97 protein-coding genes and 8 pseudogenes (2 of these 105 running past the window's edge) are annotated in these 115,343 nt (G+C 62.1%); 43 read left to right on the top strand and 62 right to left on the bottom strand.

The genetic code is table 11. From position 1 onward, the window contains the following. Together B2D37_RS06695 and B2D37_RS06690 are read right to left on the bottom strand one after the other, a co-directional pair. Positions 1–675: the 5' portion of a phosphoribosyltransferase gene (locus B2D37_RS06695; protein ID WP_079201984.1), read on the bottom strand. It extends 9 nt beyond the left edge of the window; 675 of the gene's 684 nt are visible here — the first part of the coding sequence; the start codon lies at positions 673–675; the stop codon falls past the left edge of the window. A 212-nt stretch (positions 676–887) separates the two neighbouring features. Continuing rightward, complete coding sequence (locus tag B2D37_RS06690) at positions 888–1,106, bottom strand: hypothetical protein (RefSeq protein ID WP_154067053.1); 219 nt, start codon at positions 1,104–1,106, stop codon at positions 888–890. 304 nt (positions 1,107–1,410) lie between these two features. On the opposite strand from B2D37_RS06690, the gene B2D37_RS06685 reads away from it, so the two are divergent. The 9 genes and pseudogenes from B2D37_RS06685 to B2D37_RS06645 all read left to right on the top strand — a co-directional run bounded on the left by B2D37_RS06685 (position 1,411) and on the right by B2D37_RS06645 (position 7,808). Continuing rightward, positions 1,411–1,944 carry an iron transporter gene (locus B2D37_RS06685; protein WP_079201982.1) on the top strand — a complete coding sequence of 178 codons (534 nt, stop codon included), beginning with the start codon at positions 1,411–1,413 and terminating at the stop codon, positions 1,942–1,944. A gap of 16 nt (positions 1,945–1,960) precedes the next feature. Further along, positions 1,961–2,293 (top strand): cupredoxin domain-containing protein, encoded by a 333-nt coding sequence (locus tag B2D37_RS06680; RefSeq protein ID WP_079201981.1) that lies wholly within the window; start codon positions 1,961–1,963, stop codon positions 2,291–2,293. A gap of 24 nt (positions 2,294–2,317) precedes the next feature. Then, positions 2,318–3,172 carry an FTR1 family protein gene (locus tag B2D37_RS06675; protein WP_079201980.1) on the top strand — a complete coding sequence of 285 codons (855 nt, stop codon included), beginning with the start codon at positions 2,318–2,320 and terminating at the stop codon, positions 3,170–3,172. Next, a pseudogene (locus B2D37_RS06670) lies at positions 3,160–4,531 on the top strand (4Fe-4S binding protein). The gene B2D37_RS06675 and the pseudogene B2D37_RS06670 overlap by 13 nt, the downstream one beginning before the upstream one ends. A 128-nt stretch (positions 4,532–4,659) precedes the next feature. Beyond that, entirely contained in the window at positions 4,660–5,337 is a 678-nt protein-coding gene (locus B2D37_RS06665) for a Crp/Fnr family transcriptional regulator (RefSeq protein ID WP_079201979.1), read from the top strand. An 85-nt stretch (positions 5,338–5,422) separates the two neighbouring features. Next, positions 5,423–5,866: a putative zinc-binding protein gene (locus B2D37_RS06660; RefSeq protein ID WP_079201978.1), complete on the top strand. Its 444-nt coding sequence runs from the start codon at positions 5,423–5,425 to the stop codon at positions 5,864–5,866. Positions 5,867–6,058: 192 nt separating this feature from the next. Next, positions 6,059–6,571, top strand: a complete 513-nt coding sequence (locus B2D37_RS06655) for a DnrO protein (RefSeq protein ID WP_177345186.1) — start codon at positions 6,059–6,061, stop codon at positions 6,569–6,571. Between the two features lie 140 nt (positions 6,572–6,711). Then, entirely contained in the window at positions 6,712–7,395 is a 684-nt protein-coding gene (locus B2D37_RS06650) for a Crp/Fnr family transcriptional regulator (protein ID WP_079201976.1), read from the top strand. Between the two features lie 221 nt (positions 7,396–7,616). Further along, on the top strand, positions 7,617–7,808 hold the full coding sequence (locus B2D37_RS06645) for a DnrP protein (protein ID WP_079201975.1): 192 nt from the start codon (positions 7,617–7,619) through the stop codon (positions 7,806–7,808). A gap of 370 nt (positions 7,809–8,178) precedes the next feature. Here the strand turns inward: B2D37_RS06645 and B2D37_RS06640 are convergent. The 6 genes and pseudogenes from B2D37_RS06640 to B2D37_RS06615 all read right to left on the bottom strand — a co-directional run bounded on the left by B2D37_RS06640 (position 8,179) and on the right by B2D37_RS06615 (position 13,949). Beyond that, positions 8,179–10,019 (bottom strand): annotated as a pseudogene (locus tag B2D37_RS06640) (nitric oxide reductase activation protein NorD). 102 nt (positions 10,020–10,121) lie between these two features. Next, positions 10,122–11,551 (bottom strand): annotated as a pseudogene (locus B2D37_RS06635) (cbb3-type cytochrome c oxidase subunit I). 3 nt (positions 11,552–11,554) lie between these two features. Continuing rightward, positions 11,555–11,995, bottom strand: a complete 441-nt coding sequence (locus B2D37_RS06630) for a cytochrome c (RefSeq protein WP_079201974.1) — start codon at positions 11,993–11,995, stop codon at positions 11,555–11,557. A 321-nt stretch (positions 11,996–12,316) separates the two neighbouring features. Beyond that, the gene (locus B2D37_RS06625) at positions 12,317–12,571 is read right to left on the bottom strand and encodes a cytochrome C oxidase subunit IV family protein (protein ID WP_079201973.1); all 255 of its coding nucleotides are present in this window, start codon (positions 12,569–12,571) and stop codon (positions 12,317–12,319) included. A gap of 27 nt (positions 12,572–12,598) precedes the next feature. Beyond that, positions 12,599–13,186 carry a cytochrome c oxidase subunit 3 gene (locus B2D37_RS06620; protein ID WP_079201972.1) on the bottom strand — a complete coding sequence of 196 codons (588 nt, stop codon included), beginning with the start codon at positions 13,184–13,186 and terminating at the stop codon, positions 12,599–12,601. Beyond that, positions 13,170–13,949 carry a CbbQ/NirQ/NorQ/GpvN family protein gene (locus tag B2D37_RS06615; RefSeq protein WP_177345267.1) on the bottom strand — a complete coding sequence of 260 codons (780 nt, stop codon included), beginning with the start codon at positions 13,947–13,949 and terminating at the stop codon, positions 13,170–13,172. Before B2D37_RS06615 ends, B2D37_RS06620 begins: the two co-directional genes overlap by 17 nt. Positions 13,950–14,201: 252 nt before the next feature. Here B2D37_RS06615 and B2D37_RS06610 point away from each other — a divergent pair, with 252 nt between their 5' ends. The 13 genes from B2D37_RS06610 to B2D37_RS06550 all read left to right on the top strand — a co-directional run bounded on the left by B2D37_RS06610 (position 14,202) and on the right by B2D37_RS06550 (position 25,591). Continuing rightward, positions 14,202–15,890, top strand: coding sequence for a nitrite reductase (locus B2D37_RS06610; protein WP_079201970.1), 1,689 nt, complete (start codon positions 14,202–14,204; stop codon positions 15,888–15,890). A 278-nt stretch (positions 15,891–16,168) separates the two neighbouring features. Beyond that, positions 16,169–16,780 (top strand): NapC/NirT family cytochrome c, encoded by a 612-nt coding sequence (locus B2D37_RS06605; protein ID WP_079201969.1) that lies wholly within the window; start codon positions 16,169–16,171, stop codon positions 16,778–16,780. A 40-nt stretch (positions 16,781–16,820) separates the two neighbouring features. Next, positions 16,821–17,696 (top strand): ethylbenzene dehydrogenase-related protein, encoded by an 876-nt coding sequence (locus B2D37_RS06600; protein ID WP_079201968.1) that lies wholly within the window; start codon positions 16,821–16,823, stop codon positions 17,694–17,696. Positions 17,697–17,801: 105 nt separating this feature from the next. After that, on the top strand, positions 17,802–18,149 hold the full coding sequence (locus B2D37_RS06595; RefSeq protein ID WP_079201967.1) for a cytochrome c: 348 nt from the start codon (positions 17,802–17,804) through the stop codon (positions 18,147–18,149). Next, on the top strand, positions 18,146–19,324 hold the full coding sequence (locus B2D37_RS06590) for a cytochrome D1 domain-containing protein (RefSeq protein WP_079201966.1): 1,179 nt from the start codon (positions 18,146–18,148) through the stop codon (positions 19,322–19,324). Before B2D37_RS06595 ends, B2D37_RS06590 begins: the two co-directional genes overlap by 4 nt. A 1-nt stretch (position 19,325) precedes the next feature. Next, complete coding sequence (locus B2D37_RS06585) at positions 19,326–19,784, top strand: Lrp/AsnC family transcriptional regulator (protein WP_079201965.1); 459 nt, start codon at positions 19,326–19,328, stop codon at positions 19,782–19,784. Further along, positions 19,781–20,296 carry an Lrp/AsnC family transcriptional regulator gene (locus B2D37_RS06580; RefSeq protein WP_079201964.1) on the top strand — a complete coding sequence of 172 codons (516 nt, stop codon included), beginning with the start codon at positions 19,781–19,783 and terminating at the stop codon, positions 20,294–20,296. Before B2D37_RS06585 ends, B2D37_RS06580 begins: the two co-directional genes overlap by 4 nt. Beyond that, positions 20,289–20,732 carry an Lrp/AsnC family transcriptional regulator gene (locus B2D37_RS06575; protein WP_079201963.1) on the top strand — a complete coding sequence of 148 codons (444 nt, stop codon included), beginning with the start codon at positions 20,289–20,291 and terminating at the stop codon, positions 20,730–20,732. Before B2D37_RS06580 ends, B2D37_RS06575 begins: the two co-directional genes overlap by 8 nt. Then, complete coding sequence (locus tag B2D37_RS06570; RefSeq protein WP_079201962.1) at positions 20,707–21,249, top strand: Lrp/AsnC family transcriptional regulator; 543 nt, start codon at positions 20,707–20,709, stop codon at positions 21,247–21,249. Before B2D37_RS06575 ends, B2D37_RS06570 begins: the two co-directional genes overlap by 26 nt. 75 nt (positions 21,250–21,324) lie before the next feature. After that, positions 21,325–22,512: a heme d1 biosynthesis radical SAM protein NirJ gene (gene nirJ, locus B2D37_RS06565; protein ID WP_079201961.1), complete on the top strand. Its 1,188-nt coding sequence runs from the start codon at positions 21,325–21,327 to the stop codon at positions 22,510–22,512. Between the two features lie 67 nt (positions 22,513–22,579). Then, on the top strand, positions 22,580–23,425 hold the full coding sequence (cobA, locus tag B2D37_RS06560) for a uroporphyrinogen-III C-methyltransferase (protein ID WP_079201960.1): 846 nt from the start codon (positions 22,580–22,582) through the stop codon (positions 23,423–23,425). Next, complete coding sequence (locus B2D37_RS06555; RefSeq protein ID WP_079201959.1) at positions 23,416–24,918, top strand: nitrite reductase; 1,503 nt, start codon at positions 23,416–23,418, stop codon at positions 24,916–24,918. Before cobA ends, B2D37_RS06555 begins: the two co-directional genes overlap by 10 nt. Before the next feature lie 349 nt (positions 24,919–25,267). Further along, complete coding sequence (locus B2D37_RS06550; RefSeq protein ID WP_079201958.1) at positions 25,268–25,591, top strand: c-type cytochrome; 324 nt, start codon at positions 25,268–25,270, stop codon at positions 25,589–25,591. Positions 25,592–25,823: 232 nt separating this feature from the next. Here the strand turns inward: B2D37_RS06550 and B2D37_RS06545 are convergent, their stop codons facing one another. From B2D37_RS06545 to hpf, 7 genes and pseudogenes are all read right to left on the bottom strand, one after another. Beyond that, complete coding sequence (locus B2D37_RS06545; RefSeq protein ID WP_079201957.1) at positions 25,824–26,126, bottom strand: P-II family nitrogen regulator; 303 nt, start codon at positions 26,124–26,126, stop codon at positions 25,824–25,826. Beyond that, on the bottom strand, positions 26,126–27,082 hold the full coding sequence (locus B2D37_RS06540; protein ID WP_079201956.1) for a sodium-dependent bicarbonate transport family permease: 957 nt from the start codon (positions 27,080–27,082) through the stop codon (positions 26,126–26,128). The genes B2D37_RS06545 and B2D37_RS06540 overlap by 1 nt, the downstream gene beginning before the upstream one ends. A 222-nt stretch (positions 27,083–27,304) precedes the next feature. After that, entirely contained in the window at positions 27,305–28,300 is a 996-nt protein-coding gene (locus B2D37_RS06535) for an L-threonylcarbamoyladenylate synthase (RefSeq protein WP_079201955.1), read from the bottom strand. Positions 28,301–28,551: 251 nt separating this feature from the next. Beyond that, positions 28,552–30,231 carry a dihydroxy-acid dehydratase gene (gene ilvD / locus B2D37_RS06530; protein WP_079201954.1) on the bottom strand — a complete coding sequence of 560 codons (1,680 nt, stop codon included), beginning with the start codon at positions 30,229–30,231 and terminating at the stop codon, positions 28,552–28,554. An 85-nt stretch (positions 30,232–30,316) separates the two neighbouring features. Then, positions 30,317–31,371, bottom strand: a pseudogene (gene pyrC / locus B2D37_RS06525) (dihydroorotase). A 16-nt stretch (positions 31,372–31,387) separates the two neighbouring features. Beyond that, the gene (locus B2D37_RS06520) at positions 31,388–32,242 is read right to left on the bottom strand and encodes a DUF6671 family protein (RefSeq protein WP_079201953.1); all 855 of its coding nucleotides are present in this window, start codon (positions 32,240–32,242) and stop codon (positions 31,388–31,390) included. Beyond that, a complete protein-coding gene (hpf, locus tag B2D37_RS06515; RefSeq protein WP_079201952.1) occupies positions 32,239–32,562 on the bottom strand; it encodes a ribosome hibernation-promoting factor, HPF/YfiA family in 324 nt (107 codons plus the stop codon). Before hpf ends, B2D37_RS06520 begins: the two co-directional genes overlap by 4 nt. Positions 32,563–32,686: 124 nt before the next feature. Here hpf and nhaR point away from each other — a divergent pair, with 124 nt between their 5' ends. Next, positions 32,687–33,598 (top strand): transcriptional activator NhaR, encoded by a 912-nt coding sequence (gene nhaR, locus B2D37_RS06510; RefSeq protein ID WP_079201951.1) that lies wholly within the window; start codon positions 32,687–32,689, stop codon positions 33,596–33,598. Between the two features lie 331 nt (positions 33,599–33,929). Here the strand turns inward: nhaR and B2D37_RS06505 are convergent, their stop codons facing one another. From B2D37_RS06505 to B2D37_RS06460, 10 genes are all read right to left on the bottom strand, one after another. After that, positions 33,930–34,673, bottom strand: a complete 744-nt coding sequence (locus B2D37_RS06505) for an SDR family NAD(P)-dependent oxidoreductase (RefSeq protein WP_079201950.1) — start codon at positions 34,671–34,673, stop codon at positions 33,930–33,932. Between the two features lie 153 nt (positions 34,674–34,826). Then, positions 34,827–36,017: an NnrS family protein gene (locus tag B2D37_RS06500; RefSeq protein ID WP_079201949.1), complete on the bottom strand. Its 1,191-nt coding sequence runs from the start codon at positions 36,015–36,017 to the stop codon at positions 34,827–34,829. 273 nt (positions 36,018–36,290) lie between these two features. After that, positions 36,291–36,470, bottom strand: a complete 180-nt coding sequence (locus tag B2D37_RS06495; protein ID WP_079201948.1) for a Sec-independent protein translocase subunit TatA — start codon at positions 36,468–36,470, stop codon at positions 36,291–36,293. Between the two features lie 26 nt (positions 36,471–36,496). Continuing rightward, positions 36,497–37,036 (bottom strand): nitrous oxide reductase accessory protein NosL, encoded by a 540-nt coding sequence (locus B2D37_RS06490; protein WP_079201947.1) that lies wholly within the window; start codon positions 37,034–37,036, stop codon positions 36,497–36,499. Between the two features lie 65 nt (positions 37,037–37,101). Further along, positions 37,102–37,932 (bottom strand): ABC transporter permease, encoded by an 831-nt coding sequence (locus B2D37_RS06485; RefSeq protein WP_079201946.1) that lies wholly within the window; start codon positions 37,930–37,932, stop codon positions 37,102–37,104. Continuing rightward, positions 37,929–38,855, bottom strand: a complete 927-nt coding sequence (locus B2D37_RS06480; protein WP_079201945.1) for an ABC transporter ATP-binding protein — start codon at positions 38,853–38,855, stop codon at positions 37,929–37,931. Before B2D37_RS06480 ends, B2D37_RS06485 begins: the two co-directional genes overlap by 4 nt. Then, on the bottom strand, positions 38,852–40,135 hold the full coding sequence (locus tag B2D37_RS06475) for a nitrous oxide reductase family maturation protein NosD (protein ID WP_079201944.1): 1,284 nt from the start codon (positions 40,133–40,135) through the stop codon (positions 38,852–38,854). Before B2D37_RS06475 ends, B2D37_RS06480 begins: the two co-directional genes overlap by 4 nt. 149 nt (positions 40,136–40,284) lie before the next feature. After that, positions 40,285–42,195: a TAT-dependent nitrous-oxide reductase gene (gene nosZ, locus B2D37_RS06470; RefSeq protein WP_079204916.1), complete on the bottom strand. Its 1,911-nt coding sequence runs from the start codon at positions 42,193–42,195 to the stop codon at positions 40,285–40,287. A gap of 77 nt (positions 42,196–42,272) precedes the next feature. Beyond that, positions 42,273–44,387: a transcriptional regulator NosR gene (gene nosR / locus B2D37_RS06465; RefSeq protein ID WP_079204915.1), complete on the bottom strand. Its 2,115-nt coding sequence runs from the start codon at positions 44,385–44,387 to the stop codon at positions 42,273–42,275. A gap of 467 nt (positions 44,388–44,854) precedes the next feature. After that, the gene (locus B2D37_RS06460; protein WP_079201943.1) at positions 44,855–46,105 is read right to left on the bottom strand and encodes an acyl-CoA dehydrogenase family protein; all 1,251 of its coding nucleotides are present in this window, start codon (positions 46,103–46,105) and stop codon (positions 44,855–44,857) included. A gap of 723 nt (positions 46,106–46,828) precedes the next feature. On the opposite strand from B2D37_RS06460, the gene B2D37_RS06450 reads away from it, so the two are divergent. Genes B2D37_RS06450 through B2D37_RS06435 form a run of 4 tightly spaced genes read left to right on the top strand, consistent with a single transcriptional unit; the run spans position 46,829 to position 51,967 of the window. Next, positions 46,829–47,698: a c-type cytochrome gene (locus B2D37_RS06450; protein WP_079201941.1), complete on the top strand. Its 870-nt coding sequence runs from the start codon at positions 46,829–46,831 to the stop codon at positions 47,696–47,698. A gap of 49 nt (positions 47,699–47,747) precedes the next feature. Then, positions 47,748–49,118, top strand: a complete 1,371-nt coding sequence (locus tag B2D37_RS06445) for a cbb3-type cytochrome c oxidase subunit I (protein WP_079204914.1) — start codon at positions 47,748–47,750, stop codon at positions 49,116–49,118. After that, positions 49,118–49,942: a CbbQ/NirQ/NorQ/GpvN family protein gene (locus tag B2D37_RS06440; protein ID WP_079201940.1), complete on the top strand. Its 825-nt coding sequence runs from the start codon at positions 49,118–49,120 to the stop codon at positions 49,940–49,942. The genes B2D37_RS06445 and B2D37_RS06440 overlap by 1 nt, the downstream gene beginning before the upstream one ends. Beyond that, complete coding sequence (locus B2D37_RS06435; protein WP_079201939.1) at positions 49,943–51,967, top strand: nitric oxide reductase activation protein NorD; 2,025 nt, start codon at positions 49,943–49,945, stop codon at positions 51,965–51,967. Positions 51,968–52,156: 189 nt separating this feature from the next. On the opposite strand, the gene B2D37_RS06430 is transcribed toward B2D37_RS06435, so the two are convergent. From B2D37_RS06430 to B2D37_RS06400, 7 genes and pseudogenes are all read right to left on the bottom strand, one after another. Then, the gene (locus B2D37_RS06430; protein WP_079201938.1) at positions 52,157–52,597 is read right to left on the bottom strand and encodes a CopD family copper resistance protein; all 441 of its coding nucleotides are present in this window, start codon (positions 52,595–52,597) and stop codon (positions 52,157–52,159) included. Between the two features lie 127 nt (positions 52,598–52,724). Beyond that, the gene (gene hemN, locus B2D37_RS06425) at positions 52,725–54,113 is read right to left on the bottom strand and encodes an oxygen-independent coproporphyrinogen III oxidase (protein WP_079201937.1); all 1,389 of its coding nucleotides are present in this window, start codon (positions 54,111–54,113) and stop codon (positions 52,725–52,727) included. 306 nt (positions 54,114–54,419) lie between these two features. After that, positions 54,420–55,118, bottom strand: a complete 699-nt coding sequence (locus B2D37_RS06420; protein ID WP_079201936.1) for an anaerobic ribonucleoside-triphosphate reductase activating protein — start codon at positions 55,116–55,118, stop codon at positions 54,420–54,422. Next, on the bottom strand, positions 55,115–55,282 hold the full coding sequence (gene nrdD, locus B2D37_RS06415; protein ID WP_079201935.1) for an anaerobic ribonucleoside-triphosphate reductase: 168 nt from the start codon (positions 55,280–55,282) through the stop codon (positions 55,115–55,117). Before nrdD ends, B2D37_RS06420 begins: the two co-directional genes overlap by 4 nt. Before the next feature lie 189 nt (positions 55,283–55,471). Beyond that, positions 55,472–57,499: a ribonucleoside triphosphate reductase gene (locus B2D37_RS06410; RefSeq protein ID WP_079201934.1), complete on the bottom strand. Its 2,028-nt coding sequence runs from the start codon at positions 57,497–57,499 to the stop codon at positions 55,472–55,474. A 218-nt stretch (positions 57,500–57,717) separates the two neighbouring features. Further along, positions 57,718–59,256, bottom strand: a pseudogene (locus B2D37_RS06405) (IS3 family transposase). Positions 59,257–60,301: 1,045 nt separating this feature from the next. Next, positions 60,302–61,393 carry an IS630 family transposase gene (locus tag B2D37_RS06400; RefSeq protein ID WP_079201933.1) on the bottom strand — a complete coding sequence of 364 codons (1,092 nt, stop codon included), beginning with the start codon at positions 61,391–61,393 and terminating at the stop codon, positions 60,302–60,304. Between the two features lie 229 nt (positions 61,394–61,622). Here B2D37_RS06400 and B2D37_RS06395 point away from each other — a divergent pair, with 229 nt between their 5' ends. Further along, positions 61,623–61,952: a hypothetical protein gene (locus B2D37_RS06395; protein ID WP_079201932.1), complete on the top strand. Its 330-nt coding sequence runs from the start codon at positions 61,623–61,625 to the stop codon at positions 61,950–61,952. Between the two features lie 563 nt (positions 61,953–62,515). Here the strand turns inward: B2D37_RS06395 and B2D37_RS06390 are convergent. Then, a complete protein-coding gene (locus B2D37_RS06390; RefSeq protein WP_079200922.1) occupies positions 62,516–63,478 on the bottom strand; it encodes an IS30 family transposase in 963 nt (320 codons plus the stop codon). Positions 63,479–63,774: 296 nt separating this feature from the next. Between B2D37_RS06390 and B2D37_RS06385 the strand changes: the two genes are divergently transcribed. Further along, the gene (locus B2D37_RS06385; protein ID WP_079201931.1) at positions 63,775–64,083 is read left to right on the top strand and encodes a chorismate mutase; all 309 of its coding nucleotides are present in this window, start codon (positions 63,775–63,777) and stop codon (positions 64,081–64,083) included. 456 nt (positions 64,084–64,539) lie between these two features. Here the strand turns inward: B2D37_RS06385 and B2D37_RS06380 are convergent, their stop codons facing one another. Both B2D37_RS06380 and B2D37_RS23030 read right to left on the bottom strand, forming a co-directional pair. Next, positions 64,540–65,781 carry an HD-GYP domain-containing protein gene (locus tag B2D37_RS06380; protein ID WP_079201930.1) on the bottom strand — a complete coding sequence of 414 codons (1,242 nt, stop codon included), beginning with the start codon at positions 65,779–65,781 and terminating at the stop codon, positions 64,540–64,542. A gap of 168 nt (positions 65,782–65,949) precedes the next feature. Continuing rightward, positions 65,950–66,195: a hypothetical protein gene (locus B2D37_RS23030; RefSeq protein ID WP_154067051.1), complete on the bottom strand. Its 246-nt coding sequence runs from the start codon at positions 66,193–66,195 to the stop codon at positions 65,950–65,952. Positions 66,196–66,471: 276 nt separating this feature from the next. On the opposite strand from B2D37_RS23030, the gene B2D37_RS06375 reads away from it, so the two are divergent. Further along, a complete protein-coding gene (locus B2D37_RS06375) occupies positions 66,472–66,933 on the top strand; it encodes an isoprenylcysteine carboxylmethyltransferase family protein (protein WP_079201929.1) in 462 nt (153 codons plus the stop codon). Positions 66,934–67,174: 241 nt separating this feature from the next. Then, on the top strand, positions 67,175–69,469 hold the full coding sequence (bglX, locus tag B2D37_RS06370; RefSeq protein ID WP_079201928.1) for a beta-glucosidase BglX: 2,295 nt from the start codon (positions 67,175–67,177) through the stop codon (positions 69,467–69,469). 147 nt (positions 69,470–69,616) lie between these two features. Here the strand turns inward: bglX and B2D37_RS23305 are convergent, their stop codons facing one another. From B2D37_RS23305 to B2D37_RS06330, 9 genes and pseudogenes are all read right to left on the bottom strand, one after another. Beyond that, a complete protein-coding gene (locus tag B2D37_RS23305; protein WP_177345185.1) occupies positions 69,617–69,784 on the bottom strand; it encodes a hypothetical protein in 168 nt (55 codons plus the stop codon). Between the two features lie 428 nt (positions 69,785–70,212). Continuing rightward, complete coding sequence (gene moaA, locus B2D37_RS06365) at positions 70,213–71,205, bottom strand: GTP 3',8-cyclase MoaA (RefSeq protein ID WP_079201927.1); 993 nt, start codon at positions 71,203–71,205, stop codon at positions 70,213–70,215. Positions 71,206–71,403: 198 nt separating this feature from the next. Further along, positions 71,404–72,375, bottom strand: a complete 972-nt coding sequence (locus B2D37_RS06360) for a peptidylprolyl isomerase (protein WP_079201926.1) — start codon at positions 72,373–72,375, stop codon at positions 71,404–71,406. A gap of 97 nt (positions 72,376–72,472) precedes the next feature. After that, complete coding sequence (narI, locus tag B2D37_RS06355; RefSeq protein WP_079201925.1) at positions 72,473–73,285, bottom strand: respiratory nitrate reductase subunit gamma; 813 nt, start codon at positions 73,283–73,285, stop codon at positions 72,473–72,475. Beyond that, positions 73,278–74,033 carry a nitrate reductase molybdenum cofactor assembly chaperone gene (gene narJ / locus B2D37_RS06350; protein ID WP_079201924.1) on the bottom strand — a complete coding sequence of 252 codons (756 nt, stop codon included), beginning with the start codon at positions 74,031–74,033 and terminating at the stop codon, positions 73,278–73,280. The genes narI and narJ overlap by 8 nt, the downstream gene beginning before the upstream one ends. A gap of 2 nt (positions 74,034–74,035) precedes the next feature. Beyond that, positions 74,036–75,574, bottom strand: a complete 1,539-nt coding sequence (gene narH, locus B2D37_RS06345) for a nitrate reductase subunit beta (RefSeq protein WP_079201923.1) — start codon at positions 75,572–75,574, stop codon at positions 74,036–74,038. 109 nt (positions 75,575–75,683) lie between these two features. Further along, positions 75,684–79,454, bottom strand: coding sequence for a nitrate reductase subunit alpha (locus B2D37_RS06340; RefSeq protein ID WP_079201922.1), 3,771 nt, complete (start codon positions 79,452–79,454; stop codon positions 75,684–75,686). Positions 79,455–79,523: 69 nt separating this feature from the next. Further along, positions 79,524–80,939: a NarK family nitrate/nitrite MFS transporter gene (locus B2D37_RS06335; RefSeq protein ID WP_079201921.1), complete on the bottom strand. Its 1,416-nt coding sequence runs from the start codon at positions 80,937–80,939 to the stop codon at positions 79,524–79,526. Next, positions 80,866–82,222: pseudogene (locus tag B2D37_RS06330) on the bottom strand (nitrate/nitrite transporter). The gene B2D37_RS06335 and the pseudogene B2D37_RS06330 overlap by 74 nt, the downstream one beginning before the upstream one ends. Before the next feature lie 235 nt (positions 82,223–82,457). On the opposite strand from B2D37_RS06330, the gene B2D37_RS06325 reads away from it, so the two are divergent. Beyond that, the gene (locus B2D37_RS06325; protein ID WP_079201919.1) at positions 82,458–84,257 is read left to right on the top strand and encodes a HAMP domain-containing protein; all 1,800 of its coding nucleotides are present in this window, start codon (positions 82,458–82,460) and stop codon (positions 84,255–84,257) included. Then, positions 84,254–84,892, top strand: coding sequence for a two-component system response regulator NarL (gene narL, locus B2D37_RS06320; RefSeq protein ID WP_079201918.1), 639 nt, complete (start codon positions 84,254–84,256; stop codon positions 84,890–84,892). The genes B2D37_RS06325 and narL overlap by 4 nt, the downstream gene beginning before the upstream one ends. A gap of 197 nt (positions 84,893–85,089) precedes the next feature. On the opposite strand, the gene can is transcribed toward narL, so the two are convergent. Then, complete coding sequence (can, locus tag B2D37_RS06315) at positions 85,090–85,716, bottom strand: carbonate dehydratase (protein WP_154067050.1); 627 nt, start codon at positions 85,714–85,716, stop codon at positions 85,090–85,092. Between the two features lie 266 nt (positions 85,717–85,982). Between can and B2D37_RS06310 the strand changes: the two genes are divergently transcribed. The 3 genes from B2D37_RS06310 (at position 85,983) to B2D37_RS06300 (ending at position 88,805) form a co-directional block, all read left to right on the top strand. Then, positions 85,983–87,203: an alginate export family protein gene (locus B2D37_RS06310; RefSeq protein WP_154067163.1), complete on the top strand. Its 1,221-nt coding sequence runs from the start codon at positions 85,983–85,985 to the stop codon at positions 87,201–87,203. An 83-nt stretch (positions 87,204–87,286) separates the two neighbouring features. Beyond that, on the top strand, positions 87,287–88,183 hold the full coding sequence (locus B2D37_RS06305; protein WP_079201915.1) for a type IV pili methyl-accepting chemotaxis transducer N-terminal domain-containing protein: 897 nt from the start codon (positions 87,287–87,289) through the stop codon (positions 88,181–88,183). Further along, positions 88,128–88,805 (top strand): Crp/Fnr family transcriptional regulator, encoded by a 678-nt coding sequence (locus tag B2D37_RS06300; protein WP_079201914.1) that lies wholly within the window; start codon positions 88,128–88,130, stop codon positions 88,803–88,805. Before B2D37_RS06305 ends, B2D37_RS06300 begins: the two co-directional genes overlap by 56 nt. Before the next feature lie 151 nt (positions 88,806–88,956). Here B2D37_RS06300 and B2D37_RS24085 read toward each other — a convergent pair. From B2D37_RS24085 to norR, 9 genes and pseudogenes are all read right to left on the bottom strand, one after another. Then, a pseudogene (locus B2D37_RS24085) lies at positions 88,957–89,556 on the bottom strand (methyl-accepting chemotaxis protein); the annotation flags it as partial. A gap of 267 nt (positions 89,557–89,823) precedes the next feature. Further along, positions 89,824–90,552, bottom strand: a pseudogene (locus B2D37_RS24080) (type IV pili methyl-accepting chemotaxis transducer N-terminal domain-containing protein); the annotation flags it as partial. Positions 90,553–90,649: 97 nt separating this feature from the next. Further along, entirely contained in the window at positions 90,650–91,150 is a 501-nt protein-coding gene (locus B2D37_RS06290) for an SCP2 domain-containing protein (protein WP_079201912.1), read from the bottom strand. Continuing rightward, positions 91,147–92,034, bottom strand: coding sequence for a U32 family peptidase (locus B2D37_RS06285; RefSeq protein ID WP_079201911.1), 888 nt, complete (start codon positions 92,032–92,034; stop codon positions 91,147–91,149). Before B2D37_RS06285 ends, B2D37_RS06290 begins: the two co-directional genes overlap by 4 nt. A gap of 10 nt (positions 92,035–92,044) precedes the next feature. Further along, a complete protein-coding gene (locus B2D37_RS06280) occupies positions 92,045–93,040 on the bottom strand; it encodes a peptidase U32 family protein (RefSeq protein ID WP_079201910.1) in 996 nt (331 codons plus the stop codon). A gap of 357 nt (positions 93,041–93,397) precedes the next feature. Continuing rightward, a complete protein-coding gene (gene glp / locus B2D37_RS06275) occupies positions 93,398–94,630 on the bottom strand; it encodes a gephyrin-like molybdotransferase Glp (RefSeq protein ID WP_079201909.1) in 1,233 nt (410 codons plus the stop codon). Continuing rightward, positions 94,627–95,184 carry a molybdenum cofactor biosynthesis protein B gene (gene moaB, locus B2D37_RS06270; protein ID WP_079201908.1) on the bottom strand — a complete coding sequence of 186 codons (558 nt, stop codon included), beginning with the start codon at positions 95,182–95,184 and terminating at the stop codon, positions 94,627–94,629. The genes glp and moaB overlap by 4 nt, the downstream gene beginning before the upstream one ends. Before the next feature lie 183 nt (positions 95,185–95,367). Continuing rightward, complete coding sequence (locus B2D37_RS06265; protein ID WP_218190372.1) at positions 95,368–96,549, bottom strand: coproporphyrinogen III oxidase; 1,182 nt, start codon at positions 96,547–96,549, stop codon at positions 95,368–95,370. A gap of 385 nt (positions 96,550–96,934) precedes the next feature. After that, on the bottom strand, positions 96,935–98,464 hold the full coding sequence (norR, locus tag B2D37_RS06260; protein ID WP_079201907.1) for a nitric oxide reductase transcriptional regulator NorR: 1,530 nt from the start codon (positions 98,462–98,464) through the stop codon (positions 96,935–96,937). Positions 98,465–98,621: 157 nt separating this feature from the next. On the opposite strand from norR, the gene ytfE reads away from it, so the two are divergent. Beyond that, complete coding sequence (ytfE, locus tag B2D37_RS06255) at positions 98,622–99,287, top strand: iron-sulfur cluster repair protein YtfE (protein ID WP_079201906.1); 666 nt, start codon at positions 98,622–98,624, stop codon at positions 99,285–99,287. A 171-nt stretch (positions 99,288–99,458) separates the two neighbouring features. Here the strand turns inward: ytfE and B2D37_RS06250 are convergent, their stop codons facing one another. The 5 genes from B2D37_RS06250 to B2D37_RS06235 all read right to left on the bottom strand — a co-directional run bounded on the left by B2D37_RS06250 (position 99,459) and on the right by B2D37_RS06235 (position 103,174). Further along, positions 99,459–99,902: a CopD family copper resistance protein gene (locus tag B2D37_RS06250; RefSeq protein ID WP_079201905.1), complete on the bottom strand. Its 444-nt coding sequence runs from the start codon at positions 99,900–99,902 to the stop codon at positions 99,459–99,461. Positions 99,903–99,955: 53 nt separating this feature from the next. Beyond that, positions 99,956–101,146, bottom strand: coding sequence for an NnrS family protein (locus tag B2D37_RS06245; RefSeq protein ID WP_079201904.1), 1,191 nt, complete (start codon positions 101,144–101,146; stop codon positions 99,956–99,958). A gap of 40 nt (positions 101,147–101,186) precedes the next feature. After that, positions 101,187–101,360: a hypothetical protein gene (locus B2D37_RS23025; protein WP_154067048.1), complete on the bottom strand. Its 174-nt coding sequence runs from the start codon at positions 101,358–101,360 to the stop codon at positions 101,187–101,189. A gap of 95 nt (positions 101,361–101,455) precedes the next feature. After that, a complete protein-coding gene (locus B2D37_RS06240; protein ID WP_079201903.1) occupies positions 101,456–101,806 on the bottom strand; it encodes a hypothetical protein in 351 nt (116 codons plus the stop codon). Positions 101,807–102,157: 351 nt separating this feature from the next. Continuing rightward, positions 102,158–103,174 (bottom strand): zinc-dependent alcohol dehydrogenase family protein, encoded by a 1,017-nt coding sequence (locus B2D37_RS06235; RefSeq protein WP_079201902.1) that lies wholly within the window; start codon positions 103,172–103,174, stop codon positions 102,158–102,160. Positions 103,175–103,433: 259 nt separating this feature from the next. Here B2D37_RS06235 and B2D37_RS06230 point away from each other — a divergent pair, with 259 nt between their 5' ends. The 5 genes from B2D37_RS06230 to B2D37_RS06205 all read left to right on the top strand — a co-directional run bounded on the left by B2D37_RS06230 (position 103,434) and on the right by B2D37_RS06205 (position 111,443). Next, entirely contained in the window at positions 103,434–104,351 is a 918-nt protein-coding gene (locus B2D37_RS06230; protein WP_079201901.1) for a LysR family transcriptional regulator, read from the top strand. A 310-nt stretch (positions 104,352–104,661) separates the two neighbouring features. Continuing rightward, positions 104,662–105,903, top strand: a complete 1,242-nt coding sequence (gene mexE, locus B2D37_RS06220) for a multidrug efflux RND transporter periplasmic adaptor subunit MexE (RefSeq protein WP_079201899.1) — start codon at positions 104,662–104,664, stop codon at positions 105,901–105,903. 13 nt (positions 105,904–105,916) lie between these two features. Beyond that, a complete protein-coding gene (locus tag B2D37_RS06215) occupies positions 105,917–109,090 on the top strand; it encodes an efflux RND transporter permease subunit (protein ID WP_079201898.1) in 3,174 nt (1,057 codons plus the stop codon). Further along, entirely contained in the window at positions 109,087–110,490 is a 1,404-nt protein-coding gene (locus tag B2D37_RS06210; RefSeq protein ID WP_079201897.1) for an efflux transporter outer membrane subunit, read from the top strand. Before B2D37_RS06215 ends, B2D37_RS06210 begins: the two co-directional genes overlap by 4 nt. Positions 110,491–110,813: 323 nt before the next feature. Further along, the gene (locus B2D37_RS06205) at positions 110,814–111,443 is read left to right on the top strand and encodes a disulfide bond formation protein B (protein WP_079201896.1); all 630 of its coding nucleotides are present in this window, start codon (positions 110,814–110,816) and stop codon (positions 111,441–111,443) included. Between the two features lie 11 nt (positions 111,444–111,454). Here the strand turns inward: B2D37_RS06205 and B2D37_RS06200 are convergent, their stop codons facing one another. Beyond that, positions 111,455–112,189 carry an SDR family oxidoreductase gene (locus B2D37_RS06200; RefSeq protein ID WP_079201895.1) on the bottom strand — a complete coding sequence of 245 codons (735 nt, stop codon included), beginning with the start codon at positions 112,187–112,189 and terminating at the stop codon, positions 111,455–111,457. A 370-nt stretch (positions 112,190–112,559) separates the two neighbouring features. Between B2D37_RS06200 and B2D37_RS06195 the strand changes: the two genes are divergently transcribed. Continuing rightward, positions 112,560–113,567 carry a TRAP transporter substrate-binding protein gene (locus B2D37_RS06195; protein WP_079201894.1) on the top strand — a complete coding sequence of 336 codons (1,008 nt, stop codon included), beginning with the start codon at positions 112,560–112,562 and terminating at the stop codon, positions 113,565–113,567. A 96-nt stretch (positions 113,568–113,663) separates the two neighbouring features. On the opposite strand, the gene B2D37_RS06190 is transcribed toward B2D37_RS06195, so the two are convergent. Then, on the bottom strand, positions 113,664–113,933 hold the full coding sequence (locus B2D37_RS06190; protein WP_256573190.1) for a hypothetical protein: 270 nt from the start codon (positions 113,931–113,933) through the stop codon (positions 113,664–113,666). A 40-nt stretch (positions 113,934–113,973) separates the two neighbouring features. Next, a protein-coding gene (locus B2D37_RS06185; RefSeq protein WP_256573189.1) for an efflux transporter outer membrane subunit crosses the window boundary here: on the bottom strand, positions 113,974–115,343 show its 3' portion. It continues 85 nt past the right edge of the window; the window shows 1,370 of its 1,455 coding nt (coding positions 86–1,455); its start codon lies off the right edge, out of view; its stop codon occupies positions 113,974–113,976.

The following is a 115,343-nucleotide window of genomic DNA, read 5'->3' as shown; positions in this document are numbered from 1 at the left end:
TCCAGCTTGTTCGCGCTGCCAGGCCTGACGCAGCAAGGCCTGCACCTGCTGATCCGAGGTCTGGGAAAAATCCACATACCAACGGCCAATGGCGATGAACATCTCGGGGGTGAACGGGCAGATGACTTCATCGACCTGTCGACGCAGCTGCGCCACGCTGTCGGTTGGGGCCAGCGGTATGGCGACCACAATTCGCGCGGGCGACTGCTGGCGTACCGCCTTGATCGCAGCCTGCATGGTGGCGCCTGTGGCCAAACCATCGTCGACCAGGATCACTTGCTGTCCGTCCAGCATAGGCAGCGGGCGTTCGCCGCGATAGGCGCGGTCGCGGCGCTGCAACTCCAGACTTTCCTGCGCGGCCACGGCGGCGACGGTGGCGCTATCAATATGCAGCGACGCCAGCACATCGCGGTTCAATACCTGCACGCCAGCACTGGCGATCGCGCCCATGGCCAGCTCTGCATGACCCGGTACACCGAGCTTGCGCACCAACAGCAGGTCGAGACGCACCTGCAGTGCGCTGGCAATCTCGTAAGCCACCGGCACGCCACCACGCGGCAAGGCCAGCACGATCACGTCAGGTCGCTGGCGATAAGCCTTCAACAAGCGCGCCAGCGCCTGGCCTGCGCTACTTCTGTCGCGGATGGGGATATCCAGAACATCCTGTCGCGTCATGATCATGCTCCAGCTGGCGAGCCTGACTTAACCAGGCACCAGACTTTCTGCAGGGTCTTTGCTCTCTAGTAGTAGTTCGCACGATAGCAGGCCCTGGCAGGTGATAACCCATCGGAGCGATTGATGGCGTCTCAGAGGTTGTGAAAATATCGAGCGCTGTCGCGAGACCGCCTCCAGGCGTTCGCAGTAGGTGGGAGTTTTTTCACACGCTCTCAGCTATTGAGGGGGCTGTCGATCAACTCGGCAAGAGCCTGGTTGATCGCCGTCGAATTGATCGCCAACAACTGCAGTTGCGCTTGCACGGCCTGTGTCACTTCCGTCGAGCCACGCTGCTCGATCCACTTGGCCAACAGCCAGACGGCCTCTCCCAGCGCCACCTGGTTCTGATGCAGGCGAGTCAGGGTCGAGGTTGTGAGTTGTTTGTGGTGCATATCCAGTTCCTGTTTGGGTGGCAGTCCATCCATGCGCGACCCAAGGTTCACCAGCTCCGCTGGCTACGTGCGCCAGGAGCCTGCAGGGTTTGGGTTCGCGGCGAAGAGACAACCGATTTGACAGGCTGTTAGGTTCCAGCAACTGCCGGCCAATCGCCATACCTCTTCATTGGTAGTGGGCACAAGGCTGATCTGGCGCAACTATTTCGCCAAGCAAACCGAATCTTGATGCAAATCATTATTGTTTGATCTGTGATTCCCTAAGCTAGGTCGCAACCACGCCACTGCTCAGAGGAAACCGTCGATGCGCGCCCAACTGCCCTTTTCACTCGCCCTACTGCTGGTCGCTACGTTCGCCCAAGCCAAGGAATACCCGATTGGCCAACCCCAGCACTGCGGTGGCCTGGAGGTTGGCGCCGTGTACCTGCAACCGATCGAGATGGATCCGCCGGGCATGATGCGCCCCGCCGCCGACTCCGATGTACACCTGGAAGCTGACATCAGCGCCCTGGAGAACAACCCGAACGGTTTCCAGGAAGGCAGCTTCGTGCCCTACCTGAACATCGCCTTCGTGCTGCGCAAGCAAGGCAGCACCGAGGAACTCAAGGGCGACTTCCACGCCATGGTTGCCAACGACGGCCCGCACTATGGCGACAACCTCAAGCTGTCCGGCCCGGGCAAGTACCAGCTGACCCTGAGCATCCTGCCCCCGGCCGGTGGCCACGCCATGTTCGGCCGTCACACCGACAAGGAAACCGGTGTCGCCCCCTGGTTCGAGCGCTGTGAACTGCACTACCAGTTCACCTATGCCGGCATCGGCAAGAAAGGCGGTTACTGAGCCCCCGGAGAACGCCATGCCCCGTTTCCTGCTCGTCCTGCTGGGAGTGGCCTTCGGGCTGCCCCTGTGCGCCAGCGCCGCCAGCCTGCCGACCTACCAACTGCAGATTCGCGACGGTCACTTCAGCCCGCCGGTGCTCGAAGTGCCCGCCGGCCAACGCTTCAAGATCGTGCTGCACAACCAGGGACAGGGCCCGGCGGAGTTCGAGAGCACGCCGCTGCGCGTGGAGAAGGTCTTGTCACCCGGGGTCAGCTCGTTCGTGGTGATCCATCCACTCAGGCCTGGCCGCTACCCGTTCTTCGACGAGTTCCACCGCGAGCTCGCCGAAGGCGCCATCGTCGCCCAATGAAGCTGCTGCACCGGGAGTATTGCAATGAATCAGTCGCTGTTTATCGTCTGGCGGGAAAGCATCGAGGCCCTGCTGGTCATCGGTATCCTGCATGCCTGGATCAACCAGCAGGCTGAGCGGGGCCGCGCCATGACCTTGCTCTGGAGTGGCGTGGCCCTGGGCCTGCTGTTGTCGGGGGCGCTGGCGCTGACCATCCTGTTCGCCGGTGAATGGTTGGCAGGGTCCGCCGGCGAGTGGTTCCAGGCGGGCCTGGTACTGCTGGCCAGCGGGCTGATCCTGCAGATGGTCGGCTGGATGCGCCGGCATGGGCGCAGCCTCAAACAGAACCTGCAACAGGCCGCCGACAGCCACCTGCAGCGCAACGGCGGCCTCGGCCTGCTGCTCCTGGCCATGCTCGCGGTCGGCCGCGAAGGCAGCGAGACCGTGGTCTTCCTCTATGGCCTGGGCGTGCACAAGCAAGGCGCCGCACTCTGGCAGTTCGCCCTCGGCGGAGCGGCTGGCCTCGGTCTGGCGCTGCTGACCTTCATGCTGTTGCAGGCTGGCAGCCGGCTGGTTTCCTGGCGGCATTTCTTCGGCTTCAGCGAGGTCGTGTTGCTGTTGCTCGGTGCGGCCATGTTGATCGCCGGGCTCGACCGCATCAGCGGTCAGTTGATGGCCTTGGAGCTGCCCGAGCAGGTCTACGGCTGGTTCGGCGATGCCCTCTGGGACACCTCCGCCGGCCTCGATGATGCGGCGGGGCTGGGCTCGGTATTGGCCAACTTTGCCGGTTATCGCGCCATGCCCTCCCTGGCCACGGTCGCCGTCCTGGCCGGCTATTGGCTGCTGGTCGCATTCTGGTTGCGGCGCACTTCGCCCACCGTATCGCCATGCGCCCACTGAACAGCCTGCTGGCCGACCTGGGTGACGCCCTGCGCCGGCATGGGCGGCTGATTCGCGGCGTGCAATGGGCGGTCGTGGCGTTCTATTGCGTGTTGCTGGTACTGCCGGCGCTGCTGCCGTTGCCGTCCAGCCAGGCACGCATTCTCGACAACCTGACGCTGCTGGCCCAGTTCATTTTCTGGGGCGTCTGGTGGCCGTTCGTGCTGCTGTCGATCGTGCTGTTCGGCCGGCTCTGGTGCGGGGTGCTCTGCCCCGAAGGCGCGCTCAGTGAATGGATTAGCTGGCGCGGCCTGGGTCGCGGCACACCGCGCTGGATCCGCTGGGGCGGCTGGCCGACCCTGGCGTTCATCCTCACCACCGTCTATGGCCAGCTGATCAGCGTCTACGACTATGCCCAGGCAGCCTTGCTGATCCTCGGCGGCTCGACCCTGGCGGCGATGCTGGTGGGCTTTCTCTATGGGCGCGGCAAGCGCATCTGGTGCCGCTACCTGTGCCCGGTCAGCGGCGTGTTCGCCCTGCTCGCCCGCCTCGCACCGCTGCACTACAAGGTCGACGAACAACGCTGGCTGGAGAACCCGCCACCGCGGCAACCGCCGCCCAATTGCGCGCCGCTGCTGGATATCCGCCGCATGCAGGGCGCCGCCGACTGCCATGCCTGCGGGCGCTGCAGCGGGCAACGCGGTGCGGTGCAGCTGAGCGCGCGCTCGCCGAACGCCGAGGTGCTGATCGTCGGCACCCAGCACAACAGCCACTGGGACAGCAGCCTGTTGCTGTTCGGCGTGATCGGCCTGGCCATGGGCGCCTTCCAATGGACGCTCAGCCCTGGTTCGTCAGCCTGAAACAGGCAACGGCCACCTGGCTGGTCGAGCACGATAGCTACTGGCTGCTGCAGACCGATGCACCCTGGTGGTTGTTGACCCATTACCCGCAAGCCAACGACCTGTTCAGCTGGCTCGATGGCCTGCTGATCCTGTTTTACCTGTGTGCCAGCGCGCTACTGCTCGGTGGCGGTCTGTGGCTGCTGCTGCGGGCGGCGGCCTTGCTGGTGTCGCGTACCGGCAACGTCTTCGAGCACCTGGCGTTGAGCCTGATTCCGCTCGGTGCCAGCGGGCTGTTCCTCGGCCTCAGCGCCACCACCGTCAAGCTGTTGCGTTACGAGGGCCTGGCCCTGACGTGGGCACAACCGGCGCGCGCCAGCCTGCTCGCGGGGCGATTGCCTGGAGTCTGTGGCTAGGCTGGCAGGTGCTCGGCCGGCATGGCGCCCAGGGGCTGAAGCGGCTTGCGGCGTTTGGCTGCCTGTTGCTGGGCTCAGCCTGGGTCGGCTATGGCTGGTGGCTGCAGTTCTGGGGTTGGAGCTGAGTCTTACGCCCTCCGCACGGACCGCCCGGCCCGTCGCGCCTAGACTTGTTTGAAATCAAGGAAGCCCCGACTGCCGACCTTCTAGCATGTATATCCGAGCAATCCCGAGCTGCGTTGTGGGAGAGACCATGCTGACCGAACCATCACTTGTCGCACAGTTGCGCCGCCATCACCTGTTCAGCCGGCTGCCGGAGGCGGCGCTGCAGGAGGTGTGCGCCTCGGCCAACCTCAAACGCTTGCCTGCAGGCGCCTCGCTGTTCCACCAGGGCGACAAGGCCGAGCGCTTCTATTTTATCTTCAGCGGCCAGGTGAAGCTGCATCGGGTGGTCTGCGACGGCCAGGAAAAACTGGTGGAAATCATCCGCGCCGACGAATCCTTTGCCGAGGCGCTGCTGTTCACCGGCGTGCCGCACTACCCGGTCAGCGCCACCGCGCTGAAAACCTGCCAGATGGCCAGCCTGCACGGCCCACAGTACCGACGCCTACTGGAAGAGCACCCGAGCATCTGCCTGGATATTCTCGCCACCCTGAGCATCCGTCTGCACCAGCGGTTGAACGAGATCGACACCCTGACCCTGGCTAACGCCTGCCACCGGGTCAGGCGCTTTCTGGCCCAGGCCCACGAAGAAGGCAACGGGGTGATCATGCTCGATGTGCCGAAACGGCTGATCGCCTCGAAGCTGGGCATCCAGCCGGAAACCTTCTCGCGCATCCTCCATCGCCTGATCGACGCCGGGGTGATTGCCGTGCAGCGCCGACGCATCGAGATCATCGATCTACCAGGGCTGAGCAACTACGACGACTAGCAAGCCATACGTGCAGAATTGACCGAAATCAACGTCAGCCGCTGCACGGCCGTCAAACTAGACGACCTCTTGACGTTTGAAGGGTGTGCACAATGTCCAAGACACTCCAACCCTGGTCTACTCCTGCTCCGGCTGCTCCAACGTGGCGCAACTGGCGAATACCCTCGCGGTGCGTCTGGATCGTGCGGGTCTGGCGGAAATGTCCTGCATTGCCGGGATCGGCGGGCATGTCCAGGCACTGGTGAGCAAGGCCCGCTCCGGGCGGCCGATCCTCGCCATCGACGGCTGCCCGCTGCACTGCGCCAGCGCCTGCCTGGCCCAACACGGCATCGGCGCCGACGTGCATATCACCCTCAGCAGTTCGGGTCTGCGTAAACGCTATCGGCAAGATTGCAGCGAGGCAGAAGCCGACGCGTTGTTCGAGGACATGCAGCACATCATCGCCCGCCTGCGTGAGGAACAACCCGGCCCTGGCTGCGCTACGCAACCACCGCCGATGCATGGCCCGGCCGCGCCAGCGGCAGATTGACTGGAACGCCACTGACCCCAGGGTTAAAAAAACCCTAAAGGTATTTATAACCCTATTCGCGCATGGTCATATTCACCATGACCACCCATTAAAACCTTTAAATTCAATGCATTGCAGATGGCACGCGGCTTGCTCAGGATAGTTATCCATAACCGCGACACGCGTTGCATGACCGCCATGCAGGGAGTCTCCATGAAGAAAATTCTGCAACCGCTAGCTTGGTACCTGGTCCTGACCTCGGTATTGGCCATGGCCAGCGGGCTTGCCTTGAGTTTCGCCACCGGCACGGTGCTGGCCGCCAGCGGCGATCACCAGCACGGCGCCAGCGAGCCTCGGCAACTGCCGCCGCAGGGGCAGAAATGGGCCACCGATCAACCCTTGCGTGAGGGCATGGCGCACATCCGCAAAGCGCTTGAGCAGGCACTGCCGACCACTCAGGCGCCGCTCAGCAACGCTCAGGCCAACGAACTGGCACAGGCCATCGAAGCCGAGATCGCCTCGATGGTCAGCCATTGCGTCCTGCCGGAACAAGCCGATGCGACTCTGCACGACCTGTTCGGCGAACTGCTGCAGGGCAGCGAAGCCCTGCGGACCAATGGCCACCGTGAGCAGGCCATGCTGCAGGTGGTGACTACACTGAACCGCTATCCGCAGCTGTTCGACGATCCTGCTTGGCCGGCGCTGGCTATTGCCGTGCAGCATTGAGTTGCATCAGTCCGGCATCTGGGCCGTCTGGTATAACTTCTGTCACTCGGCCAAGACCGAGTCGTCAGCGCGTCACGCACAGAGCTAGCCTCCAGGCCGTTCAGGGCCGATCTTCACGCCAAACAATCAGGATGTCTTCTATGGTGCTTCATCGCGTTCATCACCAGATTCTCCGCAGTCACCATTTGTTCGAGCCGCTGAACGAAGAGCAAATGGATGAACTGATGAGCACCAGTCAACTGCTCAGCATCGACAAGGGCGAGCCTTTGTTCCGCCAGGGCGAGCCGGCCCATTCGTTCTATTTCGTGATCGCCGGCGCGGTGAAGATCTACCGCCTGACCCCGGATGGACAGGAGAAGGTGTTCGAGGTCATCGGCAATCGGCAGACCTTTGCCGAAGCCATGATGCTGATGGACACGCCCAATTACGTCGCCTCGGCCGAGGCGGTATGCCCTACTCAGCTCTACCGCATCGCCAACAGCACCTATATGCGTCTGCTCGAGAGCAATAGCCGGCTGCCCTTTGCCCTGCTCGGCAAGCTCTGCGTGCGCCTGCACCAGCGGGTCAACGAGATCGAAACACTGTCGCTGAAGAACGCCACCCACCGCGTGGTGCGCTATTTGATCACTCAGCTCGCCCGCCAACCGAACGCGGGCACCAGCTTCGAGTTGCCGATGGCCAAGCAGTTGATCGCCGGCCACCTGTCGATCCAGCCGGAGACCTTCTCGCGGATCATGCGCCGCCTGGTCGACGAGGAAATCATCACCCAGGAAGGCCGTCAGATCAGCATTATCGATCGCCTGCGCCTGGAGCAGTTCGAGTGAAATGCCTGTCTTCGCGTCTGCGCGAACAAAAAGAGTCTGTGAAAAAACTCTCACCTACTGCGGCCGCCTCCAAACGCCCGCTGCGGTGTTGCGCCACGTGAAAAGCAGGGTCATTTAGCTCACTAAACTCCCCTGCTTTTCACGCAGTGCGCCTTGCCGCGAACGCCTGGAGACGGTCTCGCGACGGCGCTCGATATTTTCACAACCTCTGAGCGCTCGCCATGTCTAAATGCCTGTATTGCCAACAAGACAATCCCCCCCAGCAACCTGAGTGCCGTAACTGCGGCATGCCCCTGCCGGCACTGGCCGATGCTGCCGGCGAACGTCGGCAGCGGCGCTTTATGTGGTTCTGCATCGGTCTGACCGTGTTCTGCGCGGTGATGATCGTCTGGCTGCCGCGCAGCATCGCCTGACGACCCCAGCATTTCTGTACCTATTCCTGCGCCTGATTGTTGGGTTACGCGACGGTTGGTTGCAGCGGGGTCTGAGTGGCTACTGGCGCCGCTAACCTGAGTGGCCCGATCTATCCTACGTCTGCTTACGGGACATAGGATGGGTTAGCCGCCGAGATATCTTTCGGTAGTGCCTCGTTTCAGGTGCGGCGTAACCCATCACAGCAACAGCGCAGCATCGCGGCTAAAGCCCCTCCTACAGGTTCCCACACGCCGACAGACACCTTAGATCCACCCAGTTTGCGCGCAACAGCGCTTCGTCGAAGCGCGGCGGCGCGAACTCTTACAAGACATCGCAGCATGCAACGCATGGTTGATACCTAGCCGTTTCTTATGCCTGGGTCAGCTGCTGGTACAACTGCGGCAGGCGCAGCGGCAATTGCTGTGGCTGGCGGATCTGGGTGTAGCCATTGGCGCCGAACATGTACGGCAGGTAATCGCCGGCTTCGCTGTCGATGGTGATGCAGAACGGCAACAGCCCCTGACGCCGCGCCTCCAGCACCGCTTCGCGGGTGTCTTCCACACCGTAGCGGCCTTCGTAGAGGTCGAGGTCGTTGGGCTTGCCATCAGTCACCAGTAGCAACAGCTTGCGTCGTTGTTTGCAGGCACCGAGCAGCTTGGTGGCCTGGCGGATGGCCGCGCCCATACGGGTGTAATAACCGGGTTTTAACGCTTGAATGCGCCCGCGGGTGTTGTCGTCGTAGCGCTGCTTGAACGACTTGAGTTCCTGCATGCGCACCTGCTGGCGGCGCAAGGAGGAGAATCCGTAAAGGGCGAAATCGTCACCCAGAGCCGACAGGGTTTCGCCGAACAACAGCAGGCTGTCGCTGATCACCTCGATTACCCGGTGCTGGTCGTCCAGGTGGGCGTCGGTGGACATCGACACATCCGCCAGCAACAGGCAGGCCAGATCGCGGCGCGTGTGGCGCTGTTCCATGAACAGGCCACGCTCGGCGCACTGACCATGCTGACGCTCGACATGAAAATCCAGCCAGGCCTGCATATCCAGCTCCGAGCCCTGGGTTGTTGACGCAGCCACTGGCGGTCGTTGCGCAGGTGCTCGAACTGGCGCCGCAGGCGTTTGGCCAATGGCGCCAGACGCAAGGGCAGCGGCTGCGGCTCGCTGCCGCGCGGCACCATCATCTGCAGGTTGACGAAGTCCTCGCGCAGGCTCTGCTTGCGATAATCCCACTCCGGCAGCTTGATGCCCTCTCCCAGCGGGATGTCGTCGACATCCGCCGGCGGCAGATCGAGGTGCAACTTGAGTCCGCCGCCCTTGCGCAGGCGTTGCTTGGACAGGGCCAGTTCGTCGAGATCCTCGGCGACCCGCGCGGCGTCCAGGTCTTCGCTGTCGTCGGTGCAGCGATCCAACTCGACATGCTCGGACCAGCTGAACAGGTTTTCCAGGCGAAAGATCAGCAGGCCACCCTTGCTGGTGCTCTCCTCGACCCGCTTGGCGCGCTTGGGTCCGACCTTCTGCTCGTCCTTGGGGGCCAGCAGGTTGCCCTCGCTTTCCTCGCCCAGTTCACAGGCCTGGGGTTCGCCAAGGTTTTCCGCCGGGTACAGCCACAGCGGCAACGGCCAGGGGGCCAGCTCGCTACGCGGAAAATGCTCGACGCTGCCCGGTTCGCGCAACGCCTGACACAACGCCATCTCCAGCGCCGCCTCGTCCTTGCCCAGCTGCGTGGGATCCGGGCGCAATTGCAGATGGGCCTCGACCAGCCGCCGGTAGCGCGGGCGCAGGGCCGGGTAGCTCTGCAACAACTGCCGGGTCCAACGCTGGTTATCGCGCGCCCAGTGGCGCATGTCGCCCGCTTGCGCGGCCAGCAGCGCCAGCCAGCGATACAGGTCCTGATTCAGCGCAACCTCGGGGTACACCGCCAGGCTCGACGGCAGGCGCAGGTTGCTGGCATCGCACCAGGCCACCGGCATTTGCTTGCAGGTGCCGGCCACCTGTTGCAGCAGGTTGCGCCGCAGCAGCAGGTCGCGCGCGCTGGCGGCTGCTACGCCGACGCCACTGGCGCCGCCCATGGCGCGAAACAACAGCGCCAGGGGCCGCTGCATACTGGCCAGTTCGACCCGCGCCTCGGGAAAATCAGGGCTGGCACGCCGGGTGATGAAGCGGTGCCAGACACTACCCACCCACTCTTCCAGTTCGACGGTAAAAGCCATCTGCTTCACCTTGCTAGCTGTGCTCCGCGCCAGAGGCCCGGAGCCAAATGCAAAAACGGCCCGCTGTACCAGCCGGGCCGAGATTTATTTAGCGCTCACGCCTCATGCCGAAACGGCTAAGGCGGCTTCGTCGCGGGCCGTGGCCCGGCTACGCTGCTTGAAGCTGTACAGGTAGCAGAGCAAGCCGATCAGGAAGAACACCCCGGCCACCAGACGCAGCCAGAAGAACACGGCCAACTGGTCGACGGTACTCATGAACGACAGCGCAGTGCCATCCGTCGGCCAACGTTGTAGTGCGACCTGCACCACGCCGGCAGCAGTGAGGAACAGGGTGATCGCCACCATAGACAGGGTCATCAACCAGAAGCCCCAGATCTCGATGGTTTGCGCCCGCTCATCCGGCGCCTCGCCGAGACCACGCAAGCGCGGCATGGCGTAGCTGATCATGGTCATCACGATCATTGCGTAGGCGCCGTAGAAGGCCAGGTGGCCATGCGCCGCGGTCAGTTGCGAGCCGTGGGTGTAGAAGTTCACCGGGCCAGGGTATGCAGGAAACCCCACACGCCAGCACCGAAGAAGGCCGTCACGGTAGTGCCCTTGGCCCACAGGGTAGCGGCGCGGTTCGGATGCTGGCGCCGCCGTTTGCCGACCATGGTGAAGGCGAACAACACCATGGCGAAGAACGGTATCGGCTCCATGGCCGAGAAAATCGAGCCGACCCACAGCCAGACCTCCGGCGCACCTATCCAGAAGAAGTGGTGACCGGTGCCGAGGATGCCGGTGATCAGGGCCATGGCGATGATCACATACAGCCACTTCTCGACCACTTCACGATCCACCCCGGTGACCTTGATCAGGACGAAGGCGAGCATCGCACCCATGATCAATTCCCACACGCCTTCCACCCACAGATGCACCACGAACCACCAGTAATACTTGTCGCGCGCGAGGTTTTCCGGGTTGTAGAAGGAGAACAGGAAGAACACCGCCAAGCCGATCAGGCCGGTCATCATGACCATGCTGATGGTGGTCTTGCGACCTTTGAGCAGAGTCATGCCGATGTTGTAGAGGAAGCCCAGTGCGACCACCACGATGCCGATTTTGGTGATGGTCGGTTGTTCCAGGAACTCCCTGCCCATGGTCGGCAGCAGATCATTGCCGGTCATCTTGGCCAGACCCGCATAGGGCACGAACAGATAACCGAGAATGGTCAGTACGCCAGCGGCAGCGAATACCCAGAACAGGATGATCGCCAGTTTCGGGCTGTGCAGCTCGCGATCGGCCTCTTCCGGTATCAGGTAGTAGGCCGCCCCCATGAAGCCGAACAGCAGCCAGACGATCAGCAGGTTGGTGTGCACCATCCGCGCCACGTTGAAGGGAATCAGCGGGAACAAGAAGTCGCCAACCACGTACTGCAGGCCCATGATCAGACCGAACAGGATTTGCCCAAGGAACAGGATCAGGGCGAACACGAAGTACGGCTTGGCCACGGCTTGCGAGGCGAATTTCAGATGTGGATTTGCAATGGTCATCTATCAGCCCTCCTTGTTTGGCGGCCAGTTGTTGGTATCGATCTTCGAAGTCCACTTGAGGAACTCCGCCATATCGTCCACTTCCCGCTCGCTCAAATTGAATTGCGGCATTGCTCTGCGCCCTGGAATGCCCAGGGGCTGCGCCTTCATCCAGGCATGCAGGAACGGCGTGAATGCAGCATCGCCGCCCCGGCGATCAAACACATTGCCCAGCTCCGGCGCGAAGTAGGCGCCCTCGCCCAGCAGACTGTGGCAGCCGATGCAGTTGTTGTTCTCCCAGACCGCTTTGCCGCGAATAACCGACTCGTTTAACTCCGAGGCGTTACTACGCTCCGGAAAGGTCTGCTCGGTGTGATAAGTCAAAGCCAGGAACACCAGGAAGAAGAACACGCTCCCCCCAAAGTAAATATTCCTGGCCATGCTCTTGGTGAAGGTCTCTGACATGGTCGCTTCCTCTTTACTTGGCCTCTCCATTCTAGAAAGCCTGCTAACGAAACCTGCTTGATCGCAATCAAGAAAGCTCGAAAGCCCGATGGTTTCACTCGGGTATGGCCAGAGGGCGGGAAACAGCGAAGAGGACGCAGACAGATAAGGCCCGACGACAAAGGCTTGCCAAACGATGGTTGGGCGCAGACATAGGGCGGGCGCAACCCGCCGCGCCTTGCATGCCCCCTACCCTGGCGGGTTGCACCCGCCCTACGCAGCCTGATCGCCGCGTCTATGCAGCGTGCATTGTAGGGATGCTCGAGGTAGCCCGGAGAAGGGCTACGAGAACAGCAGCGCCAGCAATACCCCAGCCGCCAGCACCACCGGCCAACTCAGCAGCAGCCAGCGCCACATACGCGGGGCGTGACGCAACTCCATGAAGCCATCGGCGATCAGCCAGGCCTTGCCCAAGGCCACGAGCAACACAGAACCGGTCATTAGCAGGGTCGCACCGGCATTGCCCAACTGCACGCTGGTCACGGACAGCGCGGCCAGCCCCAGCCAGCAGAGAATCAGGGTGTTTGAAGTAGACATGGCGACCTCGTCGATGCAGCGCGCTGCTCAGTTCAAGATATAAACCAGCGGAAACAACAGCACCCAGATCAGATCGACCATGTGCCAATACAACACGCCGGACTCCATCACGCTGCAATTGCCCGGGCCATAGGCGCGGCGCCGGCAGCGCTCGGCCAGCCAGCCGAGGATCACCAAGCCCAGCAGCACATGGACGAAATGAAAACCGGTGAGAATCCAGTACAGGGTGAAGAAGGTGTTGTGCTCCATGCCCAGCCCCGCGCCAGCTAGATGGCTGTACTCGCCGAGCTTCAACAGCACATAGACACTGGCCGACAGCAGCGCCGCGAGCAGCAACCATGCAGCGCGCTGCGCTCGCGCCTGGCGCACCTGCTCCTGAGCCAACGCGGCGAACAGCCCGGAGGTGAGCAGGCTCAGGGTCAACGCCAGACCGGTGGAGCTGTCGAGCAACTGGCGACTGTCGTGGAACAGCTGCGGCTGCAATGCCTGGGCCACTGCGAAGGTGAGAATCAGCAGGGCGAAGACCGTCAGCTCGGCGAGGATGAAGAACCACATCGCCAGGTCGCCCGGCAGACGCCGGACCGGGCTGGCAAGGGTTTCAAGCGAAGTGGACATCGACCACGTCCATCAGCGCGGCGACGGTCTGCGGATCGTCCGATAGCGGCTCGGCCAGGCAGGCCAGACAGGCATCCCGCGGGCTCATGCCGGAGCCGATCATGCGGGCGGTGAAGATCAGCAGGCGCGTCGAGGCGACTTCCTCCAGGTCATGCTGCTCCAGTCGGCGCAGAGCCTGCCCGAGCTTGACCACCTGGGCGGCCAGATCGGCACCGACCCGCGCCTCGTTGGCGACGATGCGTTCTTCCTCGGCCACCGGCGGATAACCGAAGCGCAAGGCGACGAAGCGCTGGCGGGTGCTGGGTTTCATGCCCTTGAGCAGGTTCTGGTAACCGGGGTTGTAGGACACCACCAGCATGAAACCCGGCGGTGCGCGCAACACCTCGCCGGTGCGTTCGAGGTACAGCTCGCGGCGGTCATCGGCCAGCGGGTGCAGCACCACGGCGGTGTCCTGGCGTGCCTCGACCACCTCGTCGAGGTAGCAGATGCCGCCCTCGCGCACCGCACGGGTCAAGGGACCATCCTGCCACCAGGTGCCCTGGGCGCCGATCAGGTGGCGACCGACCAGGTCGGCGGCACTCAGGTCGTCATGACAGGCCACGGTGTACAACGGCAAGCGCAAACGGTGCGCCATGTACTGAACGAAACGGGTCTTGCCGCAACCGGTCGGGCCCTTGATCAGCACCGGCATGCCGTGCTGCCAGGCCTGCTCGAACAACACCTGCTCGTTGCCCAGCGGTTGATAGAACGGCGCATCCAGCACGGCAGCCGCTTCGACTAGTTTCACAGGCGCATTCACAGTCCAGTACCTCACCGCGGTGATTAATCATGCCTACACGCTACCCGTGACAAGTCGCCGCGCTCAAGCATTTCATTTTCAGCACTTGATTGCCGTCAAGCACACAGACGTTGCGCCTGACTAGGATGCAGCGGCGAGAAGAGCCTAAAGAGCCACGCCGTTAGCACGCCGTTACTTAGCCGGAGTTGCCTTGGGCACTCCACGAAGGAGCACCACATGAGTATCGTCACCCGTCCATTGCTTGCCGGTATTTTCGCCGGCCTGTCGTTACTCGGCCTGTCGGTCGCCCAGGCCAATAGCAATCCCCCCGATATGACCGCCGAGGAAAAGGACTCAGCCAAACAGATCTACTTCGAACGCTGCGCCGGCTGCCACGGCGTGCTGCGCAAGGGTGCCACCGGCAAGAACCTTGAGCCCCACTGGGAAAAGACCGACGCCGACGGCAACAAGACCGATGGCGGTACCCTGAAGCTGGGCACCAAGCGCCTGGAAAGCATCATCGCTTATGGCACCGAAGGCGGGATGGTCAACTACGACGACATCCTCTCCAAGAAAGAAATCAACCTGATGGCCCGCTACATCCAGAACACTCCGGATGTGCCGCCCGAATTTTCCCTGCAGGACATGAAAGACAGCTGGAAACTGATCGTTCCGGTTGACCAGCGGCCGAAGAAGCAGCTGAACAAGATCAATCTGAAGAACGTGTTTGCCATCACCCTGCGTGATGCGGGCAAACTGGCCCTGGTCGACGGCGACACCCACAATATCTGGAAAATCCTCGACACCGGCTACGCCGTGCACATCTCGCGCCTGTCCGCTTCCGGTCGCTATGTCTATACCGTGGGCCGCGACGGCCTAACCACCATCATCGATATGTGGTACGAAGAGCCGACCACGGTCGCCACCATACGCCTGGGTTCAGACGCCCGCTCCGTGGACACCTCCAAGTTCAAGGGCTACGAGGACAAGTACCTGATCGGCGGCACCTACTGGCCGCCACAGTTCTCGATCATGGACGGCGAGACCCTGGAACCCTTCAAGGTCGTCTCCACCCGCGGCCAAACCGTGGATGGCGAATACCATCCCGAGCCGCGCGTGGCCTCCATCGTCGCGTCGCACATCAAGCCCGAGTGGGTGGTGAACATCAAAGAGACCGGGCAGATCATGCTGGTCGACTACACCGACATCAAGAACCTCAAGACCACTACCATCGAAGCCGCCAAGTTCCTCCATGACGGTGGCTGGGATGCCTCCAAGCGCTACTTCATGGTCGCCGCCAACGCCTCCAACAAGGTGGCGGCAGTCGACACCCAGACCGGCAAACTGGCTGCTTTGATCGACACCGCGAAGCTCCCGCACCCCGGCCGTGGCGCCAACTTCGTGCACCCGCAGTTCGGCCCGGTATGGTCCACCGGCCACCTCGGCGCCGATGTGGTGTCGCTGATCTCCACCGCTTCCGACGAGCCCAAGTACGCCAAGTACAAGGAGCACAACTGGAAGGTGGTGCAGGAACTGAAGATGCCGGGCGCCGGCAACCTGTTCGTCAAGACCCATCCGAAGTCCGAGCACCTGTGGACCGACGCGCCGATGAACCCTGAGCGTGAAGTTGCCGAATCGGTCTATGTGTTCGACCTCAACGACCTGAGCAAAGAGCCCAAGCGCCTGGACGTGGCCAAGGACTCTGGTCTGCCGGAAAGCAAGGCGATCCGCCGCGCCGTTCACCCCGAGTTCAATGCGACGGGCGACGAAGTGTGGATTTCCCTGTGGGGCGGCAAGGCCGATCAGTCGGCGATCGTCATCTATGACGACAAGACCCTGAAGCTGAAGAAGGTGATCACCGATCCGGCGATCGTCACGCCAACCGGCAAATTCAACGTTTACAACACTATGTACGACGTCTACTGACCCCGCGCCGAACGCGTACTTAACAGGCTGTTGAGAGATGTAGCGAGCGGCGGCTAGGCAGGGACGCCTTAAGGCGAAATCAGCCAAGGAAGCGCGGTGTACGAGTGGTACATGGGCATGACTCGCTTTAGCTCGCCCTTCGGGGCCGCGCTAAAGCGCGTTAGCCGCAAGCGGCTTTCCGCGACTGAGTTCAACCCGGCATAGCCTCACGCAGTGGTTTTTCAACGGCCTGTCAGCCACCGCCCGCCTGGGCGGTGACTGAGATCAGGAGCAAGGCCATGACCGATCGAAAGACACCACCCGAACACAAACAACCCACTGGGTTTTGGGCCCGCCTGCGCAGGCCGAGCCTGACCTATTCGCTGGGCGGCTTGCTGATTGTTGGATTTGCTCTGGGCGTCCTGTTCTGGGGCGGCTTCAACACGGCCATGGAGGCGACCAACACCGAAGGCTTCTGCCTGTCGTGTCACGAGATGCGCGACAACGTCTACCCAGAATACAAAGAGACCATTCACTACACCAATCGCACCGGCGTACGCGCGGTCTGCGCGGACTGCCATGTGCCCAAGGAATGGACTTACAAGATGCTCCGCAAGATCGAGGCCTCCAAGGAGGTGTGGGGCAAGATCATCGGCACCATCGATACCCGCGAGAAGTTCGAAGCCAAGCGTCTGGTACTGGCACGCCGCGAGTGGAGCCGGATGAAGGCCAACGACTCACGCGAATGCCGCAACTGCCACAGCCTCGAAAGCATGGCAGCCGAATCGCAGAAACAACGCGCGCGCAAACAGCACGAAATGGCCCGCGAAGACAGCATGACCTGCATCGATTGCCACAAAGGCATTGCCCACCATAAACCGCAAGGCATGACCGAAGCCGACGAAGAGTAGCGCCTCAAGCTATGGCCGCTAACCGCTAGGAGAAAACAGCATGAACATACGTATGATGACTTGCGCACTCGGGGCCAGCCTCGCCTGCGTCACCGTTCCCGCCTGGGCTGCAGCCCCGTCTGACTGGAGTTCGATCAAGTCCAGCGACATCACCCTGTTCTACCCGGGCGTCTCGCCCGTCGAATGGGTCACCAAAGGCACCGAGCATGGCGGTGCGCGGGCGCTGAGGAAAGGCGAGACCTGCGCCGACTGTCACTCCGAGGAAGCCAGCGACATCGGCAAGACCATTGTCAGCGGCAAGAAGCTCGAGCCGACGCCGATTGCCGGCAAGGCACCTTTTATCGACGTCAAGGTGCAGGCCGCCCATGACGATGAGAACCTTTATCTGCGCTTCACCTGGCAACAACCACCCGCCTCGGGTGCAGCCAAGATGGACGAGCAGAACCCGGTGAAAATCGCCTACATGCTCGAAGCCAACGACCAGGTTCAGCTGGCTTCCCAGGGCGGCTGCTGGGGTAGCTGCCATGGCGACGCACGCACCATGCCCGGTGCCGACGAGCACAAGACCAAGTACGTCAAGGATGGCTCGCTGGCCAACGGCGTGTTCTACGACCTCAACCAGTGGCGCAGCGGCGAAAACAAGGCCTACGACGGCTATGTCGCCGAAGAGCGGGTCATGGAAGGTGGCCAGGCTCTGGTCGGCGCCACCGGCAAGCTCGACGGCAACACCTGGACGGTCGATTTCACCCGCAAGTTTGCCGGTGGCGAAGGCGATGTGACCCTCGAGCCGGGCAAGACCTACAACTTCGGTTTCGCCATCCACGACGACAATGCCACCGGGCGCTACCACCATGTATCGCTGGGCTACACCCTGGGCATAGACGCCGAAGCCGGCATCCAAGCGCTCAAGCAGTAGCCTGCCCTGCGCCGACCGCGGTCGGCGCAGTACTACTTGATATGGGTCAAGGCCCCTCAACAAGCGCCACTGCATTCTGCTCCCATTGCATTAGGGACCACCGCCATGCCGCTAGCCCAATCCGCTTCACGTGCCCTGGGACAGCTTCTGCTGGTGCTTCTACCTTTTTCCCTGGCCCAGGCCCAGGCCGAGGCGCCCGGCGCCGAACGCCAAGCCCAGCTGCAAAACCTCTTGGCACAGGACTGTGGTTCCTGCCACGGCCTGCGCATGACCGGTGGGCTAGGCCCCGCCCTGACCCGCCAGGCCCTGGCCAACCAACCTCGCGAATCACTGATCGCCACCGTGACCCACGGCCGCCCCGGTACCGCCATGCCGCCCTGGAATGCCCTGCTCAGTGAGTCGGACATCGCCTGGTTGGTCGATCGCCTCCTCGAAGGATACCCAACGCCATGATTCGTTCGACCCTGTTGCTGGCCGCGGTCAGCCTGTTGCTCAGCGCCTGCGCGCAATCACCGCTGCGCGGCAGCGGCGATCTGGGCGTGGTGGTGGAGCGCGCCACCGGCAGCCTGCAGATTATCGAAAGCAGCCAGCAGACCAGCCTGGCGCGGATCGAGGGCCTGGGCGACCTGTCCCACGCCTCGGTGGTGTTCTCCCGCGATCAACGCTACGCCTACGTCTTCGGCCGCGACGGTGGCCTGAGCAAGATCGACCTGCTGCACATGCGCCTCGACAAGCGGGTGATCCAAGCCGGCAACAGCATCGGCGGTGCCATTAGCCAGGACGGCAGCCTGATCGCCGTGGGCAACTACGAGCCGGGCGGGGTCAAAGTATTCGATGCGCAAACCCTGGCACTGGTGGCCGATATTCCCGCCACGCCACTGGCCGACGGCAGCAAGCATTCGCGGGTGGTCGGGGTGGTCGATGCGCCCGACCGCCGTTTCGTCTTCAGCCTGTTCGACACCGGCGAGATTTGGATCGCCGACTTCAGCCAGGGCAACACCCCGGCGATCAGTCGTTTCACCGACGTCGGCAACCAGCCCTACGACGCCTTGCTGACCCCGGACGGTCGCTACTACCTGGCCGGCCTTTTCGGCGAAGACGGCATGGCCAAGCTCGACCTCTGGCACCCGGAACGCGGCGTCCAACGGGTACTCGGCAACTATGGCCGCGGCCAGCAGAAACTCCCGGTGTATAAGATGCCGCACCTGGAGGGCTGGGCGGTTGCTGGCGATCAGGCCTTCGTCCCGGCGGTAGGCCGGCATCAGGTGCTGGTGATGGATTCGCAGAACTGGCAGCAGACCGCCGCCATCGAGGTCGCCGGCCAGCCGGTGTTCGTCATGGCGCGCCCCGACGCCCGGCAGATCTGGGTCAATTTCGCTCACCCGGACAACCACCGGGTGCAGGTCATCGACAGCGAAACCCATAAAATCATCGCCGACCTGCAGCCCGGCCCCGCCGTGTTGCACATGGAGTTCACCGCCCGCGGCGACCAACTCTGGCTGTCGGTGCGCGACGGTGGCGAGATCCAGGTCTGGGATCCCTACCGGGTTGAATTGCTCCAGCGTTTGCCGGCGGCGAGCCCGAGCGGCATCTTCTTCAGCAGCCGCGCTCACCAGATAGGGCTATAGGATGAACATCGATCCGCTCAGCAGCCGTTTGATCGAGCGCTTCCAGCATGGCATGCCGCTGTGCGCCGAACCTTACCGGGTCATGGCCGACACCCTCGGTTGCGCGGAAGCCGACGTGCTCGCCTGCCTCGAACGACTGCGCGCAGCCGGCAGCCTGTCGCGCATCGGCCCGGTGTTCGACCACAGCCGCGCTGGCGCCAGTACCCTGGTCGCGCTGGCGGTACCGGAGGCGCGCCTGGAACAAGTGGCCGAACGCATCAGCCGCTACCCCGAAGTCAATCACAACTACCTGCGCGAGCATGCTTACAACCTGTGGTTCGTGCTGACCGGCCCGGACCGAGCACACCTCGACCGGCTGCTCGACGAGATCGAAGCCGATTCCGGCCTGCGCCCACTCGACCTGCCGATGCGTAACGCCTATCGCATCGACCTGGGTTTTCCCTTGGTGGATTTACCATGAACCACGCGCTATCCCCCGCTCAGGCTATCAGCCTGCGCCGCCTGCTGGAAACCGGCTTGCCGCTGGCGCCGCGCCCTTACCAGGTGCTCGCCGAACAGATCGGCGTCGACGAAGCGGCGGTAGTCGAACAGATGCAGCAGTGGCAGGCGGAGGGTCTGTTTCGCCGCGTCGGCCTGGTGCTCAAACACCGTGCCCTGGGCTTTCTGGCCAACGCCATGCTGGTGATGGACATTCCCGACGAGCAGGTCGAAGCCGTCGGCCTGCGGCTCGGTCAGGCCCCCGGCATCAACCTCTGCTACGAGCGCCCACGGCGTTTGCCGCATTGGCGCTACAACCTGTTCTGCATGGTGCATGGCCGCGAACGCGAGCAGGTGCGCCAGCAGATCGCGCGCCTGCTGGCCGAGCAGCAACTGAGCGAGGTGCCCCATCAACTGCTGTTCAGTAGCCGCGCCTTCAAACAATGCGGCGGCCGTTACGCACCCGCGGAAACCGAAGCGGTGCGCCATGGATGAGCTCGACCGGCGCCTGCTCAATCGCCTGCAGCTCGGCCTGCCCCTGGTGCGCCACCCCTGGCAGGCACTGGCCGATGAACTGGACAGCGACGCCGAGCACCTGCGTAACCGCGTACAAGCGCTGCTGGACGATGGCACCCTGAGCCGCTTCGGGCCGATGTTCGACATCGAACGGCTCGGCGGCGCCTTCACCCTCGCCGCTTTGGCCGTGCCGGAAGAGCGCTTCGACGAAGTCGCCGAGCAGCTCAATGGCATGCCTGAAGTGGCGCACAACTACCGCCGCGAGCACGCCTGGAACATGTGGTTCGTGCTCGGCTGCGCAACGCCGCAGGGCATTCTCGACACCCTGCAACGCATCGAAAGCGAGACTGGGCTGACGGTGCTCAACCTGCCCAAGGAGGAGACCTACCATGTCGGCTTGCACTTCCCCGTCTGAAGATCAGCTAACCCGCCGCCTGGTCGAACTCACCGAGGCCGGCCTGCCGCTACTGGACGACCCCTGGGCCTGGCTCGCCGAACAGTTGCAGCTGAGCGTCGAGGCGACCCTGGCGCTGCTGCAACGGCTGCAAACCGATGGCGCTATCCGCCGTATCGCCGCAGTGCCCAACCACTATCGTCTGGGTTATCGGCACAACGGCATGACCGTATGGGACGTGGACGACAGCGCGATCGCCCGCCTCGGCCCGCTGATCGGCGCCCAGGCGTTCGTCAGCCATTGCTACCGCCGCCCGCGTCGTGAGGACTGGCACTACAACCTGTTCGCCATGGTGCATGGCCGCAGCGCCGAACAGATCGATGCCTACCGCGAACAGATCCGCAGCTTGCTCGGCACTGCCTGCCGCGCCGACGAGATGCTGGTCAGCAGTCGCATCCTGAAAAAAACCGGCCTGCGCCTGGGCGCCGCGCCGCGCTTTATTGTTTCCGATCAAGGAGCGGCAATTCTCCCTCGGTGATGCTGCAACCCTAGATCCACGCGCCATGCGTGATGCGCCCACTGGGAGCGCTGCGTTCTTCGAGGAATATCGCTCATGTTGAGAATCAGCCATTACCTGCGGGCCCTGACCGAACCGAACGCCCCCGTGCTCGGTGCCCGCGGCACCGGTCTGGCCCGTCCGCCGGTGGTGATCTGGAACCTGCTGCGGCGCTGCAACCTGACCTGCAAACACTGCTACGCCACCTCCGCCGACAGCGCGTTCCGCGACGAACTGGACACCAGCGAAGCTCTGCGGGTGATCGACGACCTGCATGACGCCGGGGTGCGTGTGCTGATCCTTTCCGGCGGCGAACCCTTGCTCCGCAAGGACATCTTGCAACTCGCCGAGTACGCCCGCGACCGAGGCTTCTTCGTCGCCCTGTCCACCAATGGCACGCTGATCGACGAGAGCAACATCGAACAGATCGCCGCCGCGCGTTTCGACTACGTCGGCATCAGCATCGACGGCCTGGAGGCCGTGCACGATGAATGGCGTCAGCTCAAGGGCAGCTTCGCCGCCTCCCTGCGCGCCGTCGACCTGTGTCGCCAGCACGACATTCGCGTCGGCCTGCGCACCACCCTGACCCAGCACAGCTACCCGCAACTGCCGGCACTGCTGGCCCTGATACGCGAGCACGACGTGCAGAAGTTCTACCTCTCGCACCTCAACTACAGCGGGCGCGGCAAGCGCAGTCGCAGTCGCAAGGCCGATGCCCATCACCAGATGACCCGCGACGCCATGCAGCAATTGTTCGCCCAGGCCTGGGACGATGTGCAGAACGGCCGCGAGACCGACTTCGTCAGCGGCAACAACGACGCCGACGCCGTGCTGCTGCTGCAATGGGTCGAGACGCACCTGCCACACCACCGCGAACGCCTCGAAGGCATGCTCCGGGCCTGGGGCGGCAACGCCTCCGGCAGCGGCATCGCCAATATCGACAACATCGGCGACGTGCACCCGGACACCTACTGGTGGCAGCACAGCGTTGGCAACGTACGCCGGCAATCCTTCCGCGAAATCTGGCTGGATCAGCCACAGCCCTTGCTCACGCAACTGCGCCAACACCCGCGAGCGGTCACCGGGCGCTGCGCCCAGTGCCGCTGGCTGTCGATCTGCAACGGCAACACCCGCACCCGCGCCTGGGCCGAAGGCGATCTGTGGGGCGAAGACCCCGGCTGCTACCTGAGCGACAAGGAAATCGGCCTGCAACCCGTGCAGCACATCGACAGCGTGACGCTTTGAGCAGCTGTCGAAGCCCCCGGTCAGAAGCGTCACCCAGCTCTATCAGACGATAATTCCAGGAGTTCGCATGGATATGCCCATCACACTTCCCGCTTCGCTGTGCGCCACCCTCGCCCCTGGCGAAGTCGCATTGGTCGGCGCCGGCCCCGGCGACCCGGGTCTCCTTACCCTGCGCGCCTGGAGCCTGCTGCAACAGGCCGACGCCGTGGTCTACGACCGTCTGGTCAGCCCCGCGCTGTTGGAATTGCTACCCGGCAGCTGCCAGACCCATTACGTCGGCAAGGCCAGCGGTTGTCACAGCCTGCCGCAACCTGAAATCAACCAGTTGCTCGCCGATCTGGCCGCGCAGCATTTGCGGGTGCTGCGCCTGAAAGGTGGCGACCCCTTCATCTTTGGTCGCGGTGCCGAGGAACTGGAGTTCCTCCTCGAACGCGGCATCAACTGTCAGGTGGTGCCCGGCATTACCGCCGCCGCCGGTTGCACCGCCTATGCCGGCATCCCGCTGACGCACCGCGACCTGGCCCACTCCTGCCAGTTCATCACCGGTCACCTGCAGCAGGACGGTGAGCTGAACTTGCCCTGGAGTAGCCTGGCCGACAGCGGCCAGACCCTGGTGTTCTACATGGGGCTGGCCAGCCTCGGGGCAATCTCCAGCAACCTGATAGGCGCCGGCCTACCCGGTGACACCCCGGCGGCATTGATCGGCAACGGCACCCGGCCCGACCAGCAAGTGGTGCGCGGCACCCTGCAGCAGTTGCCGGCGATGGCCCTCGACAACCAACTGACCCCACCGACGCTGACAGTGATCGGCCAGGTAGTCGGCCTGTTCGCCGAGCAGCGCATCGAACACCCGGCACGCCTGCGCGCCGCACCGTCCCACCAGAGCAGAATGGCGGAGGTTGTATGCGACTGATTGCGCTCGCCCTGCTGCTGGCCGGCTCATTCCAGGCCGCGGCACAAGAGGCGCCCAGCGCGGCTGCCCTGGAGCAGGCCGGGCGGCTCTATACACAGCATTGTCAGAGCTGCCATGGCGCCAAGCGTTTCGGCGGTGCCGGACCGGCGTTACTGCCGGAAAGCCTTGGGCGGATCAAAGCGGATGAGGTCCGCGAGGTGATCCGTAATGGTCGCCCAGCCAGCCAGATGGCCGCCTATGCCGATGTTCTCGACACGGCGCAGATCGACAACCTGGTCAGCTACCTCTACCAGCCAGCCAGCACAGCGCCGAACTGGGGCGACAGCGACATCCGCGCCAGCCACCGCCTGCTCGCTGATCTCGACACCTTGCCGAGCACCCCGCAGCACGGCGCCGACCCGTTGAATCTGTTCGTGGTGGTAGAGGCTGGTGACCACCATGTGACTATCCTCGACGGCGACCGCTTCGAGCCGCTGACCCGCTTCCCCTCGCATTTCGCCCTGCATGGCGGACCGAAGTTCTCGCCGGACGGCCGCTTCGTCTATTTCGCCTCGCGCGACGGCTGGGTCAGCCTCTACGATCTGCACAACCTGACGCTGATCGCCGAGGTGCGCGCCGGGCTGAACACCCGCAACCTGGCGGTGAGCAACGACGGCCGCTGGGTGTTGGTGGGCAACTACCTGCCCGGCAACCTGGTGCTGCTGGATGCCCGCGACCTGTCGCTGGTCAAACATATCCCGACGCTTGGTCAGGACGGCACTCCGTCGCGGGTCAGCGCCGTGTACACCGCACCACCACGCGACAGCTTCGTGGTCGCACTCAAGGACGTGCAGGAGGTCTGGGAACTGTCCTACGCCGGCGAGCCGACCTTTATCCCGCGGCGCATCCAGACCCGCGACGTACTCGACGACTTCTCCTTCACCCCGGATTATCGCCACCTCCTGGCCACCTCGCGCAAAGCCAAGGGCGGTCAGGTGATCGACCTCGATAGCGGCGCGGCGGTCATCGACATTGCCCTGCCCGGCATGCCACACCTGGGTTCGGGCATCTACTGGAAGCGCAACGACAAATGGGTGTTCGCCACACCGAACGTCAGCCAGGGGCTGATCTCGGTGCTCGACCTGCAGACCTGGAAGTTGATCAAGGAAATCCCCACCGAAGGGCCGGGATTCTTCATGCGCAGCCACATCAACTCCGCCTACGCCTGGACCGACGTGTTCTTCGGCCCGAACAACGATGCGGTGCACCTGATCGACAAGCAGACCCTGGAGATCGCTCATACCCTGCGGCCAATGCCCGGCAAGAACGCCGCCCACGTCGAGTTCACCCGGGACGGCCGCTACGTGCTGCTCAGCGTCTGGGATCGCGACGGCGCCTTGATCATCTACGACAGCAAGACTCTGGAGGAGATCAAACGCATCCCGATGAACAAGCCCTCGGGCAAGTACAACGTCGGCAACAAGATCGAGTTCGCCGAGGGCACCTCGCACTGAGTGAGACCGACCAGGGTGACTGCTATAGTTGGCCCGCAGCCCATTGCAAGATCGCACTCTATCCGGTTGCTGCTGTCTGAGATGATAAGCCGCATTGAACCGCTGCGGTGCGGAGGCGCATAGTTGGCAGGCGCATCTATTGATTGAGATCAAGCAATAAAAAGCGCCCCCAAACTATGCTTGAACCGTTTGCAGCAGACTGCCATTGCACCAATGTTTGTCACCATAAGCTGATTCGGGCCAAAGCTGGCCCCGCAACGCATCACTATCACGGCCTAGGTACAACGTTTACCTAGCCCAATCGACGCAGGTTGCATATCTCCTGCGTCACTCGCCTTGAGGAAATACCATGAAGAAGTTTCTGATTCCGCTGTTGGCCCTGGGTGCTGCGCTGAGTATGCAATCTGCCCTGGCGGCTGACCCCGCAGCCGGCGAAGCCCTGTTCAAGAGCAAGCCCTGCGCGGCATGCCATAGCGTCGACATGAAGCTGGTCGGCCCGGCGCTGAAAGACGTAGCCGCCAAGTACGCCGGCACCGAAGGCGCGGTCGAGCTGCTGGCCGGGCGGATCAAGAACGGTACAGAGGGCAACTGGGGTCCGATGCCGATGCCGGCCAACCCGGTCACCGACGAAGAAGCCAAGACCCTCGCCGAATGGGTGCTGAGCCTCAAGTAACCTCCCAGGGACGCCATGCCTAGCGCTTTTCATAATCGGCTGTGGCGTCCTTACTCCATACTTTCCGCATGCGCCCCGCACTCACCTCGATATCCTCTCCTGGCGGCCAGTATGGTCGCAGACCGCGTATCCAGCGTACTCAGGCCCAGGCTGACGCCGATGAAGCGCAGCGCCATCACATGCGTATACCGTCGTGCCATCCCGTCACCACCACAACCTTTACCCTTCTCGTTCAGAATTTTTCTGGCCGTAGCACCTCGATGCTGCTCACGAACAAGACCATGGCGTAATTGTCGTAGTAATGCGTCTGCAGGTAGCTGGCGATTGTTGTGGCCGTATCGGCATCGCACACCACCTCAATGCGGATGTTGCCACTCGCCTCCCAGCCGGCATCGCGAATACCACGGCCGCCTTTTCCACGAGCGTCGGTGATGGTGTATCCGTGGGCACCTAACCGCTCGATATCCCGGAGCAGAGCACCCTCGACCGCTGCTTCGGTGACGATGGTCAACAGCTTGCGCGTATGTCCTTCCATTAGTTCCACCCTCCCACGAACGTGTGCGCCCACACGGCGAGCGCATAATAAATGGGGATACCCAGCAAGACATTGAACGGGAATGTGACGCCCAGCGAAGCGGCCAGCGACAAGGTGGGGTTGGCCTCGGGCACCGATATGCGCATGGCGGCGGGTACCGCGATGTAAGAAGCACTGGCGGCCAGCGTGGCAAGCATGGCTACCCCGCCGACGGACAAGCCCAGTGCCAACCCCAGCCCGATGCCCACTAACGAAGAAAACAGGGGCATGCCAATGCCAAAGGCAACCAGAAACAGCCCGTACCGGCGTAGGCTGCCCACCTGTGTCGCGGTCAGCAACCCCATCTCCAGCAGGAACAGGGCCAGAATGCCCTTGAAGAGATCGAAGAATAACGGCTTGATCGAAGACAATCCGTCAGGTCCAGCTGCCCAGCCGATGAGCAGGCCGCCGACCAGCAACACGATGCCTTTGCCCAAGAACACTTCATGGGCGATCTCACTCCAGCGCGTCTGCCGTGACAGACCGCGCGCCAAGACGATGCCGACCAGAATGGCGGGAATCTCCAACATCACCAGAAGCAGTGGCATGTGCTCTTCGAAGGCGATCTGGCGGGAGCCAAAATAGGCAACCGCGACGGCGTAGGTACCCACGCTCACCGAGCCGTAATGAGCGGCGATCGAGGCCGCATCTGCGCGCTTGAAGCGGCCCACGTAGCGAAGCACGGGAAAAGCGAGTAGTGCCAGGAAAACCCCCATCGCCACGACGGCCAGCATATCCGGCAGCAAGACAGCAAACGGCTGCTTGGCAAGTTCGACGCCGCCCTTGAGACCGATGGCGAGCAGCAACAGGATGCTCACGAACTCGTAAATTGCGGCCGGAAGACGCAGCTCAGAACGTAGCAGGCCAGCGACGAGACCCAGCAGGAAAAACAGGATAATAGGATCGATTACATTCATTGCTGTTCTCTATTTGGTAGTTTCGATGGGTTTGCAATCAAGTCGTCGAGCAGTTTCTCCATCTGCATACAGCGTGACCCTTTGATGAGCGCGGTGAGGTTGGCATGCAGGGCGTCGCGCAGCGCGGACGCTAACGCGGTGGCTGTGGAAATGAGAAGAAGCCGTTTAGCTCAATACCGCTGCGCGGCAAATCCGCCAAGCGGCGAACCAGCCCCCACATGCTCATGCGCAACCTCGCCCGTCCTGCCTACCGCCAGCTGCACGCTGCAAACGATCGCGCACCGCTTCCCACGCCATGTTGGCGGGTGGTAATTCGACTAGAACGCAGCGACTACCCCAGGTATCGATTTCGCGCAGGCGCGCATAAAGTAGCTGCCCGTACAGACTGGGACTGGTGGGCATCATCAGCCAGCGGCAGCCGACCTGGTTGGTTGCAGGGGGATGCATTGACAGCACTGCAACCGATTGTCCGAGGTTCACAAACGACTGGGTCGCCGCCTCGATGTGCGCCATCGCCATTAGTCGCAGCGGAGTATCCGGCGCGTAATGCGATGCCAGGCAACCCGGTACCCGTGGGCTGTCGCCCGCGCCCATGGAGAGCGACTCGCCGAGGATACGAGTCAGCACGTCGGGCATCACCGCTCCCGGACGCAGCACGCGCGGATACTCCCCGCTGAGGTCGAGGATGGTGGACTCCAAACCTACCGTGCACGAACCACCGTCGATGACGCAGTCCAGCGCATCGCCAAACTCTGCGATCACATGGGCTGCCGAGGTGGGACTCACGCGTCCGAAGCGGTTGGCCGACGGCGCGGCGATACCGCCGCCGAAGGCTTTGAGTAACGCCAGCGCCACGGGGTGATTCGGCACGCGCAGGCCAATCGTGTCTTGCCCGCCGGTCACTGCGTCCAGCACGCCGGGCGCGCGCTTGAGGATCAGCGTGAGCGGACCAGGCCAGAAACGTTCTGCGAGTTGCCAAGCTGAATCTGGGATAGCCCGCGCCCAGCGTTCGATCTCATCGACGGCGGCCAGGTGGACAATCAGGGGGTGATCGGCGGGGCGGCCCTTTGCCGTGAAAATCTTCGCCACGGCGCGCTCGTTGCCGGCGTCGGCCCCCAAGCCATAGACGGTCTCGGTGGGGAAGGCGGCCAAGCCGCCGCCGCGCAAAATCCCGGCGGCGCAGCCTATTTCTTCCGGTGTGTTGCCATACAGCGCCATGCTCAGACTCCAGTAAACGTCAGGACGCCGTGTCGCCGGCACATAAAGCAAAGCTCCAGCCTCTCTTCCTGGGCCTCGGTCATATCAACTACCAGTGTTCTGAGGGCCATAACTGCACCTTTTCATTTATGTCGATTGTCAGTTGAGCCAAAAACTGGGCTATCTCACACCCGGCCGAAGCGCCTTGCCAAATATCGGCTCGGGTCGCATTCCATTCCTTCGCAGCCGCTGCAGTTATGCATGCCGCCCGCTTATTTGTCGGTGACGGCACCTTCCGAGGCGCTGGATACCAGCTTGGCGTACTTGGCCAGCACCCCTCGCGTGTAGAGCGGTGCTGGTTGCGTCCAGCGTGCGCGGCGCGCAGCCAGCACGGCATCCGACACCGCAACGCTGATCTCGCGGGTTTCGGCGTCAATGGTGATGGCATCACCGTTCTCGACCAGTGCAATCGGGCCGCCATCGAAGGCTTCCGGGGTAATGTGACCGACCACGAAGCCGTGCGAGCCACCGGAGAAGCGGCCATCGGTAATGAGCGCGACTTCCTTGCCGAGCCCCTTGCCCATCACGGCGGAGGTCGGCGACAGCATTTCGCGCATGCCCGGGCCGCCCCTAGGGCCTTCGTAACGGATTACGATGACATCGCCGGCGACCACATCGCCATTGAGGATGCCGGCCAGGGCCGCTTCCTCGCCGTGGTAGACCCGCGCAGTGCCTTCGAAGCGCAGACCTTCCTTGCCGGTGATCTTGGCCACCGCACCGGTCGGCGACAGGTTGCCGTGCAGAATGACCAGGTGCGAGTCCTTCTTGATCGGGTTGTCGAAGGGACGAATGATGTCCTGCCCGACCGGGTAGTCGGCCACCTTGGCCAAGTTCTCGGCCAGGGTCTTGCCGGTGACGGTGAGCACATCGCCGTGCAGCAGGCCGGCATCGAGCAGGCGTTTCATCAGTGGCTGGATGCCACCGATGGCCACCAACTCGGACATCATGTACTGGCCAGAGGGACGTAGGTCGGCCAACACCGGTGTGGTCTTGCCGATTTCCGTGAAATCATCGAGGGTCAGTGGCACATCGACGGCATGGGCCATGGCCAACAAGTGCAGCACGCCGTTGGTGGAACCGGCCAGCGCGATGATGACGCGGATGGCGTTCTCGAAGGCTTTGCGCGTCATGATGTCGCGCGGTTTGATGTCGCGAGCGAGCAGTTCCAGCACCTGCTGGCCGGCGCGGAAGCAGTCCGAGGCCTTGTCGGCCGAGATGGCGTTCTGCGCCGACGAGCCCGGCAGCGACATGCCCAGGGCTTCGATGGCCGCGGCCATGGTGTTGGCGGTGTACATGCCGCCGCAGGAGCCCGGCCCAGGGATGGCGGTGTCTTCGATCTGCTTAAGCTGAATCAGGTCGAGATCGCCTTTGGCATGCTGACCCACGGCCTCGAACACCGAGATAATATCGGTGTGGCCGTAGCCGGGCTTGATGGTGCCGCCATAGACGAAGATAGCGGGGCGGTTCAGCCGCGCCATGCCGATCAGGCAGCCGGGCATGTTCTTGTCGCAGCCACCCACGGCAACCAGACCGTCGAAGCCTTCGCAGCCGACCACGGTTTCAATGGAGTCGGCGATGACCTCACGCGACACCAACGAATACTTCATGCCCTCGGTGCCGTTGGCGATGCCGTCCGATATGGTGATGGTGTTGAAGATCACGGCCTTGCCGCCAGCGGCATTGGCACCCCTTTCGGCCTCTTCCGCGAGCTTGTCGATGTGCATGTTGCAGGGCGTGACATTGGCCCAGGTCGAGGCGATGCCGATCTGCGGCTTCTTGAAGTCATCATCGGTGAAGCCGACGGCGCGCAGCATGGCGCGCGCCGGCGCGGCCTCTACGCCATCCACCACCAGGGAGGAATATTTGCGCATGTTGTCAGTAATCTCTGTCATCTCGAAAATCCTTGAAGTGGTTATCGCGGGCACGCAGGCATGCCGCGCGGGTTCAAAAGGGTGCTAGCAGCGAGCACGTCCCACATCATCTCGCCTGCATAGGCTCTGTTTCGATGAGTCGCCACGCAATCGTTCCCCCAGCGCGCAACGGCAGGCCCGTTTCATCCCCGAAACGGACCGTTTCGGGTACCGTCCAACTCTGCTTCTCCAGGGTGATGCTGTCGCCGTTGCGCGGTAGCCGGTAGAAGTCAGGCCCATGGAAGCTGGCGAACGCCTCCAGCCGCTCGAGCGCAGCAGCTTGCTCGAATACCTCGGCGTAGAGCTCGATCGCAGCGTGCGCGGTATAAATGCCGGCGCAGCCGCAAGCGGACTCCTTGGCGTGACGCGAGTGCGGCGCGCTGTCGGTGCCGAGAAAAAACTTCGGGTTGCCTGCGGTGGCGGCGGCAACCAGCGCGCGGCGGTGCGTTTCGCGTTTCAGCAGCGGCAAGCAGTAATGGTGCGGCCGTAAGCCCCCTCGAACATCGCGTTGCGGTTAAGCAGTAGATGGTGCGCAGTGATGGTCGCGGCGAGGTTGTCCGGGGCCGCGCTGACGAAATCGGCGGCCGTCGCGGTGGTGATGTGCTCCAGCACCATGCGCAGGCCGGTGAACTCACGCACCAGGGGTGCCAGATGGCGCTCAATAAACACCGCTTCGCGGTCGAAGGCGTCGACGTCCGGGGAGGTCACCTCGCCGTGCATAAGCAGCGGCAGGTCGTGCCGCTCCATTGCCGCGAGCACCGCGTAGACGCGTTTCAGGTCGTCCACACCGCTTGCGGAGTTGGTCGTCGCGCCGGCCGGGTAATACTTGACCGCATGCACGACACCACTTGCCTTGGCCCGTGCGATCTCCTCGGGCGGCGTGGCCTCGGTGAGGTAGAGCGTCATCAGCGGCTCGAATGACATACCCGCCGGCAACGCCGCCAGAATGCGCTCGCGGTAAGCCAGCGCCTGTGCAGTCGTGGTCACGGCCGGCTTGAGGTTGGGCATGACGATGGCGCGCGCGAACCGCCGCGCCGTGTCGGGAAGTACCGAGGCCAGCACCTCCCCGTCGCGCAGATGCAGGTGCCAGTCGTCGGGGCGGGTAAACGTCAGGCGCGTCATGCTCATGGAGGGCTCCTCATGGGTTGCAGTAGTCGCAATGGCGCGGCTCGGCGTATTGCCGGTCGGTGCCCTCGCGGGTCTCGCGATGCACGCACTTGAGGCATCCATGCACCTCGGCGCGGGTTTCGCGGGTCGGCGCATCACAGTCCGCACAACGCAGCCCAGGCACGCGCTCGACGATCCAGAACCCCGGCGTACTGCAGGCGGGACACAGCGAGCAGAGCTTGATTGCCAGATCCTCGGCCGCGCGGCGGATAATCTCCATCCGCGTGGGATTGGCATGGGCGCGCCCGTCGGTTTCGAGAAAAACCCGTCCGCTGGCCGATTGCCCCTTTGCCCAGGCGAAGGCGGCCTCCAGCGTCGCCCAACAGGCGATGCCTTTGCGTATACGCGGATCGGCCTCACCCTCCGGACGCAGCACCAGATGGTGCTCGGGAAATCCCGTTTGCTGGGCGAAGGATTCGGCCTCAGCCCAGCTGGCCGTCAGCAGGTGGGCGCTCTTTGCATGGCCCTGGGCGACGCCGACCACCTCGATTGCGAGGTGGTCGTCTATGAAAATCAGCAACTCCACGTTCCAGGGAAACATTCCCGCGAACGGATCAGGGCCAAAGGCGCCTTCGCTGGCAAGCCCCAGTGCCAGTCCGGAAATCTGCATGCCGATGCGCGCTTTCTGGCGCGCCGCTTCGAGCTGGGTGCCAGCACGCGGGATATCGCGGCTAAAGGTACCTAGCAGGTCGGTGTCATACCCGGTGACAACTTCCACCCGACAGTCGAGCGCGAGCTCCAGCACTGGGGCGAGCACCGTTTCCTTGCCGTGCTGGGTGAGCAGCGCGACGCGCTGGCCCCGGTAGAGATGGTGCGTCAGACTCACTGAAGTGGCCCATTCAAATGATTGTGGGCACGCTGCCACTGGCGCTCCAGCATTCGTCCAGCGCGTTCCACTGCGCGATTGATCGCGATATAGAGGTCTGTCTCGATGTCTTCGATGGCGACATCGGGGTAGCCCTTGGCACGAATTTGCAGGTAACAGTGGTGATCCTCCCCTCTGTCTCCGCTCACACCGGACAGGCAAACGGTGATCAGCAGTGCCTGATCCTGAAAATGGCTCAGGGCGAACTGCAACCGTCGCTCTACATGGGTGCGCAACTCATCGCTCAGCGTGATATCGCGGGTCTGGATGTCGACTTGCATCCCATGCTCCTTTAGCCCCAATGCGGGGTTACACGAGGTAATGCTAGGTTTGTTTCTACATCAAGAAAAGCAGATAATTCTTTGCGATTAATTCGTCACAGACTGATAGTGAGGCTCACATCCCGTGCTGAACTACAAACAGCTTCACTATTTTTGGAACGTCGCTAAGGCCGGAAGCATTACGCGTGCCGCCGAACGGCTGCATCTCACCCCCCAGACGATTAGTGGTCAGCTCGCCGAGCTTGAACGGTCATTGGGCACGGACCTGTTCCGACGTATCGGTAGGCGTCTCGAACTCACGTCTGCGGGAAAACTGGCACTGTCCCATGCCGACGAGATCTTCCAGATAGGCAACGAGCTCGAACAATCGTTACGCAGTGGGGCCGGCAGCGCAGAGCAGTCGTTTCGGGTAGGGGTTGCCGACGCCGTGCCCAAATCGCTCGCCTATCAGTTGTTGGCACCGGCAATGGCACTCGCTGAGCCTGTGCGCCTCATATGCTACGAGGACAAGTTAGAACGCTTGTTTGCAGAACTGGCCATCCACCAGCTCGACCTGGTCATCGCTGACCGGCCGCTGCCCTCCGAATTGGGGGTAAAGGGCTACAACCACGCACTGGGGCAGTGCACCATCGCCTTTTATGCGGTGCCGGAACTGGCCGCGCGCTATCGATCGACTTTTCCGCGCTCCCTGGACGGTGCCCCTTTTTTACTACCGGGAGATAAGGTGGCGGTGCAGGCACCGCTGGCGCGCTGGTTCAACGAACAACAGATCCAGCCACATATCATCGGTAAATTCGATGACAGCGCACTGATGAAAGCCTTCGGCAAGGCCGGTGCCGGCATTTTCCCTGCGCCGGCAATACTGAGCGATGAAATTAGGGATCAGTATGGTGCCGAGGTCATCGGCTGCGCCCATGAAGTCATGGTGCGCTACTACGCCATCTCCATCGAGCGCAGGCTGACCCACCCCGCCGTCGTGGCGATTAGTGAGGCGGCGAAGCAATCTTTGTTCGTCGAAGGCGACCCTATTCGCTAGCCTAGCGCTCTTGGGGTGCTGTTCGCTTTAGCCCTCTCTCGTAGCGCGAGTTTCTGTCGTGAGTCTGGCTCGGCATCAAAGGCGACACGAACTTTTTGCTACATTGAAGAGCGCTGTACGGAAGGCGCTGTCGCCGTACCAGACGAGCCATATCAATCGTTTCGGCGACTACACCCTAGACCTCGATCGCAAGATCAAACCGATCGATCAATAGATTAGGTTTTAGCCTTTAAATCATTAACTTAACTGTGTTTTGGCGAATCTAGTATGAATCCCGGCCAACACCTCGGTGTGCGGGAGAAGTTCGCCGGGTGCGCTGGATGTGTGCGGGTCAATTCAGGGTGTAGCCGTTGTCCACCACCCAGTCCTGGCCATATACGCCGCGGGCGCCCTGAGACAGCTGGAACAGGATGACATTGGCCACCGCCGCGGCTTCGAGAAAGTGGCCGGGCAACAAGCGTTTGGTGACCGTATCGGCAACATCGCCCAACTGCTCGTCGGTCAGTCCCAGGCTGCCCCAGATAGCGGTTGCCGTGGGTCCGGGCGAGACCAGATTGATGCGCACACCGACTGGAGCAAATTCCACCGCGAGGGTGCGCGCCTGGGCGCTAAGCGCCGCCTTGCTGGCGATATAGGCGGCCAGGCCGGGAAAGGTCGAACGGGTAAGAAAACTGCTGATGAACACCACCGAACTGGGACTGGCCAGGGTGTCACGCAACGCTGCCAGGGTATTCAAGGCGCCGGCACCGTTGACCGCCCACTGCCGATCGAATGCACTCAAATCGAGGCTCTCGGCCAGTTCGGCGATACCCGCGTTGGGTACCAGATAATCCACCTGCCCCAGTTGCGCTGCGCGCAAACCGAGGCTGGCCAGATCCTCGCTCGAGGTGACATCGCCAGCATGCCAGAACAGGCGCTCGGGGTGGCTCGCCTGCAGGCCTTGTAAGCCGCCCAGGCTGCGCGACATTGCCAGTACCCTGGCGCCGCGCTGCAGCAAAGCGGCGCATAACGCCAGGCCGATACCTGAACTGGCGCCGGTGACAACGGCCAGACGATCTTGAAATTCGGTTTTCATTAGCTTCTCCGATGCTCGGCAGCGCCGAGCGGCAAGGCCACCCATGCGCGAGCACGGGTAACCGGATATCAATTACTGGGCAGCGCGGCGCTGCATGATCAAACGGTCGACGCAACAGATCGCCAACCTGGATTCAACACTCAGCCCTAGCTATCAGCCCGGATGACCATCCACCCGTGCCGTGATCAGCATCGGTACATAGCGCCAGGCGTAGATGGCCAAGGCCAGCGTCCAGCCGATGGTCGCCAGCCACAGCCCTGCCAGCGGCCAGAGCGGGTAAACGAAGACCCGCGCCACGCAACCCAGGTTGAACAACACCAGGGCCCAGGCCATGCCCGCCGGCAGTTGCAACGGCCGCCCGGTATGCCCCAGGGTGACGCGGGCAAGCATGGCCACAATCAGCCCGCTCATCGCGCCCATGGTCAAGCCATGCAAGGCCGGGCTGAAGCTGGCCAGCAGGCCGGCATGCCACAGCGCCAGGCCGAGGGTCGCGACCACCAGCCAGAGCATCGCCAAGTGCAGCGACCAGAGCAGCGGCACGCGCCAGATACCCGGGTCATACCAGCGCGCCAGGCGCAACAGGTGGCCACCCGCCACCACCAAGAACAGCGGCGCCAGTAGCGGCTGCGCCTGCAAGGCCACCCCGCTGGCATAGAGCGCAGCGATCAGGCCGGTGCCGAGCAGCAGGGCGATTTCCAGCCAGGCCCAGGGTTTGACCGCATTGAGCCGGCCCAGGCCGCGCTGGGTGAAGAAGGGAATCACCCGGCCGCCGATCAGGCCCATTAACGTCGCTACCAGCCACAACCCGGCCAACACGCCGCGGCGCTGCAGCTCATCGTCGCCCAACGCCAGGCCGGTCAGCAGCAAGGCATTGGCCGCGGCCAACAGGCTCAACACCAGCACGATCGGGTAGTTACGCTTCTGCCGCGCCACCCAGAGCATCCGCCCCATCAGGGCGGTTACCGCGAGCAGGAAGCTGAAGTCGAGCGGAATCAACAGCAGTGGCGCCAAGCCGAATAACCAACCCAGGCGTGCCGCCAGCCAGAGGCCAGCGAGCAGCATCAAACGCGTGCCGCTCAGGCCCGGCTGACCGGTCCAAGTCTGCACCGCGGTCAACAGAAAACCGGCCACTATGGCGCTGGCGAAGCCAAACAGCATTTCGTGCCGGTGCCAGGCGAGCCAACCACCACTTGGCTGCCAGTCCGCCAACAGGCCGGACCAGGCCATCACCCACAGCGGAATCGCGACCAGCGCATAGAGGCTGGCGCAGAGGAAGAACGGGCGAAAGGCAAGACGCCAGATAGGCGGGATACTCAAGGCGGTACGCCGGTCGAGAACGTGCACTGCAAGCCTCCTGAAAAGATCGTCAAGCACCGGCATGCAGCGAATTCAGCAGCGCCAGCCGGGGCATTACAGCTGCGTGGGAATTGCCAGCTGTTACGGTCTTTTTACAGCGAGGAAGGGCTTTGGCGACTTGACCGCGATCAGCTTTGCGACTTGGGCAAGCACAAAGCGCCTGGCGCGGGGACGTTCGGTGGCCGGGCTAGCGGTGCGGCGGAGCCTGCGCAAACAGCACAGACTCGCACACCGCCTAGCCTGGCAGGCATGGCGGGTGAACTACGGCAAGGGCTGCTTGCTCGACTCCGGCTGTTGCGGCGCATCGCCGCTGCCCATCGATTTACGAAATCCGTTGATCGCCCCGCCGACATCGGAACCCAAGCTGCGCAGGCGCTTGCTGCCGAACAGCATGACCACGATCAACAGCACAATCAGAAATTGCCAGATGCTGATACCCATTTGGATCTCCTCTTTACGGATGGCAATCAGTGCATGCCCGCAGGCTGCATGGCGGCGGCCTGTTGCAGCACGCCCTGGTCGATCTCGTCGAAACGTAACACCCGAGCGCCGTGGATGGCGGCCAGTTTCTGCGCGGCCTGCTCATCGGCAAACGAGGCCAGCACCGCGCCCATGGCGCCCTTCAACCCGCTGTCGGCAAGACCAATCACATAGAAGGCGCTGCTGGCATCAATCAGATGGCTGTCGTCGGGCTTGGCCCACTCGCTGCGGCCCATGTCATGCACATAGAGCGTGGCAGTGCCGATACGGTTTTCCGGTTGCAGCCACCAGCCGAACATCTCGGCGGCGGAACAGAACTTCTTCACCGCGGAGTTATCCACGGCCTGGCCCTTGGGCCCGGGAAAATCACTGATGATCATGCCGCACACATGGCACTCATCGCTGTCGTGGAAGGCTACCGGGCCCAGGCTTTTCTGTTGTTCCTCGGGCTCGCTGCAGGCCACCAGTAGCAGACCAAGCAGCATCACCAGCAGGGTTCGCGCCGTGCGTATACACAGGTTGTTCATCGTTGCTAACTCCATAGCTGAAACAGGCCTTGAAGGGCGCGCCGTGCGCATGGCCAAGCCGATAGTCATGTCGGCCGGCGCAGAAACATTCGATAGGCCAACAACAGCGGCGCCCCTACCCACAGCAGCAGACACAGCCACAGCAACAGGCCGCCAATCGGTAGATCGCCGCCCAGGGCCATGACCCCGACGGCATTGCCGCTGCCGGCAAAACCGGACAGGTTGATCAGCCGGTAGACGTCAGCGGGATTGAGCAGCAGCAGCCAAGGCAGCAGATCCGGGTTGAACTTGCCCTCGCTCAGCACCAACAGGGCCAGCAAAGCCAAGTCGAACACCAGGACGAAGAGAAACCACACGCCCAGGGCCAGCCCGGCGGCGCTGGATTTTTCGCTGGCCCTGCTACTCAGTACATAGGCCAGGGCGAGGAACACCCAGCCGAGCAGGGTCGAAGACAGCATGAAGCGGCCGAAGGCCCAGGCCAGCAGGCCCAGTTCGATATCATCGACCAGCACGGCGATGGCCAGGGCCGCGCAGCCAAAACCAATCAGGGTGGCCAGCGCCAGAATCAGACCATGGCCGACGAACTTGCCGAGCAGCAACTGGCCGCGGCCCAGGGGGTAGGTCAGCAACAGCATCAGGGTGCCGGCCTCGTCCTCGCCGACGATGGCGTCATAGGCCAGCAGCAGCGCGATCAGCGGCACCAGGAAGGTGGCCAGGCTGGCCAGGCTGGCGATGGTCGCCGGGATCGAGGTAAAGCCCAGTTGCCCGGAGGCCGCCGCACCTAACCAGGCGATGCCCACGGCCAGCACGGCGAACAGCAGACTGATGGACAGCAACCAGCGATTGCGCAGGCCGTCGCTCAATTCCTTGCGGGCAATATTCCACACCTGGTTCATGTTCTGCCCTCCGCGCTCGGCACAGTGCTCGCTCGCTCCATGTAATAACGGTAGAGGTCCTCCAGCGACGGCTGGTGGATGTCGATGTCCTGCGCCTCGCCCTCGCCAAGCAACTGGCGCAGCAGGCCGAGTTTGTGGCCGTTGATGGCGACCACTTCGACGCCGTCGACGCCGACCGAACGCGCCTCATGCCCGGCGGCGTGCCAGCGTTGCAACAACTGCGCGCTCTGCTTCAGTCCACTGGCGCGAATCACTGCCGGCAGACCGGCATCTTCGCGCAGCCTGGCCAGGCTGCCGACCGCCTGCAGCCGACCATGGGCGAGGATGGCCGCGCGGTTGATATGCGCTTCGACCCCCGGCAACACATGCGAGCAGAGGATGATGCTGGTGCCCTGCTGGCGCAGACGGTCGACCAGCTGGTAGAGATCCTGGGTGGCGATGGGATCGAGGCCGACCGTGGGTTCGTCGAGCAGCAGCAGACGCGGTGCGCCGAGCAGTGCCTGGGCCAGGCCGAGACGCTGGCGCATGCCCTTGGAGTAGGTCTTGACCCGCCGATTCATGGCGTCGGCCAGACCCACCTGCTCCAGCAGTTCGTCCACCTGCGTCAGCGCGGCGCCCTTGAGGCGGGCGAAATGGCGCAGGGTCTCGCGTCCGCTGAGTTGCGCATAAAAGGTGACGTTCTCCGGCAGATAGCCGAGCTGACGGCGCACCACCGAATCATTCGGATTGCGCCCGAGCACATGCACCTTGCCGGCGCTGGCCTGCAACAGGCCGAGAATCAGCTTCATGGTGGTGGTCTTGCCGGCGCCGTTGTGGCCGAACAGGCCGAGGACTTCGCCTTCGCCCAGACACAGGTTCAAGTCGTGCAGCACGCTCATGCTGCCGTACTGCTGGCTGACGCCTTCGATTTCGACGGCATTCATGGTGTTGGCTCCGGGCTGGCTCGCAGCAGATCGGTGGTCGGCAGTTGCATCAGTGGGTAGCTGTCCTGCACGCCAGGGGATTTCATCACCGGAAAGGCGCGCTGCACCCAGCGCAGCAATTCGATGCTTGGGCTGTTCATCAACAGGCGCACCTGCGGGTACAACCACAGCAGCCGGTCGACGTTGTCGTTGGGTTCGTAGGCCACATCACCCAGGCCATCGTCGTTGCGATCCCAGCCCAGGTAATCGCTCCAATAGTTGCCGCGCCCGTCCACCGACCATTCCTGGGTACGGGTGGCGACATACTTGACCTGCTGCTGGTTACCGACAAAGGCATTGCCGGCGATGCGGTTGTCTTCGGAGCCGGCGGTCAGGTGGATACCCAGGGCGCTGCGCTCGAAGTGGTTATGCTCGATGCTGTTGAACAGCGAGTTGTAGATGAACAGCGCCTTGCCTTCGGCACCGGAGATCATGTTGTCGCCGGTCGAGCCGCTGCGCACATCGCTGACCACATTGTCTTGCAGGGTGGAATAGGTGATGTAGTTCATCAGGATGCCGTAGTTCTCGTCCTGCTCGGAACGATTGCCGATCACCGTCAGATGATGGCTTTGCATCAGCGCATAGCCGGTGCGGGTGCGGCGGGTGATGTTGCCGAGCACCTGGTTGTCGTTGGAGAACATGTAATGAATGCCATAACGCAGATCCTCGAGGGTGTTGCCTTCGAGGCGATTGCCGTTGGACACGTCGATATAGATGCCGTCGCGCGTATGCCACACATGATTGCCGATGATTTGCGCGCCGCTCACGGAAAACAGGTGAATACCGTTGCCGCGGTCCTGGGAGCGGATGCGTTGATCGCCCTCGATCTGATTATTGAGCACACTGACGTTCGGCGTGCCATCGACCCAGATGCCGAACCCCGGCCCCGACAACTGACTGTCGCGCACCTGGGCACCGCTGGCCTGGCGCTCGATAAATACGCCGGAATTCAAGGCCGTCAGGTCTTGGCCCCAGTTGCGCAGCGTACAGCCCTGGATGCTGACGTTGGCCGCCTGAATGGTCAGGGCATTGCCCTGGCCCTGAGCGTCGATTATTGCGCCGGGGGCGCAACTCAGGGTCATCGGGGTGGTAATGCGGAACTGTCCGCGGTATTCACCGGCGGGCAGTCGCCACTGTGCTTCCCCTACGGCCTGCAGGGGCAGCGTCGCTAACGGCTGCGCCAACACCTCGGAAGGACCGAGGAGCCAGCAGAATAGGAGCAATGCCCACTTGCGTGGCATTGCGCGTCTTGCTTGATGGAGCGCTACGGCTTTAGTGATACGGATAGCCAATTACCTGTTATCAAGTAGCAATTACCAGCAGCCCGCCACCCGCCAAGGCAGCCACTGGCTGCACCGGCGCCCCGCAACAGCGGGGCGCCGGTGCGAGTTTATGCGGGTTCGACCAGCATGCGCCCGACCATTTCCATGTGCAGGGCATGGCAGAACCAGCTGCAGTAGTACCAGTGCAGGCCAGGCTTGTCGGCGATGAAGGTGATCGACGAGGTCTGCTGCGGGCTGATTTCCATGCTCGCACCATGGTTGACCATCACGAAGCCGTGAGACACGTCCTCGATCTGATCGATGTTGGTGATGGTCACCGTGACTTCATTACCCTGCTTGACGGTGAACTCGATGAGGCCATAAGCCGGCGCCATGGAGGTCATGTACACCCGTACCTTGTTGCCGTCACGGATAACCTTGTTGTCGGTCTCCAGCTTGATGCCGTCCTTTTTCGCCCGCGCCACGGTGGGGGCGAAAAACGGGTCTTCGCGATCCCAGATCTTCTTGGTCTTGATCTGATCACGACGAGCCATGGTGCAGTCGTGCGGCTCGGCGAAGGTCGGGCCGTCGTGCACCAGCTTCATTTCATCGCCGGAGATATCGATCAGCTGGTCGTTTTCCGGGTGCAGCGGGCCGACCGGCAAGAAGCGATCCTTGGAGAACTTGCACAGGGCAACCATCCACTTGCCATCGGCTTCGCTGGTTTCACACAGCGAGGCGTGGATATGACCCGGCTGGTAATGCACATCGAGTTTCTGCTTGATGTAGTTGACCTTCTCGCCCTTGTAGGCACGCACGGCGTCGGCCATGTTCCACTTGACCACCTGGCTGTCGATGAACAGGGTGGTGTAGGCATTGCCGCGACCGTCGAAGGTGGTGTGCAGCGGACCCAGGCCCAGCTCCGGCTCGGCGACGATCACATCGCGCGGATCCTTGAACTTGTCGGCGAACAGGTCGTCCAGCCTGGCGATCTCGATCATCGACACGGTCGGCGACAGCTTGCCGTTGGCAATGAAGTATTTGCCGTCTGACGAGGTATTGAGGCCGTGTGGATTCTTCGGTACCGGAATATAGCGGGTGAACTCGCTGTTCTTGTCGCCTTTCTTACGGCCGTCGAGCACCGGCACCTTGGAGTCGCCCAGGGTGATGAACTTGCCGGCCTTGACTGCGGCTTCGGCCAGCTCGATGTTGAACACCACCACCCAGTCACGCTCGTTGCGCATCATGCCGCCGAGGTCATAGGCTTTCTCGGAGTTGTAGCAGGTGGCTGCGGTATAGCGGCCGGTGTAGTCAGCGTCGGTGTTATCCAAGTTGCCGTCGACGATAATCTGGAACGCCATCTCCATCTTTTCGGCGTCGATGACGTTGTACATGGTGTAGCTGTTCTCATCCTGCAGATCGAAGATCTTGCCATCGTTGGGATGGGGGATAACGAACTCGGCGTTGGCGTACACGTACTTGGTGTACGGCACCTTCTGCAGACGCAGGCCGTGAATGGACTGGCAGTTCGGCACGGTCAGCATCTTGTCGCATTTCATGATATCCAGGCGGATACGTGCAACGCGGGTGTTGGCCTTGTCGTTGATGAACACGTACTTGCCGTCGTACTTGCCGTCAACCATGGAGATGTGCGGGTGGTGGCAGTCGCCGTTGAGGAACTTGACGCTATCGCCCATGATGGCGCGGCTTTCGTCGGTCAGGCCCCAACCGGTGGCCGAATCCACGTTGAATACCGGGATGCGCATCAGTTCGCGCATGGACGGAATGCCCAGCACGCGCACTTCACCCTGATGACCACCGCTCCAGAAACCGATGTAGTCGTCCAGCTCACCTGGCGCAACATTGTAGTTCAGCTTCGCGTCCTTGGCCGCTGCCGCCCAAGACTCGCGAGTCATCACCGCGCTGCCCAGCGCTGTGGCACCGACCAGGGCCGCGCCTGTCATGGCGCTGGCGCCAAGGAAGCCGCGGCGGCTCAAGCCGGCCTTTTCCAGAATTTGCGCCTGATCTTTACTATCGATTGCCGGCTTGTTCTTCGGTTCTTTATCGCTCACGGGTTCTGCTCCTTGGCTAGATAAATACTATCGCGCTCACGCGGTTATAGGGCTCGTTCAGGCACGACTACTTGCACTACAGGTATCAACTCGGCACTGACAGGTGCTTTTTTGCTGCGTTTCTTCTGCTTGAGAATCAGCGGCGGGCACTTGTCGTCGTTGTGATAAGTCATCTGGCAATCGAGGCAGTAGTGGCACTCGTTGGCATTGATATGGCCGTCGGGATGGATCGCCTGGATCTCGCATTCCTTGGCACACAACTGGCACGGACTGCCACACTCCTTGCGCCGCTTGAGCCAGTCGAACAGACGGAATTTGCTCGGAATGGCCAGCGCCGCGCCGAGCGGACAGACGTAACGGCAGTAGACCTTGCGGGTGAAAATATTGATCACCAGGAGGATCACCGCATAGAGCACGAACCACCATTGGCGATCGAACTTCAGGGTGATGGCGGTCTTGAACGGTTCCACTTCGGCGAAGCGCTCGGCGGTGGCCAGCGATTCCAGAGAGAGGCCAAACAGCAGCAGGAGGATGATGTACTTGATCGCCCAGAGCCGCTCATGCAGCGCGAAAGGCAGTTCGTACTGGGGGATTTTCAGTTTGCGTGCGGCCTCGTTGATCAGCTCCTGCAGGGCGCCGAAGGGGCACAACCAGCCGCAGAACACGCCACGCCCCCAGAGCAGGATGCTGGCGGCGGTAAAGGTCCAAATAATGAAGATGATCGGGTCGGTGAGGAACAGCTCCCAGCGGAAATCCTGCACCAGGGCATGCACGAAGGTCAGCACGTTGACCACCGACAATTGGCCCAGGGCATACCAACCGATGAACACCACGGTGAAGATCAGGTAACCACGACGCAGCCAATGGAGGAAGTGCGGGCGCTGGGTGAACTTGTCCTGAAGGAACAGGATCACCGTGAGCAGCAGCAAGGCCAGACTGATCACGCCGATCTGGAAGCTTTTCTGGTACCAGATATTCAGCCACAGCGGCCGATTGGCTTCTTCAATCGCGGCCAGTTCTGCGGCGGTCGGCTGTGGTCGCTCGAGGTACTCCTCAGGCATCTGATAGGGCAGTTCGAAACTGCTGAAGATACCGCTGATCGGTCCGGTCTGCCGCTTGACCAACAGCTCAAGGGCCCAAGGCGAGCCTGGATCGAAACTGGCCGGCTCGCGCACGATAAAGATCGCCATCTCGCGGAAGTCCGGCATGCCCTCGGCATAGACATCGCTCAAACGCTCGAAATCGCGGTCATGAAAACTGATGGTTTTGCCAAACTGGCGCATCTGCACCCGATCGAAAATGCCACCACGTACATAGCCCGAACCCTTGAACGAATACGCGCCGCTGCCGAGCACGGCAATCGCGTGCTCACCGGGTTTGAGGTCCTCCATGAGGAAGCGGTACTGGTTGTCGCCCAACAGGTTTCGGCCGATGGTCGGCGGATTCAGGTGAGCGGTGTAGAGGTCGATGAAAGTGTCGTCGACTTGATCGGCCGCGGCCTGGTCGAAGCCTTCGGCTTCGCTTCCCTTGAAGGCTTCATCGATCTGCCCGTGGGTCAGGTGCAGGCGGCGGATAGCGCCATTACCGGTGAGTTGAGCCCAGTCGGCGACTTGATAAATATCCTTGCGCACAGTGGCCGGTTTCTGCGCCAGGCCGGCATTGTCCTCGACCAGACCAAGCGACACCGCTACCGCGTGGGCAGAGCGCATGACCACTTCATTGACCACCATGACCGTCACAGTGGCGCCGGTGACCGCATCGACCGTCACTGCATCGGGGTCGCTGGAACGGCCGACCACCACCCGCTGGTTGACCTTGATGCCTTTGTACTTGGCGTTGAAGGCGTGCAGTTTCGCTTCGGGGATGCCAACCAGCAGTATCGGCTCGTGGTGCTCGAGCACATAGGCGTCTTGAATCACGCCAGCGGTATCGAGGATCACCTGCATGTTGATCGGCTTGCCGGAATAGGCCGGAATATCGACCACATCCTGGCTCTGGAACACATAACCGAGCACCTCGTCGCCACTCGACAGGGTGCGCACCTTGAACTCGCCTTGCGGCTCGGAAACGCTGTCGACCGCGGCAAAGGTCTTTTCTATGCGTTGTTGCTCGATCTCGCCGTAACTCTTGGCCTGCACGCTCTGGAAGGTTGCAAACATCAGCGCAAACAGCAGCACGACAGCAACCCGCCATGATCGTAGGGCAATGTGCGCAGGGGGGCTGCGGCTTATGATTGACTGGCTTTGGCAGTTGGGTCGAACGACTTCCGTAGCGCCGGTAGCGGAACGCCAGGAGATTTGCTTGGGAAACTGACAGGCTTGCATATGGCATATCCGCCTTAGGCGGCTAGAACGTAACGCCATGGTAGACATGTCCACCTACCCGCCCCTTGACCTATGTCAAGTTGCGACACCCTGCCGCGGCGCTCACTCGCAGACCGCAGGGTGGGTGAGCGCCGCAGGACGCGGGAGGCATGACTAACCGCATAGGTCGGGCGCCGCGTACCCCACCATTACGCTCGCCCGGCCGGACGCCATGGTGGGTTACGGCGCAACTACAAAAGTGCAATGGTCTGGTGACCGAGACAAGCACCTAGACCACCCTACGCAAAACTACACCGCGAGTCTCAGCTTCTGCCGTGCGGGGTCAGGTAGGCCGCAGTAGCGCCGCGCGTGGCTTCGCTAGCTTTGAGCTCCATACGCGCGATGCTGCGCAGGTGCACCTGATCCGGGCCGTCGGCGAAGCGCAGGGCGCGGCCGGTGGTCCACATGTCGGCCAGCGGCGTGTCCGGAGTCAGGCCCATGGCGCCATAGACCTGCATGGCGCGGTCCACCACGCGGGTGTGCATGCCTGGCACCAGCGCCTTGATCATGGCGATTTCCTTGCGCGCGGCCTTGGCGCCGACCTCGTCGATCATCCAGGCGGTCTTGAGTACCAGCAGCCGCGCCTGTTCGATCTCGATGCGCGACTCGGCAATCCAGTCGCCGATATTGGCGTACTGGTGCAGATACTTGCCGAAGGCCTTGCGTTCCTGGCAGCGCTCGACCATCAGCTCCAGGGCCAGCTCGGCCATGCCGATCGAGCGCATGCAGTGGTGAACCCGCCCCGGACCGAGGCGCGCCTGGGCCATCATGAAGCCCGCACCCTCCTCGCCCAGCAGATTGCCGACCGGCACCCGCACATTGCGCAGCAGCAGCTCGCTATGGCCTTCCGGGGCAATGTGGTTCATCACTGGGATATTGCGCAGCAACTCCACCCCAGGCGTGTCGAACGGCAGCAGAATCATGCTCTGCTGGCGATGGGCGTCGGCGTCCGGGTCGGTCTTGCCCATCACGATCAGCAGTTTGCAATCAGGGTGCGACGCATTGGTGATAAACCACTTGCGTCCGTTGATCACGTAGTCGTCACCTTCGCGGCGGATCAGGGTCTGGATATTGCTGGCGTCTGATGAGGGCACATCCGGCTCGGTCATGGCGAAGGCCGAGCGGATCTCGCCATCGAGCAGCGGCACCAACCAGCGTTGACACTGCTCGGCCGTGGCGAACAGATGCAGCAACTCCATGTTGCCGGTGTCTGGCGCGTTGCAGTTGAACACCTCCGAAGCCCAGGACACGCGACCCATGATCTCCGCCAGCGGTGCGTATTGCAGATTGCTCAGGCGGGTGCCCGGTTCGTCCTCGCCCAGCGCCGGCAGGAACAGGTTCCACAGCCCTTCGGAACGGGCCAAGGCCTTGAGGTCGGCCATGAACGGCACCGGGAAATGCCCCGCGCCAACCTCGGCGTGCCAGGCACCGATACGCGGTACGACATGTTCGTCCATAAAAGTGCGCAGCTGCTGACGCAGCGCCTCGGTGCGCGGGCTGTAGGCGAAGTGCATGGTGGACCTCGTATCGATCATGGGGTGAGGCTTCACGTTAGGCCGGCACGTTGCGAAAACCCAGGATCTTCGACTGGCTGAATCGGCGCCAATCACACCTGCTACGACTCGCCGCCAACCTTGACCTGGATCATCGTCGATGTCGCCAGAGCTGCTATGTGGAGCAATTTACCTCGCTCCAAGGCACCTGCTTGCTCCGGCATTTAATGCCCCGTCATGTTATGAACTCAGGAGCGCTGAATGACGGGGACACTGCTTGTTGCCGGTTTATTTATGCAAATCACTGTGCTGGCAGAAATCTCTTCAATCTTTTCTATAAAAGTGAACTGACCATCAAGTGCGTCCCCGCCGCGTTTCTGGACAGTGGCGTAAAGCTTAACTACCTTCACCCTTACTTAATGTCATGACCTTCAACCATGACCTCTGAAACAGGCGGACGCGGGTGCAATTGTGAATATCCATTCCGCCTATGCGCCACTCTCCGAACTCGGCTTTCAGGCAATAGTCTGCAAACCGCAAATCGAGATCGCTAGCCTCAAGAGGCACAGCCGCAGCGATCTGCCAGACACTTTCCAACTGCACCTTCAACCAGGAATGCAGCCGTGCAAAAAGCCCTGAAGATAGTCAGCTTCGTGATTCTCGCGCTGATGGCCGGCGCGGTCGTCTATGCCGGGCTTATCGGCATCACCTATTGGACCGGCATCGGCGTCTAGAGAGGTGGCAATGAATAAACGACAAACACGCTCGTTCGCCCTGATATCGACCGCTATCGCTGTTGTTGTATTCCTTGGCCTTACAATCGACAGTCACCGTCAGTTCCCCAAACTGACCAATGCCGAGCAGATCACCCCGCAAGTCACGCTCGGCAAGGATGTCTGGCACCAGTACAACTGCATCAATTGCCACACCCTGTTCGGCGAGGGCGCCTATTACGCCCCTGATCTGACGAAAATCGCCCAGCAGCGCGGCGCCCCCTATCTCACGGCCTTCCTCAAGGATCCCTCCAAGTTCTACGATGAGCAGCGCCATCGCCGATTGATGCCGAACCTGAACCTCGCCGACGAAGAAATCGCCGGGCTGGTTGCCTTCCTCGACTGGGTGAGCAAGGTCGACAACAATGGCTGGCCGCCACGACCGATTCTGGTCACTGGCTCGTCGATCCCCGGCACGGACCTCTCGGTGGCACAACAGGACCTCTCCGGCTCGACAAAATCCACCAGTCAGCTGCCACCCGGCGCCCGTCCGGTCTCCGGCAAAGAAAACCCGATCGCCCTCGGCGAGGCGCTGTTTCGCACGGCCACTCCGGTGTGTAGCGCCTGCCACTCCATCGCGCCAGGGGTCAACCTCGCTGGACCCACGCTCGCCGGCCTGGCCCGCCGGGCCAAACAGGTCATCGCCTCACCCGACTACCAGGGCAGCGCCGAGGACGCCGAAGGTTTCATTCGCGAATCCATAATCGCGCCGAGCGCCTACCTCCATCCGGGCGCCATGTATTCAGCTGACGGCATGTCTTTCATGCCCAACACCTTCGCCAAATCGCTGACGCCCGAACAGATCGACCAACTGGTCGCCTATCTGGCGTCCTTCCAGTAACCGCCGGTTGCCTCACGCGCAACGCCGCAACTGATCGCAGGGGATGACCATGCGCTACAGATCTCAATCCGTCGCCTACTGGTATTTCGCCGTTGCCATGGTGCTGTTCGGCCTGCAACTGGTCTTCGGTCTGCTCTCGGCGGCGAAGTACCTGGGGCCGGACCCACTGCTGCAGTTCCTGCCGTTCGATGTGACCAAGGTCATCCACACCAACCTGTTGATCGTCTGGGTACTGACCGGGTTTATGGGGGCTACCTATTGGATGGTTCCGGACGAGTCGCGCACTGAGTTGCATAGCACCAAGTTGGCGTACATCCAGCTCGGCTTGTGGACGGCCATGGGCGTCACCGCGGTCATTGGCTACCTGTTCGGCTATGGCACCGGTAACAAGTTGCTCGAACAACCACTGCCGCACAAAATCGTGATCGTCATCTGCATGTTGATCTTCCTCTACAACATCGGCATGACGATCAAGAAATCCGGGCGTTTCACCACTACCGAAGGCGTCCTGTTACTTGGCCTGGGCAGCGCCGCGGTGCTGTATGTTCCGGCCCTGCTGTATTACGAAAACTACACGGTATCCATCTACTACCGCTGGTGGACCATCCACCTGTGGGTCGAAGGTGTATGGGAGATGATCCAGGGTGCCTTCCTCGCCTACCTGCTGATCAGGCTGTCCGGCGCCGACCGTGAAGTGATGGAGAAGTGGCTGTACGTGATCGTCGGTCTGGTCTTCATCGCCGGCATCCTTGGTACCGCACACCATTATTACTGGGTCGGCGTACCGGGCTACTGGTTGCCGATCGGAGGCGTCTTCAGCGCGCTGGAGCCGGTGGCGCTGGTCGGCATGGCGATGTATGCCTACAGCGCATTACGCCGTTCCGGACTCTCCCACCCCAACAAGCTGGCCTTGCACTGGACCCTCGGCAGTGCGGTCTTTACCCTGTTCGGAGCCGGTCTGCTCGGCCTGGCCCACACCTTTCCCGACGTTAACAAGTGGACCCACGGCACCCTGATTACCGCCATGCACGGCCACGCGGCCTTCTACGGGGCCTACGTCATGATCATCCTGGCGATGATCACCTATGCCCTGCCGCGCATGACCCGGCGCAACGAGGAAGGCAGCAGCATCGGCTATTGGGCGTTCTGGCTGCAGTTGGCGGGCATGTTCGGCATGACCTTGTCATTCGCCACCGCCGGCATCGCCCAGGTCTACCTCGAACGTATCCTCGGCATGGGCTACCTGGACGTGCAACTGAAGATCCAGGTGCACTTCCTGATGCTGGTGGCCACTGCGTCTCTCTTCGCCCTGGGTGTAGGGCTGTTCATCTTCGATTTCTTCCGCCATGCGCCGCGCTTCGTTATCGACGAAGCCGATCCGGCACTGGCAACGCCCCCTACCTCAAGCACCGCGTTGTGATGGAGCATTCATTGTCGCGCCGCTCTGCCCCGGAATCCGCACTGCGGGAAGCAGAGCCCTATTACCAGCCCTGCGGTGACGAGGTGGCGATCTTCGAACAATGCCATGCCCAGCAACTGGCGATCATGCTCAAGGGCCCGACCGGCTGTGGCAAGACCCGTTTCGTCGAGCACATGGCCTGGCGCCTCAAGCGCCCGCTGATCACCATATCCTGTCATGACGATCTGAGCGCCAGCGACCTGGTTGGGCGCTTCCTGATCGGTCAGCAAGGCACCCATTGGGCGGAAGGCCCACTTACCCGGGCGGTGCGCGAAGGCGCCATTTGCTACCTCGACGAGGTGGTCGAGGCGCGCCAGGACACCATTGTCGTGCTGCACCCGCTGACCGACTATCGACGCATCCTGCCACTGGACAAAACCGGCGAAATTCTCGAAGCCTCGCCGCACTTCCAGCTAGTGGTGTCCTACAACCCCGGCTACCAGCGCATGCTCAAGGATTTGAAACCGAGCACCCGGCAACGCTTCGTGGCATTGGACTTCGACTTCCCGCCGGCCGAGCGCGAGATAGCCATCGTCATGCACGAAGGTGGAATCGACCACGCCACCGCGCACGCTCTGGTCTCGCTCGCGCAGCGGCTGCGCGCCCTGCAGGATCGCGGCCTGGCAGAAGTCCCCAGCACGCGTCTGCTGATCGCCAGCGCGCGCCTGATCAGCAGCGGTATCGCCGCCCCCATCGCCTGCCAGGTCGCGCTAATCTCGCCGCTGTCCGATGATGCCGCGCTGATCGGTGCCATGCGCGACCTGGTCGACCTGACGTTCATCTAGATGGCCGAAGCCGAAGACGTCATCACCGATGTCGCGCGGCATGCCACGGTGTATGCCCAGGCGTTGTGGCGGCGCCACCACCGTCCCGCAAACGCAGCGAAAGTCGTCACCTTGGCGGATGTCGCGCAACACATCGATCTACTGATCAGGGCTCTGTTCGGCACCAGCTATCCACTGCGTATCGCGCAACCGCCCTTGCCCCCCACTCTGTTGGTAAAGCTATTCCAGCGTAACGAAAAACCCCGCCAGCAAACCGCCGTTCCCGCTACCGATGGCGTGCATATATGGCTGCCGGGGCAACTCGACGGCAAGGATGCCCCACTCGCCCTGGCGCGCTACCGAACCCTCGCCCTGCAGCAGGCGATGCGCGCCCAGCGCGGCAGTGCAGCGCACCTGCATACCCTCGACGATCCGCTGCAGCGCAGCCTCTATCTGCTTCTCGAAGCCTGGGCTGCCGATCGCGATCTGCTGCTCCAGTTGCCGGGGCTCGCCGTCTCACTGCAGGCGCTGCGTCAGCAGGCCTTGGCCAATCGCCCGCCCATGCGCGCCTTCTCCAGCCAGCGCCAGCCGTTGGAACACTTTCTGCGTGCCCTGCTGCGCAACGAATGCGGCCAGCCGCTGGAGCATCTGCCGACACCAGTGACCGCGGCCGACTCGCTGCAACAGGCGGCGGTACTGGCGGCGCGCCTCATGCCTCCCGAGCAAGCCCGCAGCCTCGGCGCTCAGCCACTGTTGCGCGACGCCTGGACCGGCGAACTACGGTTGCCGGCAACTTCCTTGCAGCGGCCGCAAACAGTTGGCGCCGAAACCGAACCAGCCGATTCCCTGCCGCGTAGCGCGCGCCTGCCGCGCCGACCGAACGTGCGCGAGGCCCAGGCGGGCGAGGATGACGTCCAGGAACAGGGCCCGAGCATGGTGCAACCCGGCGAGCCGCTGGAACATGCCGAAGACCCCATGGGCCTGTCGCGCCCCACGGACCGGGACACCGCCACCCCAGCCGCCGATTTCGCCGACTCGCTGGCGGAGCTGAACGAAGCCAGACTGGTGGTTGCGCCGGGCCGGCCGAAGGAAGTACTGCTCTCCGACGAGCCGCCAGAAACGCGGGTTCGGCGCAGCGCCGAGGCCTCGGCAGCCAGCGGGATCAGCTACCCCGAATGGGATTACCGCAGCCAGACCTACCGCGACCCAGGCGCGACCGTGCGCCTGTGCGCCGCCGAGGACGGCCCGCAGCAATGGGTCGCACAGACCCTGGAGACCCATCGTTCGATGCTCGATGCCATCCGCCGGCAATTTGAACGGCTGCGCGCCAGTCGCGTCAGGCTGCGCAAGCAGCTCGATGGCGACGATATCGACCTGGAAGCTTATATCGACGGCTATGCCGAGGCCCGTGCCGGCCTGAACATGCCGCAGGCGCTCTACCAGACCCAGCGCTGCACTCGGCGCGATATGGCGATCATGTTGTTGATCGACGTCAGCGGTTCCACCGACGGCTGGATCTCCCAGCAGCGACGGATCATCGATGTCGAGCGCGAGGCTCTGCTCCTGGTTTGTCTGGCGCTGGAGAGCATGGGCGAGCCCTATAGCGTACTGGCGTTCTCCGGCGAAGGCCCGCAACAGGTCACGTTACGCACGCTCAAAGCATTCGATGAGCGCTACAGCGACGAGGTCGGTCGGCGCATAGCCGCGCTCGAACCGGAACGCTATACCCGGGCGGGCGCCGCCATCCGCCACGCCAGCACCTTGCTGATGCGCGAAGCGGCCAGACACCGGCTGCTGCTGCTGCTCTCCGACGGCAAGCCGAACGATGTGGACGAGTATGAGGGCCGCTATGGCGTGGAAGACATGCGCCAAGCCGTGACCGAAGCCAAACTGCAAGGCATCTCCCCCTTCTGCCTGACCATCGACCGCCAGGCCGCGAACTACCTGCCGGCGGTGTTCGGCCCTCGCCACTACGCCCTGCTGCCCAAGCCTGAGCTGTTACCCGCTGTGCTGCTGGAATGGATCAAGCGTTTGGTATCGGCATGAGCTCGATTGCAGCGGGGCCGCGCCTGGCCACTAGACGACAGCGGCAAGCATCACGGCGCTCCGCGTCAGCCGCGTAGCTTGCCGGCCAATCGGCGAGTAATCCATCACCGCCTAGCGCGACTATGCCTAATTCCAATTTCGTCACCCCCACAAACGCGGGGCAACCGATGTCACCGTCTGCGCAGTGGCTCACCAATGGATATAGAACATCGCCTTGGCCAGCAGCACGATGCCGAGCATCTGCACCAGCACCGCCCAATGCAATATGCGGTAGAGGCTTGGGCTCATGCGCCCGGATCGCAGCAGCATGGCGACCAGGCCGAAGCTGAAAAATACGCTGACCGCCAGCACGATTTTCAGACTCAACAAGGTAGCGAAACTGCTGGCGAAGGGATCGGCCAGCGCCTGGCGGTGCTGCCAGGCCAGGCCGAAACCGGCGCCGTAGACCAGCAGCACCACCCAATGCAGCACCGAGCGGGTACGCCGGCCGAGCGCCTGCTCCAGTGCGCCCACCGCACCGGGATCGAGCTGCGGCTTGACCTTGGCGAGGATGATCACCTCGAAGAACAGCGTGCCGATAAAGGCTATAGCCGCGAGCAGGTGCACGACATGCAGGAGTGAATAACTCATCGCGGGATCCTGGTGAGCCGTCGGCGAATGATCGTTGCGCCGGATTGGTCAACGTTGTAGAGCCCGGCATGCTGGCGATCTAATGCTCCAAAGATCGCCAGCATGCCAGACCACAGCAAGTTGACTGTTACACCGTGCGCGAGAAACGGCCCTTCTGCTCGTCGCCCAGGTAGGCGTCGAAGGCCATGGCCACGCTGCGCATCATCAGGTGGCCTTGCGGCAGCAGCACCAGGGCGTCGGCGTGGATTTCGACCAGACGGTCCGCTACATGCTCCTCGAGTGCCGTCAGGGCGTCGGCGAAGTAGTCTTTGAAGTCAATACCGTGACGCGCCTCGACAGTGGCGAAGTCGACTCGGCCATGGCACATCAGGGCGCTGATCACCTCACGGCGCAGCAGGTCGTCGGCGTTCAGGCTGTAGCCGCGCTGCACCGGCAGCAGGCCCTGATCGAGACGCGCGTAGTACTGCGAGAGCTCCTTGACGCTCTGGCTGTAGCTGTCGCCGACGTTGCCGATCGAGGACACGCCGAGGCCGATCAGGTCGCAATCGGCATGGGTGGAATAGCCCTGGAAATTACGCTGCAAGGTGCCATTGGCGCGCGCCAGGGCCAACTCGTCATCCGGCAGGGCGAAATGGTCCATGCCGATATACACGTAGCCGGCGTCGGTCAGGCGCTTGATGGTCAGCTCCAGCAGCTCCAGCTTGCGCTCCGGCGGCGGCATGTCTTCGCGGCGGATCAGGCGTTGCGCGCGCACCATTTGCGGCAGGTGGGCATAGCTGTAGGCGGCGATACGATCCGGACGCAGGGTGATGATCTTGCTCAGGGTGACGTCGAAGCTGGCCACCGTCTGCAGCGGCAGGCCGTAGATCAGGTCGACGCTGACCGACTTGAACTGCGCCTCGCGCGCGGCGGCGACCAACGCATAGACCTGTTCCTCGCTCTGCACGCGGTTGACCGCCGCCTGCACATCCGCATCGAAGTCCTGCACGCCGAAGCTCAGGCGATTGAAGCCGAGCGCACGCAAATGCTGGATCTGTTCGGTGCTGATGGTGCGCGGGTCGACCTCGATGGAGAACTCGTGGTCGTCGCTGTCATCCATGTTGAACGCCTGGTGCAAGGTGGCCATCAGGTCGGCCAGTTGCTCGCTGGTCAGGTAGGTCGGCGTGCCGCCGCCAAGGTGCAACTGGGTCAGCTTGCGCGTGTGGTCGAACAGGTCCGCCTGCATGGCGATTTCGCGCTTGAGATAGGTCAGGTACTCCACCGCGCGGTGGGTCTTCTTGGTGATGATCTTGTTGCAGGCGCAGTAGTAGCACAGGCTCTGGCAAAACGGGATGTGGATATACAGCGACAATGGCTTGGGCGCGATCGCCTGATTGCTGGCGGCAACGGCGTTCTGATAATCGTCCATGGCAAACGCCTGATGGAACTGCGGCGCGGTGGGATAAGAGGTATAGCGCGGCCCCGGGCGATCATACTTCTCGACCAGCGCGCGATTGAAGTTCAGCGATTGGTCCATGTTCGACCACCTCGTAGCATGAATAGGAAGACCGCGACTGCGGCTAGCGCAGCGCCCGCCCTGCCCGCGTGGGTAGCCGGCAATAATGCCGCCATTGTACGGCGCGGCGCAGGCGCAGCACCTGACGAGGGTCAATTCTCACGCACATCCGATTCCAGCCAGGTGCCATGCAGCACTGTAGGCGGAGGGGTCAGTAATACCGATTATTTGCCGGCGGTAAGCTAACCGAGATCGTCGCCCGTGCTGCTCTACGCAGCACGTTGCAAGCGTTAACCTGAGCAGCGCCTTGAACAGGCTGCGCGCCAATCAATGGTCACGCAGCTCGAAATGCGGGAACAGTTGCTCGAGGTGCTGCCACAATTCACCCGCCGCGTTCGGCGTTGCGGTCATGGGCAGATCCGGATCGAGCATGCGTGCGCTGCGCACTATCTGCACGGCGAAGCGCTCGACGCCGAAGGCATGCAGGCGCTGGCCGATGCGCCACAGCCGTTCGACGTCCAGTAGATGCCAGTGCACGGTGGTTCGGCACTCGTAGGCCACACCGCTGGCCAGCAGGTGTTCCAGGCTGCGCCAGTTGGCCTTGCCGCTGCCGCTGACGCCGGTGATCAGCTCGGCATCCTCGGCCAGGGCCTTGATGTCGAAACCAACCCAGTCCGCCGCCTTGACTGCCCATGAGAACGCCCAGGGCTTGATGCCGGCACTGTGCAGGCCAACGTGAAAACCCATCTGCCGCACCTGCTCCATCGCCGGTACCAGGCCGCCTTGCAGGGTCGCCTCACCGCCACTGAACACCACGGCCTGCAACAAACCCTGACGGCGCTGGAGGAAGTCCAGCACCTGCCACCAGGGGATCTCCTGTTCGCCGCGGGCCGCGATCAGATCCGGATTGTGGCAGTAACGACAGCGCCAGGCGCAGCCCTGACAGAACAGCACACAAGCCAGCAGCCCCGGATAGTCGAGGGTGGTCAGGGGCACCAGGCCCCCAACCCGTAGCGACCTGCTCACGCGGCGCTTACTCGCGCCGCCGCTTCGGTGAAGTGCTGGCGTTCGCGGTGTTCGGACTGCTTGCCTGGGTTGAAGGCGGTGACCGGGCGGTGATAGCCCATCACCCGGGTCCAGACTTCGCAGCGCTGGCGTTGTGCTTCGGGGAGTTGCTGGGTGCTGTGCATGGTGTCGCTCCTTGCTGTGGGGAAAACGGGGAATCCACTCTTGGCTGATCAACGCCGCCCCAGTGGGCGCGGCGTAGGTGGTGCTATTCCGTAGGGTGGGTTAGCGGCGACGGACGCCGGGTGCCGAGCCGACACCCCACGCGGGCGCCGCGTAACCCATCACCCGGCCGTTAGGCCGGCAATGACGAGTCAGCCACTGACCTTCTCGGCGCCGCCCTGCCGGGCCTGCTTGTGCAGCAGCGCTTCATCGCATTTCGGGCAGAACTCGTGTTCGCCATCCAGATAGCCGTGCGTCGGACAGATCGAGAAGGTCGGGGTGATCGTCAGGTACGGCAGGCGGAAGCGCCCCAGGGCGTTGCGCACCAGTTGCTTGCAGGCCTGGATCGAGGAGATCCGCTCGGCCATGTACAGGTGCAACACGGTGCCGCCGGTGTACTTGCACTGCAGTTCGTCCTGCAGTTCCAGCGCCTCGAAGGGGTCGTCGGTGAAGCCCACCGGCAATTGCGAGGAGTTGGTGTAGTACGGCGCCTCGGCGCTGCCGGCCTGGAGAATGTCCGGGTAACGCTTGCGGTCTTCCTTGGCGAAACGGTAGGTGGTGCCTTCGGCCGGGGTCGCCTCGAGGTTGTACATCTGCCCGGTTTCTTCCTGGAAGCGCACCAGGGTGGCCCGCACATGATCGAGCAGGAGCAAGGCGAATTCGCGGCCCTTGGGCGTATGCATGCCTTCCTGGTCACCGCTGAAGTTGCGCAGCATCTCGTGCATGCCATTCAGGCCGATGGTCGAGAAGTGATTACGCAGGGTGCCCAGGTAACGCTTGGTATAGGGATAGAGTCCGGCGTCCATGTGATGCTGGATCACCTTGCGCTTGACCTCCAGGCTCTCCATCGCCAGCTCCATCAACTGATCGAGGCGTTTGAGCAGACCCTGGGTGTTGCCCTTGAACAGATAACCCAGACGCGCGCAGTTGATCGTCACCACGCCCAGCGAGCCGGTCTGCTCGGCCGAGCCGAACAAGCCACCACCGCGTTTGAGCAGTTCGCGCACGTCCAGTTGCAGGCGGCAGCACATCGAGCGCACCTGATTGGGCTGCATGTCGGAATTGAGGAAGTTCTGGAAATACGGCAAGCCGTAGCGTGCGGTCATCTCGAACAGGCGGTCGGCGTTCTCGCTGTCCCAGGGGAAGTCATGGGTGATGTTGTAGGTCGGGATCGGAAAGGTAAACACCCGGCCCATGGCGTCGCCGGCCTGCATCACCTCGATATAGGCGCGGTTGATCAACTCCATCTCGGCCTGCAGGTCGCCATAGGCGAAGGGCATCTCCACCCCGCCGATATAGGGGATCTGCTCGCGCAAATCTTCCGGGCAGACCCAGTCGAAGGTCAGGTTGGTGAACGGCGTCTGGGTGCCCCAGCGCGACGGCACATTGAGGTTGTAGATGAACTCCTGGATGGCCTGGCGTACCTCGGCAAAACCCAGGTTGTCATTGCGCACATAGGCCGCCAGGTAGGTATCGAACGAGCTGAACGCCTGGGCCCCGGCCCACTCGTTCTGCAAGGTACCGAGGAAGTTGACCATCTGCCCCAGGGCACTGGACAGGTGCTTGGGCGGCCCCGCTTCAACCCGTCCGGGAATGCCATTGAACCCCTCGTTGAGCAGGCTGCGCAGCGACCAGCCGGCGCAGTAGCCGGCGAGCATGTCCAGATCATGTACATGCAGATCGGCCTCACGATGGGCCAGACCGATGGTCTCGCTGTACACCTCGTCCAGCCAGTAGTTGGCAGTGACCTTGCCCGACACATTGAGAATCAGCCCGCCGAGGGAATAGCCCTGGTTGGCGTTGGCCCGCACCCGCCAATCCTCGCGCGACAGGTACTCGTTCATCGACGCCGCCACATCGACCAGCGCCTTACGATCACGGCGCAACCGGCCATGACGCTCGCGGTAGACGATATAAGCCCGCGCGGTCTGGTAGAAACCGGCCTCCATCAGCACCCGCTCGACGCGGTCCTGCACCTGTTCGACATCGATACTGGGCAACTCCAGCAGGCGCATCAGCACCGCTTCGGCCAACTCCCCCGCCAGCGCCTCATCGAACTCGCCACTGGCCTCGCCCGCCGCGATGATCGCCTGACGAATCTTACCGAGATCGAACGCCGCAATGCTGCCATCGCGCTTGCATAACTGCTGAGGATGAAGGGCTTTAACCGGGCTGAGCATGTCGCCTCCTGACACTACATATAGATATTTATTTATCTGTAACCACAATATGCAGTGAAAGCTACCCGATAACAGCCTACCCGAGCTTGACCTCGATCAAGGACGGCGAACACCGCTCACGGCGAATAAACCGGCTGAGTAGCCATTAGCTTTTGCGCGCGCTGTTGGCGTCGGCGTCTCGGCGTTTTGCAAGGTAGTTGTCGCGTCAGCCGTGTTTCTTATGCCGCTATTCTCAGTGCCGGTTGCAGTCTCTCTGGGTTGAGTGTGACAGCCCCGATAGGCTGCCAATTTCGAGTGTTGCCTGACCAGCGATGCGGGTGCTGATGGCGGGCTTGCTGGTACAGCGCGTGGCGCTTGGCCAGCACCTCTTGATCCTCGCCGCGATGACGCTGTGCCGGGGTTACGAAGCGGATACGGCTGTGGCGGTGCTCATGGTTGTACCAGCGGATAAAGTCGCGCACCCAGCTGCGTGCTGCATCCAAATCTGTAAAGCCATCCTTGGGCCATTGCGGGCAGTATTTCAGGGTTCGAAACAGCGATTCCGAGTAGGGATTGTCGTTGCTTACTCGGGGTCGTCCACGCGATGGAGTGATGCCGAGATCGTAGAGTTTACTCAGCAGCGCCACCGATTTCATCGGCGCACCGTTGTCCGAGTGCAGCACCAAGGGCTGACCCACGCAGCGCTCGGCCAGCACGGTGCGCTGCATCAGTTCGGCCGCCAGTTTGCCGCTTTCTTGCTCGTAAACCTCCCAGCCCACGCCCTTGCGGCTGTAGATATCCTCGATCAAATACAGGTAGTAATACTTTCCGCGCACCGGCGATGGCAGGTAGGTGATGTCCCATGACCAGACCTGATTGCTCTTCGTTGCACTGTGCGTGGTCGGCGCCGCGTGCTTGTGCGGCGCATGGCTGCGACCGCCGCGGCGATGTTGCTGATTGGCGGCCTTGAGGACGCGGTAGAAGGTCGCCTCTGAGGCCAGGTAACGGCCTTGATCGGCCAGCCGTGGCACGGTCTGGCTAGGCGGCAAGCTGGCGAATGGCGCGCTGTTGCACACTGCCAGGATGGTGCGGCGCTCGTCCTCACTCAGGGCGTTCGGCGGCTGTGGCCGTACCGTGGTGGTGCGCACATCGGCCAGCATCACCGGCGTCAGCGCGCAGCGACAGTCCGATCTCTGCGCAGGCCACCGCCTTGCGCGCACCAGAAGCGACGGCATGGTTAAACCGTTCAACGAGTTGTTGCCGTTCTGGCAGCGAGGTCAAACGTCCTCGTTGTCGTTTCCCCAGAAGGCATTCATCTTTTTTCGCAGCACCAAGATCGCGGCGGTTTCAGCCAGTGCCTTGTCTTTGCGCCGCAGCTCGCGCTCCAGTGCGGCTATGCGCTTCTTGTCGGCACGCGCCTGATCCCGATCGGCTTGACGCTGCGCTTGGGCCGACAGCTGGCCACTGATGCAGGCTTGGCGCCATGCGCTGATTTGCTCAGGGTACAAACCCTTGCTGCGACAGTATTCGCTGAGCTCGATCTCGCTCAAGGTGGCCGCATGCAGCACCGCCGCGAACTTGGCTTCAGCGGGCCAGTTATCGGCTTTGGTTTTGTCTCCAGGCACTACTGCGCCTCCTGCTTTGAGCTTGGTACGCCAAGCATACAGCGTCGCTTCGGGGACGCTTTCTTGGCGCGCGAGCTCAGCTACGGAGTGGTTTAGTGGCGGGAGTAACTTGTTCAGCAGGGCAGCTTTACGCTCAGGTGAATAGCTCGACATTGCAGCTCTCTTTGACGCCCCCAATCTATCGTTTTGATAAATCCACTGAGGCGACAACTAGCCTGACACCGGGGGGTCTCGTTGTGGCAGCGGTTTTAGCCGTGGAAGTCGCGGATAAATCCGCTCCGGTAGAGAGACGGATAGCCCCATGCGCAGGGAACTGGGGCATCGCCCATACATACACAAATGGCCGGCCAGGCATTACGCAGCGCACGCGAACCCACAGCCAAACAACCAACGGCAAGGCAAAGGATTGCCGCACTGATCGCTCCAGACTGAGCAATTCAGCCCAGGCAAGCGCTGCACCTGCGTCCAGGAAAACAACCATCAGGGCAGCCGCTGAAGGGCTAAAACACAGCAAAGGTACGCGCTGCTCAGCGGCGCCGTGCGCCAGAAATTGTATTGGTGTACAACGCCCTTACACCGTCGAGAGCTACACGTTTTCGACTTTGGCGTCGGGTCGCATCATGGCAACTGGCTCCAGAAAGAAACCGGGAGTGCAGCATCGGCCGGAGTTCGGATCATTTGAAGGCGGGGTTTATCCAGCGGTTACGATCCAACAAGCCCCCCTTTGAGTAACTGACTCCACTCCTGAACATTCTGGATGCGCAATTGAGCGCTGCTGATGCGAAGGCTCGTGGGTCCTTGGTTCTGGCGACGAATGTCACCGTAGCGACGTGAGACCTCGCAGAGAGAACCCTAGACACAGGCGCCCGAACCTCAGGGCAAATCGTTGCCTACGGAGTCTTTCAGGGGGGGCATGGCGAAAATCGCCAAGTCGGGGTGCAAGACCCTCAAACAACTCGATTGTGAGTCCGGCAATCGACCAGAAATAATCAGTCGCACCAGGCAGCAAGCGGCCTCAAGCCGACAGCCATTGGTGCCTACCCATCAAGGCGCGATTCGACCTCTTGAGATATAGCCTATGGGCCTGGCCGCACCAACCATAAAACTGACCAAAACACTCAAGTAAAACGCTGCAACCCAACGAGAAACATACGAAATATTCAATATTTACAACTAGTTAGACTAGTGGACTGTTTGGTTAGTCCAATAACTTATTCTTGATTGCGGCGAGCTTTGCGCGATTAACAGAGCTGATAATGGATTCAGCCGTTTTGTTCCAGCGAAATGGCTTGGCTGAATATTCATTATGGGCCTCGATAAAACGGCGAATTGCCGCTTTCAGATCAGCCACGCTGCTGAACGCATCGCGATACAACGCCCGCCTTTCCAATTGAGCAAACCAACCCTCTACGGCGTTCAGCCATGAGGCGCTGGTCGGCGTGAAGTGCAGCTTGAAGCGGGGATGCTTCTCCAGCCACGCCCTGACGGCGGCGGTCTTGTGAGTCGAGCTGTTGTCCAGAATCAAATGCAGATCCAACTCGGCAGGCGTTGCGCGGTCGATCTGCCGAAGGAACTCAAGGAACTCTTTGGCCCTGTGTCGTTGGGTGATGCGACCAATGACCTGGCCCGTCAGGATGTTGAAGGCGGCATACAAACTGGCCGTACCGTGACGCTTGTAGTCATGCGTCCTGCGTTCGATCTGACCTGGTTTGAGAGGCAGCATTGGCTGGGTGCGATCCAGCGCCTGGATCTGGGTTTTCTCGTCAACTGACAGCACCAGTGCATTGTCAGGCGGGTTCAGGTACAGCCCGACCACATCGACCACTTTGTCAGCAAAGTGCGGGTCGTTGCTGATCTTGAAGGTTTTCAATCGATGGGGCTTGAGATCGGCGGCGGCCCATACCTGGGCGACTTGCCAGACAGTAACACCCACGTATTTGGCCATCAGCCGCAAGCTCCAATGGGTCGCCTCACGCGGCACACGCTGGGTCGTCAGGGTCAGAATTTCCTTAATCTTCGCCTCGTCGAGCTTGCGTGGATGTCCGCTGCGCGGGAGATCGCTCAGCCCATCGAGGCCAGATTCCTGATAGCGCTTGCGCCATTTGAATACGACTGGCGCCGAAACTTCCAACCGATCACTGACCTGCTTGGGCGTGAGGCCGCTAGTCAGCAGCAACAGAATCCGGGCGCGTTGAGCAATGCTCTGAGGCAGAGATCCCATGCACAACCAGCTTTGCAGCGTCTCAACATCAGTGGGATTTAAACAAAAAGAAGCCGCTGGTCGAGCCATGCTACACACGCCGAAAAAGGAGGGGTGCACAGTATATTTGTTCTACTTTTATAGGTAAACGAACTTTACGGACAGTCCACTAGTCCCGTTCTAGCCCTTTCCTGGTGACTGTTCGCGTTCCCCCTAGAAGGCCAGTTCAGGTACCATGGCGTCCGCTTTTGTAAGTCGCTTGTAAACCTATGTTAATTAACAGCCTTAACGCCGACTGAATGCGTACAGCGAGTAAATTATGAAAAACGAAACTAGAGCCCTGGGATTTGCGCCACTGATAATGCCGTTTGCATTCTCTTTCTATGCATTTTTTGCCGACCTCCCTGGCTTTAATATGCAAGACGGGCTCCTGTCCTTTATAGGTTTATTTTTCGGCATCGTGCTAGTTGGCCTTCCCGTTGTGTATATCTATGAATTCTTTATCGGCTTCCGCTTTTATCAGCTGCTTTCGAAAAAGAAGCGCGTTAATATTTTTACATTAACTTTGGGTGGGGCACTGATAGCCGACATCCCTATGTTCTTGATTTGGCCAATGACCGGAGGGGGGGCACGGTTAGCTTTGCTGTGACTTTCCAATTATTTTCATTTATTGGCTTTATGATAGGCCTCAACTTCTGGGTTTTGCTGAATTTCGAACGCCTACGAGATTACGTAAATAATCTATTGAAGAACGCGTAATTTTCGTCTTGGACAGGCATCAGATTGCAAGATCAAAAGAGACGGAGAGACGAAGGCGAGTGCGACTACAGAACTAAAGAAAGGGCTATGCCAGAATGGCACTTACTTAAGCTCTAGGGTGCCAGTTTTTTATGACGTCATCGCGAGCAGAGTGCCGCAACTTGGCCAGCACTAGGTAGGGTTTTGGCCGTCGCTTGATGGCGCGAGGCTCTATGCATCTTGGGCAATTTCCGATCCTCTACAAGGCAATTAGAACAAACAAAACAGCTAGCTTTTCATCGTGATCGGCGCATGGGCCAGCGCAGCGCAGGCCATGCACAATGGCCTAGCAACCGCTTCATTCGGGGATAATCCGGCACGGCCCAGCCGATGGCTCCCGCATGAGCCGCTTTCGCCCGATCGACCGCAAGACCGACTACCTGTACCCATCATCACCGTAAGCGCCCCCTGAATTCAACGCATAAGTGCAACGCTTACCCCTGCTTGTACTTCGTATGGTGTCTTCCAGGCCAAGCGTTTGCGTGGTCGTAAATTGATCTTCATTACCGCCTGATTAACGGCCTCCACAGTCAGCTTGCTAAAGTCGCTGCCCTTGGGAAAATACTGCCGCAACAGGCCATTCGCATTTTCATTGCTGCCGCGCTGCCAAGACGAATACGGGTCAGCAAAATAGACCGCGCATTGGCTCTTGCGGGCGATGCATTCATGACCGGCAAACTCCCGGCCATTGTCCAGCGTCAACGTGTTTGCCACATGACCCTTAAGCAGCAGGTTGATCGCTCGCGTCACCTGTCTCCGTGTTCTGCGCTTGACCGGATACGCGCTCAGGTAGCCGCTTTTACGATCAACCAACGTCACGATATTGCCGCCGAGTCCGTGCACCGTATCACCCTCCCAATCGCCTAGCCGTTCACGTGTTTCGACCTCAGCAGGCCGCTCACTGATCGACACGCGATTTCGTAGTTGTCCGCGCCGGTCGTGGCTTCCGTAGCGCTTTCGGTAGCATTTCCGACGGTGGCGAAGGTGCGTATACAAATCACCGCCACGGCGCTTGTCGATGGCGATGAATTGGTAAATCCACTCATGACTCGCAGTGTCATCAGGCCGCTCTTGCTTTAAACGATGAGCAATTTGTTCTGGGCTCATCCCGTGCTGAAGCCAGATCGGCAGGTAGTGACGGAACCAGGCAACGGGCTTGCAGTACTTGTGTGCTTGGGCACGGCGCGCATCACTTTTCTGGGTCGCTGAAACAGCTGCGTAGCGGTTTTCTGAGCTGTTGCGGCGGATCTCTCGGCTGATGGTCGCGGGATGCACGCCAAGCTGTTTAGCAAGGCTGACCTGGTTTTTGCCGGCGATTAAACCGGCCTCAATCTGGTAACGTTGGCCCTGAGTCAGCTGCCGGTAAGGCGTAGTCATCTGCGCTTGAATCCTTCGGTGTGAGAGCCTGGATTCTACCGGTGGCTGGCTCTCTGCCTGTCGTCTCAAACGTTGCACTTATTCTATGAATTCAGGCTCCATAAACCCCGGCTTCAACTGACCTGAATATCCGCCAGTGCGTAACAACTCTCCCAGCGATCTCCCGGACGACTCGGTATCGGCAAGTGTGGTGCAAGGAAAGTCCATCAAGTCGTTCGTTTCACTCATTTGTACTGGCAAAAGCCAGCCCCTTAGCTTAGTCGTTAGAGTCAAAGTCAAAATCGGAGTACGCCCACATGGAAGTCAGATGCAGTTTACTCAATGAAGTCCGCGAAAATATCGACAAAATAGATCGAAAAATTGTAGCTTTACTCGCAGAACGCGGAGCTTTTGTCTTTCAGGCCGCCTCATTCAAAAAGACAACAGACGAAGTAAAAGCACCAGATCGGGTAGAGCAAGTTATTTTAAAAGTCACAGTACTTGCACACGAGCAAGGGGCAAATCCAAACGTAGTGGAAAGCGTCTATCGCGCCATGATTTCGGCTTTCATTGAAGCGGGGCTTAAAGAACATTCTTTGCTTAACGAAAATGGCGTGAAATCCTGACATGCGGTTCAAGCCGTTCGCTTCACTCACTCGGGACAGACTAAAGCCGGCCCTTTAATCTGTACGTTATAAGCTGATGAACCATGGAACAGTCGCCACATTTGTATTTCGCTTCATAGGTTACGCGTTTTCAGAAATTATCCCTGGCATCTTTTTCTATAGGATGGGCTGGCCATTCGTAAAGCTAGCGACATTGGGAAGTATCCTAGAAAAGGCTGACGGGTAAATTCAAGAGAGGAAATCTATATTGCCGATGTCGGAATGGTGGCTTTTGCCATAACTGTTGTAGCAGTCTTTGGGCAATCCAGCTTATAACCATGCGCTCAAATCAATCACGAAGATCAGACTTATTATCGGCCTTGTTCCGTTGCAGGCCTCACCGGTTCCGGCAGCGCTTTGCTCTCACTGTCGGTCACCTCGTTGTTCCTGGCAGTCCCGAGCCTACGCAGAATAATTCTAGGTTGATAGATAGCCAGGAATGATCAGCCCCTTAACCCGATAGGCTTCGATATCGATACCGAAAGCTCCAGTGGGGTGAACCTCACCGACCCGATAGGGAAGGCCCGTTTCGTCGCAAGGGTTTTTCTGCAGGTCAATGACTCTGACCTTACACGGCTGTTTTTTACTGTCGAGCACACGCAACAGGCGGGGTTTGAGTTTGTGCTCAGGCGAGCAGGCCGTAATGATGGCTACTTCACCATTGGTTAACTCGACGATCTCTCCAGGCGGAAATATGCCGATCATGCGAATGAAGGCCAGGACAATCTCCTCGTCGAATTGGCTATTGGCCGCATCGAAGAGGATGCGTAGCGACTCCATGGTGGATCTGCCCTTGCTGTAGACCCGATCGCTGTTGATTGCATCGTAGGCGTCAACCACTGCGATGAGCTTGGCGAAAAAGGGTATCTGATGCGCCTTCAAGCCTCGGGGGTAACCGCCGCCATCCATTCGTTCATGATGGCTATAGGCGACTTCGACTGCAGAAGACGGCGTCTGTCCGTTGGCCATGAGCAATTTGCGGCCTTCAATCGAGTGCCGCCGCATAATGGTGAACTCTTCCTCTGTCAGCTTGCCAGGCTTGTTGAGGATTTCATCAGGTATCTTGAGCTTTCCAACATCGTGGAGCATGCCGCAGATACCTACCTGCTCAAGTTCCAGCGGCATCAGACCCAACTCACGTCCTAATGCGATCGAAAGAATGCCGACGCGCAAGCAGTGCTCAGCGGTGTACTCATCGCTGTCCTTGATTCGCGCGAGCCATAGCATCGCGGAAGGATTTTCAAGGATGTGTTCGACACACTCCTTGACCACCGCCTTGACCGTCACAACATCGAGCTCATGGCCCAGCCTGACGGCATTAAGGATGCGCAGAGAGCACTCGTGGCCCGTCTGCCAGATAGGTTGTGCCTGATGCATTGCAGTATCAAATTTGACCTTGGCTACTGCCGCCTCCAGTGTTGTCGATGGCGACTGCTGCGCCAATTGATGTGCACTGCTACTGGTCGACTGCCTAGCGTCGACCCAAACCGACTGGCAATGTGCTTGCAGCAGGCTTAGCTCCTGCTGTTCACGAATGAGAAATCCCTGGAAGAGGAAGGGCGTATCTGTCCAGGGGCGATCCAGTTCGGCGACGTACATGCCAATAGTCAAATCACCAACCGCGACTTTGATGGTGTTTGGCAGCGATCTTATTTCCATGACGCTCCCTTCCGAAAAACCGCCAGATGCTGGCTATTCGCCATAAGCAATTATAGGGCTGTAGCTATGAAATATGACTATAGTCGGCGAAGAATTTTATATTGCCTTCATGCGGTCGATTTTCCCAGACGAAGGTCTGAAGTAGCCCCGTGTCCCGAGCTGGTTTACTCAAGACTCGAAAATATCGCCGCAATCGAAAACCAGGCCACTTTTCACCTTCAAATGCATATTTTTGCCCTGTGAGGAGCGCTTTGCAGGCTTCATTCCCAGCATTACGCGCGCACCTCTCCTGCAATCATTAACTGTTTGTGCACCATCTACAGGTGCGACAACGCAAACAGTGTGACCTGCTGGCGGTGTTTTCACCACGCTGCGAAAACGCACCTTGGTGTAGCCGAACTGGCGCTTGATCACCCAAAGTAGCCTGGATACCCATTGCTGGAAAACGCTTCGCGGTTTCCAGCCTACGCGAACTGGGGGACCAGGCAGGCCGGATAACGCTTTGCTTGTCCACCGATTGCGACGTCTTGGGTCGATGGGGGTGGCGCGACCAATCCGACCGCGGCCAAGTATTTGCGGGCCGCTCAGTTTAAAGTAGCGCGACACGCTCTGGAGCAGTGGCCTGCCCCGTTATTACTGAATCCGTCGGGCACCCTGCCCGGCACCCTGAACGCCGTCACAAGGACAGCCATGCAAGCACTAGAAAACAAGATGCCACCGCCACTGGTCGCGGCGCTGTTCGCGCTGTTTATGTGGGCGCTTGCCTCTGTGCTGCCGAGCGTTGATATGAGCGACGCGGTGCGCATAGCCTCCACGGCAGCCGTGCTGTTGCTTGGTGCTTTCTTCTGCCTGGCTGGAGTGGTGTCTTTCCGCCGGGCCAAGACCACGGTCAATCCGCTGAAGCCGGAAACGGCATCGTCGCTAGTGAGTTCGGGGATCTATCGGGTTTCGCGCAACCCGATGTACCTTGGCTTTGCCCTGTTTCTCGCTGCCTGGGCGGTGGTTCTTGCAGCGCCTTGGGCTCTGGTTGGGGTGTTGGGGTTCATCCTCTATATGAACCGCTGGCAGATCACCGCGGAGGAGCGTGCGCTTGAGGCACTGTTCGGCGCTGAATTCGATCGCTATAAATCCAGAGTTCGCCGCTGGTTGTGACCCATAATGCCTGGCTGTAGCCGGAGCCTAGCGTTGACCGGCTGTTGCCCGGTAAAGCCGCTGGCCGGTCCGGCATGCACGCATTACCGGTGATTGGCTGGTGCACACGGCGCACCCTGCGCGGATCAAGGCCGGCGCCTGGGCGGGCCCAAACGTCAGGCGCAGTTACGTTTCTATCGCACAGTCCAACCCATGCGCCCTCGCGGCTTTCAAGTACTGCGTTACTCAGGAATACCATCGAATGATCAGGCTGTACCTGCTTGGCCTATTAGCCAGTTTTGCCAGTCACGCGGCTCTGGCCGCCACCTCCCCCGTCCTGTTGGATAACAAACAGGCCTTTATCGCCGACTTGATCACGCAGATGACGCTCGAGGAAAAGGTCGGGCAATTGCGTTTGATCAGCATCGGCGGGGATATGCCGCGCCCGCGCATCCTCGAGGAGATCGCCGCCGGTCATATCGGCGGTACCTTCAATACGGTGACACGCCGCGATAATCGGCCGATGCAGGACGCCGCCGTGCAGAACAGCCGGCTGAAGATTCCGCTGTTCTTCGCCTACGACGTGATCCACGGCCACCGCACTATTTTCCCAATCAGCCTGGCCCTGGCGTCGAGTTGGGATCTGCAGGCGATTACCCTGAGCGGTCGCATATCCGCCATCGAGGCCAGCGCCGACGGCCTCGACATGGTCTTCGCGCCAATGGTCGATATCACCCGCGACCCGCGCTGGGGCCGCACCTCGGAAGGCTTTGGCGAAGATCCCTATCTGGTGTCGCAGATCGCCCGGACCATGGTCAAGGCCTTACAAGGGGCAACGCCCAGCGCCGCCGACAGTGTGATGGCCAGTGTCAAGCATTTCGCCCTGTATGGCGCGGTCGAGGGTGGGCGCGATTACAACGTGGTGGATATGAGCCCGATGCGCATGTATCAGGACTATCTGCCGCCCTACCGTGCTGCCATCGACGCCGGTGCGGGCGGGGTGATGGTCGCCCTGAACTCGATCAATGGCGTGCCGGCCACCGCCAATACCTGGCTGATGCAGGATCTGCTGCGCAGCGACTGGGGCTTCCGCGGGGTCACGATCAGCGACCATGGGGCGATCAGCGAGCTGGTCAGCCACGGGATTGCCAGGGATGGTCGCGAGGCCGCCAAGCTGGCGATCAAGGCGGGCATCGACATGAGCATGGCCGACTCGCTGTATCGCCAAGAGCTGCCCGCCCTGGTGCGTTCGGGCGAAGTCAAGGTGCAGGAAATTGACAATGCAGTGCGTGAAGTGCTCGGTGCCAAATACGACATGGGCTTGTTCCATGATCCCTACCGGCGCATCGGCATCGCCGCCGAAGACCCGGCCGAGGTCAGCGCCGAAAGCCGCCTGCACCGCGCCGAAACCAGGGCTGTGGCGCGCCAGTCGATGGTGTTGCTGGAGAATCGCCAGCAGACCCTGCCGCTGAAAAAGACCGCCACCATTGCCCTGGTCGGGCCGCTGGCGGATTCGCCCATCGACATGCTGGGTAGCTGGTCGGCAGCCGGAGCTGCCGCGCAGTCGGTAACGCTGCGCCAGGGCCTGAACGCGGCGCTGGGCGACCCGGCGCGGGTGATTTATGCCCTGGGGGCGAACCTCACCGATGATCAGCACATCATCGACTACCTGAACTTTCTCAAAGAGGACAAGCCGGTGGTCGTGTTGGACCCGCGCCCGCCGGCCGAGTTGCTCGCCGAAGCACTGAAGGCCGCCGAGCAGGCCGATGTCATAGTCGCTGCGGTTGGCGAGGCGCGCGGGATGTCACACGAATCGTCGAGCCGCACGCGCCTGGACATTCCCCCCAGCCAGCAGGCGTTGCTGCGCGCGCTAAAGCAGACCGGAAAACCGCTGGTGCTGGTGTTGATGAACGGTAGGCCGCTGGCACTCAACTGGGAGCAGGCCAACGCCGACGCGATCCTGGAAACCTGGTTCAGCGGCACCGAGGGCGGCAATGCAATTGCCGATATCCTGTTCGGCGACTACAACCCGTCCGGCAAGCTGCCCATCAGCTTCCCGCGCTCGGTCGGGCAGATTCCGACCTACTACAACCATTTGCGCCTCGGTCGTCCGTATGTCGAGGGCCAGCCTGGCAACTACACCTCGCAGTACTTCGAGGAAGCCAACGGGCCGCTGTATCCATTCGGCTATGGTTTGAGTTACACCGACTTCAGCCTGTCCGAGGTGCAGCTTTCGAGCCACAGCCTGGCGCGTGACGGCAGCCTCGACGTCAGCCTGACCCTGAAAAATACCGGGCCGCGTGATGGCGCGACTGTGGTGCAGCTATATATCCGCGACGTGGCGGCTTCCGTGGTGCGTCCGGTCAAGGAATTGAAGCGCTTTCGCAAAGTCACGCTCAAGGCCGGCGAGCACACCCAGGTGCGTTTCAGCATCGATGAAGATGACCTGAAATTTTTCAACGCGCAGTTGCACCACGCAGCCGAGCCGGGTGAATTCGAAGTGCAGATCGGCCTGGATTCGCAAACCGTGCAGACGCAACGATTCGAGTTGTTGTAGCTGTAGAAGGGGTCAATGCAGCGCCGAGTCGATTGGATGAGTGTCGGCTCGAGCTGAGGCGCCTGACTCGGCGGTTATCCGGCGCAGGAGAACGTCTTGAACTGGAGCTTGGTGCTCGATTCGAGAATCGCCAGGCTCCGCTAAGGGTCAGGCGTCTTTTTGCCCAGTGACGGTTGCGCCCTGAACGATGGCGAGCCAAGCCAGGCAGAGCACACCAACGCTAATCCATTGCGCAGGCACGTCGAGCCAATGAGCGCCAAACGCCAGGCCGACGATGAATATGATGTAGCCGACGATATATATCCCAAACGGCATCACGATCACCCAGATTAAACAGACCTCGCGACTATACCCACCTGGCCTGGCCTGCTCTGTACGCCAACGCACACTGATTAGTGGCTCTGGCAGGCAGGGCGGACTCAGCCGCGCAAGTGAGCAGTCAGCCATTTTGCGGGTGGGCGACGTGCCACTTCAGCCGTAACAAGCGCGTCTACAGAGCGAGCCTTAGGCCAAAAATCGGCTAAACAATGGTTAGGTACCCGTTAACTGTTGCAACGCGCTTTTGCCGGGTGGGTTACGGCGCAACCGACTACGCACCCGCAAATAGCCTGCAGTCATGCGCCTAACCCACCCTAGGAAATGGCGCTTCAACCCATAACGGCTACATAGCCCAGCAATGGCCGCTCAGGGCGACCAACTGAGCGGTAAAAGGGCTCTATCGATAAGGCATCGGAGGCAAGGCTTCAACCGCCGCTGGCGTTCATGAAGCGCAGGATCTTCACTTCGCCATCGGCGCTGAATTCGTGGCGCAGTGGTTTGCGTTGCAGGGCCTGTTGCACCGCGTCGATGATTGGTTGATCGTCCAGCGGGTAGCGGCGCACCAGGGCGCGCAGGTCGATGGAGTTTTCATGGCCCAGGCACAACAGCAGCCGGCCTTCGACGGTCAGGCGCACGCGGTTGCAGGTGCTGCAGAAGTTGTGCGAATTCGGTGAAATGAAACCGATGCGGGTAGCCGCATGCTCCTCCAGGCGGATATAGCGCGCCGGCCCGCCGCTGTGTTCGGCGCTGTCGAGTAGCGCATGCCGGCTGCTGATCAGGTTGCGCACTTCTTCGCTGGAACAGTACGACTCGCCACGTGAACGGCCGACGTCGCCCAGGGGCATTTCCTCGATGAAGCTGATATCGAGCTGCTTGGCGATGGCGTAGTCGACCAGGTCGAGCACTTCGTCGAAGTTGCGCCCTTTCATGACCACCGCGTTGAGCTTTATCCGCTCGAAACCGGCATCGCGCGCCGCTTCGATGCCGTCCAGCACCTGCCGCAGGCTGCCGGTACGGGTGATGCCGCGAAATTTGCCGGGATCCAGGCTGTCGAGGCTGATGTTCAGGCGCTTGACCCCGGCGTCGGCCAGCGGCCTGGCCAGTTTGACCAGTTGCGAGCCATTGCTGGTCATCACCAGCTCGCGCAAACCGGGCAAGGCGGCGATGCGCTGGCACAGCTCGACGATGCCGTTGCGCACCAGCGGTTCGCCGCCGGTCAGGCGGATCTTCTTCACCCCCAGGCCGACGAACAGCGCCGCCAGGCGATACAGTTCCTCGATCCCGAGTACCTGCTGACGCGGCAGGAAGGTCATGTCTTCGGCCATGCAATAGACACAGCGAAAATCACACCTGTCGGTGACCGACATGCGCAGGTAATCGATCTGTCGGCCAAAGCCGTCCTGCAGTTGGGTAGTCATCGTTCCTCCGATAGCTGGGCAGCCCCCGCTGACGCTGAGCGTCAGCATCTGTATTCCCACGCGGACGGTTCGACGCCTCGACGTGGGAATAATCATCAATCATCGCGGCTAAAGCCCCTCCCACAGGAAGGATGCCGTCTTGGCCGGGTGCAATCCGGGGAATCGTATCGGCATCCCGGATTGCATCCGGGCTACGCATTACTGCAACAGCGGTGACTCGGCGCCTTGCAACTGGATACCGACGATAGTCGCCGCGCCAATCAGGGTTTGCAGGTATTGAGCCACGCCCTTCTGCCATACGCCTTGTTGCAGCAGTGTACGGATCGAGTCGGCGACCACGTCGTAAGGCAATTGCTTGCCTTCGATGCGCTGATCGACGCTGACCACATGCCAGCCGTAGCGGCTTTCCAGCGGTTGGCCGGCCAGCCCGGCAGGCAGCTTGAACAGTTGCCGCTCGAACTCGGGCACGGTCTGGCCTTTGCTCAGTTGCCCCAACGCACCAGCCTGGGCCTTGGACGGACACGCCGAGTGGACCAGCGCCAGTTCGGCGAAGCGACCGCCATCCTGGCGCAACAGCTCAAGCAACTGATCAGCCTTCTCACGAACCAGGCTGCGCGCCTCGGCATCGTCCGGGGCACACTCGAGCAGGATATGCCGCGCAGCCAGCAAGGGAGCGGTGACGTAGCGCGCCCGATTGCTCTGGTAATAATGCTGACAGCTTTGCTCGTCGCACTCCGGTAGCGCCACTTCCTGCTCAATCAGCTGGCGGGTAGCGGCCTCCTCCGCGCTTTCGCCAGGTTCGGCCTGCACCGACAAGCCCAGCTCGATGATGCGCTGCTGCAGCAGTTGACGAATCACCAGCGCCTGGGCAGCCAGAAACACCGCTTCCTCGCGGCTCTCCGCCGGGTGATATTGCAGCTCCTGAGCCATGGCGTCGGGCGCGATAGTCACGCCGTTGACCGTGACCCGCGGCCATTCCTGCTCGCTGCTGGCGATCAGCGTGGGGGCTGACTCGCCTTCCTCGGCGAGGGCCTCCGGCTCATCGGCCGTAGGCCGCGATTGGGGGGTTACCTCTTGTACTCCAGGGGCCTCAACCAGCAGATCGACTGGCGGCTTTTGTCCGCCGCACCCGCCCTGCCCTGCATTGCCACCACCGCATCCACATCCCATGAGAAATTCCTCGTTAGCGCTTACATCATTCATTCGCGTACCAGCTGTGGTGGGCCGCTGCGGATCGCCGCCCGGCCCACCCTAGGCCACTGGCCTGTTAGATATCCTTGACCTCGACGGCGCTAAAGGCATAGCCAGGCTGCGGCGCTTGCACAGGTCTCTCATGAGCAGGTTGTGCGAGCGGACGCACCTGCGGCCGTTGCGCAACCGGACGCACGGCCTTCTGCCGGACGATCTGGTAGCGCCGTCCCAGGTACCACACCGGTGCGCTGATGATGTGCACCAGGCGGGTGAAGGGGAACAGCACGAACAGGGTCATCCCGAGGAACACGTGCAGCTTGTACACCACGCTCACCGACTCGATGCTGGCGGCCGCGGCCACTGGCTGCAGGGTGACGGTGTATTGTGCCCAGTCGGCCAGCAGCACCATCACCGAGCCGTCCATGTGGCCGGCCGAGACAAAGATGCTCAACAGGCCAAGCAGCAACTGCGTCAGCAGCACGAACAGGAGGACGATGTCCGAGGTGGTGGAACTGGCGCGCACCCGCGCGTCGGACATGCGCCGTTTGAGCAGCATCAGCAGGCCGATCAGGCACAGCACGCCGAAGAAGCCGCCGGAGACCATGGCCAGCAATTGCTTGTTCTCGGTACTGATAAACACGTGGTAGAGCGCCGCGGGCATCAACAGGCCGACGAAGTGACCGGCCAGGACGAACAGCACGCCGACGTGGAACAGGTTGCTGGCGATGCGCATGTAGCGTTGCTCGGCCGCCGAGCGAGCGAATATCTGGCTCGATCCGGCCTTCCAGCTGTACTGCGACAGGTCGAAACGCGCCCAGCTGCCGATGATGCAGATAGCCAGGGCGATGTAGGGATAAACCCCGAACGCCATCAGATTGAAGTTAGACATTGCGCACCTCCTGGGCCAGCTCGGTGGCCAACCCATCCTGATTGAAATCAACCCAGTGCAACGGCACCGCCGACTCTTCACGGGCCTTGCCCGGCAAGCTGGTCTGGCTCGGGCAGCGGTCTTGCTGCTCGGCTTGGAGGAAGTCCACGGCCTCCTCCTCCCAGATCTTGTCGAGGGCTTCGAGCGAGTCGTCGCGTACCTCGGCAGCGACCTGTTCGCGCATCTCGGCCATGGCTTCCTGCGGCTCGACCCCGGCGATCTGCAGCAGTGCGCGGAAGCAACCGGCATAGGCACTTTCGCGTTCGTCCAGACGAGTAGCCAACAACGTCAGCAGATGACTGACATCGGCCAGCCCCTCGCGGGCCTCCAGGTCTTCGCGGGTGGAGAGAAACTCCAGGTACAGCGGGATGTAGTCGGGCAGTTCCTTGATGCCGATGGCGAAACCGGCTTCCTCGTACTGCGCCATCATGTCGACCATCGCCTGACCACGATCACGCGACTCGCCGTGTACGTGCTCGAACAACAGCAGCGACAGCGAGCGCCCACGACCGAACAGCGCGCCGTAGTGCTCCTGGCCATCCATCAGGTCGTTGTCGCAGATCAGTGCCAGCAGTTCGTGCAGCGCGCCGCGTTGCGCCGGGCTGATTTCCCGCGCGGCGTCGACGGCCAGGGCCAACTCGGCCCGGCCTTCCAGCAACTGCTCGGTCGGATAATCCAGCAGCAGTGAAATCACCTTGAGAATTTGCATGCTCACTCCTCCCACATCTGTACGGTTTTGAGGATGTCGCGCTTGTTGGCCTTCTTCGCCCCGAACATGTTGGTGTCGGAGGAGCCGCCACAACCGCTGCCGAAGCTGAAGCCACAGCCGGAACGCTCGGCGAAGGCATCGCTGGTCGCCTCCTCACGGTGCGCACTGGGGATGACGAAGCGGTCTTCGTAGTTGGCGATGGCCAGGTAGCGGTACATGTCTTCGACTTGCGCCACGCTCAGGCCGACATCGGCCAGCACCTGCAGGTCTTGCACGCCGTCCACTTGCTCGGAACGCTTGTAGGCACGCATGGCCAGCAGCCGCTTGAGCGCCAACTTGACCGGGATGACGTCGCCGGCGGTGAGCAGGTTGGCCAGGTAACGCAGCGGAATGCGCAGGCTGTCGACATCCGGGATCACCCCGTTCATGCCTACGGTGCCAGCGGTCGCGGCGTTCTGGATCGGCGACAGCGGCGGCACGTACCAGACCATCGGCAGGGTGCGGTATTCCGGGTGCAGCGGCAGCGCCAGCTTCCAGTCGACCGCCAGTTTGTACACCGGGGATTTCTGCGCGGCGTCGATCACCGACATCGGTACGCCGTCGGCCAGGGCCTGGGCGATGACCTTCGGGTCATTCGGGTCGAGGAAAATCTCCAGTTGCTTGTGGTACAGATCCTGCTCGTTCGGCGTGCTGGCCACTTCAAGGATGCGGTCGGCGTCATACAACAACACGCCGAGGTAGCGGATGCGGCCGACGCAGGTTTCCGAACACACGGTCGGCATGCCGGCCTCGATGCGCGGGTAGCAGAAGATGCACTTCTCGGATTTGCCGCTCTTCCAGTTGAAGTAGATTTTCTTGTACGGGCAGCCGCTGATGCACATGCGCCAACCGCGGCACTTTTCCTGGTCGATGAGGACGATACCGTCTTCTTCGCGCTTGTAGATCGCCCCGCTCGGGCAGGAGGCCGCGCAGGTCGGGTTGAGGCAGTGCTCGCACAGACGCGGCAGGTACATCATGAAAGTATTTTCATACTCGCCATAAATGTCGGCCTGGATCTGGTCGAAGTTCTTGTCCTTACGCCGCTTGGCGAACTCGGTACCGAGAATCTCTTCCCAGTTCGGGCCCCACTCGATCTTCTGCATGCGCTTGCCGCTGATCACCGAGCGCGGCCGAGCGGTCGGCTGGTGCTCGCCCAGGGGTGCGGTGTGCAGGTGCTGGTAGTCGAAATCGAACGGCTCGTAGTAGTCGTCAATGGTCGGCAGATCCGGGTTGGCGAAGATATTCGCCAGTACGCGGAACTTGCCGCCGATCTTCGGATTGATCGAGCCGTCCTTGTTGCGGATCCAGCCGCCCTTCCACTTGTCCTGGTTTTCCCATTCCTTGGGGTAGCCGATCCCTGGCTTGGTTTCGACGTTGTTGAACCAGGCGTATTCCATACCTTCGCGGCTGGTCCAGACGTTTTTGCAGGTGATCGAGCAGGTGTGGCAACCGATGCACTTGTCCAGGTTGAGGACCATGCCGACTTGCGAACGAATTTTCATGATTGTGTCGACTCCTCTACCTGAACCCCAACCTGAACCTCGTGAGATGGCATGGTGCAAACACCATGCGCTATCGCCATTGGCGAACGAATTTTCATGGCAGAGCTCCTCAAATGTCTTGCGGCAGGGGTTGTGGCAGAGCTTCGTCGTCTGTGCCATCAAGCCAGTCGATCTTGTCCATCTTGCGTACCACGACGAATTCGTCGCGGTTGCAACCAACCGTGCCGTAATAGTTGAAACCGTAGGCCTGCTGGGCATAGCCACCGATCATATGGGTCGGCTTGAGCACCACGCGGGTCACCGAGTTGTGGTGGCCGCCGCGGGTCTTGGTCATCTCGCTGCCGGGCATGTTTATGATGCGTTCCTGGGCGTGGTACATCATCACCATGCCGTCCTTGACCCGCTGGCTAACTACCGCACGGGCGACCAGAGCGCCGTTGACGTTGAAGCATTCGACCCAGTCGTTGTCCTCGATACCGGCGCGCTTGGCGTCGGTTTCCGAGAGCCAGATGATCGGCCCACCACGGCTCAGGGTGAGCATGATCAGGTTGTCGCTGTAGGTGCTGTGGATGCCCCACTTCTGGTGCGGGGTGATCCAGTTGAGAACGATCTCGGTGTGGCCGTTAGGCTGCTTGCCCTTCACGGCATCGATGGTGCGGGTGTTGATCGGCGGCCGGTAGCTCATCAGCTGCTCGCCAAACGCCTGCATCCACGGGTGATCCTGGTAGAACTGCTGGCGGCCGGTGATGGTGCGCCATGGGATGAACTCGTGGACGTTGGTGTAGCCGGCGTTGTAGCTGACCTTCTCGTCTTCCAGACCCGACCAGGTCGGGCTGGAGATGATCTTGCGCGGCTGCGCCTGGATGTCGCGAAAGCGAATCGCCTCGTGCGCCTTGCTGATTGCCAGGTGGCTGTGATCCAGGCCGGTGAACTCGGACAACGCCGCCCAGGCCTTGAGCGCTACGTGGCCGTTGGTTTCCGGGGCCAGGGTGAGGATCACCTCGCAGGCATCGATGGCCGTCTCGATCTGTGGCCGGCCTTGGCTGACGCCTTCGGCACGCACCTTGTGGTTGAGTTCTCCGAGGAATTCGACCTCATGCTCGGTGTTCCAGTTGATGCCCTTGCCGCCGTTACCCAGTTTGTCGAGCAACGGGCCGAGGGAGCTGAACTTCTTGTAGACGTTCGGGTAGTCGCGTTCGACCACGGTCATATTCGGGCAGTTCTTGCCTGGTACCGGAACTTCACCTGCAGTTTTCCAGTCGATGCCGCCGAACGGCTGGGCCAGTTCGCCGACGCTGTCGTGCTGCATCGGAATAGTGACCAGATCCTGCTCGACGCCCAGATGGCCGACCGACATCTCGGAGAAGGCCTTGGCGATGCCCTTGTAGATTTCCCAATCGGAACGCGATTCCCAGGCCGGATCGATGGCCGCGGACAGCGGGTGGATAAACGGGTGCATGTCCGAGGTGTTCATGTCGTCCTTCTCGTACCAGGTCGCCGTCGGCAACACGATGTCCGAGTAGACGCAGGTGGAAGACATGCGGAAGTCCAGGGTGGTGACCAGGTCGAGCTTGCCGATCGCACCTTCGTCAACCCACTCGACATCGCTCGGCTTAACCCCGCCACGTGTGCCAAGGTCTTCGTTCATCACGCCGTTCTTGGTGCCCAGCAGGTACTTGAGCATGTACTCGTGGCCCTTGCCCGAGCTGCCCAGCAGGTTGGAACGCCAGATAAACATGTTGCGCGGGAAGTTCTCCGGGCTATCCGGCTGCTCGCAGGAGAAACGCAGCGACTCGTCCTGCAGCGACTTGAGCACGTAATCCACCGGCGACATGCCGGCAGCTGCCGCATCCTTGGTGATTTGCAGCGGGTTGCGGTTCATCTGCGGCGCACTCGGCAGCCAGCCGGCGCGTTCGGCGCGGATGTTGTAGTCCAGCGCATGCTCGGGGAACTGCGACTTGTCGGCCAGCGGCGAGAGCACTTCGTGCATGCTCATCGTCTCGTGGCGCCATTGCGAGCTGTGGGCATAGAAGAAGCTGGTACCGTTCATCTGGCGTGGCGGACGGCTCCAGTCCAGACCAAAGGCCAGAGGCAACCAGCCACACTGCGGACGCAGCTTTTCCTGACCGACGTAGTGAGCCCAGCCGCCACCGGTTTGGCCGACACAACCACACATCATCAACATGTTGATGAGGCCGCGGTAGTTCATGTCCATGTGGTACCAGTGGTTCATCGCCGCACCGACGATGATCATGCTGCGACCCTTGGTCTTGTCGGCGTTGTCGGCAAATTCGCGGGCGATCTGGATCGCCTTCTCGCGCGACACGCCGGTGATCAGTTCCTGCCAGGCTGGAGTGCCCGGCACTGTGGCGTCGTCGTAGTCCTTGGCGACGTTGCCGCCACCGAGGCCGCGGTCGATCGCCAGATTGGCTGCCGACAGGTCGAACACGGTGGCGACCTTGGCTTGGCTGCCGTCGGCCAGCGTAATGCTGCGTACCGGTACGCGACGCAGTTGCACGGCTTCGCCGGCAACATGCTGGAAGTGCTCGTGGGTCTGGCCGCCGAAGTACGGGAAGGCCACTTCGGCTATCTCTTCGCCGATCAGGCTGAGTTGCAGATTGACCTCGCGACCATCGCCGCCTTCACGGGCTTCGATGTTCCACTTGCCCTTCTCGCCCCAGCGGTAGCCGATCGAACCCAACGGCGACACCAGTTGATTGGTGTCGCTGTCCAGCGCGATGGTCTTCCACTCGGGATTGTTTTCCTGATCCAGGTTGGCGGCCAGGTCAGCGGCACGCAGGAAACGATCCGGCTGGTAGCCGTTGAGTTCCGGGGTGGCGCCGACGTGATCCTTGAGCAGCACCAGCATCGGGAAGTCGGTATAGCGACGCACGTAGTCGGTGAAGTAGGCGCTCGGCTTGTCGAGGTGGAATTCTTTGAAGATAACGTGGTTGAACGCCTGCGCCAGCGCCGCATCGGTGCCCTGCTTGGGGTTCAGCCAGAGGTCGGTAAGCTTGGCCACCTCGGAGTAATCCGGGGTGATGGACACGGTCTTGGTGCCCTTGTAGCGCACTTCGGTGAAGAAGTGTGCATCCGGGGTGCGCGTCTGCGGCACGTTAGAGCCCCAGGCGATGATGTAGTTGGAGTTGTACCAGTCGGCCGATTCCGGCACGTCGGTCTGCTCGCCCCACACTTGCGGCGAAGCCGGCGGCAGGTCGCAATACCAGTCGTAGAAGCTCAGGCACACGCCACCGATCAGCGACAGGTAACGCGAACCGGCGGCGTAGCTGACCATCGACATGGCCGGGATCGGCGAGAAGCCGACCACCCGATCCGGGCCGTGCTCTTTAACGGTGTAGACGTTGGCCGCGGCGATGATCTCGTTGACTTCGTCCCAGCTCGAGCGGATGAAGCCACCCATGCCGCGCTTGCTCTTGTAGGACTCGGCCTTGACCGGATCCTCGACAATGCTCGCCCAGGCCTGTACCGGGGCCATGGTAGCCCGCGCTTCACGCCAGAGTTTCAACAGCGGCTTGCGGATTTTCGGGTACTTCAGGCGGTTGGCGCTGTAGATGTACCAGCTGTAGCTAGCCCCGCGCGGACAGCCGCGTGGCTCGTGGTTGGGCAGGTCGTTGCGGGTGCGCGGGTAATCGGTCTGCTGGGTTTCCCAGGTGATCAGACCGTTCTTCACGTAGATCTTCCAGGAGCACGAGCCGGTGCAGTTCACCCCGTGGGTGGAACGCACGATCTTGTCGTACTGCCAGCGCGAACGGTAGACGTTCTCCCAGTCGCGGGACTCGATGCGGGTTTCGCCATGACCATCGGCGAATTCACCCTGCTTACGGTTGAAGAAACGCAATTGGTCGAGTAGATGACTCATCTCTATATTCCTCTCAGGCTTGCCGCGGGATCTGCGTCCCGCACACGCAATAATTCGATTGGTTACCGGTTAGCAGGGGATTTCCGCGCCTTTGCGCGAGTACCACCACCAGGTCACCAGGATGCAGCTGACGTAGTAACCGATGAACACGTACAGGGCCATTTGCGGGCCGCCAGTCAGCGCCATCGAGGTGCCGAAAGACTTGGGGATGAAGAAGGCGCCGTAGGCCGCCACTGCCGAACTGAAACCGAGCACCGCGGCCGCTTCCTTGCCGGCGTCCTTGAGCGCCTGCGCCTTGATCGCCGGCGTTTTACCGATGCTGCTGCGCTCATGCAGGGTGCGGAAGATCACCGGAATCATGCGGAAGGTGGAGCCGTTGCCGATGCCGGTGGTGACGAACAGCAACATGAACATGGCCAGGAAACCGTAGAAGTTGCCCTCGGTGCCGGCTACCGGGATGAAGGCGAGTACGCCGAACACCGCCGCGATCATCAGCACGAAGTTCCACAGGGTCACCCGTGCGCCGCCCAGCTTGTCGGCCAGCCAGCCACCCAGCGGGCGCACCAGGGCACCGACTAACGGGCCGAGGAAGGCGAACTGGAGCGGATCGACGCCAGGAAACTGGGTCTTGATCAGTAGCGGGAAGCCGGCGGCGAAGCCGATGAAGGAGCCGAAGGTGGCCAGGTACAGCCAGCACATCAACCAGTTGTGCTTACGGCCGAAGATCACCGACTGCTCTTTGAAAGACGCCTTGGCGCTGGACAGGTCGTGCATACCGAACCAGGCCGCCACGGCCACCGCGGCAATGAACGGCACCCAGATGAAGCCGGCGTTTTGCAGCCACAGTTGGCTACCGTCGCCCAGTTCCTGGGCCTGACCACCGACCGCACCGAACAAGCCGACGCCGATCACCAGCGGCACGGTGAACTGCATCACCGATACGCCGAGGTTGCCCAAGCCGGCATTCAGACCGAGCGCGGTGCCCTGCTGCGACTTGGGATAGAAGAAGCTGATATTGGCCATGCTCGAGGCGAAGTTGCCGCCGCCGAAGCCGCACAGCAGCGCAATGATCACGAACACACTGTACGAAGTGTTGATGTCCTGTACGGCGAAGCCCATCCAGATCGCCGGGAGCAACAGCGAGGCGGTACTCAGGGCGGTCCATCTACGGCCGCCGAAGATCGGCACCATGAACGAGTAGAAGATCCGCAGGGTGGCGCCGGACAAGCCCGGCAGCGCCGCCAGCCAGAACAACTGGTCATTGGTGAAGCTGAAGCCGATGCTGTTCAGGCGCACGGTCACCGCGCTCCAGACCATCCACACGGCGAAGGCCAGGAGCAACGCCGGGATCGAGATCCACAGGTTGCGGGTGGCGATCTGCTTGCCGACGCTGCCCCAGAAGTGCGGGTCTTCAGGTCGCCAGTCGTGAATAACCGGTCCCTGGTTGGGCACCCCGGTTACCGGGGGATTCTTGGTTGCGGACATGCTCATTCTCCTTCAAGCGGCAGGAAAGCAGGAGCCGTGGACTTTTCGGAGACCAGGCCCATAACGGGAGTTTTGCGAACTTCGCTGAAATACATCCAGATCAGGGAGACCCCGACCACGCCGTACATCAGCATGAAACAGGAGGAGCGCACGCCGGTCAGGTCGACCAGGACGCCGAACAGGATCGGCAGGATGAAGCCGCCGAGACCGCCGGCCAGACCGACGATGCCGGAGATGGCACCGATGTTGTCCGGGTAGTCATCGGAGATGTACTTGAATACCGAGGCCTTGCCGAAGGCGAAGGCGATACCGACGACGAACAGCAGCGCGGTGAAGGCCCAGGCATTGAGGCCGATGCTGTAGGCCTGCGGGCCATTGACGGTCTGCACAATCAGTTCGGTCTGCGGGTAGGACAGCAGGAACAGGCACACCCAACTCACCCACATCACCCACCAGGTCACGCTCTGCGCGCCCCACTTGTCCGACATCCAGCCACCCATGGCGCGCAGCACACCGCCCGGCAGGGAGAAGCAGGCGGCCAGCAAGGCGGCGCTCTGCAGGTTGAAGCCGTACTCCTCGACGTAGTACTTGGTCATCCACAGGGCCAGGGCCACATAGCCGCCGAAGACGATCGAGTAGTACTGGCAGTAGCGCATCACCTTGGGGTCTTTCAGGGTGCGCAGCTGGTCAGCCAGGGACACGTTGCTATGCACCTGATGGCCCTTGTTCTCGTAAGTGCAGAACCAGAACAGCAGCGCGGTGATGAACATGATCGCCGAGTAAACCTTGGGCACCATCTGCCAGCTGGCCGCGGCGATGATCGCCGGCGCGACGAACTTGGTCAGCGCGGCGCCGGCGTTACCGGCACCGAAGATGCCCATGGCGAAACCCTGGTTCTGCCGCTCGAACCACTTGGCGACATAGGCAATGCCGACCGAGAAGGAACCGCCGGCCAGGCCGACGAACAGGCCGAGGACCAGGAAGTGCCAGTACTCGGTGGCCATGCTGATCATGTAGATCGGCAGCACACAGACCAGCATCAGCAGGAAGAACACGATGCGCCCGCCGAACCTGTCGGTGAGCATGCCCAGCGGCAGGCGCACCAGCGAACCGCTGAGCACCGGTGTAGCAGCCAGCAGGCCGAACTGGGTATCGTTGAGCTGCAGTAACTCCTTGATCGGAACGCCGAGTACGGCGAACATCATCCAGACCATGAAGCAGATAGTGAACGCCAGGGTACTCATGCCCAACACCAGGCCCTGTTGTGTTCTCAGACTTGCCATAGCGAACCCCCTCATTCCCGAACCATGGGCGGCACACTAGATAGGCAAGGGGGCGGTGCACTTGACTTGGGTCAATTAATACAGCGCTGTCTGGGCCTATCCTGTCCCTTCTACCTCTTAAGGGGTAGTCCGTTTTTTCACATACTTTTCCTTTTAAAACATATAGTTATAAACAATATAAATCCTGGCCAACGCGACTGCTGGCAGTCTGAGTTCTTTAGAGGTAGTCAGTCCGATGTTGAGATGGATGCGCAGTTCGCTGCCGGTCAGAGCCGGTTTTGCGGTGACCCTGATCGCCGTGCTGGCGCTCGGCAGCTCCATCAGCGCCGGGCTGATTGCCTGGTTCAGCGAGGACGATGCGGCGGCGATCAATACCGCTGGCTCCCTGCGCATGGCCACCTACCGCCTGAACTGGCAACTCGAGGCCGGTGCGCCCCCGGCAAGCATCGCCGCGCTACGCGATGACCTGCAGTTGCGCCTGGACGGCAGCCTGCAACAGCGCATCAGCGGCAGCCCGGACGATCCGCTGTACAACGCCTACCGCGATATCCATACGCTATGGCTGGAGCAGCTGCGCCCGGCCCTGGAGCGCGGCGACAAGGCCGCCTTCCAGCAGCACACCGAAAACTTCGTCGCCCAGCTGGAGCATTTCGTCATGCTCCTGCAGAAACAGAGCGAACGTCGCCAGGGCTGGCAACAGAGCATCCAGGGCGCGGCGCTGCTGATCACTGTGATCATCCTGCTGGTAGGCATGTACGAACTGCAGCTGAATGTGATCAGCCCGCTGCAGGAACTGGCCGGGACGGCCGAGCGTTTTCGCAACGGCGATCACGGCGCGCGGGTCGAGTTCCGCTCGGATGATGAGCTGGGGCAGATGGCCGAGAGTTTCAATGCCATGGCCGAGGCCATCGAAGAATCGCACCGCACCCTGGAAAGCCGGGTGGCGCAGAAGACCCAGACCCTGGAGCAAACCAACTCCGCTCTGGAGCTGCTCTATCAGAGCAGCTCCAGCCTGGCCACCCGCCAGGCCAATGCCGAGCGCCTCGACGAGCTGATCAGCCACTTCCAGCAGCGCCTGCCGGGCCTGCGCCTGACCCTGTGCCTGCAGGACAATGTCTATGCGCCCGCCGAGCAACTGCTGGCCCTGCATGGTAGCGAAACCCGCGAGGTCTGCGCGCGCAGCGATTGCGACACCTGCGAACGCAAGACCAACCCCGACCAGGCCACCTTCATCATCAGCAATCAGGGCAATAACCTGGGCGAACTGAAAGCCTACTTCCGCGACGGGCATAAGCCGCAGAGCTGGGAAACCGCGCTGATCCAGGCCCTGGCCAACCAGATCGGCACGGCGCTGTCGCTCAAGCGCCAGCGCGAGCAGGAACATCGCCTGCTGCTGCTTGACGAGCGCACCACCATTGCCCGCGAGCTGCATGACTCGCTGGCCCAGGCGCTGTCCTACATGAAGCTACAAGTCAGCCGCCTGCAGACCCTGATCCGCCGCGGTGAAAGCGCGCAAACCCTGGAAACCGTCAGCGACGAATTGCGTGACGGCTTGAACACCGCCTACCGGCAACTGCGCGAGCTGCTGACCACCTTCCGCCTGCAGATCCAGGACGGCGGCCTCGACCAGGAACTCAAAGACACGGTGCAGGAGTTTGCCAAGCGCGGCGACTTCAGCGCCGAGCTGCAGATCGACCGCCTGGCCTTTCAGCTCTCGGCCAGCGAGCAGATTCATCTGTTGCAGATCGCCCGCGAGGCGCTGTCCAACTGCGCCCGGCATGCCCAGGCCAAACACGCCTGGCTACGCCTGCGCCAGGTCGGCGAACAGGTCGAGTTGTCGGTCGAAGACGATGGCTGCGGCCTGGTTCAGGGCTTCGACCCGCGCCAACACCACGGTCTGACCATCATGCAGGAGCGTGCGCGCAGCCTGCATGGCCAGCTCGACATCGAACCACGCGCGCCCACGGGCACCCGTATCCATTTGCAGTTCCGCCCGGAGTTCCTCGGGCGTCACGAACAAGGTAGCGCCGCATGAACCCGCCGATCCGCCACAGCATCCTGCTTGTCGATGACCACCCGATGATGCGCCGCGGCATGCGCCAGTTGCTCGAACTCGAAGCAGACCTGGAGGTCATCGGCGAGGCCGGGCATGGCGCAGAGGCCCTGCAGATGGTCGGCGAGTTGCAGCCCGAGCTGATCCTGCTGGACAACAACATGCCGCAGATGAACGGACTGGAAACCCTGCGCCGCCTGCGCGAGATGCACTACCACGGTAAGGTGTTGATCTTCACCGTGTCCGATTCCGAAGACGACATCCGCGACGCCATGCGCCTGGATGCCGATGGCTACCTGCTCAAGGACATGGAGCCGGAGTTGCTGATCCAGTCGATTCGCGATGCCCTGCAAGGCAGCCTGGTGGTCAGCCCCACCCTGACCCGGATCCTCGCCCAGGCGCTGCGCTCGCCCCACGCCAGCGCGCAGGCCGACCTGACCGAGCGCGAACGCCAGGTGCTGAAGACCATCGCCGCCGGCCACAGCAACAAGGTCATCGGCCACAAGCTCGGGATCACCGAGGGCACGGTCAAGGTCCATGTGAAAAATCTGCTGCATAAACTCGGCCTGCGCTCGCGGGTCGAAGCCGCGGTCTGGGCGATGGAACATTTGCGTTAGCCCAGCCGGGGTCTAGCGAGCGCCACCGTTATCTCGTTGGGCTCCGCCCTGCCCTGCTTAGGCGGCCCGACCTACGCGGCACGGCCCAACCGCCGCGCTGTCGGCTCTGCGAAATCATGGGGGCTACCCGGCTCTGTTCTGATCGCGGCCAGGGTCACTGCTACAGCGAACCCGTATTCAACCGCGCCGGTTCGCATTCACTGGTCGTAGAGAAAACTGTCGTCGAGCTGGTCCGCTCCGCTGACCGTCACCCCCAGGTCATTGACCAGACCATCGGTAAGCCCGTAGATCCAGCCATGCACGGCCAGCGGCTGGCCGCGTTTCCAGGCGTTCTGCACGATGGTGGTATGGCAGACATTACGCACCTGGCGCTGCACATTCAGCTCGCACAACAGGTTGACCTGGGCTTCCGATTCCAAACCACGGAAACGTTCGAGATTCTGGTGATACAGCGCCTTGAGCGCGCGCAGCCAGTTGTCGATCAGGCCCAGCGCCTCATGCCCCAAGGCCGCGCGCACCCCGCCACAACCATAGTGGCCGCAGACGATCACCTGTTTGACCTGCAGCACGTCCACTGCGTACTGCAGCACCGAGAGAAAATTCATGTCGGTGGCCACCACCATATTGGCCACGTTGCGATGCACGAACAGCTCGCCCGGCATCAGGCCGACCACCTCATTGGCCGGCACCCGGCTGTCCGAGCAGCCGATCCAGAGAAACTCCGGCCGTTGCTGGCGCGCCAGGCGCGCAAAGAACTCCGGATCCCTGGCCTTGAGTGACTCCGCCCAGAAGCGGTTATTGGCCAACAACTGTTCAACGTCCATCGACGCTCCCGATCTCCCCGCCGGCGGCAGGGGCATACGCAAGGATAGACATGACGCATAGCGGCAGAATTGTTGTGGATCAATATTCCATTCCCTCTACCCACCCTGAACCGGGACGACCCCTTTAGAGGTAGTCCGCCTAAACACCCGGGAGCAGCCCGGCGACAACTTTTTCGCCATCTTGATGGCCGTCAATATGTTCTACCGCCGTGCCGCTAACGTGCCCTCCAGAATTCACCTGCTGAGGCATGACCATGAAAACCTACATGACGCCAATCGCCCTTGCCCTGCTCGCCTGCGCCAGCAACGCCAGCGCCAGCGCCAGCGCCAGTGAAAACCTCGGCAACCTGTTCAAGGACGGCAAGCCGATCCTCGACCTGCGTTACCGCTACGAGCACGTCGACCAGGACAACGCGCTGAACAACGCCAACGCCCAGACCCTGCGCACCCGCGTCGGCTTCCAGAGCGGCAAGTGGTACGGCCTCTCCGCCCTGATCGAGGCGGACAACGTCAGCCGTATCGGCGACGCCAGCTACGACAACCTGCGCAACGGCCAAGACGACTTTTCCGTAGTCGCCGACCCGGACGGCAGCGAAATCAATCAAGCCCTGCTGCGCTATGACCACAGCCTGGGCAACGCGGTGGTCGGCCGCCAGCGCATCAATCTGGACAACCAGCGCTTCGTCGGCGGCGTCGGCTGGCGGCAGAACGAGCAGACCTATGACGGCGTGCTCGGCCAGCTCAAACCGCTGGACGGCCTGACCCTGACCTACGCCTACATCGACCAGATAAACAGCATTTTCGGCCCCGCCGATAACCGCTTCGACACGGCGGGCAACCCGGCCAATATCGAAGGCCACAGCCACCTGATCAATGCCCAGTACGTGGTCATGCCCGAGCTGACCGCCACCGCCTACCAGTACCACCTCGGCCTGGATAACCTAGCGCTGGGCAATCAATCGAGCCAGACCAGCGGTGTACGCCTCAATGGCGCCGTAGCCGGGGTCAGCTACACCCTGGAATATGCCCAGCAGAAGGATTACGCCGACAACCCACAGGATCTGGACAGCGATTACTACCTGGCGGAACTGGGTTACACGGTCAAAGGCGTGGCGCTCAAGGGTGGCTACGAAGTGCTCGGTGGCGACTCGGGGCCGGGTAACCGCGCCTTCCAGACCCCGCTGGCGACCAAGCACGCCTTCCAGGGTTGGGCCGACATCTTCCTGCTGACCCCGGCCGATGGCGTCGAGGACGCTTACGTCGGCTTTACTGCCCCCCTGCTCGGCGGCAACCTGGCGACCTGGTACCACGACTTCAGCGCCGAGCGTGGCAGCAACAACTACGGCTCGGAGATCGATGTTTCCTACGCCCATGCGATTCCGGGCGTGAAGGGTCTAGTCGGCCTGGTCAAGTACTCCGGCTACGATGCCGACGACTTCGCCGTGGACACCGACAAGCTGTGGCTGCAGGCGCAATACAGCTATTAAACGATAGGCTCGGTCGTTCTTTTACCGAGCGCACCCTGGGCGCGTCTTCCCCTGCGGGAGGGCGCACCCCCTGGAGAGACTCCATGTGCAAGAAAAACTGGTGCGGGCTGCTGTTCGGTCTGGTGCTCCTCAGCCCTTCGCTGTGGGCGGCCATCGGCGCCGCTGAGGCGGTCAACCTGTCGGGCATGCAGCGCATGCTCAGCCAACGCATCGCCAAGAATTACCTGATGATCGGCGCCGATATTCGGCCTGAACAAGCCAATCAGCAGCTCGATGAGAGTCTGGCACGTTTCGAAAGCAACCTCCTCGCCCTGGATGGCTATGCCTCCAACCCGCCCATCGAGCAGCAGCTGCAGCGCGTCACCCTGCGCTGGCAGGAGTACCGCAACCTGATTCTGCAACGTCCCGACCGCGACTCCGCGATGCGGGTGCTGACCCTCAGCGACCAACTGCTCGCCGAAAGCGAGACCTTGGTGGCACAGATCGAACGATCCAGCGGCGGTCGCACTGCACAACTGGTTAACCGCAGTGGACGCCAGCGCATGCTCAGCCAGCGCATCGCCAAGCTGTATCTGGCACTGAGCTGGAAGCTGCCAAACACAGAGCTGCAGAGCCAGTTTGAGCAGGCAGTGGACGAGTTCAACCAGGCCCTGGAAGAGTTGCGCGCGGCACCGGAAAACAATGCGGCAATCAACGCGGCGCTGGCCAAGGCCGGTGCACAATGGGAATTCTCGCAACGCGGTTTTCAGCTGTCCGAGGACGCCCGCTATGTGCCGACGCTGATCAGCATAACCTGTGAGACGCTGCTCAAGCAGATGGACGGCCTGACTCGGGCCTACGCCGAGCTGCCCTTTAGAGGTAGTCCTGAGGAGGAATGGGCAGCCCCGGTTGGCACACCTAAGATGGTACCTACTGAGGTGAACCATGCTGAGCGACTCCACGACCCTTGCCATTCTGCGCGAGCACCAGTTGTTCGATAGGCTGCCCGCCAGCGCTTTTCAGGAAGTCGGCAACCTGGCGATTCATCGACGTCTGCACAGCCTCGACATCCTCTTCCACCAGGGCGATCTGGCAGAGCGTTTCTACCTGCTGCTGGAAGGGCAGATCATCCTGACCCGCGTGCTGCCGGAAGGTAGCGAAAAACTGGTCGAGGTGATCCGGCCAGGGCAGATTTTTGCCGATTCTCTGCTGTTCTGCGATACCCGCCACTATCCGGTAACCGCCAGCGCCCTGAAACCCAGTTGCCTGGTAAGCATCGATGGCGCCCACTATCGCCACCTACTCGAAGTGCAACCGAGTATCTGCCTGGAACTGCTGGCCAGTTTCAGCATGCGTCTGCACCAGCGACTGGCTGAAATCGACACCCTCGCCGTGGCCAATGCCAGCCGCCGCGTGGTGCGCTTTCTCTGTCAGGAACAGGCGGCCGGCAATGGCCAGATCAAGCTCAGCGTGCCGAAACGTCTGATCGCCTCGCAACTGGGCATCCAGCCGGAAACCTTCTCGCGCATCCTCCATCGCCTGATCGATGCCGGATTGATCGCCATGGAACGGCGCAATATCCGCATCATCAATACGCCCAGACTGGCCAACTACTACGAGTGAGGCGAGGGCTGCGGTTGCGCCATCCACCGAGCGCCCCTTGCCTAGCAGGCACACGGCTCGACGGCGCAGCGTCCGATGGATCCTTTACGCGATTGATCATCTGCCGCCGCAACGGCGGCGTGGCGGGCTGACTGCCCACCACGTCGTCCCGTCAAACCTGCAAACGGAAGCGTCCAGTCAGCACTTGCAGGCCATCCATGCTCAGGGTGATGGCCTGGCTGGTCGACTCGGTATCGCGGGTGGAAACGGCCGCCTGATCGGCGACTCCAGCGATATGGGTCAGCGATCGGTGCATGTCGTCGGCCACCTGGCACTGCTCCTCGGCCGCCGTGGCGATCTGGTTGGTCATGCCGCGAATGGTCTGCACCGCACCGACGATATTTTCCAGGGCGCCCTGCGCCGCTTCGATCTGCTGCAAGGTGGCATCGCTGCCACGCCGTGATTCGTCCATGGCCCGGCCGGCGCGCTCGGTTTGCTGCTGCAGGCGCTCGATTAGGCCGCTGATCTCGCCGGCGGAACTCTGGGTGCGTGCGGCCAGACTGCGTACTTCGTCGGCGACCACGGCAAAACCCCGGCCCTGCTCACCCGCCCTGGCCGCCTCGATGGCCGCGTTGAGCGCGAGCAGGTTGGTCTGATCGGCAATCGCGCTGATCACCTCCAGCACCCGACCGATTTCCTGGCTGTCTGCAGCCAGTTGCAACATCAGTTCGGACAAGCCATCGACATGCCCGGACAGCTCGCGAATGGCGGCGACCGAACTGCGCATGACTGTGCGCCCATTGCCGGTTTCGCTGTCGGCGGTATCGGCCGCCGATGCTGCCGCTACTGTGCTGCGCGCCACTTCTTGGGAGGTGGCGAGCATTTCGTGCATGGCCGTGGCCACCTGATCGATCTCGGCCTGCTGGCCGACCACATTACGCGCACTCTCGCCGGCAACCGCCGCCATGCGGCTGCAATGACCATCGGCCTCATCCGCGGCCTGACGCACCGCACGGATCATGTCGCTGACCTGTTGCAGCAGTCGGTTATAGGCCGTGCCGATCTGACCCAATTCATTGTCGGCGTAATCCACCGCCAACTTTTGCGAAAAATCACCGTGGCTGACCCGCTCGAGCCTGCCGCGCAGTTCATCGAGCTGGCGCATCAGCCAACTCATCCCGGCCACCCGCCCGAGCACCACCAACAACAGAATGGCCAAGGTCGAACCCAGCGCCACCCAACGCTGCACGCTGGCGCTGCGGTTGGCCTCGAGCGACATCAGTTGCACCACTTCGTTGCTCGCGGCAAGCAGGGATTCCGAGTCGGCGGCAAGCGTTTGCAGCGCGTCGCGGTCGCCTTTGGCAACGGCCAGCACCAGCGTGCGGTAACGGCCCCAGGCCTGATCGACCTGGCGCAGACGCAGCTGGGCGGCCGGCAGTTCTACCGCGGCGATGCCCTGGCTCTGATCACCCTGCACCAGCAGCCGATGGGCACTCTCGAAGCGCTGCAGGGTGGCCTCTAGTTTCGCCAGCGGCAACGCCTCTTGCGCGACCAGCAGGCTCTCCTTGGCCATTTTCTGGCTGAGCATGCGTTGCGCGCCGGCCATGTCCAGTTGCCTGGCATCCTGGTCGGAGGTGAACAGCACCCCGGCAGTCAGTGCCGCGCAGAGGAAGATCAGGCTGTAGGAAAAGAAGAACTGGGTGTTGATGCTGCGCAGGCCAACACCGCGCAATAGCCGCTGAATTCCGCGCGCCAAGGTGTCAGACATATCGAGTCCTTTTCCATCATGCTATTTGATTGATCATTGTCAGAAGCTCGCCACATCATCGCAATCACACTTTAGGTGTACTTGCTCTGCCGCCCGCTTAGGAAAAAACCTCGGCCTTGCCCTTCGCCACCGGAACTTCAACCGCCTCGCCCAGCGCGCAGATCAACTGCCATAACTTGGGCGGCAAGCCTTCCGGGTCGAGGCTGTCGAGCAGGTTCTTGATCCCCAAGCCCAGGTCGGTATCGCCCTCGATCATCAGGCGGCGGCGGAAAAACAGGGTATCCGGGTCCTCCTGACGACTGGCCAACAGGAGGAACTCGCGCCAGTTGCCGCGGATGCAGACATCCACCGGCGCCTCGGCCGCGATACGCAGACCACTCTGGTCGCGGGTCAGGCACCAGGCCAGCTGCAAATCGCTGATTTCCAAGCGCAGCCAGCGGCCCTGCAACAAGTCGAACTCGCCTGCCGCCAGGGGTTCGGCGAACAGGCGGGCAATGACCTTTTCCAGCACCAGGCGCTGCAACGGGAATGGCACATGGCGGCCCAGCGGCAAGAGTGGCGGGCCGACCCGCATGGCCAGGCGGGCAAAGGTCTTCATAGCAGCACCTCGTCGGCGCTCAGCATACCGGCGCGGCCGTGCCAATAACCGTTACAGCCGTCCACCGCCAAGGGCGGCAGCGCGCCGCCACGCACCGCATCGAAAGCACCGATCACTCCGGCCATGCCTTCGGCGCGCGGGCTCAGGCGCAGCATATCGGCGCCGGTCGCGGCCAGTTGCGCATAGTCGGCAAGCAGGTTGTTGACCTTGGCCGACATGGTCTGGATGCCGTTGAGGGTGAACAACGCCTCGCCTTCCTGACTGTGCAGCACGATGCCTTCCGGGAAACTCTCGCAGCAGATCTGGCAGTCGTCCTTGGGCCGGTTTTCCGCGCGGGCGGTGAAGCAGCGCGCCGAGTAGGCCAAGGGCAGATGTCCGTAGGCGAACAGCTCCACCTCCGGCCGCGTCAGGCCGAGGCTGTCGAGTTGCTCCAGGGTGTTGCGGATCAGCGCGCCGGAGCATTCGACCGGCGGCACCCAGCGCTGCAGGCCGCAGTCGATCAGCTCGGCCAGGGCGTGACCGTTGTACAGATTCAGCGCGGGACCGGCGACGAAGGGCAGCTTGCGTTCACGCAGGAACTGCACCGCGCCCATGTCGTTGGCCTCCACCAGCAGTTCGCCGTTGTCGCACAGGCGCTTTAGGCTGGACAGCTCGGAAGCCGCCTCGACCAGCGCCAGGCCCGACAGCACCCGTTCGGCGCGCGTGCATTCGCCCAACTCGCGGGCCAGGCCGAGCCAGTCATCCAGGCTGAGGGCGCGACGTTTGGCGCATACCGTCTCGCCGAGGTAGATGGCATCGAGTGGTTGCTCGGCCATTTCGGCATAGAAATCCAGCAGTTTTTCGCGGCTCCAGTAGAACAGGACGGGTCCCAGACTGAGCTTCATGATGATTTCCTCATTGCCAGGAACGATGATAGGCGCCCAGCGTGGTCTGGCTGCCCTCGGACAAGCTGTCCAGTGCGCTGCGCCACTGCGGCTGCACCGTGAAATTCTCCGGCGCGCGGGTGTAGGCATCCAGCGCCGAGCGCCAGACTCGGGTGACCTGCTCGACATAGGCCGGGCTGCGCTGGCGCCCCTCGATTTTCACCGCCGTCACGCCTATCGCGGCGAGCTGCGGGATCAGGTCGAGGGTGTTTAGGCTGGTCGGCTCCTCCAAGGCATGGAAGCGCTGGCCGCCGACCAGGAAGCGGCCCTTGCACAGGGTCGGGTAACCGGCCGGCTCATCCTTGCCATAGCGGTCGATCAGCACGCCATTGAGGCGTGAGGTAAGGCCATCGGCATCTTCCTGCCAACGCACGGCCTTGGCCGGCGAACAGACGCCGCACAGGTTGGGCGATTCGCCTGTCAGATAGGACGATAGATGGCAGCGGCCCTCGGCCATGATGCACAGGCTGCCAAAGGCGAATACCTCGATCGGCACCGGACTTTTTTCCGCCACCTGGCGCACCTGCGCCAGCGACAGCACCCGGGGCAGCACCGCGCGGCGAATGCCGTAGCGCTGCTGATAGAGCGTCAGGGCGGCGGCATTGGTCGCCGAGCCCTGCACCGACAGGTGCAGGTTGAGGCTGGGATGCCGGCGGCTGGCATAGGCCAGCACCCCCGGATCGGCGGCGATCAGGGCATCCACACCGAGCGCCGCAGCCTGGTCGACCGCACGCTGCCAGCGTGCCCAGCCGTCGGGCTGGGCATAGGTATTGACCGCGATATACAGCTGCCGCCCGTGCTGACGGATCAGCTGCAGGCCGCTTTCGAGCTGCTTGTCGTCGAGGTTCAGACCAGAGAAATGGCGGGCGTTGGTGTCATTGCGAAAACCGACATAGACGGCGTCAGCGCCCTGCCGAACCGCGGCCTTGAGGGCAGGCAGGCTGCCTGCGGGACAAACCAGTTGCATGAAAACTCCTTCCGGGCGGAATACTGTCGGCACTGTAGGGGTTGGCTCTGAGCGAGGCCTTGATCGCGGTCAACAAGCCTCGACTCGCCAGGCTCACGGTTACTGGGTCGAGCCGAACCTTCGCCACATCGCCTGACTTGCAGAAGCGGTCGCCCCGTCTACGACGCCGCGCTGTCGCGCGGCAAATGGAGGCAATCGCGCCTGTCGGCTTGTGGGCACTTGTAGGAGGGGCTTTAGCCGCGAAGCTGTGGTGTGCAAGCCTTCGCGGCTAAAGCCCCTCCTACAAAGAACGTAATAACCCATAAAATCAATGATATACGGGTTGTTTGATAAGAGCGCTCGCCCCTCCTACGCCACTTAATGCAGCAGTGCACTGAACGGCAGGTAATCGAGCATTTCGCCCTCGGCCAGGGTCTGGCCTACCTCGACCAGCGCCAGGCCGTCGGCCCAGCAGGCCGAGGTGAGCATGGCCGAGCCCTGCTGCGGGTGCAGGCACACGCGCAACTGACCATCCTGCTGCTGCAGGCGGGCACGCAGGTACTGGCGGCGACCATTGGCCTTGGGCCAGGCGAATCCCGCCGGCAGGCGCAGCGGCTGCGGCATTACATCCAGACAACCCTGGGCGCGCAGCAGAAAAGGCCGCGCCACCACCAGGGCGGTGATCAAGGCGGCCGCCGGGTTGCCTGGCAAGCCCAGCCAGGGTTTGCCGCCCACTTCGCCGAAGGCCAGCGGCTTGCCCGGCTGGATCGCCAGGCGCCACAGGTGCAATTCGCCCAGCTCGCGGATCGCCTGCTTGAGGTGATCCTCCTCGCCGACCGACACCCCGCCGGAGGTGATCAGCATGTCCCACTCCGACGCGGCCAGGCTCAGGGCATCGCGGCTGGCCGCCAGCTCATCAGCCATGATTTCGTAATCATGGACTTCCACGCCCAGGCTGGTCAGCACAGCTGCCAGGCTGTAGCGGTTGGCGTTGTAGATCTGCCCGGGCTGTAGCGCTTCACCCGGTTCGCGCAACTCGTTGCCGCTGCTCAGCAGGCCGACCCGCAGACGTCGATAGACCGCCACCCGGTCGATGCCGAAGCTGGCCAGCAGGCCCAGTTCCTGGGGCCGCAGGCGCTGTCCGACGCTCAGCACCGGGGTGCCGGCAGCCAACTCCTCGCCACGCCGGCGCACATGCTCGCCGCCCTGTACCGGCGGCAGCCACACCCGCCCCTCCTCGAGCCGGCATTGCTCCTGCATCACCACGCTGTCGGCGCCAGGCGGCAAGGGCGCGCCAGTGAAGATGCGCACGGCATGACCGGCCGGCAAGGCTTGCGCCGCCGCATCGCCGGCAGCGATACGCCCGGCCAGGGGCAGGCTACCACCACCAGCCGGCAGATCGGCGGCGTGTAGGGCGTAGCCATCCATTGCACTGTTGTCCCAGGCCGGCACCTCGAACGGTGCGTGCAGCGGCTCGGCCAACACCCGGCCGAGGGCCTGGCTCAGGGTTACCCGCTCCACTGGCGGTGGTGCCGGTGCGCGCGCCAGCAATTCGGCGATGGCTTGATCAACCGGCCGCAGGTTGTTGCCGTCGCAGCCGCAGGCGCTCAAGAGCGAGCTCCGCAGAGCGCGACTTGCGGCTGATCGGCCAGGCGCTTGAGGTGGGCGACGAAGTTGCACGGCCCGGTGCGGCTATCCAGTTGCTCGCGCAGAATCTTCTCCCAGGCCGTGCGGCAGGCGTTGGGCGAACCGGGCAGGCAGCAGACCAACGCGCCATTGCTGATCCCGGCCAGTGCACGCGATTGCAGGCTGGAGGTGCCGATTTCATCCAGCGAGACCTGGCGAAACAGTTCGCCAAAGCCATCGACCAGCTTGTCCAGCAAGGGCGCCACGGCTTGCGGGGTATTGTCCCGCGCGGTGAAACCGGTGCCGCCGGTGATCAGTATCACCTGCACCAGTGGATCGGCGATCCAGGTACAGACCCGCGCGCGGATCTGCCAGATATCGTCGATTACCAGAGCACGCTCGACCAGCGCGTGGCCGGCCGCCTCCAGCCCCTCGATCAGGGTTTGCCCCGAGGTGTCGCTCGCCCGATTGCGGGTGTCGCTGACGGTCAGGACGGCGATGCGTAATGCCTGGAATTCGGCGCTGGACAGATGAGCCATGCTGGAAACCTCCATAGAATGTCTGGCCGCAGACTGCACCGGTACTTTGCTCCAGCCCATTCCTCGTTGGAGGTATGCCCCTGGCAGCAGTACCCCCTGCGCAGGTCGAAACCCCTGCTGCTGGGGGCTTTCAGCGGCTTGTTCAACGGCTGCGACCCAGGGTCGCAGGGGTCTTGTGAGCGACTAAACCGCCTGGGAAACTGAGTGCACACGCGGCGCCCCGCCGTAGCGATCGAACAAGCGGCACACCGCGTGCACCAGCAAACGGCCGGCGGGAAGAATAGCGATGGACGCCTCGTCGAGGCTGATCAGGCGGTCGCGCTGCATCTGCTCCAGGGCCGGCCAGGCGTCAGCGAAATAGTCGCGGAATATCAGGCCGAAACGCGCTTCGATGCGCCGAATATCCAGGCCGACGTCACAGATCAAGCGCTCGATCACCTCGCCACGCAGACGGTCGTCGGGCCCGCAGCGAAAGCCACGCCAGGTTGCCAACTGGCCCCTATCGAGCAGGGCCTGATAGCCCTGCAGATCGCGACTGTTCTGTACATAAAGGCCGTCGATCTGACTGATTGCAGCGACGCCCAGGCCGACATGGTCGCAGTCCGCGTGCCGGCTGAAACCCTGGCAATTGCGCTGCAAGCTGGCGCTTTCCTGTGCGATGACCAGATCGTCATCCGCCAGGGCAAACAAACCCATGCCGATATAGCGATAGCCCGCCCGACTGAGCTGCTCGACGCCTTGCCGCTGCATGGCCAGCTTGTCCTCCCGGTCAGACAGGTCTTTAGCGGCAAACCGGCCCATCGAGCGATAACGCTGCGGCGGATCGGCATAGTCGAAAACCGTCACCCGACTCGGCTGCAGCTCGATAATGGCCGCCACCTTGCGCGCGAAACTTGTCCGGGTTTGCCAGGCACGGCCATAGCCAATATCGATATTCACCGAGCGAAAGTTGAGTGCGCGGGCGGCATCGATCAGCGAGCGGATGTGCCGCGGGTCCTGCCAGGCCAGCGTTGCACCACTGATCGCGGCGATATCAGGCACGCCGATACTGACGTGATTGAAGCCCAGATCGCGCAACCGCCCCATGGTCGCCCAATCCGAATGGGGCAACTGGATCTCGATGCTGTAGTCGCCCGTGTCGTAATCGAGAAAATTGAAGTGTTGGCGCAGATGACTCATCAGCCTGAGCAGCTGCTCGGCACTGGGCGTACTACCGCCCGCCAGGTGAAATTGTTCGACGCGTTGCTGCGCACCCAGGTGGCAGCCGATCGTGTCGATCTCCCGCTCCAGGCACTCCAGGTAGGCGGCGAAGACGCTTGGCGAACAACTCGCACGCTGCTGGCCGAAGGCGCAGTTGATTGGCAACTGCACAGCCAGCGATAGCGCTCGCTGGGCCCGCCGACTGCCACGCAGGGCGCGCAGCAGATCCAGCGAGCCAATACCGCGATGAAAGGCTGTGCTCTCGGATAGCAGCTATGGCTGGCGTCGCCATGGGCGTAGCGGCCGAGCAGCTTGCTGTCCCAGTTGATGGATTCACGCATCTGGCTCTCCCCGTATGACCGCTAACACAGTGTCGGGGTATTGCCGGCACGCCTCATTGACCTGAGTCAACCTTGGGAAAAGCCGCGTGCCTGTGACGACCTGGTGCGCTTAAGCCATGGTTGACTCACGCCAACGCGTAGGCCGCATGTGCATAGGCAAGCTCTACGACATCGCTCACTAGGCTTGAGTGAGCGGGCTTGCGGGCGAATCACTTCAAGCGCAGACGCCGCGCCAGTTTATGCAGGTTGCTCGGATCGAGTTCGAGCAGGCGCGCCGCGCTGGCCCAGTTATCCGCGCACAACGCCAAGGCTTGCAGGATGCTCTGCCGTTGACAGGCTTCGACTGCCTCGCGCATCGAACAGGCGGCAGCTGCGGGCGTGTTTTGCTGCTCCAGCGCCTCGCTGGCGCCAGGCTGGCGCACTGAGCTGTCGAGGTCGAGCAGGTCGGGTTCCAGGGTCAGAATCTGCGTGCGGCTGGCGCCGCGACTGAGCAGTTTGATCGCTGCTCGGCTGATCACATGCTCCAGTTCACGGACATTGCCCGGCCACGCATAAGCCAGCATGGCACGCTCCGCCGCGGGCGAAAGGCGCATGCTGCGCAGGCCCAGGCGCGCGCGATTGAGTTCGAGGAAGTGCCCGGCCAGCATCAACACATCGTTACCGCGCTCGCGCAACGGCGGAATCGGCACCGGATACACCGACAGGCGGTGATAGAGGTCCGCGCGGAAATGGCCGTCGCGAATGCTGTCCGGCAGGTGGCGATTGGTCGCGGCGATAATTCGCACGTCGACATGCAGGGGCTTGTCCGCACCCAGGCGCTGGATCTCGCCATTTTGCAGGGTGCGCAACAGCTTGGCCTGCACGCTGAGGGGCAGTTCGCCCACCTCGTCGAGCAGCAGGGTGCCGCCATTGGCCGCATCGAAGCGCCCGGGGCGATCGCTGGTAGCGCCGGAAAAGGCGCCCTTGACGTGGCCGAACAGTTCGCTCTCGGCCAGCGACTCAGGCAGTGCCGCGCAGTTGACCTGAATCAGCGGCTTGTTGCGGCGTCGCGACAGACGATGCAGGTGACGGGCGAACAACTCCTTGCCCACCCCGGTTTCACCCAGCAACAGCACCGGCAACTCCGAGTCGGCCACCACTTCCAGCTCGCTCAACAGTTGGCGAATCGCCTGGCTATGGCCGAGGATCTCGCTCTCCTCGGTGACCAGGGCGGCCGTCTGCACATCGCTGCGGGCCAGGCGCAGGCTACGGTTTTCCTGCTCCAGGCGCGTCACCCGCACCGCCGCTTCGATCATCAGGGCGTAGCGCTGCAGATCGCGCCGGGCGTTGCTGTCGAAGGTGCCGGCATGCAGGGCGTCGAGCGTCAGCGCGCCCCACAGCTGGCCCTCGACGTACAGGCTGACGCCCATGCAGTCATGCACAGGCAAGGGCTCGCCGACATGCGCGTCGAGCAAGCCGTCATACGGATCCGGCAGGCGACTGTCCGGCTCGAACCAGGTCGGCTCGCGGGCGGCCATGATCGCCGCCAGGCGCGGGTGCTGGGCGATCACGAAACGGCGGCCGAGCGCTTCATGCACCAGGCCCACGGCCGCCAATGGCCGCAGGCTGTCGCCATCCAGACGCAACAACCCCACCGCGCCACAATTGAAATGCTCGCGCAGGGTATGCACCAGACGCTGCAAGCGCACGGCATTGGGCAGTTCGGTGATGAGATCGGCGAGCAGACTGCTTTCCAGCATGGTATTTATCACCCTAATTGGTCGATTGAACCCTAACAGATCAGGGTTCGATCGACCATGTGAAACATAAATACCTGTGTTTTCAAGTGATCGGCCCTGGCACGGCTGATGCTATTGACCTAAGAATCCCCATTGATCGATGCACAAGGAAATCGCCATGAGTACGACCCTTCTCGACCAACCCCTTGGCAGCCTGGCCTGCGAGATACCCGGTGCCACACGGGTATTCCATGCCTTCAATCTCGACTTCTGCTGCGGCGGTCACAAGAGCCTGCGCGAGGCGGCGGCCCTGCGCGGTATCGAACCTGAAGAGGTCGCCGCCGAACTGGACAGCCTGCAGGCCCGGGGCGGCACGCAGCTGGACTGGCGCACTGAGCCCAGCGCACGCTTGATCGAGCATATCCTCAAGCGTTATCACGCCCGCCATCGCGAGCAACTGCCGGAATTGATCCGCCTGGCCTGCCGGGTGGAACAGGTTCACGGCAACCGCGCCGATTGCCCGAACGGCCTGGCCGACCTGCTGCGCGATATGCAGCAGGAACTGGAGAGCCACATGCTCAAGGAGGAGCAGATCCTCTTCCCCATGCTCCTCAGCGGTTACGCCAAACAGGCCAGTGCGCCGATCTCGGTGATGCGCTTCGAGCACGACCACCATGGCCTGGCGCTGGAACAGATGGAAGCCCTGACCCACGGCCTCACGCCGCCGGAAGACGCCTGCAACACCTGGCGCGCGCTGTACCGCGGACTGAACGAATTGCACGATGACCTGATGCAGCACATCCACCTGGAAAACAACGTGTTGTTCGTCGCGGACCAGGCTTAGTCTTATTTAGGTCTATGTCCTTGCCGGGTGGGCCGCGCCGCGCCGAGCAGGGGTTGCGCAGTAACTTCGGTGTTAGTGCGCCCCGTAACCCAGCAAGCGCTATTAGCCCTGTTCATCGGCTCAATCGCCGGCATGCCGGCGATGTCTGGGTGTCCGCCAAAACGTGCGCCCTCACCAGCTCAGATAGAACATGCTCTTGGCCAGCAGCACGATGCCGATCATATGCACGAACAGGCTGACGTGGATGATGCGCAGATAACGCGCATTCATGCGCTTGCTTCTGAACAGCCACATGGCGCTGAAAAAATGACCGAGCACACTGGCGGCGAGCATGATCTTCAGGGTCAACAGGGTATTGAAGGACGACGCCAGCGGTGCGGCCAACGCGGGCAGATAACGTAGCCAGAGCATGCCGAGGCCGGCGCCGAACAGCGCCAGCAACACCCAGGGCATCAATTGCCGGGCACGCCGGCCGACGCCCCGCTCGATCAGGCGCATCGCCTCGGCCGGCACCTGCTTGCGCACGCTTTCCAGGATCAATACTTCGAAGAACACCGTGCCGATGAAGATCAGCGCGGCAAACAGATGGAGAATCAGCAGGATCGGATAAATCATCGGCTACTCGGCAGGCAGGACAGCAATTGGCAAGGCATCACGTAGACACACATTCATCCCGGATGGCCATCCACGCGGGCACTGCACAGCATCGGCCCATAACTCCAGGCGAACAGGACAAAGGCCAGGCTCCAGCACGCGGCGGCCAGCCACAGCCCCCAGAACGGCCAGATTTCGATCAGGCCAACGCGAAACAGGCTGGCCAACTGCACCAGGATAAAAGCCAGGGTCATCCCGGCCGGCGGCGCTAACGGGCGACCGGTATGGCCCAGGCTGACACGGGCGACCATGGCCAGGATCAAACCGCCGATGGAGCCGACGGTCAGGGCATGCAGCGGCTGGCTCGGGTTGCTCAGCAGGCCCAGATGCCAGAGCGCCATGCCCAGGCAGGCCAGGCCCAACCAGGCATAGGCCAGGTGCAGCGACCAGAGCAAGGGCACCCGCCACATGCCCGGGTCATACCAGCGCACCAGACGCAGCAGATGCCCAGCCGCGAGCAGCATGAACAACAGGCCAACCCAGGCGTTGGCCTGCAAGGCGATGCCGGCGGCATACAGGATGGCGACCAATGCCGAGCCCAGCAGCAACAACAGGTCGAGCCAGGGCCAGGGCTTGACGCCCTCCACCCGACCCAGGCCGCGCTGGGTGAAGAACGGAATCACCCGCCCGCCGATCAACCCCATCATCGCCGCGACCAGCCAGACTCCGGCCAATACGCCCTGGCGCTGCAGGACGTCGTTGGCACTGGCCAGCCCGAACACAGCGACGGCATCCGCTGCCGTCAGCAACAGCAGGACAGCCACAATCGGGTAGTTGCGTTTCTGTCGGGCCTGCCAGAGCGCGCGGCCCATGACCGCGGCCACCGCCAGCGGGAACGCCAATTCCAGCACGGCCAGCACTGGCAACGGCAGGTCGCTCATCCAGGCCGCCCGCGCAGCCAGCCAGAGCAGCGCCAACAGGGTCAGCGGGCGCCCCTGCAGCCCAGGCTGGCCGGTCCAGGTCTGCACCGCGGACAAGAGAAAGCCGGCAATGATCGCCAGGGCGAAACCGAACAGCAGCTCATGCCGGTGCCAGGCCAGCCAGCCTCCGGCCGGCTGCCACTCGCCCAGCCAGCCACTGTAGGCTGCCAGCCACAGCGGCACGGCCAACAGGGCGAACAGGCAGCCGCCCAGAAAGAACGGCCGAAACCCCAGACGCAACAACGGGGTGATCGCCAATGCCTTGCGGCGGTCAAGCACTTGCATGATGCAACTCCTTTAGCAGGCCGAGCGTATCCGACCCAATTTACTCAACCAGCACGCAGGCAACCACGCCGAGCAACAGCAGACCCAACAGTGACCAATGATTGTTCAATCGCGAGCATGCGCCAGCAACGGCAGCCTGTCGTCCGCGACGAGCAAGGTGTGCCGAAAAACACTCGGCTCCTTGTTCCAGGTTGCCAGCCATGACTTCAAACATAAGAATCACTCCTTTGCAGCGACAGGCCACTGACCAGGGTCAAACAACCACTGAAGTTACCCGGTCGGATCGACAGATACGGTTCGCCTTGACCATCAGTGGATTGCTTGCAAGCGGCCAGCCTGGCGACTGACCTGATCGCCCTGGCGAAACTGCGCGTTTGGCGAGCGCACGGTGGTTTCCTCGCCTTGCGCGGTCTTGACCACGTAGGCACGCTGGCTCAACCCGCTGACCTGCTGAGCGCCCTCCCCGGCAAACAAGCCGATGCCCGCGCCGACCAATGCGCCCAGCGGGCCGCCAGCGGCGCCGCCTATCAGCACGCCGCTGAGCCCGCCATATAGCGCACCCACGCTGTTGTCGGCGGTTTCCTTGATCACTTCGTCTGCATGTGCACCGGTAGCGCCGAGCAATGCTGCACTGAGGAAAAACATGTTGAATAATTTCATGACTGACTCCGGCTGAATGATTCGTTTAACCATTACTAATCCAGAAATCGTGCCAACATTTAAAGCCTTATATATCAATTAGTTAATAAATATACAGTCATTACAACCACGCCATAAATGGTATATATGACCCTATAGAGTCCAAATAACTACATTGCCGGATATCGAGAGATGGGAGGGGGCGAAGGCTGACTCAGGTGCGAAAACATCTATTTGAGCAGGTACAAGGAGAGCCGCAGGCGGGCGCCTGCAGGGGAAGGAAGAAAGGATGAAAGGAAGAGGAACTGCAATCCGTGCTAGCCCCCGGACCTGCGTGTCATGGCAACGCAGTCCGGCGACAGGCTGGCGCGATCAGGGCAGTAGCAGTGCTACTCGACCACGATTGGGGCAGGCTTCCATGTAGCGATGAGCCTCGATGAAATCATCGAAAGCGAACACCTTGTCGATGACCGGCGTGAGCAAGTGATCTGCGGTCAACTGATTGATGTGCTGCAAGGCACGCTGCACGGCTTCCTGATCGGGCTCGATGCCCATTTCTGGAAGGCCGGTGAAGTCGAGGACGCAGTGGCGGAAGAACTGCAAGTGCTTCTTGAACGCGGCGCACGCCGGAAAGGCCGTGTCGTTGCCGCCGTTGACGCCACACATGATCAGCTTGCCGCGCGGCGCGGCGACATCGCCGAGCAGCTTCATTTGTTGTCCGGCGCACTGGTCGAGGATCACCTCGACTCCCCGGCCCTCGGTGTAGCGCTCGATTTCCAGGACCAGGTCCTGCTCTTCGGTGACCACCACCTTGTCGGCGCCCAACTCGCGGAGGAACTCGCGGTTACCCGCTTCACTGGTCGAGGCGATGACCGTGGCGCCCAGCGCCTTGGCCAGCTGCACGGTCTGCGGAGCCAGGCAATGGCTGGCCTCGGTGATCAACACATGCTGGCCGGGCTGTAGCTTGGACAGGTCGACCAGGGCGAAATAGGCGAACAGCAACGCGGTGTAATGCACGCTGGCTTGCAGCGGTGACAACACCTCCGGGTAACGGGTCAGGGCGTAACGAGGCATCAGCACCAGATCGCCCCAGGTCGGGTAGCGATTGGCCGTGCTGGCCGGGAAGCTGGCGACCGACGTACCGACCTCAAGGTCGTCGACGCCCTCGCCCAGGGCTTCGATGGTGCCGGCCAGCTCGCTGCCCATGCCGGCGGGTAAGCGCGCCTGCTCGGCGGCCAGATTCTGCCGCCACAGTACGTCGCTCCAATTCAGCCCTACGGCCTGGACGCGCACCAGCACCTCGCCTGGGCCAGGTGTCGGGGTTGGCAACTCTTCGCGCTGAAGTACATCAGCGTCGCCGAATTTATGGAAACGGATCATGTGGGACATCGTTACCTCAAACTCTGATCACGAAATGACACTTCAATGACTGTGGACTCTATCCGCTGATGTCCGGCAACACCACCCGCTGGCATTGATAGTTGTCATGCCTGGCAGTGATTGCCGGCTTTCCTTATCGGCATTGCAGCTCGTACTATTGCCCGGCGAAGGCTCTCATTGGCAACGTATTACTGGCAACGTATTACTGCAAAAAACAGCATGCCACGCCTGATCGCATCAAGGCCGCTTCACTTCGAATGGTAACCGGATGAACCGTAACGACCTACGCCGCCTCGATCTCAACCTGCTGATCGTGTTCGAAACGCTGATGCACGAGCGCAGCGTGACCCGTGCGGCGGAGAAACTGTTTCTCGGCCAGCCGGCGATCAGCGCCGCCCTCGCCCGCCTGCGCAGCCTGTTCGACGACCCGCTGTTTGTGCGCACCGGCCGCAGCATGGAACCAACCGCCCGCGCCGTGGAAATCTTCGCCCTGCTTTCACCGGCGCTGGATTCAATCTCCACGGCGGTCAGTCGCGCTGCCGACTTCGATCCGGCAACCAGTACCGCGGTGTTTCGCGTCGGCCTCTCGGATGACGTCGAGTTCGCCCTACTGCCCGCCCTGCTCCGCCGCCTGCGTGCCGAGGCGCCTGGGGTGGTGCTGGTGGTGCGGCGGGCCAACTACCTGTTGATGCCCAACCTGCTGGCATCCGGCGAGATTTCGGTGGGCGTCGGCTACACCGAGGAGCTGCCGGCCAACGCCAAGCGCAAGACCTTGCGCCGCAGCAAGCCCAAACTGCTGCGCGCCGACTCGGTGCCGGGGACTCTGAGCCTCGACGACTATTGCGCCCGGCCGCATGCCCTGGTGTCCTTCGCCGGCGACCTCAACGGCTTTATCGACGACCAACTGCTGAAGCTGGGCCGCAGCCGCAAAGTGGTGCTGGCGGTACCGCAATTCAACGGCCTGGGTACCTTGCTGGCCGGCACCGACCTGCTCTCGGTAGTGCCGGACTACACCGCCGCCGCCTTGACCGCCGTCGGCGGCTTGCGCGCCGAAGAGCCGCCACTGGAATCCCGGAGCTTCGAACTGCACATGGCTTGGCGCGGCGCCCAGGACAACGACCCCGCCGAACGCTGGCTGCGCTCGCGAATCCAGATGTTCTGCGGCGATCCGGACAGCCTGGACTGAACCGACGCCGATCACGGGCGAGCCTGTAGAGGCTGCCGGGCAACATTGCGCTGTGGCTGCGAATCGCTGGCGTTATCGAAGAATACTTCGCGAATAAACCCACTCCTTATGAGCGTCGCCGCGTCCAAGTGCCTGGTTCGCAAGCGGCTCCCGAGGGTAGCAATCCTCCCGCACCAATATGGCCTGCTATTGATACACGCCGTGCAATCATCATTCCCGATGATATTCATCTTCGCGGCATTCGATTCGTCCGCCGCTACCTCGCCCAGCAAACTCCGCCCAACCACAACACCCTCTGGCGGAATCATCCATGGAACAGCCCAACAACCCTACCTGGCAGTTGCCTTTGGCCCTTGCGGCCGTCCTAGTACTCAGCGCTTGCGGTAAAACCCCGGAAACCACCGCGCAGATGCCGGCCGCGCAGGTCAGCGTCGCCGAGGTGATCGAACAGCCGATCAACGAATGGGATGAGTTCACCGGACGTCTGGCAGCCCCGGAATCGGTGGATATCCGCCCACGGGTGTCCGGTCTCATCGATCGGGTGGCGTTCGACGAAGGCAGCCTGGTGAAGCAAGGCGACCTGCTGTTCCAGATTGATCCGCGGCCGTTCGAGGCCGAGTTCAAGCGGCTCCAAGCCCAGCTGCAACAAGCACGCGCCAGCCAAACCCGCGCCCTCAGCGAAGCACGTCGCGGCGAACGCTTGCGTAAAAGCAATGCGATTTCCGCCGAGCTGGCCGACGCCCGCGCCAGCGCCGCCCAGGAAGCCCAGGCCGTTGTCGCCGGCATTCAGGCCGAACTGGACAACGCCCGCCTCAACCTGAGTTTCACCCGCGTCACCGCGCCCATCGACGGCCGGGTCAGCCGTGCCGAAGTCACCGCCGGCAATCTGGTGACTGCCGGGCAAAGCCAGCTCACCTCGCTGGTCAGCACCGACAAGGTCTACGCCTATTTCGATGCCGATGAGCGGGTGTTTCTCAAGTATGTCGAGCTGGCCCGTAAAGCCGGCAGCAAGACCCGTGATGCCAGTCCGGTCTATCTTGGGCTGTCCAATGAAGACGGTCATCCGCACTTGGGCCAGTTGGACTTTATCGACAACCAGGTTAACCCCAAGACCGGCACCATCCGTGGTCGTGCGGTGTTCGACAACGCCGCTGGGGCCTTCACCCCGGGCCTCTATGCACGGCTGAAACTGGTCGGCAGTAGCACCTATGAGGCGACCCTGATCAAGGACGCCGCCGTCGGCACTGACCTGGGCAAGAAGTTCGTCCTGGTGCTCGGCGCAGACAACAGCGTGAACTACCGCGCCATCGAACTGGGGCCGAAGCTGGAAGGCTTGCGCATCGTGCGCAGCGGCTTGGCCAAGGGCGAGCAGATCGTGGTCAATGGATTGCAGCGCGCCATGCCGGGCTCAATTGTCGACCCGCAGAACGTGCCCATGGCCGATGAACCAACCCTGGCCAACCTCGCGCGCCAGCGTCAGGTTGTCGAAGGCCGCAACACCCCGAGTGTGGCGGTGAAGACCCGGCCCTCTCCTTCAGCGCCGCGCAGCTAACAGGGTTACGACGATGAATTTCTCTCAATTCTTTATTCAGCGACCGATCTTCGCCGCGGTGTTATCGCTGTTGATCCTGATCGGCGGGGCCATCTCACTGTTCCAGTTGCCGATCAGTGAATACCCGGAAGTGGTACCGCCGACCGTGGTGGTACGCGCCGCCTTCCCCGGCGCCAACCCCAAGGTGATCGGCGAAACCGTGGCCTCGCCGCTGGAACAGGCGATCACCGGTGTCGAAGGCATGCTCTATATGTCGTCCCAAGGCACTGCCGACGGCAAGATGATCCTGACCCTGACCTTCGCCCTCGGCACCGACCTGGACAAGGCCCAGGTGCAGGTGCAAAACCGCGTGACGCGGACCATGCCGACCCTGCCCAGCGAAGTGCAGCGCCTCGGCGTGACCGTCGACAAGGCCTCGCCCGACCTGACCATGGTGGTGCACCTGACCTCGCCGGACGACCGCTACGACATGCTGTACCTGTCCAACTACGCCGCGCTCAACGTCAAGGACGAGTTGGCGCGCCTGGACGGCGTCGGTGACGTACAGCTGTTCGGTCTGGGCGACTACTCGCTGCGCGTCTGGCTCGACCCGAACAAGGTCGCTTCGCGCAATCTCACCGCTACTGACGTAGTCAACGCCATCCGCGAACAGAACCGCCAGGTCGCTGCCGGCTCCCTCGGTGCGCCGCCCTCCGATGCGGGCAACAGCTTCCAGTTGTCGATCAACACCCAGGGCCGACTGGTCACTGAGGAAGAGTTTGAGAACATCATCATCCGCGCCGGCGATGACGGCGAGATCACTCGCCTGAAGGACATCGCCCGTATCGAACTGGGCTCCAGCCAGTACGCCCTGCGCTCGTTGCTGAACAACAAACCGGCCGTGGCCATCCCGGTATTCCAGCGTCCCGGCTCCAACGCCATCGAGCTTTCCGATGCGGTGCGGGCACGCATGGCCGAGCTGAAGCAGAGCTTTCCCCAGGGCGTGGACTACGAAATCGTCTATGACCCGACCATCTTCGTCCGTGGTTCCATCGAGGCGGTGGTGCATACCCTGCTCGAAGCCATCGTCCTGGTGGTCCTGGTGGTAGTCCTGTTTCTGCAGACCTGGCGCGCCTCGATTATCCCCCTGGTCGCCGTGCCGGTGTCGCTGGTTGGCACCTTCGCCGTGATGCACATGTTCGGCTTCTCGCTCAATGCCCTGTCGCTGTTCGGCCTGGTGCTGGCGATCGGCATCGTCGTGGACGACGCCATCGTCGTGGTGGAAAACGTCGAACGCAATATCGGCCTGGGTAAAACGCCGGTAGAAGCCACCAAACAAGCGATGAAGGAAGTCACCGGCCCGATAGTCGCGACCGCCCTGGTGCTGTGCGCGGTGTTTATCCCCACTGCGTTTATCTCGGGCCTCAGCGGGCAGTTCTACCAGCAGTTTGCGCTGACCATCGCCATCTCCACCGTGATCAGCGCCTTCAACTCGCTGACGCTGTCCCCTGCCCTGGCGGCCGTGCTGCTACGCAGCCACGATGCACCCAAGGACCGTTTTTCCCGCCTGCTGGAAAAGCTCTTCGGTGGCTGGCTGTTTGCACCGTTCAACCGCCTGTTCGACAGGGCTAGTCATCGCTATGTCGGCGCGGTGAAGCGTGTGCTGCGCGGCAGCTCGATTGCCCTGCTGGTCTACGCCGGCTTGATGGGCCTGACCTACCTGGGCTTTGCCAGCACCCCGACCGGCTTCGTCCCGCCACAGGACAAGCAGTACCTGGTGGCCTTCGCCCAACTGCCGGACGCCGCCACCCTCGATCGCACCGAGACGGTGATCAAACGCATGTCGGCAATCGCCAGCAAACACCCAGGAGTGGAGAACACCGTGGCCTTCCCGGGGCTGTCGATCAATGGTTTCACCAACAGCCCGAACAGCGGCATCGTCTTCACCCCACTCAAGCCTTTTGATCAGCGCACTGACCCGTCGATGAGCGCAGGTGCTATCGCCGCCGAACTGAACGCCCAGTTCAGCGAAATTCAGGACGCCTATATCGCCATCTTCCCGCCACCACCGGTGCAAGGCCTGGGCACCATCGGCGGCTTCCGCGTGCAGGTGGAAGACCGTGGCAGCCTGGGCTATGACGAGCTGTACCAGCAGGTGCAGAACATCATCAGCAAGAGCCACAACGTGCCTGAACTGGCCGGGCTGTTCACCAGCTACACCGTCAACGTGCCGCAAATCGACGCCGACATCGACCGCGAAAAGGCCAAGACCCACGGCGTAGCCATCAGTGACATCTTCGACACCCTGCAGGTCTACCTTGGTTCGCTGTACGCCAACGACTTCAATCGCTTTGGCCGCACCTACCAGGTCAACGTCCAGGCCGAGCAGCAGTTCCGTCTGGAGCCGGAGCAGATCGGCCAGCTCAAGGTGCGCAACAACCGTGGGGAAATGGTCCCGCTGGCGGCCTTCCTCAAGGTCAGTCCGAGCGCCGGACCGGATCGGGTGATGCACTACAACGGCTTCCTCACCGCCGAGATCAACGGCGCCGCAGCCCCTGGTTTCAGTTCCGGTCAGGCTGAAGCCGCCATGGAGAGGCTGCTCGAGGCAGAACTGCCTAACGGCATGAGCTACGAGTGGACGGAGCTGACCTACCAGCAGATCCTCGCCGGCAACAGTGCGATGTTCGTCTTCCCGCTCTGCGTGCTGCTGGCCTTCCTGGTGCTGGCCGCGCAGTACGAAAGCTGGAGCCTGCCACTGGCGGTGATCCTGATCGTACCGATGACCCTGCTGTCGGCGATCACCGGGGTGATCCTCACCGGTGGTGACAACAACATCTTCACCCAGATCGGCTTGATCGTATTGGTCGGCCTGGCGTGCAAGAACGCCATCCTGATTGTCGAGTTTGCCAAGGAAAAACAGGAGGAAGGCATGGATCGCGTCAGCGCTGTGCTGCAAGCCTGCCGCCTGCGTCTGCGGCCGATCCTGATGACCAGCTTCGCCTTCATCATGGGCGTGGTACCACTGGTACTGTCCTCCGGTGCCGGTGCCGAGATGCGTCACGCCATGGGCGTGGCGGTGTTCAGCGGCATGCTTGGGGTGACCTTCTTCGGCCTGCTGCTGACCCCGCTGTTCTATGTACTGATCCGCGCCTTCGTGGAGAAGCGTGAGGCGAGAAAAGCCGCGCGTCTGCTGGAGGTGCAAGCATGAGCGGATTCGCTGGCAATACCCTGACCATCAGCCTGCTCGCCCTGGCGCTGAGCGCCTGCGCCGTCGGCCCGGACTATAAAAGTCCGCAAACCGCGCCGGCCAATCTGGCCAGTGCCGCGGCCGGCAACTACGACCGCACGCGTTTCGAGGCGGTCTGGTGGCAGCAATTCGATGACCCGACACTTGACCAATTGGTGCAGCAGTCGCTCGCGGAAAACCGCCAGCTGCGGGTGGCTTTTGCCCGCCTGCGCGCGGCGCGCGCGATCCGTGACGACGTGGCCAACGACCAATTGCCCACCATCAGCAGCCGTGCCAGTGGCGAATTCGGTAAGGCCCAGCAGCCCGGCATCAGCGAGCAGCGGGTGAAAACCGAGCGTTACGACCTGGGCCTGGACATGGCCTGGGAACTGGACCTGTTCGGCCGTATCCAACGCCAACTGGAAGCCAGCGAGGCGCAGATCGAGGTGGCCGAAGCCGGCTTTTATCAGTTGCAGGTCAGCCTGATCGCCGAGCTGGTGGATGCCTACGGCAACCTGCGCGGCGCGCAACTGCGTGAACGTATCGCCCGGGAGAATCTGGCTAACCAGCAGGAGTCGCGCGGCATCACCGAGCAACTGCGCGATGCCGGGGTCGGCAGCGAGCTGGATGTATTGCGCAGCGATGCGCGCCTGGCCGCCACCGAAGCCAGCCTGCCGCAACTGCAAGCCGAACAGCTGCGCGCACGCAACCGCATCGCCACCCTGCTCGGTCAGCGTGCGGAGCAATTGACGGTGGATCTGTCTGCGCAGCCATTGCCGGCGATTGCCAAGGCGCTACCGATCGGCGACCCGGCCGAACTGTTGCGCCGCCGCCCCGATGTGCGCGCCGCCGAACGCCAGCTGGCGGCGGCTACTGCAACCATTGGCGTGGCCGCTGCCGACCTGTTCCCACGGGTCAGTTTGAGCGGCTTTCTCGGCTTTACTGCCGGGCGTGGTTCGCTGCTGGGTTCATCGGCGGCGCGCGCCTGGGGCGTGGCGCCGACCATCAGCTGGGCGGCGTTCGACCTGGGCAGCGTACGCGCCCGTTTGCGCGGTGCTAGAGCCGACGCCGACGGCGCCCTGGCCAACTACGAGCAGCAGGTATTGCTGGCCCTGGAGGAATCGGAAAACGCCTTCAACGATTACGCCAAACAGCAGCAACGCCTGCTCGCCCTGCTGCGTCAATCACAAGCCAGCCGCGCCGCCGCCGAACAAGCCGGCGTGCGCTACCGCGAAGGCGAAGTGGACTTTCTCGTCTTGCTCGACGCCGAGCGCGAACGCCTGGCCGCCGAAGATGCCCAAGCGCTGGCCGAAGTCGCGCTGTACCGCGGCATCGTTGCCATCTACAAGGCCCTGGGCGGCGGTTGGCAGCCCAACGCCTAACGTTCTACTTTGCCCAACCCTCCCCGCGCCACGGCAGTTGCATCTTGCCGTGGCGCGGCCTGCGTATATGCAGCCGCGTCCCGGGGGCGCCGTCGACTGGACCGCGGTATTGGCGTAGCCCGAGCAAGCGTCCGCGCAATCCGAGGTTGTTCTCCCGGCGCGCATCAAACTTCACGGTTTATCCCGGCGACACAAGGCTGAACTGAATGTGCGCCGTGGCTGGCAAAGGCTTCGCGGTGTTCCACCTGCTCGGGTTGGGAAATACGCCAGGGTGGCCACCATCTCTTGTTCCACTCGGTTGATTTTCCTTGTGGTTTCATGACATGAATCCCGGCACCATGGCGCGATCACAGCAGTGGCCGGCGACAACAGTTGTCTGCCCTGATCACGCCACGACTCAGAAAATGCTCCAAGCCATTGTCCAGCTACCCACGGAAATTCAAATGACCCGCCAGAAATCCATCATTGCGCTGCTCTCGATTATTAGCGTTGCCTGTTTCGCGATGCTTGGCGGTGCGTTGCTCTTGCAGCATCTGTTCGCCTGGGAACCCTGCACCCTGTGCGTGCAGATTCGTTTGTGGCTGCTGTTGGGTGGCACTCTCAGCCTGCTGATCATTGCCGCCGAGGCTGTCGGGCAACGCTGGTTGACCCTGATATTCTGGCCATTGTTGCTGGCCGCAGGGTTTATGGCGGTGTTCGACAATAGCCACCTGGTGCTGATCGAAACCGGCATCATGGAAAGTTTTAGCTGCTCACCTTTCCCGTTCTATGCCTTCTACCTTCCCCTGCATGAGTACCTACCCGAGGTATTCATGAGCGCCGGCGTTTGCGGGCAAAACGACTACGCAATCCTCGGCGTATCCTTCACCAACTGGACGCTGTTGAGCGTAACCCTGTTGTTCGGATTCATGCTGTTTGTGGCGTGGCGCGCAATCGGCAAAACCAGGGGATAGTAGGTGTTCTGCTAGACGATGCCGCCATTGACCCGCAGTGTCTGTCCGTTGACCCAGCCACCCTGCTCGCTGACCAGAAAGGCCACGACACTGGCGATGTCCTCGGGAGCCCCCAGACGCTCCAGCGGTGGTTGTTTGGCCAGGCGCTCGACCTGCTCGGCGGATTTACCAGTGAGAAACAGCTCGGTCGCCGTAGGTCCGGGGGCTATGGCGTTGACGCAGATATTACGTCCGCGCAGCTCCTTGGCGAAGATCGCGGTGAAGCTTTCCACCGCAGCCTTGGACGCGGCGTATACCGAGTAACCCGGCAGCGCCAAGCCAACCACGCTGGTGGAGAAATTGACAATGCGCCCACCATCGCGCAGATGCCTGGCCGCCAGACGCAGGGTGTTGAAGGTGCCCTTGGTGTTGATCGCGAAGATTCTCTGGTACAGCCTATCGTCGCTGTCGGCCAGGCTGACCATGCCGGGCTGAATGACGCCGGCGTTGTTGATCAGGATATCGATACCACCGAACTTCATCTGCGCCTGGTCGAACAAGGCTTCGACCGCCACCGAATCGCTGATGTCGGCCAGTACGGCATAAGCCTGACCTCCCGCGCTAACGATGTCGCGGACCACACGCTCGGCATCCGCGGGCTGTGCGGTGTAATTGACCACCACACTGATGCCGTCGGCGGCCAAGCGTTTGGCGATTGCAGCGCCAATCCCCCTTGAGGCGCCGGTGACTATGGCTACTTTTGACATGGTGACTCCTGCGATAAAGGCAACTCGCGCTGCACAGGTTGTAACCACTGGTATAGCTGCCATCGGCGCAGGACGTTCGACCGGTGGTCACGTCGCGTTGAACACGCCCCGAGCGCTTGTGCAAACGCTCGCAGACGGCACAACCAGCGAATAACCGCTCACCCGCCCCCTGAGAAAGGCGGGAAACCGCCAGCCCATGCGAACTGGATCACACGCCTAGGTCGACGATTCAAGGGTTGCCTTGCAACCGCCCCCTTGGCACAGGCATTGCCATAGATTGTGAGCGCCCGGCGGATCGCACACCGCCGCTCTAACCACGCAAGCTCCTGCCGGCAGGGTGCAGACCGCCCAATAAAAAATAGGCCATCCAATGTTCAAGTCGATCTTCGCCATGGCCGCCTGCGCCCTGGTCTTAACGTCTGCCAGCGCTTATGGCGAGCAAACCCAAGCGCCCATCCTGATCAAGTTCGCCCATGTGGTCGCCGACAATACGCCCAAGGGCCAGGGCGCCCTGTTGTTCAAGCAACTGGTCGAAGAGCGTCTGGACGGCAAGGTCAAGGTCGAGGTCTACGCCAATTCCTCGCTGTATGGCGACGCCAACGAGCTGGAGGCACTGCGCAACAACGAGGTGCAACTGCTGGCGCCCTCACTGGCCAAATTCGAGAAATACACCAAGCAACTGCAGGTGTTCGACCTGCCCTTTTTGTTCGACGACCTGAACGCGGTCAACCGCTTCCAGAAACGCGCCAAGGGCCGTCAATTGCTGCGCGCCATGGAGGATCAGGACATCGTCGGCCTGGCCTATTGGCACAACGGCATGAAGCAGCTGTCGGCGAGCAAGGCGCTGCTGGTGCCAGGCGATGCAGCAGGCTTGAGCTTCCGTATTCAGCCATCCAGCGTGCTTGAGGCGCAGTTCAAGCAACTGCACGCCACACCGCAGGTTCTGCCCTTCGCCGAGGTTTTCGACGCCTTGAAAAACGCCAAGGTACAGGGCGCGGAAAATCCCTGGTCGAACATCTACAGCAAGCAATTGCATACCGTGCAACCGTTTATCACTGAAACCAATCACGGCGTGCTCGACTACATGCTGGTTAGCAACCCACGCTTCTGGTACGCCATTCCCCATCAGATCCGCACCGAACTGGAAGGCATCATCGACGACGTGACCTTCGTGGTGAATCGCCAGGCCGAAGCCGCCAACCAGGCCGACCGCCTGCGGATCGAGGCCTCGGGCAAAAGCCGGCTGATCACCCTCGATGATCAACAACGCGCTGCCTGGCGCCAAGCCATGCAGCCAGTGTGGCAGCAGTTCGAGGCCCAGATCGGCAGCGACGTGATGAAAGCCGCGCAGACCGTCAACCGCAAGCAACGCAATTGACCGCAAAACCCGCGACTTGACCCACGGCCAGGTTCGTCGCCGCAGTGCGTGCCCGACGACTCAGCGCATAGCCGCGCAGTAGCGCTCACACACCGGCTAGAGTCCCAGCACTTGCTGGCGCAGGCGCTGGTTCTCCTGCTCCAATTGACGCTGGCGGAAGGCTTCGCGCAACTGGCTGCGCAGATCGTCGGCCAACCAGGGCTTGGTGAGAAAACGATTAATTACCCCCTCGTTGGCCGCCTTGAGGATGCTGTTGACCTCGGTAGCGCTGCTCAGCACCATGCGGATGATCTCCGGGTAGAGACCCTTGAGCCGCCGCAGAAACGCCAGATCGCTGATGTCGGCCAAGCGCATGTCGGTCAGCACCACATCCAGTACTGCCGGTAAGCGCCCCGCTGCAGTCCGGCTATGGCTCCTTGGCCACGGGCACTGCCGCACCCGCAGAGGGTGCTTGCCAACCGCCACCCAAGGCGGCAATCAACTGCACGCTGGCGGTCAGACGGCTGCCGAGCAGGGTCAGGTTGCTGCGTTCATTGGTCAACGCAGTAGCTTGCACGTTGACCACGCTGTTGAAATCGACGGTACCTGCGCGGTACTGGTTTTCGATCAGGCGCAGGGACTCGCGGGCGGCGTCCAGTGCCTGCTGCTGGTACACCGCCTCCTGTTCCAACACCCGTAGCTGCACCAGGTAGTCTTCGACTTCGCGGAAGCTGTCCAGCACGGCCTGACGGTATTGCGCGACAGTCTGGTCGTAAGCCGCTTCGCTGCGCTCCAGCTCGGCACGGCGGGCGCCGCCGTCGAACAGGCTCAGCGCCAGTTGCGGGCCGAGCGACCAGAAGCGGTTGGGCAGGCTGACCCAGTCGGCAAAGCTGCTGCCACGGTAGCCACCAGTGGCGGAGAGGGTCAGGTCCGGGTACCAGGCGGCCTCGGCCACGCCAATCTCGGCATTGGCGGCGATTACCCGGCGCTCGGCAGCCGCGACATCCGGGCGGCGTTCCAGCAGTTGCGACGGCAGCGCCACGGGAATCGTCGGCAAGGTCGGTAATTGTTCACGCACGGCGATGCTCAGCTCGCTCGGCGGCACGCCGATCAGCACGGCGATGGCGTGTTCCAGCTGGGCGCGCTGCCACTTCAAGTCAATGGCCTGGGCTTCGGTGCTTCTCAACTGGGTCAGCGCCTGGCTGACGTCGGATTTCGGCACTATGCCGGCGTTGTACTGGTTTTCGCTGAGGCGCAGCGAACGCGCATAGGCGGCCACGGTGGCATCGAGCAGACGCTGCTGATCGTCCAGCACGCGCAGTTGCAGGTAGGTTTGCACCAGTTCGGCCTGCAGGCTGAGCTTGAGCGCGGTTAGATCGGCGGCGCTGGCCGCGAAACCGGCGCGGCTCGATTCCAGCGAGCGGCGCAGCTTGCCCCAGATATCCAGTTCCCAGGCGGCGTTCAGGCTCAGGTCGTAGCTCTTCGAGATGCTTGCGGCATTCGAGCCGCCGACACTGAAACCGTCCGCGGTGCGCAGGGTGCTGTCGCCGCCGCCCTGGCCGGCCCGGGTCACTCCGGCGCTGCTCGACAGACTTGGATAGAAGGCTGCGCGCGCACCACGTACCAGCGCGCGGGCCTGGCGGTACTGAGCCTCGCTGGCGGCGAGGTTCTGATTGGACAGGTTGAGGCGACCGACCAGGCCACTCAACTCGGCATCGCCGTACAGCTCCCACCAGGCACCGCGCTCCAGCGCATCGCTGGGTACTGCGGCGGTCCAGCCTGCGATCTGCTTGAACT

Source organism: Pseudomonas sp. CC6-YY-74 (assembly GCF_002025205.1).
GTDB classification, from domain to species: Bacteria; Pseudomonadota; Gammaproteobacteria; order Pseudomonadales; family Pseudomonadaceae; genus Aquipseudomonas; species Aquipseudomonas paeninsulae.
Note: the sequence above shows the minus strand (reverse complement) of the source record. Positions and strands in the feature narration are given on the sequence as shown.

What these genes read in the sequence shown, in the direction of transcription:
- B2D37_RS06650 (WP_079201976.1), top strand. Translation starts at nt 6,712, where the DNA reads ATGGTGCTTCATCGCGTTCATCACCAGATTCTCCGCAGTCACCATTTG.
- B2D37_RS06600 (WP_079201968.1), top strand. Translation starts at nt 16,821, where the DNA reads ATGAACATACGTATGATGACTTGCGCACTCGGGGCCAGCCTCGCCTGC.
- B2D37_RS06230 (WP_079201901.1), top strand. Translation starts at nt 103,434, where the DNA reads ATGAACCGTAACGACCTACGCCGCCTCGATCTCAACCTGCTGATCGTG.
- moaB (WP_079201908.1), bottom strand. Translation starts at nt 95,184, where the DNA reads ATGGCTCATCTGTCCAGCGCCGAATTCCAGGCATTACGCATCGCCGTC.
- moaA (WP_079201927.1), bottom strand. Translation starts at nt 71,205, where the DNA reads ATGACTACCCAACTGCAGGACGGCTTTGGCCGACAGATCGATTACCTG.
- B2D37_RS06485 (WP_079201946.1), bottom strand. Translation starts at nt 37,932, where the DNA reads ATGAACCAGGTGTGGAATATTGCCCGCAAGGAATTGAGCGACGGCCTG.
- narL (WP_079201918.1), top strand. Translation starts at nt 84,254, where the DNA reads ATGAACCCGCCGATCCGCCACAGCATCCTGCTTGTCGATGACCACCCG.
- B2D37_RS06605 (WP_079201969.1), top strand. Translation starts at nt 16,169, where the DNA reads ATGACCGATCGAAAGACACCACCCGAACACAAACAACCCACTGGGTTT.
- B2D37_RS06335 (WP_079201921.1), bottom strand. Translation starts at nt 80,939, where the DNA reads ATGTCCGCAACCAAGAATCCCCCGGTAACCGGGGTGCCCAACCAGGGA.
- B2D37_RS06475 (WP_079201944.1), bottom strand. Translation starts at nt 40,135, where the DNA reads ATGCCACGCAAGTGGGCATTGCTCCTATTCTGCTGGCTCCTCGGTCCT.
- B2D37_RS06490 (WP_079201947.1), bottom strand. Translation starts at nt 37,036, where the DNA reads ATGAACAACCTGTGTATACGCACGGCGCGAACCCTGCTGGTGATGCTG.
- nirJ (WP_079201961.1), top strand. Translation starts at nt 21,325, where the DNA reads ATGTTGAGAATCAGCCATTACCTGCGGGCCCTGACCGAACCGAACGCC.
- B2D37_RS06680 (WP_079201981.1), top strand. Translation starts at nt 1,961, where the DNA reads ATGCCCCGTTTCCTGCTCGTCCTGCTGGGAGTGGCCTTCGGGCTGCCC.
- B2D37_RS06460 (WP_079201943.1), bottom strand. Translation starts at nt 46,105, where the DNA reads ATGCACTTCGCCTACAGCCCGCGCACCGAGGCGCTGCGTCAGCAGCTG.
- B2D37_RS06445 (WP_079204914.1), top strand. Translation starts at nt 47,748, where the DNA reads ATGCGCTACAGATCTCAATCCGTCGCCTACTGGTATTTCGCCGTTGCC.
- narJ (WP_079201924.1), bottom strand. Translation starts at nt 74,033, where the DNA reads ATGCAAATTCTCAAGGTGATTTCACTGCTGCTGGATTATCCGACCGAG.
- B2D37_RS06215 (WP_079201898.1), top strand. Translation starts at nt 105,917, where the DNA reads ATGAATTTCTCTCAATTCTTTATTCAGCGACCGATCTTCGCCGCGGTG.
- B2D37_RS06360 (WP_079201926.1), bottom strand. Translation starts at nt 72,375, where the DNA reads ATGGGATGTGGATGCGGTGGTGGCAATGCAGGGCAGGGCGGGTGCGGC.
- B2D37_RS06280 (WP_079201910.1), bottom strand. Translation starts at nt 93,040, where the DNA reads ATGCAACTGGTTTGTCCCGCAGGCAGCCTGCCTGCCCTCAAGGCCGCG.
- B2D37_RS06290 (WP_079201912.1), bottom strand. Translation starts at nt 91,150, where the DNA reads ATGAAGACCTTTGCCCGCCTGGCCATGCGGGTCGGCCCGCCACTCTTG.
- B2D37_RS06550 (WP_079201958.1), top strand. Translation starts at nt 25,268, where the DNA reads ATGAAGAAGTTTCTGATTCCGCTGTTGGCCCTGGGTGCTGCGCTGAGT.
- B2D37_RS06580 (WP_079201964.1), top strand. Translation starts at nt 19,781, where the DNA reads ATGAACCACGCGCTATCCCCCGCTCAGGCTATCAGCCTGCGCCGCCTG.
- B2D37_RS06505 (WP_079201950.1), bottom strand. Translation starts at nt 34,673, where the DNA reads ATGAAAACCGAATTTCAAGATCGTCTGGCCGTTGTCACCGGCGCCAGT.
- B2D37_RS06435 (WP_079201939.1), top strand. Translation starts at nt 49,943, where the DNA reads ATGGCCGAAGCCGAAGACGTCATCACCGATGTCGCGCGGCATGCCACG.
- B2D37_RS06245 (WP_079201904.1), bottom strand. Translation starts at nt 101,146, where the DNA reads ATGCAAGTGCTTGACCGCCGCAAGGCATTGGCGATCACCCCGTTGTTG.
- B2D37_RS06590 (WP_079201966.1), top strand. Translation starts at nt 18,146, where the DNA reads ATGATTCGTTCGACCCTGTTGCTGGCCGCGGTCAGCCTGTTGCTCAGC.
- B2D37_RS23305 (WP_177345185.1), bottom strand. Translation starts at nt 69,784, where the DNA reads ATGCCGTTTGGGATATATATCGTCGGCTACATCATATTCATCGTCGGC.
- B2D37_RS06300 (WP_079201914.1), top strand. Translation starts at nt 88,128, where the DNA reads ATGCTGAGCGACTCCACGACCCTTGCCATTCTGCGCGAGCACCAGTTG.
- B2D37_RS06685 (WP_079201982.1), top strand. Translation starts at nt 1,411, where the DNA reads ATGCGCGCCCAACTGCCCTTTTCACTCGCCCTACTGCTGGTCGCTACG.
- B2D37_RS06595 (WP_079201967.1), top strand. Translation starts at nt 17,802, where the DNA reads ATGCCGCTAGCCCAATCCGCTTCACGTGCCCTGGGACAGCTTCTGCTG.
- B2D37_RS06585 (WP_079201965.1), top strand. Translation starts at nt 19,326, where the DNA reads ATGAACATCGATCCGCTCAGCAGCCGTTTGATCGAGCGCTTCCAGCAT.
- nrdD (WP_079201935.1), bottom strand. Translation starts at nt 55,282, where the DNA reads ATGCACAGCACCCAGCAACTCCCCGAAGCACAACGCCAGCGCTGCGAA.
- B2D37_RS06235 (WP_079201902.1), bottom strand. Translation starts at nt 103,174, where the DNA reads ATGTCCCACATGATCCGTTTCCATAAATTCGGCGACGCTGATGTACTT.
- B2D37_RS06480 (WP_079201945.1), bottom strand. Translation starts at nt 38,855, where the DNA reads ATGAATGCCGTCGAAATCGAAGGCGTCAGCCAGCAGTACGGCAGCATG.
- B2D37_RS06375 (WP_079201929.1), top strand. Translation starts at nt 66,472, where the DNA reads ATGCAAGCACTAGAAAACAAGATGCCACCGCCACTGGTCGCGGCGCTG.
- B2D37_RS06195 (WP_079201894.1), top strand. Translation starts at nt 112,560, where the DNA reads ATGTTCAAGTCGATCTTCGCCATGGCCGCCTGCGCCCTGGTCTTAACG.
- narI (WP_079201925.1), bottom strand. Translation starts at nt 73,285, where the DNA reads ATGTCTAACTTCAATCTGATGGCGTTCGGGGTTTATCCCTACATCGCC.
- B2D37_RS06440 (WP_079201940.1), top strand. Translation starts at nt 49,118, where the DNA reads ATGGAGCATTCATTGTCGCGCCGCTCTGCCCCGGAATCCGCACTGCGG.
- B2D37_RS06380 (WP_079201930.1), bottom strand. Translation starts at nt 65,781, where the DNA reads ATGGAAATAAGATCGCTGCCAAACACCATCAAAGTCGCGGTTGGTGAT.
- hemN (WP_079201937.1), bottom strand. Translation starts at nt 54,113, where the DNA reads ATGGACCAATCGCTGAACTTCAATCGCGCGCTGGTCGAGAAGTATGAT.
- can (WP_154067050.1), bottom strand. Translation starts at nt 85,716, where the DNA reads ATGGACGTTGAACAGTTGTTGGCCAATAACCGCTTCTGGGCGGAGTCA.
- B2D37_RS06675 (WP_079201980.1), top strand. Translation starts at nt 2,318, where the DNA reads ATGAATCAGTCGCTGTTTATCGTCTGGCGGGAAAGCATCGAGGCCCTG.
- B2D37_RS06545 (WP_079201957.1), bottom strand. Translation starts at nt 26,126, where the DNA reads ATGGAAGGACATACGCGCAAGCTGTTGACCATCGTCACCGAAGCAGCG.
- B2D37_RS06625 (WP_079201973.1), bottom strand. Translation starts at nt 12,571, where the DNA reads ATGTCTACTTCAAACACCCTGATTCTCTGCTGGCTGGGGCTGGCCGCG.
- B2D37_RS06200 (WP_079201895.1), bottom strand. Translation starts at nt 112,189, where the DNA reads ATGTCAAAAGTAGCCATAGTCACCGGCGCCTCAAGGGGGATTGGCGCT.
- nosR (WP_079204915.1), bottom strand. Translation starts at nt 44,387, where the DNA reads ATGTTTGCAACCTTCCAGAGCGTGCAGGCCAAGAGTTACGGCGAGATC.
- B2D37_RS06555 (WP_079201959.1), top strand. Translation starts at nt 23,416, where the DNA reads ATGCGACTGATTGCGCTCGCCCTGCTGCTGGCCGGCTCATTCCAGGCC.
- hpf (WP_079201952.1), bottom strand. Translation starts at nt 32,562, where the DNA reads ATGCAAGTCGACATCCAGACCCGCGATATCACGCTGAGCGATGAGTTG.
- mexE (WP_079201899.1), top strand. Translation starts at nt 104,662, where the DNA reads ATGGAACAGCCCAACAACCCTACCTGGCAGTTGCCTTTGGCCCTTGCG.
- B2D37_RS06645 (WP_079201975.1), top strand. Translation starts at nt 7,617, where the DNA reads ATGTCTAAATGCCTGTATTGCCAACAAGACAATCCCCCCCAGCAACCT.
- B2D37_RS06400 (WP_079201933.1), bottom strand. Translation starts at nt 61,393, where the DNA reads ATGGCTCGACCAGCGGCTTCTTTTTGTTTAAATCCCACTGATGTTGAG.
- B2D37_RS06210 (WP_079201897.1), top strand. Translation starts at nt 109,087, where the DNA reads ATGAGCGGATTCGCTGGCAATACCCTGACCATCAGCCTGCTCGCCCTG.
- bglX (WP_079201928.1), top strand. Translation starts at nt 67,175, where the DNA reads ATGATCAGGCTGTACCTGCTTGGCCTATTAGCCAGTTTTGCCAGTCAC.
- cobA (WP_079201960.1), top strand. Translation starts at nt 22,580, where the DNA reads ATGGATATGCCCATCACACTTCCCGCTTCGCTGTGCGCCACCCTCGCC.
- B2D37_RS06620 (WP_079201972.1), bottom strand. Translation starts at nt 13,186, where the DNA reads ATGTCCACTTCGCTTGAAACCCTTGCCAGCCCGGTCCGGCGTCTGCCG.
- B2D37_RS06665 (WP_079201979.1), top strand. Translation starts at nt 4,660, where the DNA reads ATGCTGACCGAACCATCACTTGTCGCACAGTTGCGCCGCCATCACCTG.
- B2D37_RS06385 (WP_079201931.1), top strand. Translation starts at nt 63,775, where the DNA reads ATGGAAGTCAGATGCAGTTTACTCAATGAAGTCCGCGAAAATATCGAC.
- B2D37_RS06630 (WP_079201974.1), bottom strand. Translation starts at nt 11,995, where the DNA reads ATGTCAGAGACCTTCACCAAGAGCATGGCCAGGAATATTTACTTTGGG.
- ilvD (WP_079201954.1), bottom strand. Translation starts at nt 30,231, where the DNA reads ATGACAGAGATTACTGACAACATGCGCAAATATTCCTCCCTGGTGGTG.
- B2D37_RS06205 (WP_079201896.1), top strand. Translation starts at nt 110,814, where the DNA reads ATGAATCCCGGCACCATGGCGCGATCACAGCAGTGGCCGGCGACAACA.
- B2D37_RS06395 (WP_079201932.1), top strand. Translation starts at nt 61,623, where the DNA reads ATGAAAAACGAAACTAGAGCCCTGGGATTTGCGCCACTGATAATGCCG.
- B2D37_RS06250 (WP_079201905.1), bottom strand. Translation starts at nt 99,902, where the DNA reads ATGATTTATCCGATCCTGCTGATTCTCCATCTGTTTGCCGCGCTGATC.
- B2D37_RS06340 (WP_079201922.1), bottom strand. Translation starts at nt 79,454, where the DNA reads ATGAGTCATCTACTCGACCAATTGCGTTTCTTCAACCGTAAGCAGGGT.
- B2D37_RS06390 (WP_079200922.1), bottom strand. Translation starts at nt 63,478, where the DNA reads ATGACTACGCCTTACCGGCAGCTGACTCAGGGCCAACGTTACCAGATT.
- B2D37_RS06310 (WP_154067163.1), top strand. Translation starts at nt 85,983, where the DNA reads ATGACGCCAATCGCCCTTGCCCTGCTCGCCTGCGCCAGCAACGCCAGC.
- B2D37_RS06285 (WP_079201911.1), bottom strand. Translation starts at nt 92,034, where the DNA reads ATGAAGCTCAGTCTGGGACCCGTCCTGTTCTACTGGAGCCGCGAAAAA.
- B2D37_RS06450 (WP_079201941.1), top strand. Translation starts at nt 46,829, where the DNA reads ATGAATAAACGACAAACACGCTCGTTCGCCCTGATATCGACCGCTATC.
- B2D37_RS06325 (WP_079201919.1), top strand. Translation starts at nt 82,458, where the DNA reads ATGTTGAGATGGATGCGCAGTTCGCTGCCGGTCAGAGCCGGTTTTGCG.
- B2D37_RS06535 (WP_079201955.1), bottom strand. Translation starts at nt 28,300, where the DNA reads ATGGCGCTGTATGGCAACACACCGGAAGAAATAGGCTGCGCCGCCGGG.
- B2D37_RS06655 (WP_177345186.1), top strand. Translation starts at nt 6,059, where the DNA reads ATGAAGAAAATTCTGCAACCGCTAGCTTGGTACCTGGTCCTGACCTCG.
- B2D37_RS06540 (WP_079201956.1), bottom strand. Translation starts at nt 27,082, where the DNA reads ATGAATGTAATCGATCCTATTATCCTGTTTTTCCTGCTGGGTCTCGTC.
- B2D37_RS06575 (WP_079201963.1), top strand. Translation starts at nt 20,289, where the DNA reads ATGGATGAGCTCGACCGGCGCCTGCTCAATCGCCTGCAGCTCGGCCTG.
- B2D37_RS06240 (WP_079201903.1), bottom strand. Translation starts at nt 101,806, where the DNA reads ATGAAATTATTCAACATGTTTTTCCTCAGTGCAGCATTGCTCGGCGCT.
- B2D37_RS06610 (WP_079201970.1), top strand. Translation starts at nt 14,202, where the DNA reads ATGAGTATCGTCACCCGTCCATTGCTTGCCGGTATTTTCGCCGGCCTG.
- norR (WP_079201907.1), bottom strand. Translation starts at nt 98,464, where the DNA reads ATGCTGGAAAGCAGTCTGCTCGCCGATCTCATCACCGAACTGCCCAAT.
- B2D37_RS06410 (WP_079201934.1), bottom strand. Translation starts at nt 57,499, where the DNA reads ATGCTCAGCCCGGTTAAAGCCCTTCATCCTCAGCAGTTATGCAAGCGC.
- B2D37_RS06430 (WP_079201938.1), bottom strand. Translation starts at nt 52,597, where the DNA reads ATGAGTTATTCACTCCTGCATGTCGTGCACCTGCTCGCGGCTATAGCC.
- B2D37_RS06570 (WP_079201962.1), top strand. Translation starts at nt 20,707, where the DNA reads ATGTCGGCTTGCACTTCCCCGTCTGAAGATCAGCTAACCCGCCGCCTG.
- narH (WP_079201923.1), bottom strand. Translation starts at nt 75,574, where the DNA reads ATGAAAATTCGTTCGCAAGTCGGCATGGTCCTCAACCTGGACAAGTGC.
- ytfE (WP_079201906.1), top strand. Translation starts at nt 98,622, where the DNA reads ATGAGTACGACCCTTCTCGACCAACCCCTTGGCAGCCTGGCCTGCGAG.
- B2D37_RS06305 (WP_079201915.1), top strand. Translation starts at nt 87,287, where the DNA reads ATGTGCAAGAAAAACTGGTGCGGGCTGCTGTTCGGTCTGGTGCTCCTC.
- B2D37_RS23025 (WP_154067048.1), bottom strand. Translation starts at nt 101,360, where the DNA reads ATGTTTGAAGTCATGGCTGGCAACCTGGAACAAGGAGCCGAGTGTTTT.
- B2D37_RS06495 (WP_079201948.1), bottom strand. Translation starts at nt 36,470, where the DNA reads ATGGGTATCAGCATCTGGCAATTTCTGATTGTGCTGTTGATCGTGGTC.
- B2D37_RS06690 (WP_154067053.1), bottom strand. Translation starts at nt 1,106, where the DNA reads ATGCACCACAAACAACTCACAACCTCGACCCTGACTCGCCTGCATCAG.